Origin of the sequence: Muricoprocola aceti, from assembly GCF_025567005.1 — a bacterium.
Classification (GTDB): domain Bacteria; phylum Bacillota; class Clostridia; order Lachnospirales; family Lachnospiraceae; genus Marvinbryantia; species Marvinbryantia aceti.
This window is the reverse complement of record NZ_JAOQKE010000001.1, coordinates 57,672-173,014: the sequence shown is the minus strand read 5'-3', so window position 1 is coordinate 173,014 and position 115,343 is coordinate 57,672. Positions and strand designations below refer to the sequence as shown.

At 43.8% G+C, this 115,343-nt stretch carries 122 protein-coding genes, 1 tRNA gene, 2 pseudogenes and 2 riboswitches (2 of these 127 cut by a window edge); of the genes and pseudogenes, 25 read left to right on the top strand and 100 right to left on the bottom strand.

All coding sequences use genetic code 11. The annotated features are described in order from the left end of the window. The 15 genes from OCV47_RS00895 to dtd all read left to right on the top strand — a co-directional run. Window positions 1–2,242, top strand: partial view of a penicillin-binding transpeptidase domain-containing protein gene (locus tag OCV47_RS00895; protein ID WP_262653103.1) — the 3' portion only. Its footprint begins 674 nt before the window's first position; only the last 2,242 of its 2,916 coding nucleotides appear in the window; its start codon lies beyond the left edge, outside the window; it ends in the stop codon at window positions 2,240–2,242. An 85-nt stretch (window positions 2,243–2,327) separates the two neighbouring features. After that, window positions 2,328–3,131 carry a septum site-determining protein MinD gene (gene minD, locus OCV47_RS00890; protein ID WP_117448775.1) on the top strand — a complete coding sequence of 268 codons (804 nt, stop codon included), beginning with the start codon at window positions 2,328–2,330 and terminating at the stop codon, window positions 3,129–3,131. A gap of 65 nt (window positions 3,132–3,196) precedes the next feature. Next, a complete protein-coding gene (locus OCV47_RS00885; RefSeq protein WP_262653100.1) occupies window positions 3,197–4,300 on the top strand; it encodes an FtsW/RodA/SpoVE family cell cycle protein in 1,104 nt (367 codons plus the stop codon). A 17-nt stretch (window positions 4,301–4,317) separates the two neighbouring features. Continuing rightward, window positions 4,318–4,713 (top strand): methylglyoxal synthase, encoded by a 396-nt coding sequence (gene mgsA, locus OCV47_RS00880; RefSeq protein WP_117448777.1) that lies wholly within the window; start codon window positions 4,318–4,320, stop codon window positions 4,711–4,713. Then, entirely contained in the window at window positions 4,697–5,761 is a 1,065-nt protein-coding gene (locus tag OCV47_RS00875; RefSeq protein ID WP_262653097.1) for a D-alanyl-D-alanine carboxypeptidase family protein, read from the top strand. Before mgsA ends, OCV47_RS00875 begins: the two co-directional genes overlap by 17 nt. A gap of 56 nt (window positions 5,762–5,817) precedes the next feature. Continuing rightward, complete coding sequence (locus tag OCV47_RS00870; RefSeq protein ID WP_256296339.1) at window positions 5,818–6,231, top strand: twitching motility protein PilT; 414 nt, start codon at window positions 5,818–5,820, stop codon at window positions 6,229–6,231. Between the two features lie 193 nt (window positions 6,232–6,424). After that, a complete protein-coding gene (locus OCV47_RS00865) occupies window positions 6,425–7,858 on the top strand; it encodes a biotin/lipoyl attachment domain-containing protein (protein ID WP_262653092.1) in 1,434 nt (477 codons plus the stop codon). A gap of 27 nt (window positions 7,859–7,885) precedes the next feature. Further along, window positions 7,886–8,578: a YggS family pyridoxal phosphate-dependent enzyme gene (locus OCV47_RS00860; protein ID WP_117448783.1), complete on the top strand. Its 693-nt coding sequence runs from the start codon at window positions 7,886–7,888 to the stop codon at window positions 8,576–8,578. A 23-nt stretch (window positions 8,579–8,601) separates the two neighbouring features. Further along, window positions 8,602–9,222: a cell division protein SepF gene (locus OCV47_RS00855; protein WP_256296334.1), complete on the top strand. Its 621-nt coding sequence runs from the start codon at window positions 8,602–8,604 to the stop codon at window positions 9,220–9,222. Window positions 9,223–9,282: 60 nt separating this feature from the next. Next, window positions 9,283–10,020, top strand: coding sequence for a YlmH/Sll1252 family protein (locus tag OCV47_RS00850; protein WP_317244125.1), 738 nt, complete (start codon window positions 9,283–9,285; stop codon window positions 10,018–10,020). A gap of 21 nt (window positions 10,021–10,041) precedes the next feature. Beyond that, on the top strand, window positions 10,042–11,160 hold the full coding sequence (gene aroB / locus OCV47_RS00845) for a 3-dehydroquinate synthase (protein ID WP_117448786.1): 1,119 nt from the start codon (window positions 10,042–10,044) through the stop codon (window positions 11,158–11,160). Window positions 11,161–11,196: 36 nt separating this feature from the next. Beyond that, window positions 11,197–11,697, top strand: a complete 501-nt coding sequence (gene lspA, locus OCV47_RS00840; protein ID WP_262653089.1) for a signal peptidase II — start codon at window positions 11,197–11,199, stop codon at window positions 11,695–11,697. Continuing rightward, window positions 11,676–12,605: an RluA family pseudouridine synthase gene (locus tag OCV47_RS00835; protein WP_117448788.1), complete on the top strand. Its 930-nt coding sequence runs from the start codon at window positions 11,676–11,678 to the stop codon at window positions 12,603–12,605. Before lspA ends, OCV47_RS00835 begins: the two co-directional genes overlap by 22 nt. A 101-nt stretch (window positions 12,606–12,706) precedes the next feature. After that, window positions 12,707–13,357, top strand: a complete 651-nt coding sequence (locus OCV47_RS00830) for a cytidylate kinase-like family protein (protein ID WP_117448789.1) — start codon at window positions 12,707–12,709, stop codon at window positions 13,355–13,357. A 21-nt stretch (window positions 13,358–13,378) separates the two neighbouring features. Next, window positions 13,379–13,816: a D-aminoacyl-tRNA deacylase gene (gene dtd, locus OCV47_RS00825; RefSeq protein WP_256296322.1), complete on the top strand. Its 438-nt coding sequence runs from the start codon at window positions 13,379–13,381 to the stop codon at window positions 13,814–13,816. Between the two features lie 77 nt (window positions 13,817–13,893). On the opposite strand, the gene OCV47_RS00820 is transcribed toward dtd, so the two are convergent. From OCV47_RS00820 to OCV47_RS00785, 8 genes are all read right to left on the bottom strand, one after another. Beyond that, window positions 13,894–14,952 (bottom strand): tyrosine-type recombinase/integrase, encoded by a 1,059-nt coding sequence (locus OCV47_RS00820; protein ID WP_256296320.1) that lies wholly within the window; start codon window positions 14,950–14,952, stop codon window positions 13,894–13,896. A 127-nt stretch (window positions 14,953–15,079) separates the two neighbouring features. Further along, entirely contained in the window at window positions 15,080–15,394 is a 315-nt protein-coding gene (locus tag OCV47_RS00815; RefSeq protein WP_262653088.1) for a hypothetical protein, read from the bottom strand. A gap of 264 nt (window positions 15,395–15,658) precedes the next feature. Next, window positions 15,659–16,831, bottom strand: a complete 1,173-nt coding sequence (locus tag OCV47_RS00810) for a DUF4179 domain-containing protein (protein WP_262653086.1) — start codon at window positions 16,829–16,831, stop codon at window positions 15,659–15,661. Continuing rightward, complete coding sequence (locus OCV47_RS00805) at window positions 16,831–17,343, bottom strand: RNA polymerase sigma factor (protein ID WP_262653084.1); 513 nt, start codon at window positions 17,341–17,343, stop codon at window positions 16,831–16,833. Before OCV47_RS00805 ends, OCV47_RS00810 begins: the two co-directional genes overlap by 1 nt. A gap of 204 nt (window positions 17,344–17,547) precedes the next feature. Beyond that, the gene (locus OCV47_RS00800; protein WP_262653082.1) at window positions 17,548–18,252 is read right to left on the bottom strand and encodes a response regulator; all 705 of its coding nucleotides are present in this window, start codon (window positions 18,250–18,252) and stop codon (window positions 17,548–17,550) included. Beyond that, window positions 18,245–20,245, bottom strand: a complete 2,001-nt coding sequence (locus tag OCV47_RS00795; protein WP_262653081.1) for an ATP-binding protein — start codon at window positions 20,243–20,245, stop codon at window positions 18,245–18,247. Before OCV47_RS00795 ends, OCV47_RS00800 begins: the two co-directional genes overlap by 8 nt. 198 nt (window positions 20,246–20,443) lie before the next feature. Further along, window positions 20,444–21,091 carry a potassium channel family protein gene (locus OCV47_RS00790; RefSeq protein ID WP_262653079.1) on the bottom strand — a complete coding sequence of 216 codons (648 nt, stop codon included), beginning with the start codon at window positions 21,089–21,091 and terminating at the stop codon, window positions 20,444–20,446. Between the two features lie 18 nt (window positions 21,092–21,109). Further along, window positions 21,110–22,447, bottom strand: coding sequence for a TrkH family potassium uptake protein (locus OCV47_RS00785; protein ID WP_262653076.1), 1,338 nt, complete (start codon window positions 22,445–22,447; stop codon window positions 21,110–21,112). A gap of 198 nt (window positions 22,448–22,645) precedes the next feature. Between OCV47_RS00785 and OCV47_RS00780 the strand changes: the two genes are divergently transcribed. Next, entirely contained in the window at window positions 22,646–23,500 is an 855-nt protein-coding gene (locus OCV47_RS00780) for an AraC family transcriptional regulator (RefSeq protein WP_117449307.1), read from the top strand. A gap of 67 nt (window positions 23,501–23,567) precedes the next feature. Here the strand turns inward: OCV47_RS00780 and galE are convergent, their stop codons facing one another. The 5 genes from galE to OCV47_RS00755 all read right to left on the bottom strand — a co-directional run bounded on the left by galE (window position 23,568) and on the right by OCV47_RS00755 (window position 29,729). Continuing rightward, entirely contained in the window at window positions 23,568–24,584 is a 1,017-nt protein-coding gene (galE, locus tag OCV47_RS00775) for a UDP-glucose 4-epimerase GalE (RefSeq protein WP_117449308.1), read from the bottom strand. 476 nt (window positions 24,585–25,060) lie between these two features. Beyond that, window positions 25,061–25,393 carry a LysM peptidoglycan-binding domain-containing protein gene (locus OCV47_RS00770; RefSeq protein WP_117449310.1) on the bottom strand — a complete coding sequence of 111 codons (333 nt, stop codon included), beginning with the start codon at window positions 25,391–25,393 and terminating at the stop codon, window positions 25,061–25,063. A 329-nt stretch (window positions 25,394–25,722) separates the two neighbouring features. Beyond that, window positions 25,723–27,627 (bottom strand): CapA family protein, encoded by a 1,905-nt coding sequence (locus OCV47_RS00765; protein WP_262653073.1) that lies wholly within the window; start codon window positions 27,625–27,627, stop codon window positions 25,723–25,725. Between the two features lie 187 nt (window positions 27,628–27,814). Beyond that, window positions 27,815–28,990: a phosphoribosylaminoimidazolecarboxamide formyltransferase gene (locus tag OCV47_RS00760; protein ID WP_117449339.1), complete on the bottom strand. Its 1,176-nt coding sequence runs from the start codon at window positions 28,988–28,990 to the stop codon at window positions 27,815–27,817. 22 nt (window positions 28,991–29,012) lie between these two features. Then, window positions 29,013–29,729, bottom strand: a complete 717-nt coding sequence (locus tag OCV47_RS00755) for an IMP cyclohydrolase (protein WP_117449312.1) — start codon at window positions 29,727–29,729, stop codon at window positions 29,013–29,015. A gap of 108 nt (window positions 29,730–29,837) precedes the next feature. Continuing rightward, window positions 29,838–29,919, bottom strand: a riboswitch (ZMP/ZTP riboswitch). A 192-nt stretch (window positions 29,920–30,111) separates the two neighbouring features. Between OCV47_RS00755 and lexA the strand changes: the two genes are divergently transcribed. Further along, window positions 30,112–30,732 carry a transcriptional repressor LexA gene (gene lexA, locus OCV47_RS00750; RefSeq protein ID WP_117449313.1) on the top strand — a complete coding sequence of 207 codons (621 nt, stop codon included), beginning with the start codon at window positions 30,112–30,114 and terminating at the stop codon, window positions 30,730–30,732. 76 nt (window positions 30,733–30,808) lie between these two features. Here lexA and rsfS read toward each other — a convergent pair whose 3' ends face one another. The 26 genes from rsfS to OCV47_RS00620 all read right to left on the bottom strand — a co-directional run bounded on the left by rsfS (window position 30,809) and on the right by OCV47_RS00620 (window position 52,851). Beyond that, window positions 30,809–31,168 carry a ribosome silencing factor gene (gene rsfS / locus OCV47_RS00745; protein ID WP_117449314.1) on the bottom strand — a complete coding sequence of 120 codons (360 nt, stop codon included), beginning with the start codon at window positions 31,166–31,168 and terminating at the stop codon, window positions 30,809–30,811. An 11-nt stretch (window positions 31,169–31,179) separates the two neighbouring features. Next, window positions 31,180–31,764, bottom strand: a complete 585-nt coding sequence (gene yqeK, locus OCV47_RS00740) for a bis(5'-nucleosyl)-tetraphosphatase (symmetrical) YqeK (RefSeq protein WP_117449315.1) — start codon at window positions 31,762–31,764, stop codon at window positions 31,180–31,182. A 35-nt stretch (window positions 31,765–31,799) separates the two neighbouring features. Continuing rightward, on the bottom strand, window positions 31,800–32,411 hold the full coding sequence (nadD, locus tag OCV47_RS00735) for a nicotinate-nucleotide adenylyltransferase (protein ID WP_262653070.1): 612 nt from the start codon (window positions 32,409–32,411) through the stop codon (window positions 31,800–31,802). A gap of 15 nt (window positions 32,412–32,426) precedes the next feature. Next, on the bottom strand, window positions 32,427–32,720 hold the full coding sequence (gene yhbY, locus OCV47_RS00730; protein WP_117449316.1) for a ribosome assembly RNA-binding protein YhbY: 294 nt from the start codon (window positions 32,718–32,720) through the stop codon (window positions 32,427–32,429). A gap of 11 nt (window positions 32,721–32,731) precedes the next feature. Next, window positions 32,732–34,024 carry a GTPase ObgE gene (gene obgE / locus OCV47_RS00725; protein WP_117449317.1) on the bottom strand — a complete coding sequence of 431 codons (1,293 nt, stop codon included), beginning with the start codon at window positions 34,022–34,024 and terminating at the stop codon, window positions 32,732–32,734. Between the two features lie 54 nt (window positions 34,025–34,078). Then, entirely contained in the window at window positions 34,079–34,366 is a 288-nt protein-coding gene (gene rpmA / locus OCV47_RS00720; RefSeq protein WP_117449318.1) for a 50S ribosomal protein L27, read from the bottom strand. A gap of 3 nt (window positions 34,367–34,369) precedes the next feature. Next, a complete protein-coding gene (locus OCV47_RS00715) occupies window positions 34,370–34,690 on the bottom strand; it encodes a ribosomal-processing cysteine protease Prp (RefSeq protein ID WP_117449319.1) in 321 nt (106 codons plus the stop codon). A gap of 5 nt (window positions 34,691–34,695) precedes the next feature. Continuing rightward, on the bottom strand, window positions 34,696–35,001 hold the full coding sequence (gene rplU / locus OCV47_RS00710; RefSeq protein ID WP_117449320.1) for a 50S ribosomal protein L21: 306 nt from the start codon (window positions 34,999–35,001) through the stop codon (window positions 34,696–34,698). A gap of 121 nt (window positions 35,002–35,122) precedes the next feature. Next, window positions 35,123–36,334 (bottom strand): ribonuclease E/G, encoded by a 1,212-nt coding sequence (locus tag OCV47_RS00705; RefSeq protein WP_262653069.1) that lies wholly within the window; start codon window positions 36,332–36,334, stop codon window positions 35,123–35,125. Beyond that, on the bottom strand, window positions 36,324–37,043 hold the full coding sequence (locus OCV47_RS00700) for a TIGR03936 family radical SAM-associated protein (protein WP_317244124.1): 720 nt from the start codon (window positions 37,041–37,043) through the stop codon (window positions 36,324–36,326). Before OCV47_RS00700 ends, OCV47_RS00705 begins: the two co-directional genes overlap by 11 nt. Further along, window positions 37,018–38,883, bottom strand: a complete 1,866-nt coding sequence (locus tag OCV47_RS00695) for a TIGR03960 family B12-binding radical SAM protein (protein WP_262653068.1) — start codon at window positions 38,881–38,883, stop codon at window positions 37,018–37,020. Before OCV47_RS00695 ends, OCV47_RS00700 begins: the two co-directional genes overlap by 26 nt. A 179-nt stretch (window positions 38,884–39,062) precedes the next feature. Then, complete coding sequence (locus OCV47_RS00690) at window positions 39,063–39,209, bottom strand: hypothetical protein (protein WP_262653067.1); 147 nt, start codon at window positions 39,207–39,209, stop codon at window positions 39,063–39,065. Between the two features lie 48 nt (window positions 39,210–39,257). Beyond that, window positions 39,258–39,848, bottom strand: coding sequence for a hypothetical protein (locus OCV47_RS00685; RefSeq protein WP_262653065.1), 591 nt, complete (start codon window positions 39,846–39,848; stop codon window positions 39,258–39,260). Between the two features lie 44 nt (window positions 39,849–39,892). Continuing rightward, window positions 39,893–40,297: an HI0074 family nucleotidyltransferase substrate-binding subunit gene (locus OCV47_RS00680; protein ID WP_256296286.1), complete on the bottom strand. Its 405-nt coding sequence runs from the start codon at window positions 40,295–40,297 to the stop codon at window positions 39,893–39,895. Next, entirely contained in the window at window positions 40,278–40,559 is a 282-nt protein-coding gene (locus tag OCV47_RS00675; RefSeq protein ID WP_256296285.1) for a nucleotidyltransferase family protein, read from the bottom strand. The genes OCV47_RS00680 and OCV47_RS00675 overlap by 20 nt, the downstream gene beginning before the upstream one ends. A gap of 191 nt (window positions 40,560–40,750) precedes the next feature. Continuing rightward, window positions 40,751–41,551 carry a hypothetical protein gene (locus OCV47_RS00670; RefSeq protein ID WP_262653062.1) on the bottom strand — a complete coding sequence of 267 codons (801 nt, stop codon included), beginning with the start codon at window positions 41,549–41,551 and terminating at the stop codon, window positions 40,751–40,753. Window positions 41,552–41,665: 114 nt separating this feature from the next. Continuing rightward, window positions 41,666–42,985: a leucine-rich repeat domain-containing protein gene (locus tag OCV47_RS00665; RefSeq protein ID WP_262653061.1), complete on the bottom strand. Its 1,320-nt coding sequence runs from the start codon at window positions 42,983–42,985 to the stop codon at window positions 41,666–41,668. A gap of 67 nt (window positions 42,986–43,052) precedes the next feature. Next, window positions 43,053–43,565, bottom strand: coding sequence for a hypothetical protein (locus OCV47_RS00660; RefSeq protein ID WP_262653060.1), 513 nt, complete (start codon window positions 43,563–43,565; stop codon window positions 43,053–43,055). A gap of 25 nt (window positions 43,566–43,590) precedes the next feature. Beyond that, window positions 43,591–44,457, bottom strand: coding sequence for a TPM domain-containing protein (locus OCV47_RS00655; protein WP_262653059.1), 867 nt, complete (start codon window positions 44,455–44,457; stop codon window positions 43,591–43,593). Window positions 44,458–44,469: 12 nt separating this feature from the next. Beyond that, on the bottom strand, window positions 44,470–45,561 hold the full coding sequence (locus OCV47_RS00650) for a TFIIB-type zinc ribbon-containing protein (protein WP_262653056.1): 1,092 nt from the start codon (window positions 45,559–45,561) through the stop codon (window positions 44,470–44,472). A gap of 46 nt (window positions 45,562–45,607) precedes the next feature. Beyond that, a complete protein-coding gene (locus tag OCV47_RS15815; protein WP_331481086.1) occupies window positions 45,608–46,411 on the bottom strand; it encodes a DUF4428 domain-containing protein in 804 nt (267 codons plus the stop codon). A 66-nt stretch (window positions 46,412–46,477) separates the two neighbouring features. Continuing rightward, window positions 46,478–47,107, bottom strand: coding sequence for a response regulator transcription factor (locus OCV47_RS00640; protein ID WP_256296279.1), 630 nt, complete (start codon window positions 47,105–47,107; stop codon window positions 46,478–46,480). Continuing rightward, window positions 47,073–48,404 carry a sensor histidine kinase gene (locus OCV47_RS00635; protein WP_262653053.1) on the bottom strand — a complete coding sequence of 444 codons (1,332 nt, stop codon included), beginning with the start codon at window positions 48,402–48,404 and terminating at the stop codon, window positions 47,073–47,075. The genes OCV47_RS00640 and OCV47_RS00635 overlap by 35 nt, the downstream gene beginning before the upstream one ends. Before the next feature lie 18 nt (window positions 48,405–48,422). Further along, on the bottom strand, window positions 48,423–49,973 hold the full coding sequence (locus OCV47_RS00630; RefSeq protein ID WP_262653050.1) for a histidine kinase N-terminal 7TM domain-containing protein: 1,551 nt from the start codon (window positions 49,971–49,973) through the stop codon (window positions 48,423–48,425). A 266-nt stretch (window positions 49,974–50,239) separates the two neighbouring features. Further along, a complete protein-coding gene (locus tag OCV47_RS00625; protein WP_416888002.1) occupies window positions 50,240–51,244 on the bottom strand; it encodes a DUF998 domain-containing protein in 1,005 nt (334 codons plus the stop codon). 164 nt (window positions 51,245–51,408) lie between these two features. Then, window positions 51,409–52,851, bottom strand: coding sequence for a carbon starvation CstA family protein (locus OCV47_RS00620; protein ID WP_262653047.1), 1,443 nt, complete (start codon window positions 52,849–52,851; stop codon window positions 51,409–51,411). Between the two features lie 141 nt (window positions 52,852–52,992). Here OCV47_RS00620 and OCV47_RS00615 point away from each other — a divergent pair, with 141 nt between their 5' ends. Beyond that, complete coding sequence (locus OCV47_RS00615) at window positions 52,993–53,250, top strand: ATP-binding protein (RefSeq protein ID WP_331481085.1); 258 nt, start codon at window positions 52,993–52,995, stop codon at window positions 53,248–53,250. A gap of 229 nt (window positions 53,251–53,479) precedes the next feature. Here OCV47_RS00615 and OCV47_RS00610 read toward each other — a convergent pair whose 3' ends face one another. Continuing rightward, window positions 53,480–55,177, bottom strand: coding sequence for an ATP-binding protein (locus tag OCV47_RS00610; protein WP_262653439.1), 1,698 nt, complete (start codon window positions 55,175–55,177; stop codon window positions 53,480–53,482). Window positions 55,178–55,205: 28 nt separating this feature from the next. Further along, the gene (locus OCV47_RS16130; RefSeq protein ID WP_416888001.1) at window positions 55,206–55,271 is read right to left on the bottom strand and encodes an SEC-C metal-binding domain-containing protein; all 66 of its coding nucleotides are present in this window, start codon (window positions 55,269–55,271) and stop codon (window positions 55,206–55,208) included. Between the two features lie 862 nt (window positions 55,272–56,133). On the opposite strand from OCV47_RS16130, the gene OCV47_RS15955 reads away from it, so the two are divergent. After that, window positions 56,134–56,241 carry a helix-turn-helix domain-containing protein gene (locus OCV47_RS15955; RefSeq protein ID WP_262653045.1) on the top strand — a complete coding sequence of 36 codons (108 nt, stop codon included), beginning with the start codon at window positions 56,134–56,136 and terminating at the stop codon, window positions 56,239–56,241. 15 nt (window positions 56,242–56,256) lie between these two features. Here OCV47_RS15955 and OCV47_RS00600 read toward each other — a convergent pair whose 3' ends face one another. The 4 genes and pseudogenes from OCV47_RS00600 to OCV47_RS00585 all read right to left on the bottom strand — a co-directional run. After that, window positions 56,257–56,442 (bottom strand): hydrogenase maturation nickel metallochaperone HypA, encoded by a 186-nt coding sequence (locus OCV47_RS00600; protein ID WP_262653044.1) that lies wholly within the window; start codon window positions 56,440–56,442, stop codon window positions 56,257–56,259. A gap of 38 nt (window positions 56,443–56,480) precedes the next feature. After that, on the bottom strand, window positions 56,481–57,389 hold the full coding sequence (locus tag OCV47_RS00595; protein ID WP_262653042.1) for a nucleotidyl transferase AbiEii/AbiGii toxin family protein: 909 nt from the start codon (window positions 57,387–57,389) through the stop codon (window positions 56,481–56,483). Further along, window positions 57,373–58,014 (bottom strand): hypothetical protein, encoded by a 642-nt coding sequence (locus OCV47_RS00590; protein WP_262653041.1) that lies wholly within the window; start codon window positions 58,012–58,014, stop codon window positions 57,373–57,375. Before OCV47_RS00590 ends, OCV47_RS00595 begins: the two co-directional genes overlap by 17 nt. A 272-nt stretch (window positions 58,015–58,286) precedes the next feature. Then, window positions 58,287–58,664, bottom strand: a pseudogene (locus OCV47_RS00585) (pyridoxamine 5'-phosphate oxidase family protein); the annotation flags it as partial. A 162-nt stretch (window positions 58,665–58,826) separates the two neighbouring features. Here OCV47_RS00585 and OCV47_RS00580 point away from each other — a divergent pair. After that, window positions 58,827–59,204 carry a hypothetical protein gene (locus tag OCV47_RS00580; RefSeq protein ID WP_262653040.1) on the top strand — a complete coding sequence of 126 codons (378 nt, stop codon included), beginning with the start codon at window positions 58,827–58,829 and terminating at the stop codon, window positions 59,202–59,204. Here the strand turns inward: OCV47_RS00580 and OCV47_RS00575 are convergent. The 17 genes and pseudogenes from OCV47_RS00575 to OCV47_RS00495 all read right to left on the bottom strand — a co-directional run bounded on the left by OCV47_RS00575 (window position 59,135) and on the right by OCV47_RS00495 (window position 72,915). Beyond that, window positions 59,135–59,353 (bottom strand): Wzz/FepE/Etk N-terminal domain-containing protein, encoded by a 219-nt coding sequence (locus OCV47_RS00575; protein ID WP_262653039.1) that lies wholly within the window; start codon window positions 59,351–59,353, stop codon window positions 59,135–59,137. The genes OCV47_RS00580 and OCV47_RS00575 overlap by 70 nt on opposite strands. Window positions 59,354–59,378: 25 nt before the next feature. Continuing rightward, window positions 59,379–59,663, bottom strand: coding sequence for a PDDEXK family nuclease (locus tag OCV47_RS00570; RefSeq protein ID WP_262653038.1), 285 nt, complete (start codon window positions 59,661–59,663; stop codon window positions 59,379–59,381). A gap of 51 nt (window positions 59,664–59,714) precedes the next feature. Beyond that, window positions 59,715–60,074 (bottom strand): LCP family glycopolymer transferase, encoded by a 360-nt coding sequence (locus OCV47_RS00565; protein WP_262653438.1) that lies wholly within the window; start codon window positions 60,072–60,074, stop codon window positions 59,715–59,717. 47 nt (window positions 60,075–60,121) lie between these two features. Further along, window positions 60,122–60,412, bottom strand: a complete 291-nt coding sequence (locus OCV47_RS00560) for a hypothetical protein (protein WP_262653036.1) — start codon at window positions 60,410–60,412, stop codon at window positions 60,122–60,124. 16 nt (window positions 60,413–60,428) lie between these two features. Beyond that, window positions 60,429–60,551, bottom strand: a complete 123-nt coding sequence (locus tag OCV47_RS00555; protein ID WP_262653034.1) for a hypothetical protein — start codon at window positions 60,549–60,551, stop codon at window positions 60,429–60,431. Beyond that, a pseudogene (locus OCV47_RS00550) lies at window positions 60,544–61,272 on the bottom strand (CpsB/CapC family capsule biosynthesis tyrosine phosphatase). The gene OCV47_RS00555 and the pseudogene OCV47_RS00550 overlap by 8 nt, the downstream one beginning before the upstream one ends. Before the next feature lie 118 nt (window positions 61,273–61,390). Next, window positions 61,391–61,517: riboswitch (cyclic di-GMP riboswitch) on the bottom strand. Window positions 61,518–61,599: 82 nt separating this feature from the next. Beyond that, a complete protein-coding gene (hisI, locus tag OCV47_RS00545) occupies window positions 61,600–62,817 on the bottom strand; it encodes a phosphoribosyl-AMP cyclohydrolase (RefSeq protein WP_262653032.1) in 1,218 nt (405 codons plus the stop codon). A 23-nt stretch (window positions 62,818–62,840) separates the two neighbouring features. Then, complete coding sequence (gene hisB / locus OCV47_RS00540) at window positions 62,841–63,431, bottom strand: imidazoleglycerol-phosphate dehydratase HisB (protein ID WP_262653029.1); 591 nt, start codon at window positions 63,429–63,431, stop codon at window positions 62,841–62,843. A 50-nt stretch (window positions 63,432–63,481) separates the two neighbouring features. Continuing rightward, on the bottom strand, window positions 63,482–64,771 hold the full coding sequence (hisD, locus tag OCV47_RS00535) for a histidinol dehydrogenase (RefSeq protein ID WP_262653027.1): 1,290 nt from the start codon (window positions 64,769–64,771) through the stop codon (window positions 63,482–63,484). Between the two features lie 68 nt (window positions 64,772–64,839). Further along, entirely contained in the window at window positions 64,840–65,484 is a 645-nt protein-coding gene (gene hisG / locus OCV47_RS00530; RefSeq protein ID WP_256296198.1) for an ATP phosphoribosyltransferase, read from the bottom strand. A 120-nt stretch (window positions 65,485–65,604) separates the two neighbouring features. After that, window positions 65,605–66,771, bottom strand: coding sequence for an ATP phosphoribosyltransferase regulatory subunit (hisZ, locus tag OCV47_RS00525; RefSeq protein ID WP_262653025.1), 1,167 nt, complete (start codon window positions 66,769–66,771; stop codon window positions 65,605–65,607). A 171-nt stretch (window positions 66,772–66,942) separates the two neighbouring features. After that, the gene (locus OCV47_RS00520) at window positions 66,943–67,476 is read right to left on the bottom strand and encodes a Holliday junction resolvase RecU (protein ID WP_262653024.1); all 534 of its coding nucleotides are present in this window, start codon (window positions 67,474–67,476) and stop codon (window positions 66,943–66,945) included. Window position 67,477: 1 nt separating this feature from the next. After that, entirely contained in the window at window positions 67,478–68,566 is a 1,089-nt protein-coding gene (locus OCV47_RS00515; RefSeq protein ID WP_262653023.1) for an RluA family pseudouridine synthase, read from the bottom strand. A gap of 95 nt (window positions 68,567–68,661) precedes the next feature. Further along, window positions 68,662–69,267: a hypothetical protein gene (locus OCV47_RS00510; protein ID WP_262653021.1), complete on the bottom strand. Its 606-nt coding sequence runs from the start codon at window positions 69,265–69,267 to the stop codon at window positions 68,662–68,664. Between the two features lie 25 nt (window positions 69,268–69,292). Beyond that, the gene (locus OCV47_RS00505) at window positions 69,293–71,359 is read right to left on the bottom strand and encodes a YgiQ family radical SAM protein (protein ID WP_262653020.1); all 2,067 of its coding nucleotides are present in this window, start codon (window positions 71,357–71,359) and stop codon (window positions 69,293–69,295) included. Between the two features lie 27 nt (window positions 71,360–71,386). Continuing rightward, complete coding sequence (locus OCV47_RS00500) at window positions 71,387–72,106, bottom strand: pseudouridine synthase (RefSeq protein WP_262653018.1); 720 nt, start codon at window positions 72,104–72,106, stop codon at window positions 71,387–71,389. Then, window positions 72,103–72,915, bottom strand: coding sequence for a GTP pyrophosphokinase (locus OCV47_RS00495; RefSeq protein WP_262653016.1), 813 nt, complete (start codon window positions 72,913–72,915; stop codon window positions 72,103–72,105). The genes OCV47_RS00500 and OCV47_RS00495 overlap by 4 nt, the downstream gene beginning before the upstream one ends. Before the next feature lie 146 nt (window positions 72,916–73,061). Here OCV47_RS00495 and OCV47_RS00490 point away from each other — a divergent pair, with 146 nt between their 5' ends. Further along, window positions 73,062–73,973, top strand: coding sequence for a hypothetical protein (locus tag OCV47_RS00490; protein WP_262653015.1), 912 nt, complete (start codon window positions 73,062–73,064; stop codon window positions 73,971–73,973). A 149-nt stretch (window positions 73,974–74,122) separates the two neighbouring features. On the opposite strand, the gene OCV47_RS00485 is transcribed toward OCV47_RS00490, so the two are convergent. From OCV47_RS00485 to OCV47_RS00465, 5 genes are all read right to left on the bottom strand, one after another. Beyond that, the gene (locus OCV47_RS00485) at window positions 74,123–74,731 is read right to left on the bottom strand and encodes an ATPase (protein ID WP_256296174.1); all 609 of its coding nucleotides are present in this window, start codon (window positions 74,729–74,731) and stop codon (window positions 74,123–74,125) included. Window positions 74,732–74,799: 68 nt separating this feature from the next. Then, window positions 74,800–75,288, bottom strand: coding sequence for a pantetheine-phosphate adenylyltransferase (coaD, locus tag OCV47_RS00480; RefSeq protein ID WP_262653013.1), 489 nt, complete (start codon window positions 75,286–75,288; stop codon window positions 74,800–74,802). A gap of 48 nt (window positions 75,289–75,336) precedes the next feature. Then, window positions 75,337–75,894 (bottom strand): 16S rRNA (guanine(966)-N(2))-methyltransferase RsmD, encoded by a 558-nt coding sequence (rsmD, locus tag OCV47_RS00475; RefSeq protein ID WP_262653011.1) that lies wholly within the window; start codon window positions 75,892–75,894, stop codon window positions 75,337–75,339. 6 nt (window positions 75,895–75,900) lie between these two features. Further along, window positions 75,901–77,583, bottom strand: coding sequence for a Na/Pi cotransporter family protein (locus tag OCV47_RS00470; protein ID WP_262653009.1), 1,683 nt, complete (start codon window positions 77,581–77,583; stop codon window positions 75,901–75,903). An 87-nt stretch (window positions 77,584–77,670) separates the two neighbouring features. After that, window positions 77,671–78,063 carry a methylglyoxal synthase gene (locus OCV47_RS00465; protein WP_117449587.1) on the bottom strand — a complete coding sequence of 131 codons (393 nt, stop codon included), beginning with the start codon at window positions 78,061–78,063 and terminating at the stop codon, window positions 77,671–77,673. A gap of 183 nt (window positions 78,064–78,246) precedes the next feature. On the opposite strand from OCV47_RS00465, the gene OCV47_RS00460 reads away from it, so the two are divergent. Continuing rightward, window positions 78,247–78,471 (top strand): alpha/beta-type small acid-soluble spore protein, encoded by a 225-nt coding sequence (locus tag OCV47_RS00460; protein WP_117449586.1) that lies wholly within the window; start codon window positions 78,247–78,249, stop codon window positions 78,469–78,471. A gap of 114 nt (window positions 78,472–78,585) precedes the next feature. Here the strand turns inward: OCV47_RS00460 and OCV47_RS00455 are convergent, their stop codons facing one another. The 4 genes from OCV47_RS00455 to OCV47_RS00440 all read right to left on the bottom strand — a co-directional run bounded on the left by OCV47_RS00455 (window position 78,586) and on the right by OCV47_RS00440 (window position 83,099). Next, the gene (locus OCV47_RS00455; protein WP_262653006.1) at window positions 78,586–78,795 is read right to left on the bottom strand and encodes a DUF6465 family protein; all 210 of its coding nucleotides are present in this window, start codon (window positions 78,793–78,795) and stop codon (window positions 78,586–78,588) included. A gap of 138 nt (window positions 78,796–78,933) precedes the next feature. Then, window positions 78,934–80,991, bottom strand: a complete 2,058-nt coding sequence (recG, locus tag OCV47_RS00450) for an ATP-dependent DNA helicase RecG (RefSeq protein WP_256296165.1) — start codon at window positions 80,989–80,991, stop codon at window positions 78,934–78,936. A gap of 62 nt (window positions 80,992–81,053) precedes the next feature. Beyond that, window positions 81,054–82,724, bottom strand: coding sequence for a DAK2 domain-containing protein (locus tag OCV47_RS00445; protein WP_262653003.1), 1,671 nt, complete (start codon window positions 82,722–82,724; stop codon window positions 81,054–81,056). Window positions 82,725–82,739: 15 nt separating this feature from the next. Beyond that, on the bottom strand, window positions 82,740–83,099 hold the full coding sequence (locus OCV47_RS00440) for an Asp23/Gls24 family envelope stress response protein (RefSeq protein WP_117449583.1): 360 nt from the start codon (window positions 83,097–83,099) through the stop codon (window positions 82,740–82,742). A gap of 180 nt (window positions 83,100–83,279) precedes the next feature. On the opposite strand from OCV47_RS00440, the gene rpmB reads away from it, so the two are divergent. Then, window positions 83,280–83,465, top strand: a complete 186-nt coding sequence (rpmB, locus tag OCV47_RS00435) for a 50S ribosomal protein L28 (protein WP_117449582.1) — start codon at window positions 83,280–83,282, stop codon at window positions 83,463–83,465. Window positions 83,466–83,747: 282 nt separating this feature from the next. Here rpmB and OCV47_RS00430 read toward each other — a convergent pair whose 3' ends face one another. From OCV47_RS00430 to OCV47_RS00335, 20 genes are all read right to left on the bottom strand, one after another. Then, the gene (locus tag OCV47_RS00430; RefSeq protein WP_117449581.1) at window positions 83,748–84,164 is read right to left on the bottom strand and encodes a GerW family sporulation protein; all 417 of its coding nucleotides are present in this window, start codon (window positions 84,162–84,164) and stop codon (window positions 83,748–83,750) included. Between the two features lie 36 nt (window positions 84,165–84,200). Beyond that, complete coding sequence (locus tag OCV47_RS00425; protein WP_262652998.1) at window positions 84,201–85,205, bottom strand: DUF2953 domain-containing protein; 1,005 nt, start codon at window positions 85,203–85,205, stop codon at window positions 84,201–84,203. Between the two features lie 9 nt (window positions 85,206–85,214). Beyond that, window positions 85,215–85,616: a hypothetical protein gene (locus OCV47_RS00420; RefSeq protein ID WP_256296156.1), complete on the bottom strand. Its 402-nt coding sequence runs from the start codon at window positions 85,614–85,616 to the stop codon at window positions 85,215–85,217. A 42-nt stretch (window positions 85,617–85,658) separates the two neighbouring features. Beyond that, complete coding sequence (locus tag OCV47_RS00415; protein WP_256296154.1) at window positions 85,659–86,126, bottom strand: NUDIX hydrolase; 468 nt, start codon at window positions 86,124–86,126, stop codon at window positions 85,659–85,661. An 80-nt stretch (window positions 86,127–86,206) separates the two neighbouring features. Then, the gene (locus tag OCV47_RS00410) at window positions 86,207–87,619 is read right to left on the bottom strand and encodes a peptidoglycan D,D-transpeptidase FtsI family protein (RefSeq protein ID WP_262653436.1); all 1,413 of its coding nucleotides are present in this window, start codon (window positions 87,617–87,619) and stop codon (window positions 86,207–86,209) included. Window positions 87,620–87,782: 163 nt separating this feature from the next. After that, window positions 87,783–89,150: an FtsW/RodA/SpoVE family cell cycle protein gene (locus tag OCV47_RS00405; RefSeq protein ID WP_256296152.1), complete on the bottom strand. Its 1,368-nt coding sequence runs from the start codon at window positions 89,148–89,150 to the stop codon at window positions 87,783–87,785. A gap of 12 nt (window positions 89,151–89,162) precedes the next feature. Beyond that, window positions 89,163–91,556: a U32 family peptidase gene (locus tag OCV47_RS00400; protein WP_262652995.1), complete on the bottom strand. Its 2,394-nt coding sequence runs from the start codon at window positions 91,554–91,556 to the stop codon at window positions 89,163–89,165. A gap of 71 nt (window positions 91,557–91,627) precedes the next feature. Then, a complete protein-coding gene (locus tag OCV47_RS00395) occupies window positions 91,628–91,954 on the bottom strand; it encodes a cell division protein ZapA (RefSeq protein WP_256296148.1) in 327 nt (108 codons plus the stop codon). Between the two features lie 42 nt (window positions 91,955–91,996). Continuing rightward, window positions 91,997–92,992, bottom strand: a complete 996-nt coding sequence (ruvB, locus tag OCV47_RS00390; protein ID WP_256296146.1) for a Holliday junction branch migration DNA helicase RuvB — start codon at window positions 92,990–92,992, stop codon at window positions 91,997–91,999. Window positions 92,993–93,022: 30 nt separating this feature from the next. Further along, the gene (ruvA, locus tag OCV47_RS00385; RefSeq protein WP_256296144.1) at window positions 93,023–93,640 is read right to left on the bottom strand and encodes a Holliday junction branch migration protein RuvA; all 618 of its coding nucleotides are present in this window, start codon (window positions 93,638–93,640) and stop codon (window positions 93,023–93,025) included. 1 nt (window position 93,641) lies between these two features. Next, window positions 93,642–94,226, bottom strand: coding sequence for a histidine phosphatase family protein (locus tag OCV47_RS00380; protein ID WP_262652993.1), 585 nt, complete (start codon window positions 94,224–94,226; stop codon window positions 93,642–93,644). Beyond that, window positions 94,223–94,618 carry a bifunctional adenosylcobinamide kinase/adenosylcobinamide-phosphate guanylyltransferase gene (locus OCV47_RS00375; RefSeq protein WP_117448697.1) on the bottom strand — a complete coding sequence of 132 codons (396 nt, stop codon included), beginning with the start codon at window positions 94,616–94,618 and terminating at the stop codon, window positions 94,223–94,225. Before OCV47_RS00375 ends, OCV47_RS00380 begins: the two co-directional genes overlap by 4 nt. Before the next feature lie 4 nt (window positions 94,619–94,622). Beyond that, window positions 94,623–95,387: an adenosylcobinamide-GDP ribazoletransferase gene (locus OCV47_RS00370; RefSeq protein WP_262652991.1), complete on the bottom strand. Its 765-nt coding sequence runs from the start codon at window positions 95,385–95,387 to the stop codon at window positions 94,623–94,625. Next, complete coding sequence (locus tag OCV47_RS00365; protein WP_262652990.1) at window positions 95,388–95,912, bottom strand: bifunctional adenosylcobinamide kinase/adenosylcobinamide-phosphate guanylyltransferase; 525 nt, start codon at window positions 95,910–95,912, stop codon at window positions 95,388–95,390. Between the two features lie 9 nt (window positions 95,913–95,921). Then, window positions 95,922–96,977: a nicotinate-nucleotide--dimethylbenzimidazole phosphoribosyltransferase gene (gene cobT, locus OCV47_RS00360; RefSeq protein ID WP_262652988.1), complete on the bottom strand. Its 1,056-nt coding sequence runs from the start codon at window positions 96,975–96,977 to the stop codon at window positions 95,922–95,924. A gap of 194 nt (window positions 96,978–97,171) precedes the next feature. Further along, entirely contained in the window at window positions 97,172–98,419 is a 1,248-nt protein-coding gene (locus tag OCV47_RS00355) for an N-acetylmuramoyl-L-alanine amidase family protein (RefSeq protein ID WP_262652986.1), read from the bottom strand. 13 nt (window positions 98,420–98,432) lie between these two features. Then, window positions 98,433–99,332, bottom strand: coding sequence for a cell wall hydrolase (locus OCV47_RS00350; protein WP_262652983.1), 900 nt, complete (start codon window positions 99,330–99,332; stop codon window positions 98,433–98,435). A gap of 101 nt (window positions 99,333–99,433) precedes the next feature. Continuing rightward, complete coding sequence (locus OCV47_RS00345; RefSeq protein ID WP_117448703.1) at window positions 99,434–100,201, bottom strand: stage IV sporulation protein A; 768 nt, start codon at window positions 100,199–100,201, stop codon at window positions 99,434–99,436. Window positions 100,202–100,280: 79 nt separating this feature from the next. Next, window positions 100,281–100,853 carry a DUF5662 family protein gene (locus OCV47_RS00340; RefSeq protein WP_256296121.1) on the bottom strand — a complete coding sequence of 191 codons (573 nt, stop codon included), beginning with the start codon at window positions 100,851–100,853 and terminating at the stop codon, window positions 100,281–100,283. After that, window positions 100,828–102,678 carry an alpha-amylase family glycosyl hydrolase gene (locus tag OCV47_RS00335; RefSeq protein WP_262652980.1) on the bottom strand — a complete coding sequence of 617 codons (1,851 nt, stop codon included), beginning with the start codon at window positions 102,676–102,678 and terminating at the stop codon, window positions 100,828–100,830. Before OCV47_RS00335 ends, OCV47_RS00340 begins: the two co-directional genes overlap by 26 nt. Window positions 102,679–102,831: 153 nt before the next feature. Between OCV47_RS00335 and OCV47_RS00330 the strand changes: the two genes are divergently transcribed. Then, window positions 102,832–103,191, top strand: coding sequence for a DUF1292 domain-containing protein (locus OCV47_RS00330; protein ID WP_262652978.1), 360 nt, complete (start codon window positions 102,832–102,834; stop codon window positions 103,189–103,191). Window positions 103,192–103,274: 83 nt separating this feature from the next. On the opposite strand, the gene OCV47_RS00325 is transcribed toward OCV47_RS00330, so the two are convergent. Continuing rightward, entirely contained in the window at window positions 103,275–105,101 is a 1,827-nt protein-coding gene (locus tag OCV47_RS00325) for an ATP-dependent helicase (RefSeq protein ID WP_262652975.1), read from the bottom strand. A 1-nt stretch (window position 105,102) separates the two neighbouring features. After that, a complete protein-coding gene (gene gltX, locus OCV47_RS00320) occupies window positions 105,103–106,557 on the bottom strand; it encodes a glutamate--tRNA ligase (RefSeq protein ID WP_262652973.1) in 1,455 nt (484 codons plus the stop codon). 191 nt (window positions 106,558–106,748) lie between these two features. Here gltX and OCV47_RS00315 point away from each other — a divergent pair. Then, a tRNA-Thr gene (locus OCV47_RS00315) sits at window positions 106,749–106,821 on the top strand. Between the two features lie 123 nt (window positions 106,822–106,944). On the opposite strand, the gene OCV47_RS00310 is transcribed toward OCV47_RS00315, so the two are convergent. The 7 genes from OCV47_RS00310 to ilvD form a co-directional block, all read right to left on the bottom strand. Continuing rightward, on the bottom strand, window positions 106,945–108,477 hold the full coding sequence (locus OCV47_RS00310; protein ID WP_262652972.1) for a L,D-transpeptidase family protein: 1,533 nt from the start codon (window positions 108,475–108,477) through the stop codon (window positions 106,945–106,947). A 37-nt stretch (window positions 108,478–108,514) separates the two neighbouring features. After that, window positions 108,515–109,216: a tRNA (N6-threonylcarbamoyladenosine(37)-N6)-methyltransferase TrmO gene (tsaA, locus tag OCV47_RS00305; protein WP_256296111.1), complete on the bottom strand. Its 702-nt coding sequence runs from the start codon at window positions 109,214–109,216 to the stop codon at window positions 108,515–108,517. A gap of 19 nt (window positions 109,217–109,235) precedes the next feature. Next, window positions 109,236–109,598 carry a metal-sensing transcriptional repressor gene (locus tag OCV47_RS00300; protein WP_117448710.1) on the bottom strand — a complete coding sequence of 121 codons (363 nt, stop codon included), beginning with the start codon at window positions 109,596–109,598 and terminating at the stop codon, window positions 109,236–109,238. 110 nt (window positions 109,599–109,708) lie between these two features. Further along, window positions 109,709–110,869 carry a phosphoglycerate dehydrogenase gene (locus OCV47_RS00295; RefSeq protein WP_262652969.1) on the bottom strand — a complete coding sequence of 387 codons (1,161 nt, stop codon included), beginning with the start codon at window positions 110,867–110,869 and terminating at the stop codon, window positions 109,709–109,711. Between the two features lies 1 nt (window position 110,870). Continuing rightward, window positions 110,871–111,953, bottom strand: a complete 1,083-nt coding sequence (serC, locus tag OCV47_RS00290; RefSeq protein ID WP_256296106.1) for a 3-phosphoserine/phosphohydroxythreonine transaminase — start codon at window positions 111,951–111,953, stop codon at window positions 110,871–110,873. 90 nt (window positions 111,954–112,043) lie between these two features. Beyond that, on the bottom strand, window positions 112,044–113,726 hold the full coding sequence (gene ilvB, locus OCV47_RS00285) for a biosynthetic-type acetolactate synthase large subunit (RefSeq protein ID WP_262652966.1): 1,683 nt from the start codon (window positions 113,724–113,726) through the stop codon (window positions 112,044–112,046). A gap of 15 nt (window positions 113,727–113,741) precedes the next feature. Further along, window positions 113,742–115,343: the 3' portion of a dihydroxy-acid dehydratase gene (gene ilvD, locus OCV47_RS00280; RefSeq protein ID WP_262652964.1), read on the bottom strand. The gene runs 60 nt beyond the window's last position; the window shows 1,602 of its 1,662 coding nt (coding positions 61–1,662); its start codon lies off the right edge, out of view; the stop codon is at window positions 113,742–113,744.

The following is a 115,343-nucleotide window of genomic DNA, read 5'->3' as shown; positions in this document are numbered from 1 at the left end:
GAACAACTATCAGAAGTATATCTCTACCACAATTGCAAAGGATATTTCGGATAAGTCCATGTCCAGTCTGATGGAGAGTAAGGGCTATTACGTTGGAGTAGACGTTGAGGAGAGTTCCATCCGTGTATACAACGAAAGCCTGTATTATGCCAACATCATTGGATATACCGGTAAGATCTCGGCAGAAGAAATTCAGTCACTGAATACAGATTCTGGAGAGAACAAATACGATACCACAGATATCGTTGGTAAGGCCGGGCTGGAGCAGTACTATGAAAAAGAACTTCAGGGTGTGGACGGCAAGAAAACGGTCTACGTAAACAACCTTGGTAAGGTTCTAAAGGAAGACTCACAGGTAGATCCACAGACCGGTGATGATATCTATCTGACTCTGAAGACGGACTGGCAGAAAGCCGGTTATCAGCTGCTGGAGCAGTACGTTGCCGGAATTGTGTGGTCAAATACATGGGATTATAAAGAATTTGATAATTCTCAGGTAGGTACCAATGAAATTGTTATTCCGGTTTATGATATTTACTATGCATTATTTGAGAATAATGTACTGAGTGTATCCCATCTGCGTTCCAGTGAAGCAACAGAGCTGGAGAAAAAGGTCTACAATATGTTCCTGGATAAGAAGGAACAACTGTTTGCAGACCTGAAAGCAGAACTGTTATCTGATTCGGCAAAGCCTTACAGTGAATTGAGCAAAGAAATGCAGGCTTATATCACATATCTGCTGGATACAACAATGACAGAACTTGGCATTATCCGGGAAGATGCTATCGATACCACCGACAGCACCTATCTGGCCTGGACCAATGATGAAAGCATCAGCCTGCGGGATTATCTGACGTATGCGATCTCGAAAGACTGGATGGATATTACCCAGATCAGTACGGATACCCAGTTCCTGGACAGCGACGAGATCTTCTCCAGTCTGTGTGATTATCTGTCAGAGTATGTGACAGACGATAACAACTTCAGTAAGATCGTATACCGCTATATGATCGAAAACGACCAGTTGAGTCCGCAGATCGAATGCCAGCTGTTGTATGATCAGGGTATTCTGGAACCGGATGATGCCACCTATCAGGGGCTGGGCGATGGCAGTGTCTATTCCTTTGATTTTATCAAGGATAAGATCTATAATCTGGAGATCAAACCGGCATCACTGGGATTATCACCGTGCTCCGGTTCCATGGTTATCACAGACCCGAACAATGGTAATGTACTGGCATGTATTTCTTATCCTGGTTATGACAATAATCGTCTGGCCAATGATATGGACGAAGAATACTTCTCGGAATTGGTAACCGACAAGTCCAGTCCGTTTTATAATAAAGCGACTCAGGAGCTGACGGCTCCGGGTTCTACGTATAAGATTGTAACCTCTGTAGCCGGTGTGATGGAAGGTGTCATCTCAGAAGGGGAAACCATCAACTGTACCGGTAAGTTCGAGGATGTGGATCCTGCCATTAAATGCTGGATTTATCCTGGTATGCATGGTTCAGTTAGTCTGGCCACTGCGATTCAGGAGTCCTGTAACTACTTCTTCAATGCAGTTGGTGTCCGTCTTGGTAATCTGGGTGGAACCAATGGAGAATCGGATGATGCCACAGGTATTGCCAAACTTGCCAAGTATGCTTCCATGTTCGGATTTGATCAGGAGACTGGTATCGAAATGGATGAAAGTACACCACGTATTTCTGATCAGGCAGAAGCACCATCTGCCATGGGACAGGGTAACAACGCTTATGCCACAGTACAGCTGGCCCGCTATGCAGCAACGATTGCAAACAGTGGTACCTGCTATGATCTGACCTTGGTTGACAAGATCACAGATTCTACCGGACGAACCATCATGGAAAAAGAACCGGTGGTTCACAGTAATGTAGAAGCCACAGACAGCTTGTGGAACACCATCCATACCGGTATGAACCAGATGATTAAGCAGAACACTTACTGGCAGGATATCGAGATCGATATGGCCGGTAAGACGGGTACCGCCGAAGAAACCGGTGTACCCAGCCACGCTTTGTTCATCGGTTATGCCCCTTATGATAATCCGGAGATCGCCATTGCCTGCCGTATCACCAACGGTTATACATCAGCGAATGCGTCTCTTCTTGCAAAGGATATGATCCGCTATATCTATGATCTGGCTGATAAAGATACTCTGATTACCGGACATGCATCCGTTTACTCCGGTGGAACCATTTCCGGTGCACGTACTGACTAATTGACAGATCTGCAAAAGACAGTGAAGCGAAGATACCACAGACAGATAACGGGAAATCCCCGTATAGAAGATGGGAGGATATCGCATGAGTGAAGTGATTGTCATTACTTCTGGAAAGGGTGGTGTGGGAAAAACCACACTGTGCGCCAACCTTGGCGCCGCCTTTGCCAGAATGGAAAAAAAGTGTGTAGTAGTTGACACAGACCTGGGCCTTCGGAACCTGGATGTCGTCATGGGACTGGAGAACCGGATTGTTTACAACCTGATTGATGTAGCAGAAGGGAACTGCCGCCTGAAGCAGGCTCTGGTACGAGATAAGCATTATCCGGGTCTCTATCTGCTTCCTGCAGCACAGACAAGGGATAAGTCGGCGATTACCCCACAACAGCTGATTAAGCTTACGGATGACCTGCGGGCGCATTTTGAGTATATTCTGATCGACTGCCCGGCCGGCATCGAACAGGGCTTTCAGAATGCTGTTGCACCGGCAGACAGAGCCATTGTAGTGACCACACCGGAGGTTTCGGCCATACGGGATGCCGATCGGATCATCGGTCTTCTGGAAGCTGCACAGATGAAAAAAACGGAAATGGTGATCAACCGTATTCGTCCTGCTATGGTGGCCAGAGGTGAAATGATGTCCGTGGAAGATGTGACAGAGATTCTGGCGATACCACTGATTGGCACCCTTGCTGATCAGGAAGACATTGTGATTGCAACGAATCAGGGAGAGCCCCTCGCAGGAAAAGATTCTCTGGCAGGGCAGGAGTTTCTGAATATTGCCCGGCGTATCATGGGAGAGCCGGTATCCTTCCCGGAGCTGAGCCAGGAAGAGGGACTTTTGCAGAGGCTGAAACATATTTTGAGGAAAAACAGTAACTATTCATAACCCACTGTGAGGAAACTGAACAGTTACGAAAAACGTATAAAACATGACAAATACAGGAAAAAAACATGATTAAACAATATAGATTAAGAGACTACAAATTTCGATTAGTATTATGGGTCATTGCACTGACCGTACTGGGAATTATGATCATCGGAAGTGCAGACAGTGACGTACAGAGTAAACAGATTATTGGGTTGATCCTTGGACTGATTGCCATGGTGATTGTATCATTGATCGATTACACCTGGCTTCTGAAGTTTTACTGGATTTTCTATTTTATCGGGCTTTTGATGCTGGCTGCAATCTTTGTCATCGGACGAAATGTCAATGGCGCTACCAGATGGCTGGTAATCGGTGGTATTCAGATCCAGCCTTCTGACTTTATGAAGATCATTCTGATTATGTTTTATGCTCAATATTTTGCCAGGCATGAGGATGATATCAGCAGTCCCAAAACAATCATCAAGTCATTGGTGATTCTGGCAGTACCGCTGGTCATGATCTACAAACAGCCGAACCTTTCTACCACGATTCTGGTACTGATACTTTTTTCTGTAATTTATTTTGTTGCAGGATTGAGCTATAAAGTAATCGGTGGTATACTGATTGTATTGGTACCTGCTTTTACGGTACTGATCAGTATGATTTTAAAACCTGGACAGACATTGATTAAGGAATACCAGATCAGGCGAATTCTCGCGTGGCTGTATCCTGATCAATATCCTTCCGATGCGGCACAGCAGGTCAATTCCATTATGGCGATCGGCTCCGGTCAGCTCTATGGAAAGGGACTGGATACCACAGCCATTGAATCTGTAAAAAACGGTAACTTTATTCCAGAGGCACAGACAGACTTTATCTTTGCCGTTGCCGGCGAAGAGATTGGATTTCTTGGATGTTGTATCATCATCATTCTGGAAATGCTTATCGCCATTGAATGCATCCGTGTAGGACAAAAAGCAAGAGAAAGGTCTGGCTCGATTCTCTGCTGTGGTATGGGTGCACTGATTGCTCTTCAGAGTATCATGAATATCTGTGTTGCTACAGGACTGATGCCAAACACGGGACTTCCGCTTCCTTTTGTAAGTTCCGGTCTTTCTTCCCTGATTACACTGTTTGTTGGTATCGGGCTGGTATTGAATGTAGGACTTCAGGTTAAAAAATATTAACGAAAGGATGTACTGTTATGAATATCGGATTAGTAGCACATGATTCCAAAAAAGTACTGATGCAAAACTTTTGTATCGCATATCGTGGTATACTTGCCAAACACACCTTATTTGCCACTGGCACAACAGGAAGGCTGATCGAAGAAGCCACTTCCCTGAATATTAATAAATATATCGCCGGGCATCTTGGTGGTATTCAGCAGATTGCAGCCCAGATTGAGCATAACCAGCTGGATCTGATGATCTTTCTGCGCGATCCGCTTCAGCCAAAAAAGCATGAACCGGATATTAAAAATGTATTTCGGCTTTGCGACACGTACAACGTGCCTCTGGCAACCAATCTTGCCACCGCTGAGATGCTGATTAAATCCCTTGACAGAGGAGAGTTAGAGTGGCGTGAAATGTACAGATAGAGAACTTACCAGACAGGAACGACGAATGCAGATCCGCAGGCGTCAGCGCAGGAAGGCACTGAGCTTTCTGCTGTTACTGATCTGCCTGATCGTTCTGATTGGATTTATTGTATTTTATTTTTTATTCCGATCTCATGAGATCAGCTTTACGAACCCCTATGACATGAGCAGTCAGGTCTACGGTGTGCTGGAGACTCCACAGAAGGGTCAGAGAGCGGAACCCTTTACAAAAGACCTTTGTGTTACTGCCGGAGATGTTGCTTTTGAAGATGAGAATCTTCAGACTGCAGAGGCTGGCACGATTATGGATCTGAGTACGCATGAAGTGCTGTTTGCGCAAAACGTACATGAACGCTTATATCCGGCCAGCCTGACCAAGGTTATGACCGCTTTGGTTGCTATCAGGTATGGCAACCTGGATGATGTCATTACAATTGATGAGAATGCACTGGATATTGATCCGGAATCTTCTGTCTGCTATCTGGAGCTGGGGGATCAGTACACATTAAAGCAGCTGATTTATGGTATGCTGCTTGCTTCCGGTAATGATGCAGCGAATGCGATTGCATGGCATGTGGGAGGCAGTCTGGAGGGCTTTGTATCTCTTATGAATCAGGAAGCCGCTGCGATAGGAGCAACGAATTCACACTTCATGAATGCGCATGGTCTTCAGGATGAGAATCATTATACGACACCATATGACATGTATCTGATCTTTAATGAGGCCATCAAATACAGTACCTTTACCGATGCTATCAACCAGCAGAGTTACACGGTTACTTATACAGCCGGAGACGGAGAGCAGTATGAGCGTACCTGGTTTGCTACCAACTATTATTTTACTGGTGAAGCAACTCCGCCGGACAACGTAACAGTCTTCGGAGGCAAGACCGGAACCACAGATGAAGCTGGCGCCTGCCTTTCTCTGCTTACCAAGGACCCTTATGGAAACTCCTATTTCAGCATTATTATGAAGGCAGATACGAAAGATGATCTGTACAGTGACATGAATGATTTACTGTCAATAATTAACAAAAAACAGTTGTAATTTAGAAATGAATGCAGTATAATTTTACATATACGAAACCGAAGGAGGAGATTACGATGATACAGATAATCGCTGGAGAAAAAGGAAACGGAAAAACAAAGTGTTTACTGGACAAGGTAAATTCTGAAATAAAATCTGTACACGGTAATATTGTCTACCTGGACAAAAATTCAAAACATATGTACGAGTTAAATAACAAGGTTCGTCTCATTGATGCATCTGAATTCATGATTGACAATGCAGACAACTTTATTGGATTTATATGTGGTGTAATTTCCCAGGATCACGATCTTGAACAGATGTATCTTGACAGTTTTCTGAAAGTTGCCAAACTGGAAGGTGCTGATATCAGTGCTACTTTATCCAAGCTGGAAGCTATTGGTGAGAAATATCATGTAACATTTGTATTAAGCATTTCTATGGATCCGGCTAAGTTACCGGAAGATATGAAGAGTAAAGTGATCAACTAGTTGCATTTTACTACATATACGAAGTGTATCAGAAAAGAGAAAATGCCGGATAATGTCTATCCGGCATTTTTTTCATGACATATAGAAGAAGGTTCGCAGAGCGTGTATTCTATTGTTGGATGGTAACTATTCAGAACCCACTGTGAAGGTACTGAACAGTTACGTTAGATGTATTTGAATGTAAGGAGTAAGAATGGCTATACGGAAACCCAGAAAAAGCAAAGTTGTAAAAATCAATCATCATTCCATGCTAAATATTGGAACTTTCATGTTTGGAATTTTGTTTGTCTATATGATTATCTGCCTGATTATGTATCTGACCTCCCCGCATGTGACCGCATATGAAGTCACTGCAGGTCCGCTGTCCGGTAATTATAAATATACTGCACTGGCGCTTAAATCGGAAAAGGTCGTATACAGCACCGGCAGTGGAGATATTCAGTATTATGCCAGGGAGAACAGCAAAGTGGGAGTTGGGAACGCCATCTACTCGCTTGGAGCATTAAGTGCTCCCCAGTCTGAACTTGGTACACAGTCGGTGGATGCTTCCTCTGCGGATACAGACACCCAGGAGAGCACTGAGCAGACGGCGGCTGATCAGGGTACTGCACAGGATAACACGGATTTTTCCTCTTTTCGTAATATAGCGTCCAGCTTTTCCACGAATTATTCTTCCATGGATTATCAGACCGTATATAATTTTAAAGCGGATGCACAGACCGCTATCTTTGAAACTTATACACAGAATCAGACTTCGTCCAGCTATACCGGTCAGAATCTTATCACCACAGATACCGATGGTATTGTAGTTTATTCTATAGATGGTATGGAAGATAAGACAGCGGATGATGTTCGACTCAGTGATTTTAATAAAACCAATTACAAAAGAACCAATCTTCGCATGAAAGACAGCGTCAGTGCCAATGATCCTGTCTATAAACTGATCACCAGTGAAGAGTGGTCTCTGATCATTCCACTGGATATCAAGACTGCTACAGAACTGGCAGATTCCACTACAGTACGTTTTACTTTCCTGGAAGACAAATCAACATTTAACGCAGATTTTTCGATTCTTCAAAATGAGGATGGATTTTTTGGAAAACTGGATATCAGCAACTCTGTCATCCGTTTTGCCGGTGACCGTTTTATTGATATTGAGCTTCAGATCAATAAAGCCAGTGGGCTGAAGATCCCAAATACCGCCATTGCGGAGAAGACATTTTATCGGATTCCGAAAGAATATGTCTCTGTCAATGAAGACAATGAGGATGAAATCAGCCTGATTAAAGAGACCTATGATACAGATGGTTCTGCCATCACAAAATATATAACAGCTACAGTATATGACAAGACGGATACCGATTATTATGTAGATACCGGGCTCTTTGAAGAAGGAGATTATGTGCTGATGAAGGATTCCTCCAAGCGGTATCAGATATCTGAGACCAAATCTCTGATCGGTGTCTACAACATCAATAAGGGTTATGCCGTATTTCGTGAAATTACGATCATTGATGAAAATGAGGAATATTGTATTGTAGAGAGTAATTCCAGCTATGGACTGGCACAATATGACCACATAGCGCTGGATGCATCCACTGTAAAAGAAGATGCCATTGTGGTATGATGATGGAAAAAAGGAGATGTCACTGTTATGATAAAAGAAAATTATCTGGATGTACAAAAGAAGGTTGTTGCAGCCTGTGAACGCGCAGGAAGAGATCCAAAAGAAGTTACATTGATCGCTGTCAGCAAAACAAAACCAGTATCCATGATTGAAGAACTTCTTCCTCTCGGTGTGGTTGATTTTGGTGAAAATAAGCCTCAGGAGCTGAAGGAAAAATATGAAGTTCTGCCAAAAGATCTGAAATGGCACATGATCGGTCATCTTCAGAGAAACAAAGTAAAATATATCATCGATAAAGCCTGCATGATTCATTCACTGGAATCCCTTCGTCTGGCTGAGACAATTCAATCCGAGGCAGAAAAGCATCAAGTGATTATGCCGGTGCTGATTGAAGTGAATGCGGCACAGGAAGAATCCAAATTTGGTCTGACGCTGGATGAGACACCTGCATTCATTGAACAGGTCGCAGCTTTTCCAAATCTTAGGGTATCCGGTCTCATGACGATTGCTCCTTTTGTTGAAAACCCAGAAGATAACCGCGTTCACTTTCAAAATTTATATAATTTATTTATTGACATTAAACAAAGAAACATTGATAATGTAAGTATGTGCAATCTCAGCATGGGTATGACAAATGATTATGAGGTTGCCATTGAAGAAGGTGCCACCATGGTAAGAGTTGGAACCGGTATTTTCGGTGCCCGTTCTTATCCGGTATAAAGAAAAAAGATTGGAGCAAAAGAATGAGTTTTATCGATAAGATATTGAACGCCATGAAGTTAAATGATGACTACGATGACGATGATGATTTTTTAGATGATGATATGGATGACTATGAAGAAGAGCGTCCGAAAAAGAGCTTCTTCAAAAAGAACCAGTCAGATTCTTTTGATGATATAGATGATGATGACTTCGAAGAAGAACCATTAGCAAGAAAAAGCCTGAAGCAGCCAGTAAAGACTCTGAAGACAGTGAATTCTTCCAAACCGAAAACCAGCAATAATTACTCTGCACCAAAGGCCACTACTACCAGCAGCAAGGTTTCTCCGATTCGTACACGAAAAGCAGCCAATGATATGGCAGTATGTGTAGTGAAGCCACGTAACATGGAAGATGCACGGGAGATTACGGAGACTCTGCTGGCCAATTGTACTGTTGTTCTGAATATGGAAGGACTGGATCTGGATCTGGCACAGCGCATCATTGATTTTACCTCTGGTTCCTGTTATGCCATCAACGGCAATCTCCAGAAGATCAGCAACTACATATTCATCATTACCCCTGCATCAGTAGATGTATCCGGAGATTTTCAGGATCTTTTAAATGGAGCTTTTGATATTCCATCTATGAATTTTAATTATTAATTATTAATTATGACCAAAGAAGAGACTTTATTTCAGAGAAGACTACTGGATCTGGCAAACATGGCAGATCAGCGTAATATTGTATTATTCAGTGACTTTCTGAGTCTGAATGAATTGAATATTTACCATAGCAGCAAAAAAGAACTGGGATTTGTGACCTGCCGGCTCTTTGGAGGCTATGAAGCAGCGGAGCGTCAGATGATAGCATTTATACCTGATGCTCTTTCTTATGATATCGGTACTGACCCTGAGAGCCTTCCATATGGCTGGGAGTACCCCTTTTCCTGTATCCGTATTTTACCGCTTCATGAAAAATATGCGGATAAACTGACACACAGAGACTTTCTGGGGGCAATTTTGCATATTGGGATAGAACGCAGCAAAATCGGTGATATTTTACTGACGGAAGACGGAACTTATGTATTCTGCCATAACACTATGACAGAACTGCTTTGTCAGGAACTGACGCATATTAAGCATACATCCGTTTATGCACAGTGTACCGGCCTGAAGGATTTTTCCTGGCATCCGTCCTATGAGACGATTCATGGAACGGTAGCGTCTCTGCGGCTTGACAGCCTTCTGTCTCTGGCATTTAACTCATCCAGAAGCAGCCTGACATCACTGGTAGAAAATGGCAGTGTCTATGTAAATGGTCGTCTGACTACATCCAATGGCTATAAATTGAAAGAAAATGATATCATATCCGTCCGCGGCTATGGCAAGTTCAAATATTGTCAGACACTTTCTGAAACACGAAAGGGACGTCTGTCTGTTGAACTTCAGCGTTATAAATAAAAGAAAAGGAGTCGAAACACTATGGAAACAAATGCATCTACCTTACTGGTAAAAACGGGAAAAGACCAGAGTTATACCATTTATTTTGAACAGAGCTTTGCCGGGCTGGCTTCCTGCCTGGAGAAGGACTGTCACATCTCCGGCAGAAAGATCTGTATTGTTTCTGACAGCAATGTATTTCCATTGTATGGAGATGACATCGTAAAAGAGCTGAACGGAAAATGTGTACATTTAACCAGTTTTATTTTCCCTGCAGGGGAAAAGAACAAAACCCTGGATATCGTAAGAGACTTGTATGAACATCTGATTCTGGAACATTTTGAACGCCGGGATCTGATCCTTGCGCTGGGCGGCGGTGTGGTAGGAGATCTTGCCGGCTATGCTGCAGCTACTTATCTGCGGGGGATTGATTTTGTCCAGGTGCCAACTACGCTGTTGTCGCAGGTAGACAGCAGTATTGGCGGAAAAACAGGAGTAGATTTTGACAGTTACAAAAATATGGTTGGTGCTTTTCATCAGCCTTCCCTGGTTTATATGAATCTGAACACTTTGAAAACTCTGGATGCACAGCAGTTTGCCTGCGGCATGGGTGAGATTCTGAAGCATGGTCTGATTAAGAATGCGGACTACTATGAATGGCTGATTAATCATATGATGGAGATCAATGACCGGGAACTTCCGGTATTGCTGGAGATGGTTCAGGAAAGCTGTCGTATTAAAGGCGCAGTCGTAGAAAAAGATCCAACAGAAAAAGGAGAACGTGCCCTGCTGAATTTTGGTCATACCATCGGACATGCCATTGAAAAAGTTAAATCCCCGGAACTTCTTCATGGTCAGTGTGTAGCATTGGGGTCTGTAGCAGCTGCCTATATTTCTTTTAAGAGAGGCCTGCTGAGTACGGAGGAATTCTACGAGATTCGCGATATGAATGTTGGATTCGATCTCTCGTTCCTGGTAGATGGAATCAACAGTCAGGAAATTCTTCGTATTACCAAATCTGATAAAAAAATGGATGCAGGAAGGGTGAAATTCATTTTGTTAAAGGGAATTGGAAAGGCATTTATTGATCATACTGTAACGGATGAAGAAATGCTGGATGCCATTGAATTTCTTAATGCAGATAATCTGGAAAAGGAGTAGTTGCCATAACTTTGTTATGTCAACTAAAGAACTATTATGATGGATTCAAAGAAAAACAGACGGTTTTACTTCATCGGATTGGCAACATTATTTCTCCTGATATTACTGGATCAGCTGACCAAGTTCGCTGCAGTTCAGTTTCTGAAAGGCAATTCCAGTATTTCCATCCTTCCTGGCATATTGGAACTGTATTATCTGGAAAATCATGGAGCTGCCTGGGGAATCCTGGAAAATGCACGTTACTTTTTTCTGTTTGCTGCAGTGATTCTGGTGGGGGTTCTGTTTTATTATTATCGTCGCATTCCGACAGAGAAACATTGGAATTTCTGTCGTTTTCTTATGATTATGCTGGCATCCGGAGCCATCGGGAATGCGATTGACCGATTCTGGCATGGATATGTGATCGATTTTCTCTATGTTTCGATCATTGATTTTCCTGTTTTTAATGTAGCTGACTGTTATGTCACCCTTTCTATTTTTCTATTTTTCGTATATTACAGAAAAGAGGTAGGTACGTGGATCAGAAGCGACTCATAGCTTCCGGTGATTTTTCCGGCATTCGGATAGATAAGTTCCTTTCCGATCAGTTTCCGGAATTTTCCCGGTCTTATATTCAGAAATTAATCAAAGATGGCCAGGTAACTGCCGATGAAAAAGTGATCAAATCCAATTACAAAATCAGTGGATCGGAGGAGATTATCCTGACGATTCCTGATCAGGTGATTCCAGATATTCTGCCAGAAAATATTCCCCTGGATATTCTCTATGAAGATCAGGATCTGATAGTTGTCAATAAGCCAAAGGGAATGGTAGTACATCCGGCTGCCGGTCATTACAGCGGTACTCTGGTGAATGCGATTATGTATCACTGTGGTGATGAACTGTCCGGCATCAATGGTGTCATGCGGCCGGGGATTGTCCATCGGATTGATCAAAATACAACAGGAAGTCTTCTGATCTGCAAAAATGATATGGCACATAATGCCATCGCAGAGCAGTTAAAGGTTCATTCTATTACCAGAAAATATCGAGCCATCGTTCACGGCAATCTAAAAGAAGATCATGGTACAGTGAATGCGCCTATTGGCAGACATCCTGTTGACCGGAAAAAAATGGCCATAGAACCACGCAATGGAAAGGAAGCCATTACCCATTATCAGGTATTGGAACGGTTTGGTAACTATACTTATATTGAATGTCAGCTGGAGACAGGACGTACTCATCAGATTCGAGTTCATATGAGCAGTATTCATCATCCGATCGTGGGCGATGATGTCTATGGTCCGGCCAAATGTCCGTTTCCCGGATTGCAGGGACAGACTCTTCATGCTCAGGTGCTTGGATTTATTCATCCACGAACAGGTCAGTACATGGAATTCTCAGCTCCACTGCCAGAATATTTTGAAAACCTGTTAAAAAAATTACGCACCACTTCAGCCAGGTAATGAAGTGTATGATTCTTTGTACAATTTGCTGTACAATTTACTGCCTATATTGTATAATAGTAACGAAATTAATTTATCCAAAAGAGCAGGAGGAGATTACTATGGCATGTAAATCAATCATCACAATCGGAAGACAATATGGAAGCGGTGGAAGAGAGATTGGGCAAAAACTTGCTGAGGCTTTTGGAATCAAATGCTATGATAATGAATTATTAGACCGTGCAGCCAAAGAGAGTGGAATCTGTCAGGAGCTTTTTGAGAATCATGATGAGAAGCCAACTAACAGCTTTCTTTATTCTCTGGTTATGGATACGTATTCTATGGGATATGCATCTTCTGCATTATCCGGTATGCCGATCAATCATAAAGTATTTCTGGCACAGTTCAATGCCATCAAAGATATCGCAAAAGAAGGTCCATGTGTTATGGTTGGACGGTGTGCAGACTATGCACTGGAAGCGTTTCCGAATCATATCTCTGTTTTTATCTATGGAGATCTGGATACCAGAATTCATCGTATCGCCAAACGTCATGAATGGAGCGCTTCTAAAGCCAGGGATGCGATTACCAAAACAGATAAGCAGCGGGCAAGCTATTACAACTATTATACCAGCAAAAAATGGGGCGATATCAGCAGCTATGATCTCTGCGTGAACAGCTCTGTTCTTGGCATTGATGGTACCGTAGATTTGATTAAAAAATTCGTGGAAGAGAAAGAAGAGCGAAAGATTCCACGCCATTTATCGGAATAATTGCAGGAGAGTACAACCATTATGAAATTTGTGATTCAACGCGTGCAGGAGGCATCTGTTACCGTAGATCAGACCTGCATCGGTCAGATACATAAAGGATTTCTGGTTCTGATCGGGATCGGAAAAGATGACACCAGAGAGATTGCAGATCAGCTGATCAAAAAGATGATTCAGCTTCGCATCTTTGAAGATGAAAATGGAAAAACCAATCTGGCTCTCAAAGACGTAGATGGTAGCCTGTTGCTGGTTTCTCAGTTTACGCTATATGCCAATTGTAAAAAGGGTAATCGTCCAAGTTTTGTGGATGCCGCATCTCCGGATATGGCCAATACATTATATGAATACATTATTTCTGAATGCCGGAAACAAATTCCATGTGTAGAAACCGGCAGATTCGGAGCAGATATGAAGGTCAGTCTGATCAATGATGGTCCGTTCACAGTGATACTTGAGAATTAAATAAAAAAGAATTCCTCTGCCAGATTCGTTTTGATCTGACAGAGGAATTCTTTTTTACTGCAATCATATAGGGGAATCTAATCTTCCCTGAGGCGTACTGCAGAGGCAGCTTTGCGGCGTCTCTGGTCATCCATGGCAGCATAATGCTTTTTGGTGGTATTGACGTCCTTATGACCCAGAACATCAGCTACCAGATAGATATCACCGGTTTCCTGATAAAGGGCGGTACCATAGGTGCTTCGCAGTTTGTGTGGTGTAATTTTTTTTGTTCCTGTAATCTGAGAAGCATATTTTTTTACCAGATTTTCTACCGCCTTAATGCCGATTCGTTTGCGCTGGGTAGAGAGAAACAGCGCATTTTCATGGCCTGTAATTGGTGTGATGCCTTCCCGTACCGCCAGATAATCCCGCAGAGCAGCTTCTACTTCCTCACCAAAATAAACAATCATTTCATTTCCGCCTTTTCGGACAACTTTAATTCCATTATTTTTAAAATCTACATCATTCAAATCCAGTCCCACGCATTCCGATACACGAATTCCAGTTCCAAGTAAAAGGGTGATCAATGCCAGATCACGAACTTTTGTCTTTTCCCAGTAGACTTTTTTCTGGCCGGTCAGTTCATCACCGCCATGTTCGATAAAATCCAGCAGCATAGCCGTTTCATCCGCATCCAGACGAATAATAGCCTTATCATGAATCTTTGGCATGTCAACCAATACGGATGGATTGGTCTGAATCATTTCATGCTTATAATAGTAAGCGTAGAACCCTCTGAGAGCCACCATTTTGCGTTTTAAGGCACGTTCACCGTTCGTGTGAAGATTTTCCCGGTCACCGTATACTTTTAAGTATTCCAGGTATTCCTCGATGTCCAGAGCCTTGATCTGATCCAGAACGGATACCTGAATATCAGATATCGATTTACCTTTCAATGCAGGATTCTCATTTAAGAGAAACTGAAAAAACACACGAATGTCATACGCATAAGAAATCCTGGTTCGTGTAGATGTGGTCGGTTCAATGGCCCGGAAATAATCCTTTGCAAAAGGAGGAAGCGTTTTCAGAATTTCCCGTAAACGTAAGGTATTGTCAATGTCAGTTTGCTCATGGTATGTCATAGATGTCTGATCCATAAATATAAAAGTTCCTTTCCGAATTACTATCCATCTATTCGTTAAACTATGGTTTGTCGAATAGATATATGGGATATTATATCATCGTTTCAGACAAATGACAAGTCTGCATTTTCAGCCACGGATATTAATTCAACCCCATTATATATATGATCAAAGCTACAAGAATCAATATTATCCAACTAACGTATCGTCCTGCAATTTCCCAGTCAGATGGTTCTGCTCCATCCGTATCTCGAATCTGAAAGGCGAGATTCCAGCGGAAGATTTCGTCTGCATACAGAATCGAAAATGCATTGAATATACTAATAATCAAAGCACCAAGCCATGCCGTCCAGTTTCCTTTATGTGTCAGCACAGGATCATTCATCAGCTCCAGTATGTTGCCCGTAGATGGTTCATTTGGATCAATGATATTGCCGTCAATGTGCCTGCGTCCCATGAATTTTACCTGAATATATGATATTATTGTTTTCCTGTATCGGAACAAAAATAGAATTCTTATATTCATAACCTACTCTGGAGATGGTAATGGGATACAATATCGTAAATACCAGAGACATCAATAACATAATCAATAAAAAACATTTTTGATAACGATTTAAATTTTTGATTCTCTTTGAAAAAGTCATGTGCCTAACTGCTCCTCTCCTATTTCGACTATTGTATCATTACTGCTGTAAGTTTTCCAGATGATTTATGAATGTTAATTCGCTTTTAATGGTACTTCGTAAGTGAGCTGTTTTCCATTTTCTTCATCGTATTCGCTGAAGAGTACTGTTTCTACCTGATCCGGATCAATCACCCGGTCCAGTGGGAATGACACAACATATTCCTGACCTTCTTCACTTGTATATCCCGTGCTTTCACTACCGGCAGAGATATATTTCATCACAGTACCATCTTTTAACCGGATTCCAAAAGCAAATGGTGGTTGTGCAGGCCAGGCGACAGTCTGTATTTCACCGTTTTCATCCTCAAATTCTTCCATTCGTGGCTCTGTTTTTGGAAAATCATATGTGATGCGCATGGAAACCGGTGAAAGTTCTACTCCTGTGACAATTGTTTCCGTATCACCTAATTTTTCATTGGTTTCTATGTATTTAGCTGTATCAGCACCGCCAAGTGTCATATCCAGTATCCAGTTGCCTTCGATATCAGGGAAATATTGCGCCTTTGCCACAGTTCCAAGATTCTCTAATTCTACATGCAGCTGTTTGCCTGTAAAAAATCCTTTTTCATGGCTCTTCAGTATCATATGATACTCCAGACTGCCATCATCCATCACGTAATTTTCTATCATGGAGCCATCGGCCTCTGTTTCCGGTGCTGACCCATATGCATTCACAACCATTCCATCATTGCCCGAAATCATTCCATCATAGAATCTGCCGCCCCAGCTGACATCCTGTCCGTCTACGGTGACTGAAATAGTTTCAAAGTCTGGCTGCACCCCTTTTTCAACAGAATAGCCCTCTACCTTAAAGGAAAGATAGGTGTAATAATTATCGGTAATACTCTGCTGTGCTGTTACTGTCACACCTGCATCTGTGACGGATGCATCGGAAAATGCTGCCATGCCATTTGCTTCCAGATTCTTTTGCTGTTCCTCTGAAATACGCAGTTCCTCTTTCATTCCATGACTCCAGTTTGTATAAGCGGCATAGGCAGATACTGCACCAACAGTCAGCGTGGCAATGAGTGCCGCAACCATATATTTTTTCCGGGATTTTTTTACTGGTTTCTGATACGTTACGATTTTATCGCTGCTGCCGGCATCCTTTCGGATCTGTTCAAATGCCATATTTGCTTTTTCTGTTACAATATCAGGGATTTCAATATTTTGCTGCAATGTATAAATCGTATCATTTTTCTTCATTAATTTGCCCTCCTTTGCCGTAATTCAAAAGCTTCTGTCAGGCGGTCACGCCCTCTGGACAGTCTGCTTTTTACCGTGCCTTCTGAAAGATCCAGTATCTGGCTGATTTCACTGACTTTAAATCCTTCTACATAATACAGCATCATAATCAGTCTATATTTTTCTGAAAGAGAATCTAACGTCTGTTTCCATTCAATATTTTCATACTCCTGCTCACGGTACGCCGGATCTGGGATATAGTCTTCCCATGCTACTGTTTTATTTGCTCTGATCAGGTCATAGCATTTATTAACCAGAATTCTCGTCATCCAGGTACGAAAATATCCATCATGCTTCAAACTCCCCAATTGTTCCCAGCAGGCCAGTATGGTATCTGAAATAGCATCTGCCACATCTTCATCCTGTGATAAAATGGATCTGGCAGTTTTATACATGTTTTGCATCTGAGACTGCATCAGCTGTGTAAAAGCTTCTGTATCACCTCTTTTTGCCATATTGACTAACTTCTCCATTTTCCTTCTCCCTTCTGAAAATCTGTACGTACAGGAACAGGTTTTTAACTGTTCTATCTATTAGACGCAGAAAAATGCCAAATGGTTCCAAAAAATCTATAACATAACTTGAAGGACTGTTCTCCATAGACAGATACTTCTATGAAACAACAGTCCTTCAATGAATTTATTGTAGAGCAATTACGGGAACTGGAATAATGCGTCTCAGCTTTCGATCCGCAGCATACGATACCCGATACCGATATGGGTCTGTATATACTGTACTCCATTTTTATCCGGCTGCAGCTTTTTTCGCAGCGTTGCCATAAAGACTCTCAGGGATGCGACATCATTTTCGGATGTCCTTCCCCATATCTGCTGAGTGATATAGGTATGTGTTAGTACCTTTCCCAGATTGTGCGATAACAGACACAGCAGCTTATATTCAATTGGTGTCAGATGCAACTCTGTGTCTTTTAGATAGGTACAGCCAGCGGTATAATCGATTTTCAGATCCCCATTCTGAAACAGAGATGTTTCCTGGCTGTCACCAGCCTGAATGATGGAAAGACGACGTTGTGTCACCCGAATACGCGCCAGCAGTTCTTCTACAGAAAATGGTTTGGTGATGTAATCGTCTGCTCCTGCATCCAGTGCTTCGATCTTATCTGTATCCTCACTCCTTGCACTGATGACAATGATCGGCATATTGGACCAGGTACGGATCTTTTTTATGATATCGACGCCTTCCATATCTGGAAGCCCCAGATCCAGCAGCACAATGTCTGGGTTATGGGAGGATACCTCCAATAATGCGGTAGCACCGTTTTCTGCTGCCAGATACTTGTAATCATGGGTTTTTAAGGTTGTAATGATCAGGCTGCGGATAGGGCGGTCATCTTCCACAACCAGTATCGTTGTTTTATTCATGTAATATCACCTCACTGAGCTGTAATGTAAAAGTAAAGATGCATCCATGTGGATGATGATCCGTAAGAACCAGATTTCCATCATGCGCCTGAATGATCGATTTGCAAAGTGCCAGTCCAAGTCCCAGGCTTCGCTGACTGTCTGCAATCGTATTTTTCCCGGTGTAAAACATCTCAAATATATGCGGTTTCATTTCTTCGGAGATGCCTGCTCCGTTATCTTCTACGCAAACCTCCGCTTTTCCATTTATCTTTTTCCCACAAATGCGGATCACGGAACCTGGCGGTGTATACTTTATGGCATTGTCGATCAGATTCACCAGCACCTGAATAATAAGCCGCACATCCACACGTACCAGAAGCAATTCTTCGCACTCAGTCAGGATCTGATATGCTTCGTGTTTACGACTGACATGACGCAGAGATTCCGCAATGATTTCATCCAGAAGCTGATCTGTGAATTTGAATTTCAAACGTCCATCATTCAGTCTGGTAATGGATAACAGATTTTCTACCACCCCGGTCAGCCATTCTGCGTCCTCATAAATATCCGTATAAATCTGCTGCCTGGTGGCATCATCCAGTCCGTTTCCATTGTTCAGAAGCATATCTGCATTCCCGGATATCGAACAAAGAGGAGTTCGCAGGTCATGGGATATCGCACGCAGCAGATCTGCCCGAAGTTGTTCATTTTTAGCCAATACAGCATTTTTTTCTTTTTCCAGTGCATTCCGGGAATTTTCCATAGCCAGCGCACATTCATTTATCACAGAAAGCAACACGCTATATTCAAAAGAATCCAGCGGATGGTTCTGTACGGGAATTCCAATAACCCCATATACGTGATCTTCAATACGAATAGCCAGATACAGGCACCTGGCATTACTGAAATGTCTGGTAGTTGCCCCTGCCCGCTGGCAGTTTTCATATACCCATCTGGCAGCTTCTGCTTCCGTCTGTACCAGAAGCTGCTCTTCTGCTTTCGTTTTTTCTTCTTCCTCATCCTGATTCTGGCTATGAAATACCATACCATCGGATAATACTTCATTTTCTGACACATAGGCCACAATGCTGCGATTCAGCAGGCGCACCAGCTGCGTACAGGTTACACTTAAGATCTCGTTACTGCTTTTCGCTTTTTGCAGCAGCTGGTCTGTGTCAAACAGGATCTGCGTACGAAAAGCCAGCTGGGCCGAAAGCCTTGCATGATTTTTTAATTTTGCTGCCAGTGTTCCGGTAAGTACCGAAGAGATCAGCATAATCAGAAAGGTCACAGGATATCCTACTGCATAGGTCTGAAAAGACATCCTTGGCGCTGTAAGGAAAAAACAAAACAACACGACACTTAAAAAAGAACCCGCAAGACTGCAGAGATATCCATTGGTCAAAATGGAGGTAAGCAATACGCCAAGCATATAGGTCGTCACAATATTCGTATCGGTAAAATGATGCTTTTGAAATACCAGACCAATCAGCGTACACACGACAAAGATCGATATGGTCACTAGTATATCTTTCACAGATGGCTTTTCCGTATACAGGGGGAAATGTGGCTTGTGATAAGTTACAGTGCCGAACGTATCCGGAATGATATGAATATCAATGTCCGGGATCAGTGATATCAATTTTTCTGTCAGTGTCTGTCTGCTGAAAATATGGTTCTGTCTGACATTACTCTGTCCTATCACAATTGTGGTTACACTGGATAGCTGTGCATATTCTGCAATCTGCACCGGCACGTTTTCTCCGTGCGTCATAACAATCTCAGCTCCCATCTTCTCAGCAAAACGGATATGCTTTTCCAATCTCTCCTGATCAGAGTGTTCCTGTCTGACTCCATTCTGTACATAAAGCGCTGTAAAGCGTGAATGGAAGGTATAGGCCATCTTTGCTGCAGTAGCTATAATTTTTTCATTGGATGGAGATCCCGACAGACAAACGAGAATATGCTCGTCTGTCTCTTGCTTTTTTTCGTCAGGTATATGAGAATTCATTTTTAGCCACCTTATTTTTCAAATCTTGTTATGAATACTATTCTACAGAAATTTTATCACAAATCCAGTTTATTTTTTTCGTTTTTATATTTATTTTGAATGATGTCCCATTTCCTCACCAGCCAGAATCCAAAACCACCAAATAGAATCATACCGACTATAACTAAAATATCCAGCACGCTTTTTCACCCCTTCTCATTAGATATGAAAACATTTTCGAATTTCTTTGTATTCTCCCAGAACCAGCAGGGTGACATTCTCTGTAAGAAGCGTATCTGCCGATATGGTGATACTGATTTCCCCGTCCTTTTTTGCTGCAAGAATATTAATATTGTGTCTTTTGCGAATATCCAGTTCACCAATGGTTTTTCCCACCCATGTTTCCGGTACCTCTACTTCAAATATAGCATGGGACGCATCGACTTCCATATAGTCCAGGATATGATCATCTGTATAACGGATGGAAGCCCATTTTGCCACTTGTTTTTCCGGGTAGACAACTTTGTCTGCACCATTACGCAAAAGAAACTTTTCCTGTACATCCCGTTCTGCACGGGAAATAACCAGTTTCGCTCCAAGCTCTTTTAACAGGGAGGTTGTTTCCAGAGAACTCTGAAAATCTCCTCCAATGGCCACGAAGCAAATATCATAGTTTCCGATTCCAAGAGACTTTAAAAATTCCGCATCGGTACTATCTCCAATCTGTGCATTGGTGACAAAAGGCAGGACTTTATTTACTCGTTCCTCATTGACATCTACTGCCATCACCTCATGTCCCAGCTGATTCATCTGCAGGGCAATGTGTTTTCCAAAGCGTCCCAGTCCAATTAGTAATATATTTTTCATGTCTGTCTCATCTCCATTTTATCCAACTGTTATTTTCTCTAATGGTAATTTTGCATTTCCTGTTTTCTTTTTTGAAAATACCGCATAGATCAGTGTCAGTCCGCCGACCCGTCCCAGATACATCAACACAATCAGCACATACCTGGAAGCAAGATGCAGTCCTGGTGTCACTCCAAGCGTCAGTCCTACTGTTCCCACAGCAGAAGCCGCTTCAAAAAGACTGTCGAGAAGCGGTATTCCATTCTGAACACTGATGAGAAACCCACCACCTAAAAACAGTCCCAGATACATCATAGCGATCGTTGCCGCATTTTTTATCACATTACAGTCTATTCTGCGGCCAAAAGCACTCACTTCTTCCCTGCTGCGAAAAGTAGCAACTGTATTCAATATGAGGATCGTAAATGTGGTTGTTTTCATGCCTCCGGCAGTGGAACCAGGAGAGCCTCCAACGAGCATCAGCAAAATCATGACTGCTTTTGATACCTCTGTCATATTGGAAAGATTTTCTGTATTAAATCCGGCAGTTCTTGGTGTAACCGCCTGGAAAAGAGAAGCGAGAAAACGTTTGCCGGCAGGCATTTCCTGAAAATCAGAAAAGAAGAAAAACAGAGCCGGCAGGATAATCAGGACCAAGGTGGTGCCAAGAATAACTTTGCTCTGCATCCGATAACGTTTCAGTTTCCCCCTGTTCGTACAGATATCTTCCCAGGTAAGAAATCCAATTCCTCCAATGATGATCAATAACATAATCACTACATTGACGATGATATTTCCGGTATATCCGGTAAGGGAAGGATAAGTATTTTCTGCTGTACCTAAAATATCGAATCCAGCATTACACAATGCGGAGATCGAATGAAAAACAGACATCCAGATTCCTTTTCCCCCGTAGTCACGGAAAAATACAGGTAATAACAGCAATATTCCACATAGTTCAATCAAAAATGTCCCTTTTAAAATAAATCTGGTCAGTCGGACAATTCCACCTACCTGAGGCGCTGAAATTGCATCCTGCATGGTGCTGCGCTGCATAAGTGAAATCTTTTTCCCTGACAGTATCGTTACTGCAGAAGCAACTGTGACGACTCCAAGCCCTCCGACCTGAATCAGAATAAGGATCACAGCCTGTCCAAAAACAGACCAGTAACTACCGGTATCACGGACTGCCAATCCAGTCACACACACCGCTGATGTTGCGGTGAAGAGAGCATCGTGGAAAGAAGTGACTGCTCCTTTTGCGGATGAAATAGGGAGCATCAGTATGAATGCTCCAAGCAAAATCACACCTGCAAACCCAAGAATGATTACCTGAAAAGTAGTCAGATGTTTTTTCCTGTGCATATTCTCTGGCATAACACTCTTATACTCCTTTCAAATCTTTTCGCAGTTCATTATATAAAGACACATTCTAAAATAGTGTAAGAATTTCAGATATGGTATTAAGATTACATAAAGACTATTTACAAGAGAACTTTGGCCTCTACATTTACATTTTTTTCCTGAAATGATATGATTTTGAAAGATAGAATTTTATAAGGAGATCTTAACAATATGTATACCAACTCCGCTTACTGGAATCAGTCGAAAACGGATTTTCATGATCAGACGCACCCGCTTTTTATTGAGAGCTGTGGAATCTGCCGTCTATATACCCTGGACAAACGGCCAACGAACCGGCCAAACGGCCGTCTGGATTATCAGATTCTCTATGTGGCAGCAGGAAAAGCCTATTTTATGATAAATGGAAAAGAACGTATTGTAGAGTCTGGGAACATGGTGATCTATCGTCCCAAAGAGCCTCAGTTGTATTATTATCATGCGGTGGATCAGACAGAGGTCTGCTGGATTCATTTTACGGGAAACGATGTGGAAAATATTTTAAACCGCTATGGAATTCACCCGGACACTCATGTATTTTATACTGGCACTTCCATGGAATATAAGAATCTGTTCCTGTCTGTGATACAGGAATTACAGCTTACCAAAGAAGATTATGAAGAAATGCTGGTTCACTATTTTATGGAGCTTCTGATCCGTATTCACCGCATGTCCTTTGTAAAGCCACATAAAAAGAGCATGCAGATTTTCCGAGATATGGATGAGGCGGTAGAATACTTCCGCCAGCACTACAGTGAGCCGATCAGTGTAGAGGCTTACGCAGCGGAGCACAATGTCAATACCGGTGGATTTATAAAGAACTTTAAGGCTTATACCGGAACCACCCCGGCACAGTTCATCCAGTCAGTACGGATGATGAATGCCAGGGTGATGTTGGAAACTACCGATAATAATATTTCTGAGATCGCAGATCTGGTGGGATACGATGATCCACTGTACTTTAGCCGTCTGTTCCGGAAGCAGTTTGGCTGTTCTCCTTCCCAGTTCCGGAAACGTGATCTGAGCTGATACAAAAAACCGCTTTCAAAAGGCTGTTCCCTCTGAAAGCGGTCATTTCATTTAAGTCAATTTGTTTTTAGTCTTCGTATCCGTTCGGATTCTGTGACTGCCATCTCCAGCTGTCTTCACACATCTCACGGATACCGTTTTCAGCTTTCCATCCCAGTTCTTTCTCTGCCTTGGATGCATCAGAATAACAGGTGGCAATATCGCCAGGTCTTCTTGCCTTGATCACATATGGGATCTTTACGCCAGTTGCAGCTTCAAAGTTCTTGACAATATCCAGAACGCTGTAGCCTTTTCCGGTTCCCAGATTGTAGATATTCAGTCCCTGATGCCCTTCCAGCTTCTTCAGAGCCTTTACATGCCCCTTTGCCAGGTCTACTACATGGATATAATCTCTGACGCCGGTTCCGTCCGGTGTATCATAGTCATTACCGAATACGCCCAGTTCTTTTAACTTGCCCACTGCAACCTGTGTGATGTATGGCATCAGGTTGTTCGGGATACCGTTCGGGTTCTCTCCCATGGTTCCGCTCTTATGTGCACCGATTGGGTTGAAGTATCTCAGTAATACCACATTCCATTCTGGATCTGCCTTCTGAATATCGGTCAGTATCTGCTCCAGCATAGACTTGGTCCATCCATAAGGATTGGTGCACTGTCCCTTCGGGCATTCCTCCGTGATTGGAATGATGGCAGGATCACCATAAACAGTTGCAGAGGAAGAAAAGATAATGTTCTTTACTCCATGCTGTCTCATGACATCTACTAAAGTCAATGTTCCGGCAATATTATTCTCATAATATTCCCATGGCTTTGCTACTGACTCTCCTACTGCCTTCAGTCCTGCAAAATGAATACAGGAATCAATCTGCTCTTTGTCAAATACTTCGTTCATTGCCTCTCTGTCAAGGATATCTGCTTTATAAAAAGTAACGGGCTTGCCTGTGATTGCACTGACTCTGTCCAGCGCTTTTTCACTCGCATTACTTAAATTATCTACAACTACTACATCATAACCTGCGTTCTGAAGTTCTACTACAGTGTGGCTTCCAATATATCCTGCACCACCTGTTACCAAAATTGCCATAATCGGTTCCTCCTTTTTCTCCTGTGATCTCAGATCTTCATGATGTTCTCTGTTATCATCATTTAATCATAAAAGATCATAGTTGTACATAAACAGAATAACACAAAACATGGACAAAATGCTATAATTTTTTTACTTTGCTTTCTGTAATGTCACGCTTTTCACATAAATATGTTATTTTATCCACAATATACTTCTCTATCTGCAAGTAACTATACCTCATTTCCGCTATTACATATTCTTATTGTACCTGTAATAACGAAAAAATATTAGCAATTAACTTTACAGGCAATTAGTTTCATGATAGGAAGTATATTCGTAAAATAAAATTTGAAGATACTTTCGTTTCTGCAAAAGTCATTTTCGCTTATATATTTTATAATATCACAGACAGCTATGTTTGTCACATAAAAGTTTTGAAACTCAAATAAAAAAACGGAAGTCATAGTGTTATCCGCAATCGCCAGTATCTACAGCTATTTTTTATCTTCCGAATAATACGGAACGAGTATCTTTTGTCCATACTGTAGTTCACAGCCCAGGTTATTAATCTTCTGAATCTCACTCACATAGGCCCTTCTGGATGTATATTCTTCTGACATGAAGCGATCTGCAATACTCCACAAGGTATCTCCACGATCCACTCGAACCTCAGTATAATATTTAAAAGCAGCAGGCTTCTCTGCAACTACCTGAAAATTGCAGAAAAATATAGCCAATAAGAAAGAAACAGACAATATGGACATGCATAAGGATATTCGTCTGTTTCTCTTTATCTGTTTTCTTCTTAATTTTTTTGTTCTACTCATTTTTCATCCCCCATTCCAAATAAGAACATTTGTTCTGTATGAATGTATTATATTGCAAGAACATATGTTTGTCAATTGGTTTTCGAACATTCGTTCTTGTTTATTTATCGTGCAAGATGACTTTTAAGCATGTACTAATTACGCAGAAAAAGTTCCGCTCTGAAAAAGAAGCAAACAGCTGATTCTGCCGTCTGGTATCGGATAGCCAGAACCGATTCGACAGCGGAAAAGAAGATTCAAGAAAATTTCACAGAACATTTGCTGTGATATGCAACAAAAAATCCCCCAGCCTTCTGACTGAGGGATCTCATAGATTATGTATTTGCTTTTTATTCCACACCCAGATTCAACAGGCTGCTTCCTGTATTTCCAGATGTATTACCCGTTGTGGTTGTTGATATGCTGCTTCCACCAAATACCTGTTTTGCCTTTTCCAGTCCAGGGCCAAGTTCTTCTATAGTACGGTCATAGGAATCCTGGGCTTCCTGCTGAATATCACTGATGCCGGTTGTCTTTTCAATGTTCGCCACATCATCCAGTGGCAATATATAATACTTGGAGCCGTCATTATCCTGATAACGGTACACCCAGGTTGGCAGCAAATCTATGTCTTTGATCTCTACACTGCCATCGCTGTTCTGATGTAGAGTCAGTGTCACCATAGCTCCGTCTTCCGTATGTCCGGTTGGCATCTCATCCATCAGGTATGTGCGCTGGTTGCTCAGTGCATTTCCCTCTGAATAAATACAGAACATATGTCCACTGCCATCGGAAGTATCCAGCACATCGATCGGCTGCTCACAATGAGGATGCCCGCCAATGATTGCATTCACGCCAAGATCACACAGTTTCTGCGCCATCTCATCCTGATAGTCCGCTTCCTCCAGCTGATATTCAATGCCCCAATGCATCTGCGCAATGATGAACTGGGCACCATCTGACTTCATAGATGCAATATTGTTCTGTATTTCTTTATAAAAACTGTCCAGATCATTATAATCAAAAGAATTCACCAGATCCCAGTCTTCTTCTGCCAGCGGAATTCCATTCAGATTGGTACCGGTTCCGTCAGTCTCATAGACATAATCAATGAATCCGACTTTCACACCATTGATCTCTTCCACCACATACTGCTTATCAGAATTCTTTTCCCGAACACCAGAAAATGCAATGTTTTTTTCATCATAGACCTGCATGGTACGATGGAATCCATCTGAACCGCCATCGTAAATATGATTGGTAGCCAGAAATTGAAGATCTACACCACTGTCTTTGATGTTTTCAATAATTATATCTGGTGAAAGGAACAACGGATATCCGGAATATCCGGCTTCCGGTCCGGCCAGTGCCCCTTCAAATTCGCAGGTCATAAAATCCGGTGCACTGTAATACGGCGTAATATATTTATAGATGGTAGAAAAATCGTAATTTCCTTCTGCATCCGGATAAGAATCAATGAATGGAGAATGAAGCAGCATACATCCTGTACTTCCTATGGTAATATCTTTTTCCGGATATACATAAGCTGTTTCTGATTCGGTTTCGATTTCTGTTTCTGGAGCCGTTTTTACATAACCAGCTGCTCCATGGATCACATTGACGCATAAAATCACTATACCCACACCAAGAATCGGAGTAAGAATGCTGGTCTTCCATTCTCCGCCAAACCATTCACGGACAAGATACCTGCCATATTCCTGCGGCGTGAGTTCTGTGCGAATATTGGCATGGCGTTTCTTTTGCATCTCCCGTTCAGACTTCCACAGATTCACATTCCTTCTGAATTGTCTCTTAATCTTTCTCAGATCCAGATCTCCTGAAACAGTCTTTTTTATTTTCTTTTTCGTTTTTGGAGTTTCAGTGTTCTCCCCTGTGTCAGAATCTGTCGTTTTTGTTACTTCATTTGTATCTGTCGCTGAATCAGATACCGTTTTATTCTCATTTTCTTCTATCTCTGTATCTGATTCTGAATGATCATCCTGAATGTCTTTTTGAGGTTCTTCCTTCGCCTTATTTGTTTTCTGTGAAGCTGCTTCCATGCGCTTTCTGCGCAATTCCTCAAGACGTTTTTCACGACTGTATACCGTGTTCCATGCTTCCCGTACAACCGGCTTGTCTGTTTCCGTTATACTTTTTGTAACGGAATTTTCTTCTGTTCCATGTTCTTTTTCCCTGGTATTTTCTGCATCCATTCCATCTTCAGGAAGGCTTTCTCTGCTATGTTCTTCGTCCATCTTTCTCTCCCTCATGTCCTATCAGACTTACTCTCTGGTATCATAGCATTTTTTCCATCATTTGTCATCGTTTATTCTTGATTATCACAAAATGGATTAACAGTGACAAAAGCAGTGACAAATCGTCTGAAAATTGGTGCAAAGCGGAGAATAAAAAGCCCCAGTGCCGCAGCACTGGGGTAATTTTTTAATGATGGAATAACCGGATTCCGGTAAATGCCATGACCATCTGGTATTTGTTACAGCATTCGATTACCAGATCATCTCTGACGGATCCACCTGGCTGTGCAATGTATTTCACACCACTCTTATGGGCACGTTCAATATTATCGCTGAATGGGAAGAATGCATCAGATCCCAGTGTCACACCGTCCATCTGATCTAACCATGCACGTTTTTCTTCTCTGGTGAGGACTTCCGGCTTTTCGGTAAATACTTTTTCCCATGCGCCGTCTGCCAGTACATCCATGTATTCTTCACCGATATAGACATCAATGGCATTGTCACGGTCTGCACGGCGGATACCTTCTTTGAATGGAAGGTTCATAACCTTTGGATTCTGGCGGAGCAGCCAGTTATCTGCCTTCTGACCAGCCAGACGGGTACAATGTACGCGGGACTGCTGTCCGGCTCCAATACCGATAGCCTGTCCATCTTTTACAAAGCAGACAGAATTGGACTGCGTGTATTTCAGCGTAATCAAAGCAATCTTCATATCTCGGATCGCATTTTCTGGCAGCTCTTTATTTTCTGTTACAATATTGGATAACAGTTCATCATTAATTGGCAGTTCCTGACGTCCCTGTTCGAAAGTAATGCCAAATACTTCTTTATGTTCGATCGGTGCAGGTCTGTATGCCGGATCAATCTGAATCACATTGTAGTTGCCGTTTTTCTTTGCTTTCAGAATCTCCAGTGCTTCATCGGTATAACCAGGTGCAATCACGCCATCAGACACTTCACGTTTGATCAGCATGGCAGTGTCTTTGTCACAGGTATCGGAAAGTGCAATAAAATCTCCAAAAGAAGACATTCTGTCTGCGCCTCTGGCTCTTGCATAAGCGCTGGCCAATGGAGAAAGTTCACCGCAGTCATCTACCCAGTAGATCTTTGCCAGTGTATCCGTCAGTGGCAGTCCAATAGCTGCTCCTGCCGGTGATACATGCTTAAATGAGGTAGCTGCCGGAAGCCCTGTTGCTTCTTTTAGTTCTTTTACCAGCTGCCAGCCATTCAAGGCATCCAGAAAATTGATATATCCTGGTCTTCCGGATAATACGGTAATTGGCAGCTCTCCTTCTTTCATGTAAATTCTGGAAGGCTTCTGATTCGGGTTACATCCATATTTTAACTGTAATTCTTTCATGAACTTATTCGCTCCTATTCCATTATGCTTCATTTTTATTTACAATCTTCGTCTCATATTCTCCTGTCTCAATATTGATATATCTGACAAACAGGGAAACTTTATTGTCTGCATTCAGACTGTTCCATAAAAGCTCTGTGAAAATCTCGATATTATCCTGAATTGCTACCAGCTTTGGTTCTCCTTCAAAGCTTGGCAGTGGATTGCCGTCACAGAGATAAGTATGAATAAAATGTCCCTCACCGGCTACCGGATTTTCATAAGAAAAAGTATATCGGTTGCAGGCAGCAGGATTGCCGTTGTTGCTCTTTAAAATGGACATCTGATAATCAAACCTGCCATTTTCTACCGTCAGCATACCGGAAATACGTGGTGTATAATTCGGTGCATCCGGTTCGAATTCCCGGCTTCTTAAAGACTGCTCAAAAGTAAGCCCTTTTGAAATACCATCGTATACCGTATCTGTCTGATCTCCGTTGGTTACAATTGTCTCTTTTCCAAGTACACGAACTGGTGCATAAATAATCAGGCTCGGATCAGTCAGCTTCGATGGATCATAGGCCTGTGTACGGATTCCATCGCCTTCGGTTACGAATACACGGTTTCGGCTGTTCTCGCTGCGGCCCATGATAAAATACGCCGTCACTGCATATTTGCCGTCCTCCGATTTTCCAATAACAATTCCTCTTCCAGGATAAGCATTTCCTTTCAATTCCTGTTCCAGTGATAACATTTTCATAAGTGTTCTCCTTTCAGTATGAATTCAAGTGCATATTCCCTGCCCGGCCTTTTCCAGTAAAAATAAGTCTTTTTTGCAATAAAAAAACCTGGGGACGCACTTAGAAAAAGACGTCACCCAGGCGGTCGGCTCTCAAACGTTGTACTCCCTGCAGGTTTTCCCTGCTCATCCGCCAGTCGTACAACTTCTTTTATCTTACACTATTCTTTTCAAATTCTCAAGCATTTTTTTGCGGGCAATGAGCCAAAGTCTGTGCCGGCACAAGACCCTGGCGACTGCTGCGATAACTTGAGAAACTCGCAAAGCGTATTTCTCATAGTTGCATTTCCATACAAAATATTATATACTGATAACAGAATACATGTTCGGGAGGACACAATACATGTCATATGGAAAAATCAGTCCGAAGCAGACTGAGATCTTAGAATATATTAAAAGTGAAATTATTAACCGTGGCTTTCCCCCAGCTGTCCGTGAAATCTGTGAAGCTGTGAATCTGAAGTCCACTTCTTCTGTTCATTCTCATCTGGAGACCCTGGAGCGAAATGGCTATATCCGCCGTGATCCGACCAAGCCAAGAGCGATCGAGATCGTAGACGATAACTTTAATCTTACCAGAAGAGAACTGGTGAATGTTCCGGTAGTTGGCCGTGTAGCCGCCGGTGAACCGATCCTTGCAGTGGAGAACGTGGAGAATTATTTCCCGATTCCCGCCGAGTTCATGCCGAACAGTCAGACCTTTATGCTGAATGTCAAAGGAGAAAGCATGATCAATGCGGGGATTCTGGATGGAGATCAGATTCTGGTGCAACAGCAGTCCACGGCAGAGAACGGAGATATTGTAGTAGCCTTGATTGATGACAGCGCTACTGTTAAGACCTTTTACAAAGAAGATGGCTATTATCGTCTTCAGCCAGAGAACGATACCATGGAGCCGATCATTGTAAAAGACGATCTGAAGATCCTCGGGAAGGTCATTGGCGTATTCCGATTCTTTCACTGACAGAATAAAAAGACCACACAGAAGCGATATCCATTAAGATCCTTCCATGTGGTCTTTATTCATTTTTCCAACAAATCTATTTCAGTTCATCCAGTGAAATGGTCTTGCCGTCTCTCCAGATTCTCTCCAGATCATAGAACAGACGATTTTCTGAATCAAATACATGTACAATGATATCATTATAATCCAGCAATACCCAGTTTGCTGTCGCATATCCTTCCATCTGCTTTGCTTCGTAACCTGCTCTTCCCAGTGTCTCATCAACATTGTCTACCAGTGCCTGCACCTGATTCTTATTGGTACCACTGGCAATGATAAAGTAATCAGCCAGTACAGATACTTCTGTAATATCAATGACCTTGATATCCTCGCCCTTTTTATCTTCCAGGGCCTGTACTGCAAGCTTTACCATTTCTTTTGATTTTAAATTTTCCATTCTGCGCTCCTTTACTGTGCAGATTCTCTCTGCGCCCTATAATATTCATAGGTCTGCATGGTCATCGGGTCCATTTTTTTGGAAGACTTCTCCAGATACACCAGGGTATCGGAAAGAATCTTAAACAATGCTTCATCCAGATCTACAAAGGCCATCTTCCGTACCTCTTCCAGATTGGATGCTTTATTTCGCATCGGCTCAATATAATCCGAAATATAGATAATTTTCTCCAGAAGTGTCATCGCCGGTTTGCCTGTGGTATGACATGCGATTGCATCCAGAATCTCTGTATCCTCGATATCATATTTTGCCTTTGCAATATAGGCTCCCACCTTTGCATGCAGCAGAAACGGACTCATCTTTTCTGCTTCTGTAATCTCGATATGATTCTTCTCACAGATCTTCAGTTTCTTGCCATCCGGCATACACTTGGCACAGTCATGAAGAATTCCGGCGATCTGAGCCTTTTCCAGATCCTCTCCATACCGCATTGCCAGTGCTGCTGCTGTATACATGACTCCTTCTGAGTGTTCAAAACGGTCACGATCCAGATATTTCCGCAATGTTTTTTTTGTTTTTGAAAAATTGTAACTCATCTTAGATCTCACACTTCCTAAAGTTTGTTCTGCATTTACATATGATACAAGCCTGTATTTTTAATGTAAGAAATGACCGGATCAGGCAGATAATACCGCACACTTTTTCCCTCTCTGATCCATTCACGGAGCATTCTGGAAGACAGATCCATATTCGGTGCATCCAAAATGCGAATATCACACTCAAACTTCTGTGACAGATGCTGAATCTGCAGTTCCAGAGCCTGATCACTGACATGATCCCTTACTGCGGCCACCAGAACAGCCAGCTGCGAGATCCGCTCCGGATCCTTCCACTCTTCAAAAGTAAAAAGGGAATCTGCTCCCATGATAAAATAGTACTCCACATCTGGATTCTGGGCAGTCAGACGCTCCAGTGTCTCTCTGGTATAGGAATACCCCATCTCATGGGCGTCATCCAGAGATAGCACCAGATGCGGATTATCCTCTATGGCGAGACGCACCATTTCAATGCGCTCTTCCAGGGATGCCCGGTCACCCAGATTCTTTTTATGTGGTGGATTGCCACATGGCATAATCATCACCTCATCCAGGCCAAACTGATAATAGGCCCTCTCAGCGAGAATTAAATGGCCCACATGAATGGGATCAAATGTTCCACCTAAAATACCTATTTTTCTCTTCATTGGATTTACCCCTCATTATTTTGGAAGCATAATCTTCTTTTTGTTTTCTTTTCCCTCTTTGTATAATACGATCTTTTTACCAATCACCTGTACCACCTGTGACTTGGTACGTTCTGCTACCATCTGAGCCAGTTCTTTCGGGTCATCCATACAATTCTGAAGCACGCTGATCTTAATCAGCTCCCGTGCTTCCAGTGCTTCTGCAATCGCTTTGGTGTTCTCCGGTGTCAGGCTGGCCTTTCCAATCTGGAAAATCGGATCCATGGTCATCGCAAGACTTTTCAAATATGCTCTCTGTTTACTTGTCATGCTGTTTTCCTCTATTTATAATAATCAAATGCAAGACCATACATACGGACAGTATCGCCCTCCTGTATGCCTGCGTCTTCAAGTTCCTGTAAAATACCGGTATCCTTTAAGAAATTCTGGAAGAACAGGAAGCCCTTTTCTGACTCCAGATTGGTATAACCCAGCATCTTTTCAATCTTCGGTCCTTCCACAATGTAGGTATGATCGTCTTCCTCAGATTTCGTAACGGTATATGGAAGATTATCATCAATCCGCACTTCATCTGGGAAGAATTCCTGTTCAAATATCATCGGTTCCTGTGGAAGTTCATTTAACAGATCCCGTACATAATACAGCAATTCCTTCAGTCCTTTTCCGGTTACCGCTGAAATCGGGAATACTTTGATACCCTGTGGCTCAAATTCATCCTTCAGTTTCTGTACCGGATCCTCACCATCTTCTGTATAAATGGCATCGATCTTATTCGCTGCAATCACCTGCGGTCTCTTAGAAATCTCCTCATTATAAGCACGTAATTCTTCATTGATCTTGTAAACATCTTCAATCGGATCTCTTCCTTCGGTAGATGCTGCATCTACCAGATGAATCATGACCTTGGTACGCTCAATGTGACGCAAAAACTCATGTCCCAGTCCCACACCTTCGGATGCGCCTTCGATCAGACCAGGAATATCCGCAATGACAAAGCCGCTGCCATCCAGGTCTACTACACCCAGATTCGGGCTTAATGTGGTGAAATGATAGTTGGCAATCTTTGGCTTTGCATTGGTAACATGAGCCAGCAGTGTGGATTTACCCACATTCGGGAATCCTACCAGTCCCACATCTGCGATCACCTTCAGCTCCAGAGATACCACCAGCTCCTGTGCCGGTTTACCTGGCTGTGCATACTTTGGCACCTGCATAGTAGAAGTAGCAAAATGCTGGTTACCCAAGCCACCTCTTCCACCCTTTAAGATGATCTGTCTCATATTGTCGCCAGACATATCGGCAATGACTTTGCCGCTCTCTGCATCTTTAATGACAGTTCCTTCCGGAACCTTTAATACTATATCGGAGCCATTTGCACCATGACATCTTGATTTTCCGCCATTCTCACCCGGTTGTGCGCTGAATTTGTGCTTGTGACGGTAATCTCCCAGCGTCGTCATTCCTTTGTCTACCTCAAAAATGACGTCACCACCTTTGCCTCCGTCACCGCCATCCGGTCCGCCAGCTGCTACAAATAACTCTCTTCGAAAACTGACATGTCCATCGCCGCCCTTGCCGGAACAAATCGTGATTTTCGCTCTATCTGCAAACATATTTTACCTCCGTACAAAAATGGCTTCAAACCGAAACGATTTGAAGCCAACTTTTTACTCTTCTGTTACAGGAATGACAGAAACGATCTTCTTGTCTCTTCCTTTTCTCTGGAATCTTACAACACCATCTGCTGTAGCAAATAATGTGTCATCTCCACCGCGTCCTACATTTAATCCTGGATGGATCTTTGTACCACGCTGTCTGTAAAGGATGTTTCCAGCTTTTACAAACTGTCCGTCAGCTCTTTTCGCACCTAATCTCTTAGATTCGGAGTCTCTACCGTTCTTTGTAGAACCAACACCTTTTTTATGTGCGAAGATTTGAAGGTTCATATTTAACATGTCCTACACCTCCTTGAATACTAATTCAATATACTCATTACCGTAAGTCTTCTGTACAGACTGGATTCCCAATATATAAGCCCGCATCAGAAGCTGACCTTCCTGGGAAAGTTCGCCATCTAATCTCAGTTCGATCAGTCCGTCACCGGACGTCACGTCCATCCCGTCTTCTGTAAACTCCTCAATGGAATTCACCAGATTCACTGACAATACAGACACAGCGGCACAGATAATATCATATCCCTCCTCTGCATATCCTGCATGTCCCTCACTGCGGAACCCTGTATACTGATCCTGTCTGCTATACACAGTAATCTTAATCATAAAGATTAACCATTGATCTTTTCAATCTTAACCTGTGTGTACTGCTGTCTGTGACCATTCTTTTTATGATAGCCAGTTTTTCTCTTATACTTGTAAACAATCACCTTTTTCGCTTTGCCGTTCTTAACAACTGAAGCTGTAACTGTAGCGTCTGCTACATCAGCACCAACTTTAAGACCATCATTGCTTACAGCAAGAACCTGATCAAAAGTAACAGTCTCACCTGCTTCTACACCAAGCTTCTCTACGTTAATGATATCGCCTTCGGCTACTTTGTACTGTTTACCACCTGTTGCAATAATTGCGTACATATGGCACCTCCTATTATCATTACTCGCTAAATACGGTAGCTGCATCGCAGCATTTGAACCTCATTATGCGGCATACTCCTATAAATTAGCACAACTCTTTTCGGTTGTCAATGTCTTTTTTTCAATTTTCCAATCTTTTTTCGGAGACGGATTCCAGCGCTTTCATCTGCTCTGCAACCGTTTTTCTGGTTCGTTTTCTGGTGATCTCCACCAGTCCCAGCGGAGTCATATCTACCAGAACGGTAAGCACAGGATCCTGTCTCAGAAACTTTCGCATTTCAGATAACAGACATTCGTTATTTTCTTCTTTTTTCATATTGATGAAATCAATGATGATGATGCCGGCCAGGTTCCGCAGCCGCATCTGTCTGGCGGCTTCCTTTGCAGCCTCCAGATTTATTTTTAAAAAAGTCTCTTCCGACTGCTTTTTTCCATCATACTTTCCGGTATTCACATCAATGCTGGTCAGTGCCTCTGTCATCTGAATCACCAGATAACCACCGGACTTCATCCAGATGCGTTCCCGCAATGCCTCATCAATGGAGGCTTCCACCGGGTATTTTTTATATAATGGCTGCAGCTTATCCTGGTAAAAGGTCAGTTTGTCCAGATCTTCCGGTTGGAATCCTTCCAGATAAGTCTGTACCTTTTCATACACTTCTCTGGAATCTGTCAGGATCTCCTCCAGGTCTCCGGCTCTGGCTCCTTTGATCAGATCCAGATATTCAGCTCCGGTACTGTGCATACAGGTTCCCCAGACACGGTGTATGGCAGTATCCGTAAGTTTCCTGCAATATCCCTGCAGATACTTCACTTCCCGAAGAATCTGCTCTTCTGTGGCTTCCTGTGCATTCGTACGGACAATCCAGCCAATGCCGTCTTCCAACGGCAGCAGAGAGTGCCACTTAACACCGTCCCCAATGGCTTTTAACTTTGACGAGACGGAAATCTGACGGCTGCCTATGACAGCTACCAGATACCTTCCAGCTACTGACAATTCTGCGGAAAGAGCCAGTGCTTTAGTCTTTACCGCATCTTTTTTGATCTGTACCAGGAGCTCATCTCCCTGCTGAATATTCTGGGAAGCTCCTTTTTTCGTATAGATCGGTGTCATTCGCTGATTCAGCGGATAGTATCCGGTTACACCGTTTCCCAGATCAAGAAAAGCGCAGCGGATATTTTTTACCACATTCTGTACTTTTCCGATATAGATATCACCAACCTGATATCCGGCTTCCGGCTGTTCCAGACAAATATCAACAGGATGACGGTCCAAAAATGTGACAGAGGCCAGTCCTTCATGATAAGGGGTAATGATTAACTTAGAGGACAATGTCTTCACCCAGACTTTCCAGAGACACCAGCTTACGTTCTTCTTCTGTTCCCGTATCTGCGTAGACTTCATCACGGTTCACAGACAGAGCAAAGGAATCCAGTTCAGAACCCTCGTTTTTCAAAAACGCACTCATCACCAGTTCCGGCTTTAAATTAGCTGCACTTCCGGTAGCCAGTGTCATATGCACCTGGTCTCCATCCACAGATAACTGATAAATCATCGGCCGGATATCGGTCTCTACTTCACTCTTCTTTGTCTTTTTCAAAATGACAATGGAATCTTTTTTTGCAAATGCTTCCAGGCGTTCCTGCCAGCCCTCTTTCGGTTCATAACCCGGGCGGAAAGATACGGTGTAATCTGCGGCAGCCACCAGCGACATGGCCTTTCCCGCCTTGCCTTCCTCGATCTGACGGAAACTTAAGACTTCCATTCCTTCTACCATGACTTCATTTAACTGTCTCACAGCATCTGCAGAAGCAATCGGAGACTTGATCTCAATATCCATATATTCCCCGTTACTGGTCAGTCCCACACCGAGAGGCGCTGCAAAAGACATAATCATATGCGGGCTGAAGCCTTCGGTAAACGCAATATCGATATGAGCCCGGCGCATGGCCTTCTGAAAATAACGCATGATATCCAGATGTCCGATAAATCTCATCACACCCTGTTTGGCAAATTTAATTCTGATTTTCAAAACAGACACCTCCTTTATAACATGCTGCACCGCAGCCGGCGCATTTCTGACGGCAGTTCACGGTTACTTCTTCCTGCCGGGCTCTTTCCCATTCCTTTAACAGATGCTTTTTCGTTACACCGATCTGAATGAAATCCCATGGCAGCTTTTCCTCCAGACTTCTTTCCCGATGTACGTAGAAATTCATATCCGTACCGGTACGTTCCAGGGCATCCACCCATTTCTGATTATCAAAGGTCTCTGACCATGCATCATAGATGCCGCCGTGTTCATACACATCTTTCAACACTTCAGCCACCTTTCGGTCTCCTCTTGCCAGCAGACCTTCCAGTACGGAGACATCTGCCTCATGCCAGTTGTAGCGGATACTCTTTTTATTTAACTGATCCTTGATCTCATGATTTACCGTTCTGGCACTGCCAAGGAACTCGTCAATGGTACACATTCTTGCCCACTGGAACGGAGTAAACGGCTTCGGTACAAAGAAGGATGTGCTGACGGTAATCTGGCATTTTCCGTTTCTCTGATCCTTTGGGATCTCATAATACCGCTCTGCAATCTTCTCAGCCAGATGAGCAATCTCTTTCTGATCTTCCTCTGTCTCTGTCGGCAGTCCCAGCATAAAATACAGTTTTACCTTATTCCAGCCACCTTCAAAGGCTTCTCCTGCGCCTTTAATGATGATCTCTTCGGTCAGTCCTTTATTGATCACATCACGCAGTCTCTGAGATCCTGCTTCCGGTGCAAAGGTCAGGCTGCTCTTTCTCACATCCTGAACTTTGTTCATCACATCCAGAGAAAAGGCATCAATTCGCAGAGAAGGCAGGGATATATTTACTCCTCGCTGTCTGCATTCATCGATCAGAAAATTTACCAGTTCCGGAAGCTGTGAATAATCACTGGAGCTCAGGGAACTCAAAGAGATTTCTTCATGCCCTGTGGATTCCAGCATAGCAATCGCTGTTTTTTTCAGCATTTCCACATCACGTTCTCTGGTCGGACGATACAGCATACCAGCCTGGCAGAAACGGCATCCTCGAATACATCCCCGCTGAATCTCCAGAACCACACGATCCTGAGTAGCCTTTATAAATGGAACAATCGGTGCCGTCGGATAGGTGGCATCCGACAAATCCATTACAATTTGTTTTTCGATCTGTTCCGGTACACCCTCTCGATTCGGTGCAAAATCTGCAATGGTTCCGTCTTCGTTATAAGTCACATCATAGAACATCGGTGCATAGATACCAGGAATTTGGGATGCACGATATAAAAACTCTGTTCTTCCCATTCCGGCTTTTTTGCATTCTTTATATAAATCTATCAGTTTAAAATATACGGTTTCCCCTTCACCAATATAAAAAAGGTCAAAAAATTCTGCCAACGGCTCCGGATTATAACTACATGGTCCACCTCCGATGACAATCGGACAGTCTTCTCCTCGCTCTTTTGCCCGCAGTGGAATCTGACTCAAATCAATGACCTGCAGAATATTGGTGTAGCACATCTCATATTGGATCGTAATCCCCAGAAAATCAAAGTCTTTAATTGGATCCTGGGACTCCAATGCAAACAGCGGAATATTCTCTTCCCGCATCACCTTGTCCAGATCCACCCACGGTGAATAGACACGCTCACACCAGATGTCTTCTCTCTTATTAAACATATCGTAGAGAATCTGAATGCCAAGATGGGACATACCGATCTCATAGACATCCGGGAAACACATGGCAAACCGGACATCAATCTTTTCTTTATCCTTCATCACTGAGTTCACTTCATTGCCGATATAACGCGCCGGCTTCTCAATGCTCAGTAAAATCTCATCGCTTAACGCTAACTTTCTCATAATTTTCCTTTCAGAAATCATCCTAATAACGGGTTCAAGTGAAAACCTGTTTTTTCACAGTATTCCTATTATATACGGATTACAACTGGAATTCAAGCATTTCAAAATTTTCAGTAAACAAAAATATTGCCCGGACGAATCCGGGCAAGACCATTAACTTTTCCTTTTTCATGACTGCCTTATTCTTTTCGCTTCTTTTTCCACTGCGTTCCACCAATAGCCATAATCAATATCGCTATAAATGCCACTGTTTCATAGATCTGTACACCGGTATTTACCGGATCATCATCAATAAAACGTTCATTTGACTGAAGAACTTCATTCATCGCCATCAAATCCATAAAATCTATGTACGCCGCTTCTGTTCGATCAATTTAAAAAACAGTCCGGTAAATATTCGTATAATTGATTTCCAGCAGACTTACGCCATCTCTGCTGATCCTTCCGGTTCCAATCCGGTTGCCGTCTCCGTCATACAGTTCCCATGCTCCTTTGCTGCCGAAATAGTCCAGCATCGTGCCATCTGTATCCAGAAAAACCAGAAATGGCTCCCTGCTGCCATCCTCCAGATCCAGATACCGTTCCTGTGCATATCCCAGGCAGTTCCCCTCTGCGTCATAATAGCCGTATCCGGTAGAAGACTTTTCGCCTTTTACGTCAGATGTATACTCAACAGAAAACCATTCCTGATCATCTATATAGACCGTATTCCACTTCACATAACCGGCTGCCTTTCCATCTGCCAGGATCTTTGTTCCTCTGCGTTTGGAATACAGATCCGTATAGATCTCGATGGTAGACGCCGTATTCAATGCTTCTTTCGCCTCATCTGCACTGGCAAATTCCATTTCCGGAGTGTCTCTGCCACATCCGGTCAGCAAAAAAACAACCAGTAACAGCAATACGCCAATGCTCCATGTTCTCTTTCGCAAATACGCTCCCCCTTCTTTACTTTCTGGCTTCATTTTAGTAGCTGCTTCACCTGGTGCATTTTCCTCTCATTCCATTTTTATTCTGTATAATATTTTGCAACATTATCTTTTAATTTTTCAAATAACATGCAATATATATGAATAATATCCTGAAACTTTTCCTCTGCAAATGTACCATCATAATCATGTGCCAGCTGATTACGAACCCGCAGCATCTGTATCCATCTGTCATCATCTATAATCTTATTGGTAAATGCCTGCTGTAAGGTTTCTCTTGGTGAACCTACGGCAAAATCCAATATTTCCATTTTCTTTATCAGAATATCCTTCATAACTTTCCAGGAAATATCAAACGTCAGATTAAAATTCAATACTGTACCTTCTAAAACAAACTCCTGTTTTGGATCCGCATGTTTACTCTTTTCCAGATTATTTAAACTTTTGCAAAATGTATGGTAACGATTAATAAATTTGCTTTCCATATTTTTTTATATCCTCCAGAAGATATTCATTTTTTATAGAATCATAATCAAACAGATCAATTTTTCGAAGTGTATCAATCTGTGAAATGTCATTTTCCAATTTCCAGAAATCCCTGCATCCGTACACTACAAAATCAATATCACTGGTATCCGTTGCTGTCCCAGTTGCAAAAGAACCAAACAGATCCAGTCTCTTCACTTTGTTTTTTTTGCAAACTTCCGCTACTTTAGCAATCACTTCTGATACTGGCATCACATTCATAAGAAACTCCTGACTGATTTTAAATATAATTTTTATTCTATCACAAATATAAAAAAATGTCACTGATCACCAAAATTGTGTTATATTATTCTCATTTTAAAACAGGCGGCGATTCCATAATCAAGTGAAATCACCGCCTGTTTCTTTACTTATTCAAAATATTCTTTACTTAAATGATCGATTGTTCCGGTTTATTCTGCTTTTTCAAAATATACGATAGAATTTGGTTCTGGTTCAGCACCTTCTTCTTCTGAATCAATATAATCAATATTCTTCAGAAGTCCAGTATCCTGCAGATTCAGGGACAGATTATCCGGGCTTAGGAAGAGACCGAAATGACTCTCGCTATCATCAATGAGTTCCAGTTTCAATGTCTGATCCTCCAGTGTACCCTTCAGCTCTGTCTTTGTCGATTCCTCATCGTTAAACTGATCCTTTAATTCCAGAGATGCTGTACCGTCTTCTTTCACAACTAATGTAGCTTCTATTCCCCAGGTGTCAGAAGACATTACCATCTCATCCATCTCAACAGCAATGATTTTCCAGGTGCCTGCAAAGTCGCTTAGTTCCACTTCGTCTGTCACAGGATTACCGATGATGGATGACCAGTCGGTTGCTTCCGGTTTTTCTCGGCTGAAGGTCATGATCGTACTGTCGATATCACCAATTAACAGTCCTTCTTCATCGATCGCCATTTTGACATCCTCAGCTGTATCCGAATGCATAATGATCTCTTCTCCTGCCAGTTCCCAGGTTCCCTGTTCTGGATCTTCACCGGACATAGTCATTTCCCAGGTATCATCGTCTCCAAATTCCAATGTGGCTTCCAGACCCATATCAGCCGGACTCATATTCATTCCTTCGATCTCCATTGTTGTAATATACCAGAGACCAGATACATCTTCTTTGGTCAGATCCTCAGCCAATACTCCTGTTGCCATCATAGCAGCCATCATTCCTGTTACCGCAAAAACTCCCATCTTCTTTGTCATGTGTACACATCTCCTTTCTAATAATGAAATATATTTTTTATTTTCTGCTGCCAGAGAGATTTCTTTTATCTGGCAGCAGGTATTACCGTTTTATGAATGATCCGTCATATTCCGTCAGGAAAGTCCATACGCACTGAGTATCTCTGCGATATCCGGCATTGGATTTTCCGGCATCTGACAGGTACCTCTCTTTACCTGGGACGCATCTGTAATAATCGCAGATCCCTGGAACTTCTGTGCCAGAAGCTGCATCTGTTCATCTGTAGTATCTTCCGGTACCAGAATGGTAACACTGCTGTTCTCTAAGTTTACCCAGTCTGTTTCCAATACATTTGGATCTATCCCTTCCAGACAGATGGTTTCGATTCCTGACAGCATTCCAAATGCTGTCAGATTCAAACGCTCCACTCCACTGCGAATATGAATTTCTTTCAATGACTCAGATCCGATAAAAGCACTGTAATCAATATCCTTTGCATTCACACAAATCTGTTCCAGACCAGTTACTCCGAAACACTGCATTCCGATACGTTCTACCTGATTCTTACACCATACAGTTTTCAGGTTCTTACAGTAATTAAACAGATAATTATCCATCTGACGGACTCCGTTCACAAAGATCACTGTTTTCAGTCCCTGTAATTCCTGGAATACACCATTATTGGTATTTTCTAACGGTGCATAGCAGATGACTGTTTCCAGATCGTGGCAATCCATAAAAGCACTGTCTTCTATGGATTTCAGTGTTTCCGGCAGGATCAGACAGCGCATTGGAATCCAGTCGCCCTCTTCCTGATTCGTTGCCATCTCTGAAGTGAGATAATCTCTGGCACATTCAAACGCATTATAGGAAATATTTTCTACCGGCACTCCACCAATCGTGCGCGGTATAATCACATCCACTGCTGTTCCGGTATATGCTGTAATCGTTCTGGTATCCGGATCAAATTCAAAGTTGTCTTCCGCCAATGGTTCATATGGCATTTTTACTAACGATGGTTCTTCTCCGACTCTGTGCAGAGTGTCATACCATGGATCCCCTCTCATATAACAGACAGATGCCGGTATGGTGATCTCTGTCAGTGCATAGTTACTGCCAAGACACCCACGCCCAATACTGATCAGATTCTCGGATAACGTAATCTGTGTCAGATTCTCACAGAAGCTTAAAGCACCGTTTCGAAGTACCGTCACACTGTCCGGCAGAACCACAGAGGTAAGCGTATCTGAACTTCCCAGACAACTCATGTACAGTACTTTGACGGGTACTCCATCCAGTGTATCCGGAACCACTACATTCGTGTCTGTACCCATATATTCCCGCAATGTATACGCTTCACTGTCAAAGTTCCAGATGGTTTCTTCTTCTGCCGATACACACACTCCTGACAGCAATATCAATATCATAAACAACCAGCATGTTTTTTTCATCATACGCCTCCTCCCTTCTTCATGAAAATTTCCTGTATTTTGTTTAGCAGTGGGAGAACTCTCTCATCTGTTAAATCTTCTGTCCGCAAAACTCGCAGGTACTTACACGACCTTTTACTGTTCTGTTATTTGCTCCACAGTATGGACAAATCCGATCCTCATAGATCTGTTCTTCTACCTGTTTGTTCGGCGCCATAATCTCTATGCATTTTTTCTCCATATCTATCTTCAGGTTCTGCAGATATCCCCTCCGAATCAGATATTTTATCTGAGCAGGTACATGACGTCCGAGTTCCGTCTCCAGTTTCTGAAAACTGACTTCCGCTTCTTCATAATAAGATAACCAGCCTGCGATCTTCTGTGTTCTTCGATAACATATGAATTTACGAACGGTACGAAGAATCGGCCACAGGAAAAGTCCCATAAGCACAAGTCCTGCTATGATACCAGAAAGCTCTTCTCCAGTACAGATATCTTTTTTCACAACCTGAACAGATGAAGCTACGCAAAGCACACAGAAAATGCTGATCATATAGGATAATAATTTCACTTTTTTTGCATTATTTCCAAGATATGGATTCATTTTTTATACTTTCTCCTCAGTTACATTAAAATTTTCCACTGGATCCTCCGTGAGTTTCACCGGACGAGCTGGTATGAGTACTGCTTCCGCCACCGGAATCAGAAGAACTGTTATCCGAACTTGAGATATCTCTGGACGAAACTGTACGGTTGAGCAGAATTTCTCTGTTGGTTCTGGCTTTCAGGCTTCCCTGTACGATATAATCTCTTGCACTCACTTTTTTTCTTACTGTCTTCAGACGCTTCTTCTTACCCTGTGCCCTGAAAAAAGCGATAATGCAGCCAATGACAATATCTATCGGAAGCCAGATAAATGCCACAGAACCTTTGGGAAGATTGTCTGTATCATAAGGTTCTCCCTCTTTTGCCTGCGTCAGGAACTGATCACATAATTCTGCATATTTCTGAAATCCCTGTGCATACTCTCCATCACTGATATAAGATAAAAAATGATCTGTCATATAGTTCTGGCCTGCATCGGTAAAGGCTGTAATTGCGAAACCATGAGTACTAATCGCCCAATCGCGGTCTTCCATTGACAAAAGCAAAAGAATTCCGTCCCCGTCCTGACCCAGTCCATAACCGTTGAAATCAAAATAATCATCTGCATAGCTTTCCGCTGTTTTGCCATCCAGAGATGCCACCGTTACGACAATGACATCGCAATTCTGTCTTTCACTGATCTCATCCAGCTGCGCCAGCAGACTGTCTGCTTCATCGTCACTTAAAAGACCAGCTTCATCTTTCAGACGTTCACCGGACGATGCCTCTTTTGGCTGTGTTGACTGTGTGTCTGAAGACATTGCATCTACGTTTACAAGTCTTCCAGAAAGTATCATCAATATCAGTGCCATCGACAATAAGAGCTTTATTTTTGAAATAGTCTTCTTCATCTGTCTGCCCTCCTATACCATATATATAATCATCCACATGAGCGCATACAGTACAGCTCCGATTGCAACGCCTCTGGATGCCACATATTTCCAGAATGCGCCTCTGTCAAACGGCAGATCTCCTACCATTTTTCCGGTCTGTCCATTCATGGCAAAAATATATTGATTTTTCTGCCACGTCGTATTTAGAATCCATACCGGATACAACACATACCAGTATCTGGCATCTATGATATGTACATCACTGGACATGGTGACTACAGAATCATACTTTGAAATTCCAGGTTTTAACGCTTCTTCTGCACTTCGTTTGATTCTTTCTTCTGCCCGTTTTCGCCCTTCTGTCATTTCGACATCGTATCGGTCTGCCATATATCCGGACAAATAAGCGGCCTTAAATGGAACAGCATCCTGAAACTGATAAGGTTCAATAGATTCCATCAGTTTATCATCCATTTTTCTGGAACAGTCTACCGGAAGGTGCTCGAATGACAGGGATCCGCTTCTTCCCAAATCATAAGTTGCCCTTTCGGTATATTCGGTATCACCGGATGTCCAGACTTTCACTTTTTCTGCTTCATAGTTCACATCTGCATGGACTTTCGTATCAAACAGCCAGAACGGTACATACACACCTTTGATTTCATCGATATGATTCTCTTTTGCAAAAATTCCAGGCAAGAATTTTTTCTTTGTAAGATGTTTTTTATAGGCTGCTTTTGCCGCTTTTTTGTCCAGTTTAAACGGTATAATATAATCCGGTTTCAGGTCGCCCGAAAATGTACCTTTTATAACTACCTGATTTCCACAATATGGGCAGGCAGTTGCACCTGTCGTTTTCTCTGCGACAATCTCTCCACCACAGGACTGGCAGGAATAGACAGCCATATTTGCTGTTTCTTCACGGGTCCAGGAAGAATCGCCTCCCATAGCTTCCCAGCAGGTATCCCTCTGCTGCATACCGGTCTGTTCTTCCTGAACATCCTCCCATTCATCGATTCCTACTTCCGTCGCACAAAACGGACATTTTAATTTCTGGGTGTTACTGTCAAACTCCATTGATCCACCGCAAGATGGACACTTATATTCCATTGTGTCTGCCATACTTCATCACCTCATCTTTTTGATTCTATCTGTTACTTCTGATGCATTACATGATCTGATCATTCCAGTCGATTGGATCTCCGCAGAATGGACAGAACTTCGGAATATTGGTCATATCTGTTGGCGTCCATCCACATTTGTCACATTTGATGCTTGCAGCTGGCTGAGTATTCATCTGTTGCTGATAACCTGTCTGCCCCATCTGCTGGTACATCGGTTGTTGTCCCATTGGCTGCTGGTATGTCTGCTGACATTGTGTCAGTGCGGCTACATTCTGATTACCCAGATTTTCTGTATCGAGAATTCGTCCCCTGTCATGTTCCGGGATGGAAAATGTATTCAGCGATATTCTCATTTCATTGAACCATGGAGCGCGAACACCGATTTCTATTTTATAATCATAAGAATAGTTGTATCTTGGCGGATCGTAGCTCTGTTCATTTCCTTCTTTATCCTCGTAGAATTCCTCTGTACGTTCCTGCTCCACATCCAGACGGCAGCTTGTGATCTGAGACAGTTCCAGAATATCCGGATTATTTTCTACATTGATCCGGGATGCGATGGTAAACCATCCGTGTTGATCATCAATAAACACATGCGCATTGCTGCCTTTAAAATCTCTGGTGATCTGGAACATCTGGACTTTTTTCTTGTTGTCTTCCCGATAAGCTAACTGCTGACGAATTTCTTCCACTGTGCTGTGTCTGCGATCAGAAAACCATGGTGAAAGTTCTTTGGCACAATTTTTGCACAGATTTCCATCATCCAGTTTCCTGTTCCCCAGCATTCCAATTTCACCGCCACAAATATCACATACCTTTTTTTCAAATAATTTTCCTAAAATACCCATACACTACACCTCCCTGGACCTTTTTCTTTATTATAAAAAAAATGAATAAAGCTATCTATCCTAATATTAGTACCCTTTAATAACCAGACCACTTTCTCTTGCAGCTACAGCGAGCTGCGTCCGTGACTTAAACTGTGTTTTTTCCAACATAATCTTTACATATTTCCGCACGGTCCAAATAGACAGATGTAGATTTGCCGCAATTTCCTCATCCGTGTCCCCACTGGTCAGCTCTCTTAAAATTTTCAGTTCCTGCTCTGTAAATTCTGTGCTGAGCGCCCCGCCGATCTTCCGGTGCGGAGTACTGTCAGGATAAATATGCTCCCCGTTCATTGTGCGTTCTATCAAATCTAAAATCACTTCAGAAGAAGGTTCTTTATACCAGAAACTATCTACTCCTGCTTCCTTTGCACGGTGAATGAAATCACATTCCGGCTGGCTGGTCACCATTAAAATTTTGATTTCTGGATGATTTTTCTTTATTTTTTCTGCAGCAATAAGTCCGCTTGCATGAAATGCCGTACAGACATCCATAATAATCAGATCTACCTGCCTAGTCAGACAATACAATTCTGCCATAGATGCGCTTTCAATTGATCCTGCCAGCACATACCGCTCACTGTTTTTCAGATAAATTTCAAACAATGTTCTGGTCATAGGATCATCTTCTACAATCAGTACCTGTGTTGGTATCATGTTCTCTTCCTTTCTCCGGCAAAGTGACTGCCAGAACAAATTCTGGTTTTGTAAAAATATTCATACTTCCACCGACTTCTTCAAGGCGAATACGCAGAGAACCAAGTCCGCCGCCTTCTGTCACGATGGATTCTGGTTTTTTCCCATTATTTGTAAAAAATATATGCCATCTGGTGTCATGCTGTATTTCAATCTGCAGCTGATCTGCTCCACCATGGCGCACAGCATTTGTCAGTGCTTCTGCCGCAGAAGCCATTAACAGTTCCAGTGTCTTTTCTGCTGTTGGAATATCTCCATATACGATAATCTTCACACCTGCATCTTCTGCCGTTTTTACAAATTGCTTCCATTCATTTTTTTCTTCTGAAATCTCTGCTTCTTTTTTCAAAAGCAATACCACATATTCCCATCTTTTTCGTACACTTTCTTTTTCGATAACGGATTCGGTCTGTGTCAGATATGCTCTGGATGCCAGGAGCGCCTGCCCCATTTCTTTGTGAATCTGGATCTTGGTTTCCAGAATTTCACGGCTGCGCACATATGCATCCATATTTTCACCATGTTGTCTCAGTCTCTGATTCATTTCTGTAAGCTGACTGTTTTCCCTTTTCAACTGTTGAGATAACTGATACAATTCTGAAATATTTACAGCTGTCAGCTGCCACACATTTTTTGTATCCATTTTCAGCAATTGTCTTTCAAAAGACCAGATTTCTCCATTTTTCATACGCAGGCAATGTGTTCGTTCATGCCATACCGGTTCTGCAAGATTGGTTATCTGATCTCGTGATAATCTGGACCAGAAAACATTTCCATTCTGAAGATCCTTTCCCGTCAATTCCTGACATATCTGTTCCATTTTCCAGTTAGACAACAATATAAATCCCTGTTTTGTAAAAAAACAGAGTCCCATCGGAAGATATTCCACACTTTCTTTTATAGCAGATTTTGTCAGTGTATTTCTTTCATAATGAACTACATGCCAGATCATCCTGCCTGTCAGCATTGTCAGACTTAACAGTATGATTATGATTACACAGGAAGGTAATTGGCTGATTTTCATCACTAAGATCTTTCCATCTGATAACCTGTTAAAAAAGAGTTTTTGATTTACATATCGAAATGATAACAATATGATTCCTGTTATCACTAAAATACTCAGACAGAATCTCAGTATCGGTTTTTCTTTCTTCCATACCCCTGTCAGCATGCATCCAAACTGAAGCAGAAAGAGCCCGTACAGACACAGAAGAATCATTCCCCTTGTAACTCCTGACATTTGTGATACCGTAGTCATGCTCAAATTCTCCTCTATTCACACCAAATCTGATTCTATTGTAAATTCTAAATACCAGGTTTTTTCCAGTTGTCTGATATTCACACTTCCGCCCACTGCATACCAGTGGTTCCATTCTGGTATGTTCCAGTCTTTTTCCAGATCCATCTGGATTCTCATACAAATCTGATTATCTGACACACGAACATTCAAAAGCAGTGCCTCAGTCTGATCCAGTATCTGTTCTATCAGCTGTTCAAATGTATCATATACAGCAATCAGATATTCTGCCTTTGTTTCTCCCTGGCAAGAGCTGTCCATAGACACCATGGTTCCATAAAGCTGCATCATTTCAACAGACTCTTTCAGGCAAAAACTTAATTCCCTGGCCTGAAGCAGGGCTGTATTCTCTGCAATTAATGCAAGATTGCATCTCCGTTTGATATAAGCACTTAACACACAAATATGCGCCAGCTGCTTCTGTTCTTCCTTTTCGTCTTTCTTTTTTAATAACCGTTCTACCTGATCTAACTGTCCTGTGACTTCTTCTGTCATACGGTCATATAGACGATTTTTTTCTTCGACCTGCAACTTCTTTTCTCGAAGCTCCAGTTCTGCCTTCATCAGATCGTTTTTCTCCGATAATTGTTTTCCCGCCTTCTCCAGAGCGTCTGTAAACGCCAGAATCTCCGAGATATCTTCCCACCAGAGGATCCATCCTCTGGTTAACTTACCACATTTCAGCCGTTTTCCATCCATGACGATACCCTCATGTTCCAAACCGGTCATCCAGGTCCGGACTTGCGCTTCCGGTTGTTGTGCCTGACCGGATACATAACGTATCTTTCCTTTTTCATCTGCAATATGTGCTTCAATATTTGCAATTTCAAACAAACGGTCATATTGGGAATTCGAACGAATCAATCCACTTTGTATGCAGCTCTCCAGCAAAAGAACAATCATAACACAGTTCAGTGCAGTCACATCACACTTCAATATATTCATGCAATACAAAACTGTAATGACAACTTCTGACAGCATGACAAAAACCGGAATTTTTCGAAACCATGGTCTGCCAGGCGCACGGCATTGCCACAGCAATGACAGAACAAAGTACAATCCAAGCGAAATGCTCCATCCGGAAACCAATAAATAACCTGGACCATATGTATAATATCTGTCTGACAATGCTGCACCGTCCGGAAAGCAAAAAACAAGTTGATGAAGATCATTGGTAAATACCAGTAATAATAATAGGATGGCCGGAAGATACATCCGTTTCCATTTTCCAGGTAATTCATAGTCCTCTGATTTTCCAAGATATTGAATGACAAATACGCCAAACAATGGCACAAAGATCAATGCTATATAATATGCATACCAGCAGTATCGGTTCGCCCAGCTATCAGCTGGAAAAAACATCCATTTGCAGGTTCGTATGTACAGCCATAGTACTAACAGACTGGCAGCTGCCAGCAGATAACGTCTGACAGAAGCCTGCATAATCCGCTGCTTTATGGTACTCATCCAGATAAACAGCAGTCCGGCATGAATCAGATGACGACTGAACTGTAAGATTGTTTCCAGCAAAATGCCATCTTCTTCTCTTGCAAGTTCTCTGCTTACCGCTGCACAGATAAGAAGACAGACACTGATTACCGAATAATATATTTTTTTTCAGTTCCATTATGTAACCTCATAACTTCCACAGTAACCACAGCTTTTTATTTCCTGATTTTATTCTAACATAAGAACAAAGATGCTGCCAATGTGCATTCGGGCAGATTTTCCTCCTGCATAAAAAAACACAGCAGCCATAGATGCTTTTTCTCATACAGCTGCTGTGTTTTATTCTTTTATTTATAATCCATAACCAGAAACATTGATTTAATCGCCACTACTTCATCGTATTCTTCCTGCTCTACCACGACATTTGAATTTAATGCCTTTAAATCCTGCTTCAGTACCTGAAGAGCACTTTCCAGATTCTCTGCACGTCCTTCCTTTAAGATCTCCGTCATACGTTTCAAAACGACTGGATGGGCATAATAAGCCGGAACCGGGAAATCCGGACAGGATTGTATATAATGTTCCATAGCATTTATGGAATCTTTCAGTTTCTGTTCCAGATACTTTCTGTTATTTTTTGATGTTGGCAAAACATTGGCTCCTGCAAACAGAAAAATTGCTGCCAGACCAAATAACAAAAAGTAAATACCAAATCCTGCATGGGTAATCAGTGAATAAACACCATAAGCAAATGCCCCTGATCCCATCACCGTAATCGCAAGTGCCACCCATTTGTAAGCCGGATTACTGCGATCATAAATACGCTTCTTCCTGGCTGACTGACTTAAATCCATATACAGATCTGATTTTCTGTGAAGATACTTTTCTGCCTGCTCCAGATTCTGAATACTCATTTTTGCTTCGTCTGACAGATTGGATACATATTTCTTTTCAGCCAGCCGTCTGGCTTTCTCAGCCAGCTTTCGTTCTGCCTCCACACTATGCAGTGGAATATTGGGAAAATTTGTTTCCACAAAAGCAAGCAGACGATCTACATCCTCTTCATGTTTAAAATTACACTGCTTTTGCTTTCCGTTATCATACTCCACCACCAGATATGGCAGTGTGCCAAAAATTCCCTTTCCGGTAAACCCGCCTTTGCTCATAGCCACTCTTTTAAAAATTCTGGTAACCGATTTGACTGGCACATAATATTGACGATCAATATAAAAGCTATTCAGATATAGTGCCTTCTTTCCGACACCGCATGGTCCAAACTTCCGACAATTCTTTTTATCCTGCTTTATTTCTTCCTCCGGGAGCGATATTGCTCCAAGCTTCTTTGTTAACATCATGATCTGTTCTCTCTTTTCACTTATTCTGATCTGGTGCACGGTATCCGACACTCCATGTCAAAGCTTTATTAAAAACAGACCAGGCGAGAGTCCCTCCCCCGCCTGATCTGTATAAATCAGCTGATTTGTCTCCTGTCGAGTTCTTCCCGGCTACATGATTTTTATGCGGCTTTCACAGGTTTCTTTGTTGCATGAATAAAGATACCCAGAAACAGTGCTGCCAGAATGATTCCTGCCGGATATGCAATTGTGGTGGAAAGTCCCAGGCACTCAGATGCACATACAAAATAGGTCATGGATACTGCACTCATGAAAGTTGCCGGAACCGCTGTGATCCAGTAGTTCTTCTGTTCACGATACAGATACATACTTGCGGTCCATAATACGATCATCGCCAGAGTCTGGTTGGTCCAGCTGAAGTATCTCCATACAATCGCATAATCCAGATGTCCGATGAAAGCACCTGCTGCCAGCAGCGGCACACAGAGTACCAGACGTTTCTGAATCTTGTTCTGATCGATCTTGAACCAGTCAGCCAGTACCAGACGGGCACTACGGAAAGCCGTATCACCAGAAGTAATAGGGCAAACGATAACACCGATCATAGCCAGAGCCACACCTACAGAGCCCATTGTCTTAATACATACATCATAGATCGCTGCGGACTGACCATTTGCAAGGATCTCTTTTAATCCTGTGCTGAGTCCACCGGTTACTTCGTATACTGCACAGCCTGCTGCTGCCCAGATCAGAGCGATGACACCTTCTGCTACCATGGCACCGTAGAATACGAAATGTCCCTGTTTTTCAGACTTCATACAACGAGCCATCAACGGTGACTGTGTGGAATGGAAACCAGAGATCGCACCACATGCTACGGTAATAAACATGAAGCTCCAGATCGGTTTTCCATCCGGATGCATATTGGTAAAGTGGCTCCAGATCTCAGGAATGGTATATGCCGGATTGGTGAATATACCAATGATAACGCCCACTGCCATGATGATCAGGCAGATACCGAATATCGGGTAAATACGTCCGATGATCTTATCAATGGAAATAAAGGTAGCAATAAAATAGTATGCCAAAATGATCCACAGCCATACTTCTACACTGGCCATAGCTCCGCCAACACCAGCATTCTTCAGCAGTGTCACGATCAGGCCAGCAGGTCCAACTGCAAATACGGTACCTACCATAACCAGCAGAACCACGCTGAATACTCGCATGATGTTCTTCATCACACCGCCAAGGTAAATACCACATACCTCAGAAATGGATGCTCCATCATTTCTCTCAGAAAGCATACCGGAGAAATAATCATGTACACCACCGGCAAAAATGGTACCAAACGTGATCCATAAGAACACTACCGGTCCCCAGAGGGCACCCTGCATAGCACCGAAGATCGGTCCCAGTCCTGCAATATTCAGCAACTGTACCAGGAACAGCTTCCACTGTGGCATGACAACGTAGTCTACGCCGTCATTGATCCTGACTGCAGGTGTCTCTCTGTCATCCGGTGCAAAGGTATTCTCTACCACTTTGCCGTAGACAAAGTATCCGCCCAGCAGCAGGGCAAAACAGATAATAAAACTTAACATAACAACACCTCCCACGTGTTTTTCATCATTCTTATTATAGTACAATCTGTACATAATTCAATATGCTTTGTCCTATTATCCGTCAAGTCGCTATACTAATTTCATATTCATATCATACCTTTTTGGTATAAAGAAAGGAGCTTGTTTCTTCTTTTTCGGGGCCGGTTCACGCCCGGCTGCCCGGTACCCGACCACGGATTTCACTTGTCTGTCATCCTGAATACGAACTTGGAATTCTCCCAATGGGTGAATGCTCTTTACGACCAGCGGATGACAACGGCACTGATCGGCAGGCTGACCCATCATGTAGAACTGATCCTGTTTCCTGGTATCAATAACCGATTACGGGAATCCAGCATTAATGAAACACTTTCAAAGATCAACAGTCAGAATGGGTAAATTGCCCTAAAGTAAAGTCTGCTTCTACGCAGGCAAAATATTTAAAGAATGTCTGCAATGCCCTTTTAAATAGCTGGCAGGTACCATGACTTCCAGCCGGGCTTGCAATTACCTACAAAATGCAGCTGCAACGACCTTCAAAAAGTTTTTGCAATTTTATGCAAAAAGGTCTTGCAAAAAACAATCAAGGACCGTTACGGATGCGGATGTACGGTTATAATACCCCTCCTTATCCTATCGTTTCCAACATCACACGGCACCGTTTCACATTGCAGGCAATACCATATTTCATTATTTTATGAATTCCATCCCGTTCCAATGCTTCCGTGTAGTGTTTATCTATAATCTGCCTCAGCGCCTCTTTGCACTCTGCTTCTTCTTTTCCATCCTGTGCATATTTGATCTCTATCACAATCCCAATATTCACATCATCGATTCTGATCAGGATATCACTGTACCCATCTCCAGACTCTTTATTCGATGAAACCATCCAGCCGCCTTTAAAACTTAAAATTCCAAGTAAAATACCGTGATAAAAATTTTCTTTTGTAGGCTTCCGTACAAATGTATCCCTGACGCTAATGGTCTTCTTCATATATTCCGTAAAAATCTGCTCTACCTTCTCCGGTTTTCCCTGGAGTAATGCATTACAAAATTCATTTACCATCTGGCCGTCTTTTTCTACATTATCTTTGAATAATTCCAGGATATGTTCTGTTATAATGTTTCTGATCTCTCGGTTTGGCACTACCAGATAATATCGATTTCCATTCGTCTCTCCACGCTGCGTAAGATAGCCCGTCATAAACAACGTGCTCCAGAGATTGTCAACTGACTCGTAAAGTTCCCTGTAAGTAAGATTCTGTCGGATTTCCTTCTGTACACTTTCTCCATTCACCAGTTGTTCCAGTTCCATTCGCGTTATCTTTTTCTGTTCACCAATACTATCTATAAAATGCTCCAGAACATCATTCCCACTGGTATTCAACCAGTAATTTTCCGGCGGCAGTGTTGGATTGTTTCGATGTCGATCACAATAACTAATCACATCCCATGGACAATATACTTCGGCATTTCCAAAACGATATCCATCATACCATTCCTTCACCGTTTCATAGTGCTCTTCCTGACCATAATACTTCAGTAATTCTTTTACTTCAGCATCCGTAAATCCAAAATTCTCATCAAAATCTACATCCGTAATCGAATACACATTAAAATTATTCAATCCTGTAAAAATACTATCTTTCGCCACTCGCAGACATCCGGTCAATACCGCGAACTTCAGGCTGTCATTCGTCTTCAATACATTTTCAAAAAGATTTCGGATCAGGAGCACCATTTCATCATAATATTCATGCTCGTTTGCCTCAGCAAGCGGTACGTCATATTCATCAATCAGAACAATTACCTTTTTCTGATAATGTTTCTCCAGAAGTTCCGTAAGTTCCCTCAGACTGTCCGTTAACGTTGCCATATCCATGCTGCTATCCAACAGCCTGTCAAATTGCTTCAAATCGGATGTTCTTAATCTTTCACTGTCTTCCAGAAATTGCAGGCGCCGTGCCTCCCGGTTTATAACCCGGATAAGCTGTGCTTTCGCATTTTCATAATCTGTCGCATTTACACCTTTCAGACTGATCGTCACTACCGGGAATCTTCCCATATATTCTTCACACAGTTTCTTATTTCCACAAATATACAGCCCATCAAACAATGACTTGTCCGTGCCAATCTCGAAAAAATACCGCAGCATACTCATGTTCAGTGTTTTTCCAAAACGCCGCGGACGCGTAAAGAGATTCGCCTGCCCCCACTGAGTTAAAAGCTCCTCAATCAATTTCGTCTTATCTACAAAATAAAATCCTGACTTTCGAACCTCTGCAAAATTCTCAATTCCAATTGGAAGTTTTAGCCTTTCAACCATACACTGCCCCACCTGTTCTGTTTTCCTGTTATCTTCCACAACACTTCTTAAATTTCTTTCCGCTTCCACATGAACACGGATCATTTGGATACACCTTCTATACTCTCTACCCCATAATAACTTGCCATATAAACATTTGGCCAGTGCCTGACACCTTTTACTTCATAGAACATATCCATCAGTCATCACTTGCTTTCGGATTGTTTGGAAATGTTCTTTTACAATTATCTTACCAGCAAAAAATCTTTTTATCAAGCAGCACTCCTCTGTAAATGACTTTTCTTCGCCAAACCTTCGTTTTTCGAAGAGTTTGCTGTAATCGTTCATGGACGCAGAAAATACCCCTTTTCTGCGTCCTTCTTTTATAGTTTTGCGTTCTTGCTTCCTTGCAGTCTAGATTTTACAAATCTTTTAGTAAACTTTTATCTGCTGTTTTTTCTTTTTATTTTTTCTTATTCTGTCAAGCCTAAATCTATTGATTTTATTTCAGTTCTTTTTCAATCACCTCTATTTTCTTGCTCAATTCTTCTTTTGACAAAAGATTAATTACCTGATTTTCTACATTTACTTGATTTTTTGATTTTCTTGTTTTAACATTCATCTTGAATACCTCTTGTGTTTTTAGATTTTACCAACTGCCAGGTCAGTAATAATCTAAATTTACTTGAGGTATTCTTTTTGGTCAATTTCCTTTACTCTTTAAAGTATACAGGAAGCTTCCTGACAAGCTTTTGGTAGACAACGGATCTCCCTACTCTAATGAACAGCTTTCCATGATCTGTGTAGCCCTTGGCATTGTTCTGATTCATACCCGTCCAAGAGATGGCGCCTCCAAAGGCAAATCTGAACGGCTCCCCGATACCTGACCACGGATTCAGCTTGTTTCTTCTTTTCCGGGGACGATTGCGTGCGAATTTTTCTTCTAATCTCTCCTGAATATATCTCTTGTATACACTTTGTCCAGACTTCAGCATAATGAAGGTGTCAGCATAAATACCATCAATACATTATGCAACATTCTCGACTGTGATATTGAAGATATTGCTACTCATTACAAAGACTAACGCAAGCAGATTCCTCTAAAGGATATGATTTTCTGCCTGTACAATTTCCATTTGAATTTGTATATAATCGTCTATCTCTTTTAGCGAAGCTGACCTCACTTGCAGCTTGCCGCAATCTGGACAACGTTTCTCGTATTTGGCTGCTGAAAATGTGTATTTACAAGCATCACAAGTAAAAATTTTTTCTGTCGCACTTTCCAATTTCATCAACTCCCATTCCGCCCAAACACTAAAAAACTTTATTCGAACATTCCTGATGCCGCAATCTTTTTTACAGCCTCAATCGCAGTTTCATAGTTTACATCTTCTTCCAAAATACGAGCAGTAATTTTTTCATAATCATCTTTATAAATTTCATTCTCTATCAAAAAATTCAACATCTCTGACACATTAACTTCCGATTGAGCAGATGGACAGATATTTGTCATAGCACGAACACTGCGCACTTCCTGAATAAGTGCTCTAAACTCTTCTGTCTGCGGGACGATTTGAAGCAGCTTATAAATATCATAAATGTGCCGTGAATGCTTTTTTACTCTGTCCTGCATATAGTAATCACAAATAGCAAAAACCTTATCCACAAGAGTACGGTCAAGTCCCTGTACCTTCATTTCAAAAGGTTCCAGGTGGAAATTTTCCAGTTCATCTGGAGCCTCTTTCGTCATCATATCACCGATATAACTATGAACCTGAAGAATAACTGTCGGGAAAGCTATTTCCGCAAAAGATGTCTCCATCAGCACAGAACTCTGAACGGCATCATCAGGTTCTGACAGGGCTGACTGATATTCCAGAATATATCGATTATAACTTCTGCGGCTGCGTGTTTCCCCGATATTGGGAATTGCAAGCCCTAACTCAGCTGCAATATCCTTTATAACTTCTTTCAACTTTTTCATCTGCCCCTGTGACAACCTTGAATCAATTGTAATATCAATATCCTCTGAAAAACGTTTGATTGCTTTATGACATTTCGAAAGCGATGTTCCACCTTTAAACACAACAAACCCTTGTCGCTTCGATAATTCCCGTAAAATCATGGTCACATAGTAATCTTTCTCCACGATAACCGGAAGGATATGAAAATATTCGCTTGCCAAATTGACAGCGTTTATAAATTCTTCTTTATCTTCATGCAGATACGCCATTTAATAACCCAACCTCATACATATTTTTATAAATGCGATCCGGATAATACGGTAGAAATGGTTTCATGCTTTCAAATCCGATATTTTTCTTTTTCATATAGCCAAGTAATCTTTTTGTCAGCTCCTCTCCATCCACCTCAGAAATATCCACAACTTCTTTTATCAAGTCAAGAAATTGAAGTGTTTCCGCATTTTCCGTATCAATTTCACAATATGGTTTTCGAAGTATAACACGTAAGTTTGCCAGCTTGGTTTCTCTATATTCTGTTGTTGCCTTATTTGTATATACTTCATACAAAGCTGGAACCTGTGTAGTCAGACCAAGCTGATTTGCAAAGAGAATTCCGCCAACATAACCACAGCGGTTAACACCATCTTGCAAATATTTTTTTCGAATAACCTCATCTATCGACAGGGTTGAACCGGAACGAAACATTGATTTTTTTGGAATATAATATATCCCTGCATCAAACCGTTTCAGTCTTCCCTCTTCTGTCAGCTTCTTCATTTGTTGGCGAACAGATACCGGTTTCATGTCGGGAATATCTAATTCCGCTAAAAAAATCGGTTCATTCGGCTTATACTTGTTTTCTATATATTCATATACCTCATTAATTAAAGCCACTTTTCCGCCTCCTCTCGATACTTATTAGAAGTATATCGCTTCTCTATTGTTATTATACGTTAAAAATAATAAAATTACAAGTCACTGCTTACATTTTAAAGCTACCACGGAAGCTTAAGAATTTCTTCTTTCCGGGGTACGATACCGGCAAACAGAAGCATCACCTACCACACAATTTCAAGAATTCTATTATTAGTAACATTATTTTGTTATCAATAACAGAATTTTCTTTTTCGCACAGAGGAGCATGTGTTCCACACACGGCAACATCATCAAAACTTAATTACCTTCGGCTCATGAGTGAAAGAGCTAATGATAGCCACACCATTCTTGAAGTAGAACACCTCAGTGTTGCCATCATCTGCGGCATACATCTTCTTCAGACCCGGATACGCATCCAGCATGGACTGTCTTGCTTCCACACGGTCATCCTCTACCAGTTGGCCAGCGACGCGAATCCACTCGCCGCCTTTAAATGCACACAGTTCTGCTTTCGGATTGGCATGCAACTGCTTGGAAACATCCTTCTTCTTGCCAGTCTGGATGTACAGCTTGCCTTCAAAAATATGTACCGTGCCAAACGGACGCACTCTCGGCTGGTCGCCTTCGACCGTTGCCAAGTAATATGTTTCAGCTTCTTTTAAGAACTTTACTGTGAACTTCCTCGATAATTAACTCTCGTTTCTGAATGCCGAAGTTACATAAACACAGAAACATTGATTTTAAGCTAAAATCCATCACTTTTTGTAATCATTTTTCGAAAATAGTGCTATAATAATAGAGAGTTAATTAACTCTCGTTTGGAGGGCGCCATGTATTTTGATTATGAGGTCAAAATTCCAGATTTCAGACATGGAATCACAAGAAAAACGATCCGGGGAATAACCTATATTTACTATGCTTACGACCACAAGTATAGTTCAGATAAGCATTATACCATTCCGAAGAATACAACAATTGGTAAGTGCTTGAATGCTTCGTCAGAGACGATGTATCCTAATACTAATTACTTGAAATACTTCCCTGAGGCTAAACTTCCAGAGATGAATGAAAAATCTGACCGGAGTGCCTGTCTCAGAATCAGAGCATTCATTGTGATTCGTAAGATCATTGCAGAATATCATCTGGATGAGATTATCGGCCACCTGATTGGGAAGGATACCACATACAGCTTGGATGTGGACTCGTAGGTTGGCTCGATGAAGAAAAAGGAAAAGGCATTGAGGAGCAATGCTCCTGCCAGCAGACAAAGCAGCAGGTAATGCCATTTGTCCAGCAGCATATAGGCCAAATCCAGAAGATCGATCTCCATCTCATCATTCATTTGTTCATGGTTCATGTTGATGTTCTCCTCATGTATTTTTTTAGTTTGGATCTTGTATATCCAACTTATGTTTCTTTATAAAACAGTTCCAGAATGGCTTCCTGAAGGCTGTCCTCGTCCGGCGTGAAAGTCTGCCATTCATCCTCATCCGTTCCATAGGTGCCATGGTCACAGGTGTCTCTTCCTGATCGTCAATCATCAGCAACGCAATACGGCTGAATTTTCTGGCGCTGATATTGGTCGTCATATATGCTTCCAGACCATGGTAGAAATCCAGCGGGAAGGTATTGTCCTCACTGCACTTTGCTGCAAAGGCGGCCTTCAATCCTTCTTCGTACTGTGACTGACGTGCCAGACGGTTCTGGTTGGTGTCATCCTACTTCATGGATCGTCGTCCCCTGACAAAGTTCTCTGCCTGCGTATCAGTCAGTGTAACCGTTTCTCCTTTTTTCAGGGTATCGTCTACACCGGTAAAATCATCCTCGACGGTGACTGTGACACCCCCTACCATATCATTGACGATCTGGATGGCACTCATATTTACCATAGAATATCCATCAATCTGAGCTCCTCCCAGCAGGTTGGATACCGCTTCGATGGTATTTTCCGCACATCCTTCTGCACTGGAATGGTCAGCTCCCATGGAATGTGCCAGAGAGATCTGCACCTCAGCGGTGCCTTGATTGCTTCCGTTTTCCCCATAGAACTGCACCGGTGTAATGGTATTCCGGTCGATGGTCAGAATCTTACACTGCTCGGTACTGCGATCCCGGACAAGCAGGATCAGTACATCACATTGTCCAGGTTCTTCGCATCCCGCTCGGCAACGGTGCCTGTCGCATCGATACCGGAAAAGAGGTAGGTCTCCAGATTTCCCTTTGGCGTATAGGTCTTGCCCTTGTATACGATGTCCTCCGACCTGGTCTCTGTCTGTTCATGCTGAAGCAGCTTTTTGTCTGCGGCACCCAGGACTCCGGCGACTACGCCGATTCCCACTGCCAGCACCACTGCTGCCAGCCCAAGCTTCTTATATAGTTCCTTCTTTTTTTCTTTTCTGCTTCGGTATTGGGTCATAGCTGCTCTGTCCCTTCTAATGCATCATGGAAGCAAGCATTGCTGCTCCACCTGCCGGATGGTTTACTTCACAGACCATCAGTGCTTCCAGTGCCAGAAATAATATCACGCTGATGATGTTCGTAGTCTTCTTACTCATCTGTCCTTACCTCCTCTAGTAGTGTGGTTCCTCTCTGATCCAGCTGATCCAGAATGGATCGGCCCAGCTTCTTTTCGATCACTGCCCGTCCCTCTGCCAGATTCGGCACCCGGTGATGGGCTCCATGGCAGTCACTGCCAAGCACATGGGCTCTGCCCTCTTTCAGAAGCTTCAGCAATGTATGGCGATGTCTCCAGTCCAGCAGACATTCTGCATTCAGCTGTATCGTCACAGGAAGCTCCATCAGTCGCTGTACCTACTTCTTGTTGCCCGGAATCCACAGAAACCGTTCCAGATGCGCGATCATCAGATGCAGGTCTCTCTCTTTGATCAGCCTTTCCACTTCTATGAGATTCTGATCCGTCCATGGTACAAATGGCATCTCCAGCAGAAGCAGTCGTGTGCCTTCCAGAGTCAGAGCTTCGATCTCCTTCGCTCTGCTGATCCCATCAAAGAATGCCACTTCGCTTCCGAGAAGAATCTGCGGAACAGCATTCATCCCATGTTCTCTGACTGCATGAATAAAGACATCACGGGCTGTTTCTCTTTTCTTCAGGAACGTGTCGATTCTGTCCTTTGCCGCATAAAAATGCGGAGTTGCTGCCATGATGTCTATCTGTTGTGTCTGTATCTGCTCCAGCATCGCCAGTGCACTGTCAATATTCCTGGCACCGTCGTCTATACCGGGCAGGATATGTGAATGAAAATCTATAACTGCCAAACTATCATCCTCTCTGTGGCATGAAAAAGGAGCATCATTGTTCTGACGCTCCTGTAGCTCTCAAATATTCTGTCTCATCATCAGACCATTCCAATGTCATGGCAAGTCTGTCTGCAAATGCAACTGGCTGCCATTGTTACCAATCCCCCCCCCGATCGAAAATCACTTCTGTCAGAAAAGTACGGTCACTGTCAGGCCCTGTAGTTTTGCGTCATAACCTTTCGGTCATTTTGCCTTACATTCGCTTTTTAAATTAAAAATTCAAATTAAGTATATCCATATTCTGTCTAAAATGCAATAATTATTTTGTACTTATTTATATACACTTTATTTTTCTTTATGTTTTCGTTCTCTACGGTTGATCTCTTCTGTCACGTCTTCCCAGGATACCTGATATTCCGCCATCAGATCCGTCATGTGATATAGTACATCTGCTGCCTGTTTTTTCACAGCCTGATGATCAATTAACGCATCTTTCCGATCCTTTGCTTTTTCGTAGAGATGGTGAAGGGTATCCATCGGATCGATCTCATCGTATTCTTTCCGAACCAGATCACGATAAAAGCAGCTGCGATTGCCGGTATGGCAGGCAGCCCCCACCTGTACTACGTAAGCCAGAAGAGTATCGTTGTCGCAGTCTATAGACAGGCGCTTTACATACTGGAAGTGGCCGGAGGTCTCTCCCTTGATCCACAGCTCCTGACGGCTCCGGCTCCAGTAGGTCATCCGGCCGGTCTTGACCGTCTTGTCGAAGGCTTCTTCGTTCATATACGCCAGCATCAGGACTTCATTGTTGCGATAATCCTGTACGATAACAGGAATCAGGCCGTCACTGTTCAGCTTGAACTCAGACCAGGCGATGGCAGACTTCTGCTGCCGCATATTCAGCCCCTTCATCTGCAGCAGATCTTTAAGTTCAAAGAGATCTACTTCTGTATTGGAGATCACATTGCCAGAGATCCCAGATACATTCTCTTCTTTTAATAAAACATAGACTCTCTGATAATCAATGATGTCCATCAGCGGAATGCAGTTCACCGGAAGACTGCGAACCGCTTCATAGAGATGGCGGTTGTCTCCCAGAAGAATGACTTCGTCTGCATATTTCTCGATTTTGGCATTTTCTTCCTCCGGGAAAGTGAAGTCATTGATGCAGACGGCGATATGCTCTTTGCCAAACTGCTTCTGCGCCTGATGCAGGAGTTCACGATTTTCTTCCCTGGACATATTCAGGAAGACTTTGTCGCATCCCATATTCATCAGTTCTTCCATATCACGGATATCATCAATGTGGCCGCCTGCCAGGATCGGGATCTGGCTGCGACTGCACAGACATTTGATGATCCGCTGGTGAAGCCGGTGTTCTTCCTCTGACTCTGCCAGGTCGAATAAGATCAGGGCATCTGCCCCTTTATGCTCATAGTATTTTGCCAGTTCCGGAATGGAACGTTTTCCAAGAATCTGAAAATTTGTCAGTCCGGTCACGGCTTTTCCATTTTTCATAAAAATATGTGCGAGCAAATTCTTCACATTGGATTCTTTCATATTCTACAGACTTCCTTTCTCGTTTACAGACTTCCTTTTGTGGACAGCACACCGGTGATGCGCTCATCCAGACTGGTAGCCATATCCAGGGCTTTTGCAAAAGCCTTGAACGCGCACTCTGCGATGTGGTGGTTGTTCACACCGGACAGCTGCTTAAAGTGCAGGTTCATTCCTGCGGAATAAGAGATAGCATAGAAGAACTCCCGTACCATCTCGGTATCCATATCTCCGATCTTTTCACAGGTAAAGGTCAGATCTGAGCTGTAGTAAGGTCTTCCGGAGAGATCGATGGCGCACAGTACCAATGCCTCATCCATAGGCAGAATGGCCTGTCCAAAGCGACGGATGCCCCGTTTGTCACCGATGGCTTCCCTGATCGCTTCTCCCAGAACGATGCCGGTGTCTTCTATCGTATGGTGAGAATCCACCTCGATATCTCCCCGGATCTTGCCGCTTAAGTCAAATAATCCGTGCCGGGTGAACCCGTTCAGCATATGATCAAAGAAAGGGATCCCGGTTTCCAGGTCAAAGTCTCCCTGTCCGTCGATACAGAAGTTCAGACGGATCTCTGTCTCGGAAGTAAAACGTTTGATTTCTGCACTGCGTTCTGCCATGATGATGTTCCTCCTGTTCATTTGTGGCATACGCCACTGGCTTTTTTATCTTACTCGAATCTCACGTGTATGGAATTAGCATGCGCGGTCAGCTGCTCTGCCTTTGCAAATTTCTCGATGTCTTCGTGTACAGCTTCCAGTGCTTCTCTGGAGTAGTATACGATGCTGGACTTCTTTACGAAGTCATCTACATTCAGAGGCGAGAAGAATCTGGATGTACCGTTGGTCGGCAGCACATGATTCGGTCCTGCGAAGTAATCGCCCAGTGGTTCGCTGCTGTATTCTCCGATGAAGATGGCTCCTGCATTACGGATCCTGGTCATGACTTCAAATGGATTGGCTGTCACGATCTCCAGATGCTCAGATGCGATCTCATTGGCTGCGTCAATGGCATCCTGCATCGTCTCTGCCACCAGAATGTAGCCGAACTGCTCCAGGGATTTGGTGATGATGTCTTTTCTGGAAAGGACTTCCACGAATCCATCTACTTCCTCGGATACTTTCTTCGCCAGCTCCATACTGGTGGTGATCAGGATGGCAGATGCCATCTCGTCATGTTCTGCCTGGGACAGCAGGTCTGCTGCCACATATCTTGGATTGGCAGTCTCATCTGCCAGCACCAGGATCTCACTTGGTCCGGCGATGGAATCAATATTGACGAATCCGTAGACTGCTTTTTTGGCAAGAGCTACGTAGATATTGCCTGGGCCTACGATCTTATCGACTTTTTCGATGGATTCTGTACCAAATGCCAGTGCTGCGATGGCCTGTGCACCGCCTACTTTGTAGACTTCATCGGCACCTGCTTCGTTGGCTGCCACCAGAGTAGTCGGGTTGACCTTTCCTTCTGCATTGCACGGTGTGGTCATGATGATCTTGCCTACACCGGCTACTTTGGCAGGTACGATATTCATCAGTACAGAGGATGGATAGACTGCCTTGCCGCCAGGTACGTAGACACCGACTCTGGCAAGAGGTGTGATCTTCTGTCCCAGCAGGGTACCGTCCTCTTTGCTGTCGAACCAGCTGGTGCGCTTCTGCTTCTCATGATAGGAGCGGATATTCACCAGCGCCTTGCGGATCACTTCGATCAGCTCCGGATCTACCTGGGTATAAGCTTCCTCCAGTTCCTCTTTTGTTACTTTGATATTGGACGCATCGATCTTCGCATGATCGAACTTCTCGGTATATTCAAATACGGCTTCGTTTTTGCGTTTTCTTACATCATCCACGATCGCAGCTACTTTCTCTTCATAGGCGCCATAGTTGTTCGGGCTTCGTTTCAATAAATCCTCCAGGAGATTCTGCTTAGACTCCTGTGTCAGTGTTACGATTCTCATGTCTGTATGTCTCCTCTGCTTTTATAATCAATGCCAACGAATTGCTCCGTGACAGGCACGTCTTGTTTTTATGACTTCTGACTCTGGCATTTCAATTTGTTCAGGATCTCTGTAATCCGTTCGCTCTCCATCTGCATGCTCACCCGGTTCACCACAACTCTGGCTGACAGCGGGCATACTTCTTCCAGCACCTGCAAGCCATTTTCTCTTAAAGTGGAACCAGTCTCCACGATGTCTACGATCACGTCAGACAGGCCAACGATCGGCGCCAGCTCGATGGAACCGTTCAGCTTGATGATCTCTACGGTCTGGCATTTCTTATTATAAAAATATTCCTTTGCAATCCGAGGATACTTGGTGGCTACCCGGATGCGCTGCTGGTGCTTCAGAAGATCGGCTGCTTCCGCCGGTCCGCAGACGCACATACGGCATTTGCCGAAGCCCAGATCCAGTACCTCATAGAGCTTGCGGTTCTCTTCATCAATGGTGTCTTTTCCCACTACGCCGATATCCGCTGCTCCATACTCTACATAAGTCGGAACATCTGGTCCCTTTGCCAGGAAGAACTTCAGCTTCAGTTCTTCATTCACAAAAATCAGCTTTCGTGAATCGGTATCTTTCATCTCTTCGCAGGTGATACCTACCTGCTCTAAAAGTGCCAGGGTCTGCCTCGCCAGCCGGCCCTTGGTTAAAGCAAATGTCAAATATCGCATGATCTGTTTCCTCTGTTATCTATATAATACTGTATCTCGTTACCGTTGTGTAGAGTAATTTCTGTGACACAATCATGCTTATACATGATCTCTGTGTGTAATAGTTGTCCAATTCCGGCATCACAGGTATGTTTTCATCAATTTATTCAAAGCGGCCGCCTGCTCCGGTCCGAAGTCGCCGGTACATTCCTTCAGAATGACTTTTTTGCCCTGATGGCGCATGGCCATGGCCAGCTGTACCGCAACACGTTCATGAGGTGCATCGTAAGGAACGGTCAGGATCTCTTCCAGTGGCTCTGTCTCGATCTTCTGATGCTTCAGTGCCGACAGAAGTTCATCGATCACCACTACGAATCCGATGGACGGTGCATCCTTGCCAAAGTGCTTCAGCAGATTGTCATATCGACCGCCCTTGACTACGGCATCTCCGCTTCCGTAGGTATAGCCCCGGAAGAAAATACCAGTGTAATAATTATAGCGGCTAAGCATGCTTAAGTCAAAGCTGACATACTGAGCTACATCGTAGTATTCCAGAATACGGTAGATCTCTTTTAATCTCACAATGGAGGCCTGTGCCTCTTTATTCGTCGCATAGTCCATGGCTTTCTCCAGAATGTCTACCGATCCATACAGCTCCGGCAGAGCCATCAGGGCATCCCGTACTTTTCCCTGAATCTCCAGCTGGTCCAGAATGGATTCTACGCCGAAGATATTGCGGTTGGCGATGAAGTCCTTTAATCTGCCTTCAGATTCTTCGTCAATGATCACATCTTTTAAAATGCTCTTGAAGTAGTCCAGCTGGCCGATGCTAATCTGAAGCTCCTCCAGTCCTGCACTTTTCAGGCAGTCTACTACCATGGCCACAATCTCTGCATCCGCCTGCGGGGAGTCTGCTCCGATGAACTCTGCTCCCAGATGAGTGGTCTCCTTCAGTCTTCCCTGATAGCTGGAATTGTTAATAAAGGTATTTCCCTGATAGCAGAGACGGATCTCGCCTTCTTCCTGCTGAAAATACTTGGATACCGCTCTTGCGATGGACGGGGTAATGTCCGGACGCAGGACCAGAGTATTGCCCTCACGGTCAAAGAACTTGTACAGATCCTTGGATGGGGTGGTTCCTACTGACTTATTAAATACATCAAAGAACTCAAAGGTCGGTGTCTCGATATCCCGATAACCGTAACTCTTCAATACTTCATGAAGCCGGTTCTGAAGTCTTACCTTTCTCTCACACTCATCATTGTAAATGTCCCGGACTCCATCCGGCGTATGCAATAATCTCTCCATAAATACTCTCCTCGCATAATTGCTCAATACCTTCACGATTCTGAGCAATTACCCTCATTGTCACTTTCTTATAGTACAGTGCTAATTCGTTAAATTACCGTCTTATTATAAAAGCCAGTCACTCTCTTGTCAATCCCTCAGTGGTAAATCTTTTACTTGCTATTTCCGGGGTCATTCCCTTTGTCCCAGATCTTTTTGCAATCCATCCAGATACGGAACAAATATACCTTGTCTCGGTGTCAGTGTATAATCCATATTTAATTCTTCGATCCGAAAGCTTTTTCGGCCGCCAGACTCTTTACGGTTCCAGAACTCCATCATATCCCGATAAGGCAAATAATAAAATAAATCCCGGCTGCTATAATAAATCAGCAAAAATGCCACACCGCCCTGTTTTTCGAAATTAGTCATAAACCGCACCTGATGATCATGCAGATTCTGTAGTGCAAACGTGTCACTGATACATTCTTTTGCATCAAAACATACGGGGATTCCCTGTACACAACCGATATAGTCTACCGTACTTTTCTGTTCAAAATAAGCCAGGGTGATATGCCGGCTCTGTTTGTCAATCTGAATCGGTGTAATCGGCGTAGGAATCTTCTGAATCAGAGCCAGCCCTTTTTCCAGATAGATTTCATTAGAACGATTGACCAGATCTTCCAGTACAGAGCCTCGCAGGCCCCGGGAATTCCATGTTGCCATCTTATGCTTCTCCCTTCAGCACCCGCTGGAATTCCTCAGGCAATGGTGCCGTAAATGTCTGCCCTGACAAATGCGCCAGGGCTCCACCTAAGTTGTCCGGGAAGACAACTTTCTCCGCATGAAGCATCTGATGACGGATGCGGTACTGTTCTTCATAATAAAGGTTGAGCTTCCTGTCGCCGTACTTGATATCTCCCAGAATTGGATGCCCAATGCTGGCCAGATGCGCACGAATCTGATGGGAACGCCCGGTCACCAGAAGCACCTCCAGAAGGGTGATGCCACAGCTGGAATTTTCAGAACTAGCAGGCTTCGATCTGACAGAATCACACCTGACAGACAGTCGATTGGCATTCGCTCGCTGAAAGGTCACTGGAGAATATTCCGTTATAATTTTCTTTGCGCCTGGTATCTCTTCTTGAAGAATTTTCACTTTGTTCGTTTTTTCTTCTTTAAATAAATATCCCTCGATATGGCAGCTTTCCGTGATCTGCCCTGCCACACAGGCAACATAATATTTGTGCACAGATCGATCTTTTAGAATCTGTGATAATCCCTGCAAACCTGCCAGGCTTTTTCCTGCCAGTACGAGACCACTGGTATTGCGGTCCAGGCGATTGCATACGGCAGGTTTCACAATCTGCAGGCTTTCCTCTGTAATCTGCCCACTTTGCAGCAGATAGGCAATCATCTGCTCGTTGATCGAGATATCCTTCGGCTGTGCCTTTTGAGAAAGAACACCTGCTGGCTTGTTCATCAGCAGTATATGATCATCTTCATAAATGATCTGTTCTTTCTTCAAAGGAGGAATCTTCGCCCATGAACTCATCTGTTTCTGATGAGCTGACCTGGTACTGGACTGGTTACGAATGGTGCTGAACTTGCTCCAGGTATCATCACTCAGAAAAACTTTGACGCTGTCTCCAACCTGCACCAGTTCTTTTCCCACTGCTTTCTTGCTATTCAGCGTGATATTCTTTTTTCTCATCATCTTATAAAGAAAGCTGACAGGCGCAGTATTCAAATATCGCGCCAGAAGCTTGTCTAATCTCTGTCCCGCTTCGCCTGGGGACACCAGTATTTCTCGCATATTCTATTACTCCTCATGTGATGCCGAATAAATAATGCACGGTACTTGACCGCGAATTCAACTAATTTCTTCTTTTCCGGGGCTTGGTTGATTTTTTAGATTGAAATTGCCAGGATCACTGCCTTTACCAGTTCATTTCTTGTTGCATTCGGATAACGTTCATCTGGTGTGAATGGTACTTGGGCTTCTTTTTCCAGATGATCTGGATAAAGTTCGTCTACTCTGCGTAAAAACTGTTTTTGATCAGTAAAGACTTTTACATTAGATTTAAATCCATTGCCCTGTAAAATCTTCTTGATATGTTTCTCTGCGAACGCCGGATCTGCTTTTGGACTTTGGGTAAAGCCGATAATATTCAAACCACTGATTACAATACTGACAAATGGTGTGTTTTTTTCATAGGCACTGACCGTTGCCTCATAGATCACGGTCATGTCCTTCACATGAGCTGCGATTTCATCATGCTGCTGCTGGCTGATTGGCTTCTGAAGCCATATCATAATCATATTCACAGCAAATTTACTTGCTGGAAGACAGCCAAGAATGGCCACCAGTGTAAACATGTTTTTTCTTGTGTGGGTGATATAAAGTCCGGTCAGGAAGATCACAATCGGAATAGCAAACATCAAAATTGTGATGGCTACCCTCTTTTTCCTCTGACTTTTAATATATCCAAAATCCCCTTTTTGTATCTTTGCCATAAAATATGCCTTTCTTCAACTTTGATTATTCATTCTTGTGGTGCACGTTTCGGATTGTCTTTTTCTTCCTTTTTTCACCTGAACGACTGCTTTGGCCAACATCATTTACACGCCCGTTTCCATTTCTTCTGAAAGTGTCCTGCTGCCATCCGCTTCGATTGCCTGTCTGCTGACCTGCTTTTCCGCCTCGACTGCCTGTCTGCTGACTTGCTTTTCCGCCTCGACTGCCTGTCTGCTGACCTGCTTTTCCACGTCGTTCATTGAGCCCACTCTCTTTTTGTTTCTGACCGATATTTTTTCTCGGACGAATCAGACATTCAGGTCCAAAACCAATCAGATCTTCCCGATGTTCTTTTAACAGCGCCTCTTTGACCAGATCGTAGTTCTTCGGATCCCGATATTGAATCAATGCACGCTGCATGGCTTTTTCATGCGGATTTTTGGGTACATAGACCGGCTGCATGGTTCTCGGATCGACACCGGTATAGTACATACAGGTGGATATCGTGGACGGTGTTGGATAGAAGTCCTGCACCTGCTCTGGCATATAGCCCAGATCCCGCAGATATTCTGCCAGCGCGATAGCTTCCTTCAAGGTAGAACCTGGATGGGAAGACATCAGATATGGTACCAGGAACTGGTTCATGCCGTAGGCCTTGTTCAGCTTCTGATATTTTGCTACAAATCGCTGATAAACGGAATTTTCCGGTTTTCCCATTTTCTCAAGTACTGCATCAGAGATGTGCTCCGGTGCAACTTTCAGCTGGCCGCTGACATGATACTGAATAAGTTCACGGAAAAATGTGTCATCCGGATCTGCAATAAGATAGTCAAAACGAATGCCCGATCGAATAAAGACTTTCTTTACCTTTGGCAGTGCACGGAGCTTACGCAGCAGCTTCAGATAGTCAGAATGATCCACGCGCAGATTCTTGCAAGGCTTCGGGAACAGGCACTGCTTTTTCACACAGACGCCTTTTTCCAGCTGCTTTTCACAGGCTGGCTGCCGGAAGTTGGCCGTCGGGCCTCCCACATCATGGATGTATCCTTTAAAATCTTTCTCTTCTATGAACTTTTTTGCTTCACTGATCAGTGACTTGTGGCTTCTGGTCTGGATAATTCTTCCCTGATGAAATGTCAGTGCGCAGAAATTGCAGCCACCATAGCATCCCCGGTTGCTGACCAGGGAGAATTTTACTTCTTCGATCGCCGGTACGCCGCCATCTTTATCATACATCGGATGCCAGGTGCGCTGATAATCCAGTCCATAGACGATGTCCATCTCGTCCTGAGACAGTGGCTTCTGTGGTGGATTCTGCACCACGGCAATCCCGTTCGGATACTCTTCTGCCAGCCGTCTGCCACTGAATGGATCCGTGTTGCAATATTGAATGTAAAAGCTTCTTGCATAATTCATCTTGTCTTCCACCAGTGATTCGTAGGCAGGAAGCTTTGTTACATCATAGACATCCTCCAGATGGCTGGTCTTGTAAACTGTACCATCAATAAATGTAATGTCTTTGATATCAATCCCCGAATTCAGTGCATCAGCGATCTCCACAATCGACCTCTCTCCCATGCCATAGGACAACAGGTCTGCCCCGGAATCCAGCAAAACGGACCGTTTTAGGGAATCTGACCAATAATCGTAATGGGCCAGCCTGCGTAGACTGGCTTCGATACCACCGATGATGATCGGGGTCTTTTTATAGGTACGCCGTATCAGATTGCAGTAAACCACCGTTGCGTGATCCGGACGTTTTCCCATGACGCCTCCCGGTGTGAAGGCATCCGTCTTTCTTCTTTTTTTGGAAACCGAATAATGGTTCACCATAGAATCCATATTCCCACCAGATACCAGAAATCCCAGCCTCGGTTCTCCCAGTATGGTGATGCTGGTATCATCTTTCCAGTCTGGCTGTGCAATGATCCCCACAGTATAACCATTATGCTCCAGAATCCGGCTGATAACTGCATGGGCAAAAGATGGATGATCTACATAGGCATCTCCTGTCACATATACAAAATCCAGCTGTTTGATGTTGCGCTGTGCCAGATCTTTTGCTGACACAGGTAAAAATCCATTTGTCATTATTGCTCCTTTTTGTGTTCCGTTCTCTTATTCTTTCAGCTTCTCGATCTCCTCCGCAGTAAGCTGTCTGTACGCTCCTTTTTCCAGGCTTTCATCCAGCTTCAGCGTGCCCATGGAAATGCGCTTCAGATAAGTCACCTCACATCCCGCTGCATGGCACATGCGCTTTACCTGATGAAATCTTCCTTCATGAATCGTCAGCTCAATCTCACTGCTGATACCTTCCGGATCTCTCTCTAGAATCCGAAGTTCCGCCGGAAGTGTCGGCTTCTCGTCTCCAATATCCAGGCCTTGTGCAAACTGTTCACAGACATTCTCTGGCAGTATGCCGGACACTTTTGCATAGTACGTCTTTGGCACATGCCTTTTCGGTGCCAGAAGCTGATGTGCCAATGGCCCATCGTCTGTGATCAGCAGTAATCCTTCCGTGTCCTTGTCCAGACGTCCTACCGGGAACAATCGGTCTTTGATTCTGGAATCAATCAGATCCATAACCGTAGTGTCTCGATTGTCTTTTGTGGCTGTAACGCATCCCGCCGGTTTGTGCAGCAAAATATATTCATGCTTCTGACTGCTGACCATCTCACTATCTACAGAGATTATCTGTTTTTCCGGGTCGATTCTGCCATCCCCGTTCCTGGGAATCTCTCCATCTACCTGTACTCGTTTTTGCTTTATTAGCTTTTTTACCTCGCTTCTGGTGCCAAATCCTGCATTTGCAAGAAATTTATCCAATCGTTCTGTCATACTTTAAATTCTATCCCCTGTGCTTTGTATCCTTCTGCAATAATATCCAGATTCTTATGGAACCGGATCAGTTTTTCCAGATTGTCTTCCTGATAGACCTCATAGAATTCGTCCTGGATCTTGGCCACATCACGACGATTGGCGATCGCATACAGATTCTGAATGGTCATGAGAATCTCAGTCACAATATTGGACTGAATCTGTCTGGCATTCTGTGCATCCATGATCTCATTGCGTACCTCTGACATCTCACGATCCAATACCTCAATGGCATCTGCAGCATTGCTCAGTTTTTCCCGGATATGCTCTGGAATATTTTGCTTGTATTTATACTGAAGGGAATGCTCGATCGTAGACCAGAAGTTCATTCCCATAGTGCGGATCTGAATCTCTACCTTCAATGTTTTCGGTCCATTCAGAGTCTGCACCTGATAATCTACGATTATGTGATAACTTCGATAGCCACTGGTCTTCTCGTTGGTGATATAATCCTTTTCCTGCCGAACCGTCATATCCGTTCTGGAGCGTATAATCGAAACTACTTTTTCAATATCCTCTACGAACTGGCAAATGATCCGGATCCCTGCCAGATCATCCAGTTCCTGCTCCATCTGCTCCAGTTCCAGGTTCTTCTTTTTTAATTTATCCAAAATACTGGATACAGACTTCACCCGTCCAGTTACATCTTCAATCGGACAATACAGCCCTCTCGCTTTATGTTCATATTTTAAATGTTCAAACTTGGTAATCAGCTCTTTGACTGCCAGATCGTATGGATCCAGCATCTCACGCCACAGTTGTATCTTCATTGCAACCTACCTGCTTTCTGTTTCTGTATAGTGCAAAATAGTATCTGTTCCGTGGATTCATGCATATATTTTGTTCTATCACAGACTAATTCAAAATAAAGTATACCACAGACCTTTTTTCAATTCAAACGGAAAGGCATGATTTTATGAAACAGTTTATTCTGAATGCTCTGATCCTATGGTCTACTTCCCTGGTGCCATATCTGCTTCCGATTATGATCATTTCTCGATTGCTGATCGGTTCAAATCTCATCTATCGTTTTCTCCGGCCATTCTCTTTTCTATGCAAAAAAATGCTGCATCTGTCTCCTGCCGGATCCTATGCACTTCTGCTTGGGTTTTGTTGCGGCTATCCCATGGGTGTAAAGACTCTGGCCGATCTGCGCTCTGCGGATGCTATAAGTTCAGAGGAAGCTCACTATCTGACATACTTTATCAATAATGTCAGCCCGGGCTTTCTTATTGCCTGCGTGTGCCACGACCTGTTAAAGGCACCGGGCTTTGCGATTCCATGCATGGTGATGGTATATGGAGCAGCGCTGTGCTATGGAGCAGGCATATTGGCAATGCACAGACATCGCAGAGAAATGGCTGATTTTCCAGACATGACCGCTAAGACATCAGGATCTCCATATGGTAGGAAATGTTCATCTGGCCACACTACTTTTTTGACTTTTCTGGATACATCCATCGAAGACAGCATTACACAGATGCTGAAAATCGGAGGCTACATGGTTCTGTTCTCGGTACTGTCTTTTTTTGTATGCCACCTGCCAGCTCTGTCTGCGATCACCAGGGCTTCTTTGGCTGCTTTGCTGGAGATTTCCTTAGGATGTCAGCTGCTGGCAAGACTCTCTGTACCGTTATTCTGGAGATATCTTCTAATTGTCGTAACACTAACCTTCGGAGGCTTGTGCAGCGCATTCCAGTCGGCATCTTATTTAAGAAGCATTGGTTTTTCTTTAAAAAATTACATAAAAACAAAGGCCATGACAGCAGTCATTGCTCTGGGATTGTATCTGATCTATCTGTTGCCATCCATAGGCAGCGGAATATAAATTCAATGAGTCTCCGCTACTTTCCGGGGACGGGGTGGCTTCGGATACCCACCACCTGACCGCAGTCTCGACAAACATATCCGCATATGAAAAGAATCTCGATGCCAGGATACTGACATCGAGATTCTTTTCATTTATTATTCTTTCTATTATTCTTCGTTCTGATCTTCTTCATCTGCAGCCGCCAGATCTTCAGTGCTGTAGTTGCTGGTGTTCTGGGACTGTGGTGATAATTCGCTTCTGTTCTTGGTTACAATATCGTAACAGGACTGAATGGAATTGATAAAGGTGTTGTATTTTGCACTTACTGTATCGGATGCATGACTCATGATCTGTTCCAGATTAGCCAGCATATCATCGGTATAGCTGATCGCGCTCATACGAATGTTGTTAGCATCTTCTGTAGCAGAATCCAGGATCTGCTGAGCCTGCTGGCGGCTCTGATCTAACAACTGCTGAGACTGCTGTCTTGCCTCACGCATGATCTCATTCTCTTCTACCATCTGCTGCTGCTTTTCTGTTGCGTCCGCAATCAGGGCATCTGCCTTGGTCTGTGCATCTGCCAGAATTGCATCTTTATTGCTGATAATCTTCTGATATCTCTTGATCTCATCCGGAGTCTTCATACGAAGTTCTCTTAAGAGTTCTTCCAGTTCTTCCTTATTCACTACAATCTTGGTAGAAGACAGTGGCTGGAACTTACAACTATCCACATATTCTTCAATTTCTTCAATAATCTGCTCAATTCTGCTGCTCATCTTATCTCTCCTTCTTCATTAATCATTCAATACCCCTTGCAAAATCGCCTTTATCCGGCTTCTTTTGCTTATCTATGGCTTCCCGCCATCTTTCTTTTTATCTCTGATACTACTTCTTCCGGAACAAACTTTGATATGTCTCCCCCATATAAAGCCACTTCTTTGACTGTCGATGAACTCAGGTAAGCATATTCCAGACTGGTGGTCAGGAATATCGTATCAATCTCCGGATCCATGATCCTGTTCGTCTGTGCCATCTGCAGTTCATATTCAAAGTCAGTAATCGCACGCAAACCTCTGACCAGGAACTGGGCATGACATTCTTTTACAAAATCGATCGATAACCCATCAAAGGATTCTACCCGTATATTGCTGATATCCTTTGTCACTTTCTTTAGTATATTAACACGTTCTTCTACAGAAAACAACGGATTTTTTTTGTTATTCTGCAAGACTGCCACAATCAGTTCATCTACCAATGTCGCTGACCGCTTAATCACATCAAGATGTCCAAATGTTACCGGGTCAAAGCTTCCCGGGTAAACTGCTCTTTTCATGTTTTTTATTTTCCTCGCTGTATCATGCCCGTCACTGTTCGCAGTAACTCATGCATCTTTCTTTTCGATAAATACATGTGCATTTGTCTTGTATTTTTTATACTTTTTCATCTGATATCCTAAAGAATCCAGATAAGAAAAATCAGTCTGCAGGGATGCTTCGGTGATGATCACCGTGTAGTCATCTACCAGATCAGAGCCCCGTAATGCTTCCAGCACCTGTTTCTCCAGCTCGTGGTTGTAAGGCGGATCCATAAAGATGAAGTCATACGCTCCCCGTCCCCTCAGACGGCTGAGTGCCTGGAATACATCCGTCTGCATCAGTTCTGCATGTTCCTCCAGATGTGTAAACTTCAGATTCTCCCGGATACATTCGGCTGCTTTTGGAGCAGACTCAACCAGTACTGCCTCAGCCGCTCCACGGCTCAGAGCCTCGATACCGATCGCTCCACTTCCACTGAACAGATCCAGAAATCTGCACCCCGGAATATCCGTCTGTATCATATTGAACAAGGTCTCTTTAATCCGGTCGGTGGTCGGTCTGGTATCCATTCCTTCGATTGTCTTCAGATTCAGATGTTTGGCTGAACCGGCAATTACTCTCATATTTCTTTATCCTTCATTCTCGCTGATTACATAACCGGCAAGGTTGTATGCATGGTCTGAGATACGCTCCAGATTGCTGAGAATGTCCAGAAATGCCACACCACTGACCGGCTTACAAAGCTGTCTGGCCATACGGTCAATATGCTGATCTCTCAGCTCGTCTTCCATATCATCTACCCGTTCTTCGTATTTTCCTACCAGAACAGCCTGATCAATATTGCTGTTGCCAATAGCCTGTACCGCGCAGGAGAAACTGTCCTTTACCAGACTCATCATCTCAGAAAGCTCTCTCTCAGCTTCTTCTGTAAATACGATTCTGTTCTCCGGATCATCCACATTCACCAGCTCGGCAATGTTCTCTACATGATCTCCTACACGTTCAATATCGCTGACCGAATAAAACAGATTCTTGATCAGTTCATGCTGTTTCTCTGTCAGTGACAGATTCTCGATCTCAACCAGATATTCCGTAATCAGTTCTTCCATTTTATTGATTGTCTTTTCGGTGGATAATACCTTATCAATCAGAGCCTTGTCATAACTCATCACTGCCTGACAGGCATCTTTCAGATTCTCATTGGCTATCTCACCCATATGCACAACTTCTTTGATCGCATTCTCCACGGCAAAATCCGGGGATTTCAGAATACGGCGATCCAGATGACGCAGGGTTGCTTTTTCAGCGTTGTCCTCTGCTATCTGATCGGATTCTTTCTCTCTGACCACCAGACCAGACAGCTTCACAAGTCCCATGGCAAATGGGAACTGTATGATTACATCCACAATCTTGGCTCCTGTGTGGAATATAGAGATACCCACACTGTCAATCGCTGTATGCGCAAAGCCTGGCATAATACGGAACAAAATAAATCCTGCTGTTCCCAGCACAATGGCTCCGATCACATTGAAGATCAGATGAATCGCTGCTACTCTCTTGGCATTTCTCTGTGCACCAATACTGGATAATACCGCTGGCATACAGGAACCGATATCTGCTCCCAGACAGATGAACACCGCTGCACTGGTAGTAACGGCTCCACTGGTCGCTGCCAGTGTCTGAAGCACACCAACCGATGCAGAAGAGCTCTGCATGATCACCGTCACAATCAGACCTACGGCAATACCAATGAACGGATTATTTCCTACTGCCATGAATGCATTGGTAATAATCGGTGAATCCATATAGCTTTTCGCTGCGGATCCCATATAATCCAGACCGATAAACAACATACCAAGACCAATCAGAATCTCCGAAATCGTCTTCTTCTTGGATGACTTGGAAAATACAGTGATAAATACACCGATTCCAAGGATCAGTGGTGCATACAGTGATGGAGATATGGCTTTGAAGCTATCTCCCAACTGTCCCAGCGATACAATCCATGCCGTGATACAGGTACCGATATTCGCACCCATGATCACTCCAACTGCCTGTGGAAGACTCATGATACCGGCATTTACAAATCCAAGAACCATAACCGTAGTGGCCCCGCTGCTCTGTATGATCGCGGTCAGTCCCGCACCGACCAGAACAGCAACCAGACGATTGTTGGTCAGGATCCCAAGCAGCTCCTGCATCTTGCTTCCTGCGGACTTCTGAATACCGCCGGACATGGCATGCATACCATACAGGAACATTCCAAGGCCCCCGATGAACATAAATAGATTCGAGACGTCATTAATTGACATGATTTATCCCCCTGATTTTCGTATTCTGTGAACCAAAAGCCATATATCGTGCTGACACGTCACAGCTTTTGCCGTGCTGCTTCTACGTTACACGATATTTCTCCAGTCCAGATCTCCGTTGGCAAGTCCCAGCAACAGAGATTCTGCTGTGGCGATATTGGTCGCAATCGGGATATTATATTTATCGCAGCATCTGGTAATGCTGTCTATGTCGGCCTGTCTCGGGTCCTGAAGCAGAGGATTGTAAAAGAAAATGACCATATCCATATCATTCCGCTCGATCATCTCTGTGAACTGCTTATCTCCGCCGACAGCCCCTGGCAGGAACTTGTGTACTCTCAGGTTCGTCACTTCTTCAATTCTTCTTCCAGTGCCGCCTGTTGCATATAATTCATGTTTGCTGAGTATCCTTTTATAAGCAAGGCAAAAGTTCTCCATAAGGCTTTTTTTGCTGTTGTGTGCAATAAATCCTATTTTCATAGTTCCATCCCTTTCCCCATACTAACCCATATTACTTTGTCAATTATACCATCGTTTTTTTATTATGGCAAATACATTTTGTTCCGTTTCATACAACAACTGCCAGTTTAACTTTTTTTATACTCCACATACTATTCTCGCAATACAAAATTGCAAATAACCAGTACAAAGGAGGTAACAATCATGAGTAGTCGTTCATCTAATACCACAGCGGTTCCCGAGGCAAAAGGTGCATTAGACCGTTTCAAATATGAGGTGGCTAACGAACTGGGAGTTCCGCTTACCAATGGTTATAACGGAAATCTGACTTCCAAACAGAACGGTTCTGTCGGTGGTTATATGGTCAAAAAAATGATCGAAGAACAGGAAAAACAGATGAGCAGCAAATCACAGAATACCATGCAGTAATCTGTGAAAGCAGGCAGAGTAAAGGCAGGCGCCCACACGGCTCCTGCCTTTTTCTGTATCCTGCATCTCTTCTGTTCCAGGCAGACTGAAACTCCTGCTGTCAAAAGGCAATCATTAAAAAAGTGCTACATCACCTGTGATTTCGTCATTAATCACATAATAGGCCTTGCCCTCTTCCGGTTTCACATAGACGGTCACGTTCTTCATCTCAGATACTTTCTTTTTCAGTTCTTTTGTCCAGTATTCTTTGATCTTTTTCATGATCTCATCTGTAGTGATCTCATCTCCCATATACTGAACATAAATGGTCTGTTTTGCTGCCATAATTCTTCCTCCCGGCTGCTTTTTACAGCTTCTATATCATCCTGTTTCAAATCATAAGAAATATACACCTCTTTTTGGAAATTGGCAACGGCTTTTCTCTTGGTCACAAAAAGTTTGTGAATTATTTGGAGTTTTCCTTTACAGACTCAGATTTTTTAGTTCATTTCTCATATAGATTTCCAGTCGTTTTTTCAGATCCCGGTGCGGTTCCTGCAGCAGTTCCGGATCTTCTCTGCGAATTCGTTCTGCCTCTTTTCCGGCATTTTTCAGGATCTGTGCATCGGCATAGATGTCTCCGATCTTAAATTCCATGGCACCGCTCTGGCGGACTCCCAGCAATTCTCCCGGACCCCGGAGTCTCAGGTCTTCGTTAGCAATATAAAATCCGTCATTGGATCGATTCAGAATATCCAGCCGCTTCTGATTCTGTCCATTCTCGCTTCCGTTTATCATGATACAGTAGGACTGATCTCCGCCTCTTCCCACACGACCACGCAGCTGATGCAGCTGGGCCAGGCCGAAACGTTCCGCATTTTCGATCATCATCACTGTAGCATTTGGCACATTCACTCCTACCTCTACTACCGTGGTTGACACCAGCACCTGGATCTGATTCTCCAGGAATCTCTGCATGATCTCATTTTTCTCCTTTGGCTTCATCTTGCCATGTAAATATTCCACACAGATCTGAGCTGGGAGCTCAGTCTTCAGCTTCTCTGTATAAGAGATCACATCTTCTGCCTCAATCATTTCACTTTCTTCCACCATTGGACAGATCACGTAGGCCTGATGGCCTGCCTGTACTTCCTTTGTAATAAAATCATAAGCTTTTTTTCGATAAGATGTGTTCACCACGCAATTCCTGATCGGAATACGGTTGGAAGGCAGTTCATCAATGGTGGAGATCTCCAGATCGCCATAGAGGATCACTGCCAGAGTACGGGGAATCGGGGTTGCACTCATAACCATAGTGTGCGGCATTTTTCCAGCCTTTTCTCCCAGCGCTTCCCGCTGGCGTACTCCAAAGCGGTGCTGTTCATCCGTAATCACCAGACCCAGACGGTCAAATACAACCTTTTCCTGAATCACCGCATGAGTGCCGATCACCACATCTGCCTCATGCGCCGCTATCTTCTCATAAGCTGCCCGCTTTTGCTTCGCTGTCATTGATCCGGTAAGAAGCACAGCCTGAATTGGAAGTCCCTGCTGTATAGTCAGCCTGGTAAATGCTTCGTAATGCTGATTTGCCAGCACTTCGGTCGGCACCATCAATGCACTCTGCAGGTGATTTCTCGCTGCCAGTATCATAGCCAGAAATGCGATGATCGTCTTTCCGGAACCCACATCTCCCTGAATCAGACGGTTCATTGTGCTTTTTCCACTCATATCCTGCCGGATCTCTTTCCACACCTGCTGCTGTGCACCGGTCAGCTGATATCCCAGGCGGCTGATGATGTCATCCAGCGGATCTGCCTCCACAGGAAATGGATTTTCCAGCTCAGATGTCTGTTCTTTCCACGCACGAATTGCCAGAATAAATAAGAAAAATTCATCAAAGACCAGACGTTCTCTTGCCAGTTTCAGATGATGCTCATCCCTCGGAAAATGAATCTCTTCCATTGCATAGTCATATTCCGCCAGCTGGTATCTTTCCCTGACCTCTGACGGCAGAAAATCTCGGGACAGATCCACAGATTCCATGGTCTGACGGATCAGTTTGGTCAGCATATGATTGGTCACGCCCTTTGTCAGCATATAAACTGGCTGCAAGGCTTTTTGTAGTTCTTCATATTGTGCCGGCTGATAAATCTCCGGCTGATCCAGCACCAGATTAGCCCCTTTCTGGCTGATTTTTCCATAAAATACATACCATTGCCCCGGATGTACTGTGTTTTTCAGATAAGGCATACGGAACCATCTGGCCATGACAGCGCCATCCCCATCCCCAAGCTGTGCTGTGGTAATCTGCATACGCTTCACATACTGAACCGTCAGCGGCCGCAGTGCCTGTGCCAGTACCGCCACGGTCTGTCCAGACTGCAGCTTTCTGATCTGTACCGGTTCTTCAAACTTCCGATAATCCCGCGGATAATAGGTCAGCAGATCGTCCAACGTCCGGATCTCCAGCTTTTCAAATAATTTTCTGGATTTCTCCCCCACACCTTTTAAGTTGTCAATTGCAGAAAATCTATCCATCCTTTTACCCCTGAAAAAGGGTGACAGATTGCTTCTGCCACCCTGTATGTTATCCCTGTTGATTATTCCACAGACACTACGTAGTAGTAAATCGGCTGCCCGCCTTCATATACTTCTACTTCGCAGTCCGGATACTGCTCCTGAAGCTCATCGCCCAGTGCATGCGCATCCTCTTCTGTGATATCTTCTCCATAATAGACACTGATCAGTTCAGAGTCCTCATCTATCATCAGGCCAATGGTCTCTTTGGTAATCTCTGCGATGTCCTCACCAACTGCCAGAATCGAATGATCACCAATTCCCATGATATTACCCTCTTTGATCTCCTTATCATCGATATGGGTATCGCGTACCGCATAGGTAACCTGTCCGGTCTTTACCAGCGAGATCGCTTCCTTCATAGCCTCTTCGTTCTCTTCCGGTGTCTTCGCAGCATCAAAGCTGATGATCGCTGAGATACCCTGAGGAACTGTCTTAGTCGGAATCACAATGATCTTCTTGTCCTCTGTCAGTGCCTGTGCCTGATTGGCTGCAAGAATAATGTTCTTATTATTAGGGAAAATGAAAATTGTATCTGCATTCACTTCTGCGATCGCATTCAGCATATCTTCTGTACTCGGGTTCATGGTCTGCCCGCCTTCGATCAGGTAATCCACACCCAGTCCCTTAAAGATCTCGCCGATACCATCTCCGATGCTGACGGAAATAAATCCCACTTCTTTATGCGGCATGGTCTTCTTCGGCTGCTCTGCTGCCTGTGCAGCTGCCACTTTCTCAGCATCCCTGATCAGCTTCTCACGATGTTCTTCCCGCATATTGTCAATCTTCATGCGGGAAAGTTCACCATAGGTCAGCGCTCTGGTAATCGCCACACCCGGATCATTGGTATGCACATGTACTTTTACAATCTCTTCATCAGCTACTACTACGATAGAATCTCCGATGCTCTCCAGAAATGCCTTAAACTTCTGTTCTTCTTCCTGTGGCATTGGCTTCCTGGTCATAATGATAAACTCGGTACAATATCCGAACTTGATATCTGCTTCTGTTCTGGTATCTGCCTGTGCAGGCTCCCCTGTACTCTCCGGCTTCTCAATGGTATAATCCACTTCTTTTCCAAGATAAGCATCAAAAGCTCCCTTCAGTACCTGGACCAGTCCCTGTCCACCAGAATCTACCACCCCGGCTTCCTTTAATACCGGAAGCATCTCCGGTGTCTTCGCCAGGACTTCTTCTGCATACTTCAGAGAAGTCTCCAGCAGTTCTTCCATCTCCACATTCTCTGTCAGCGCAAGCTCGGTTGCCTTGTCAGCAAATCCCTTAGCTACAGTCAGAATAGTACCTTCCTTTGGCTTCATAACTGCCTTATATGCAGTAGCAACAGCCTTCTGGAACGCTTCTGTGATCGTGATCACATCGATCTCTTCTGTATCATGGATCCCCTTGGTGAATCCTCTCAGAAGCTGCGAAAGGATTACTCCTGAGTTACCTCTTGCTCCTCTCAGGGAACCGGAAGAAATGGTCCTTGCCAGCGTCTCCATGTTCACGCTCTCTAATCCTGCTACTTCTTTTGCTGCTGACATAATCGTCAGTGTCATATTCGTGCCTGTATCTCCGTCAGGAACCGGAAATACATTCAGTTCATTAATCCACTCTTTGTTTGCCTCCAGATTCTTGGCACCTGCCAGGAACATTTTTGCGCAAAGTTCGGCATTTATCGTACTTTTACCCACTTCTTGCGGTCCTCCTTAATCAATTGCTCTTACGCCATCTACATAAATGTTTAATTTATCAATCTCCATACCTGTGAATTCCTGTATACGATACTTTACATTCTCCATCAGGTTCTCGCATACTGCTGAGATACTTACTCCGTATGAAACAATCACATGAAAATCAAGGGAAATCCGGTTATCTTCCCCAATCGTTACATTGATTCCATGTTTTAAGCTGTCACGCTTAAGCAATCTTACAAGACCGTCCTTCATACTGAAAGCAGCCATTCCAACTATTCCGAAACATTCTACTGCCACACTGCCTGCATAGGTCGCTATAACATCTAAATCAATCGAAATCGAACCAAGTTCGTTATTCATACGTCCCTTCATATTTTACCTCCAGATATCATTTTCCTTGATACTCGTTTTATAGTATAACAAGTTTTCGTAAAAAAGGAAATATCTTTTTTCAATTTCTACTTGCAAAATATATTTATTTCTGTTAGAATACGATTGTTGTCAGTTCGTACACGTTAAGTATGGACGAAAAAGTAATAAGGAGGTGCTGTCATGGCTAAATGTGCAATTTGTGATAAGGGCGCTCATTTCGGAAACAACGTGAGCCACTCCCATAGAAGATCTAATAAAATGTGGAAATCCAACATCAAATCCGTTCGTGTTAAAGTTAACGGAGCTGCAAAGAAGATGTATGTATGTACTTCTTGCTTAAGATCTGGAAAAGTTGAAAGAGCTTAATGATAGAGCAGATTTAAGAGTCGCCGGCAGGGCGGCTCTTTTTTACTTTTATAGGATTTCCAGGATATAGTCTTTTTCAGCATACAAATAGATTATATCCAATCAGTAATAAAACAAAAATCAGGAGTACATTCCAGAAGGTATTTGCAATCAGTAAGGCTATCAGCATTCCCACTGATATCCAGAATAAAGTATATCCAGCAATACGCTTCATGAAGGTACTCCCTTTTTCTGTCTTATGTTATCTTATGTTGTTGTAGGAATTTTGTTACTATCCCCTGTTTACTCTTCTTTTTTCTCTGCCGTCTGCACTGCTTCAGCTTCTTTTACCGCATCTGCCGCTGCATTACCGCCACCCGATGTAAAACGGTTCACAAAGTCTGGCACCATATCAAGCACTTTGGTCAGGCCATCCTGATTCTTGATATTTACCAGCTTAGTGTTTCCATTCTGAATAACCAGCACTGCGCTTGGAGTCATCTTGCAGCCCATTCCTCCGCCACCATTATTCTTTATTTTATTGTTATCTTTTCCTTCCAGTGCTCCGGCTGCCACCCCGAAAGACACATCAATCAGTGGCAGAATAATGGTATCACCTACGGTGATTGCATCTCCTACGACTGTCTTGGAATGAATATACCCATCCATTCCTTTAAATAATGATTCTACCTTTGACTGAAAATTGTTTTCTGATGCCATGTGTATTCTCCTTTCCAATCCCTGTACTTTTATTTTTCAAATTTGTCTGTAACTCTGATACCCTTTTATGGTCTTACGAATATTCTTATCTGTCAGAAGACCGATCGCAGACTTTGCTATATGGCACAATCGTATATGTCCTTTTATCGACACGTCTCCTTCCAACATTTTTTCTTCAAAATTCCCATTGACTTCCAGATGATTTCCGGTAAATACCGCCAACACACATAGTATACCCAAAACCTGTCCGGTTGTTGCAGGATCTTCAAATCCAAATGTCAGGGCACCTTCCAGCTTCTCTGGCAATATATGTCGCAGCAGATATTTCACTTCTCTTAGAATATGGTTCTTTGCCGCCTGCGTGCAGGTACTGTTCCAGAAACTGTGATATTTCTCAACTGTCGACTGCAGGTGATCTTTGCGCTTTGAAAGATTCTTCCATGTATGACCAATACTGCTGACTTTCTGCCTGATCTGTGATGGAAGTCTGCTCAACCGTGTAGATCCATTACGCAGTTTCTGCCAGATATGATTTTTCTCATGAGTTCCTGATGTCTGTTCCGCTTCATCTGCGTCTGTTCCACCATCTTCTGTATCACTTATTTCTTGCCCAGATGTTTTTTCATCTTGTTTTGGCCCTGCCTGCTCAACGATCGGCATACATTCCGCATTCTTCGACTCTATATTCTCTTTTTCTGCTTTTATTTCTCTGACAGCCGGTTGCTCTCTGGTCTGTCTCTGCGACGGCTTCTTCCGTCTCTTTTTCTGCTTCTCAGGCTTTTTATGCAGCAAAGAATGTCCAAAGATACGAATATCCAGCTTCACCTGTTCGCCATCATAGCTGCCCGTCAGACAGATCAATCCAAAAAGCCAGGACACTTTTCCATCCGCCGAATAATCTGCTATCGTTCTCATCTGGAGCCCGGCTCTGTATCGAACGGGTACCAGAAGCACCAGAACCAGTATCAGCAGGATCAGGCCCAATATGGACAGCAGCAGAATTCCAATTATTTTTAATATGAATAATAAAATATGCAACATATCGTTCCTTTACACATTTCTTTTTCTTTGAAATGGCATCCGCCACAGGGGCTTTCTTTTTCTTATTGGATAATGAATGGCAAAGTCTTCATCCGGTCTTAGCCTGTTTCTCAGATATGGCTCTACCCGAAAAGCTCCGACTTCCTTGTGAGCATCCAGAATCATAGCTGCAGCCATCTCTGTGGCCTCGTCATAGGAATGGGTCATTCCTACAATCACCGGGCAAAGGCGGTGCATCACCGGCCAGAGCAGCTGATCTGCAGACAGGATGTCCAGCAGATTCTTCTCATTGGAAGGTAATGTGATCAGATATACGCCCGGAGTTCCCGCACCATGTTCGATCTTGTCTATGATTTTGTCCTTTTTTTCTTTTAAATCATCACTTACATATAGTCCGGTGTACCAATCCATCAGCCGTCCCCTCTATAGTCAGAAAGACCGATGAAGCTCTCATCAGTCTTTCCCCTTGAAATACTTTTTACTTCCGCCCCATAAATTTGCCTTTTTTAAGTTCAGATATTCCTCGTATGCTCTCTCCAGCATCGTCCTCTCATTAGCAAATTTCAAAAGGTGATACGCTTCATGGTACTTGTAGTACCCTGAATCAATAAAATGTTCCTCGCGTTGTGGTTTACTGTAATAACTCTCAGAGCGCATGAGATACCAGTGGACATCTTTTTCCACCACATCTTCCGGCACATTAAAAGAATACTGGCTTTTTCCGATATACTTCACGATAGAAGCCTTTGCGCCGGTCTCTTCCAGCACCTCTCTCAGCGCTGTCTCCGTATACTCCTCACCTGGTTCTACGGTACCCTTTGGCAAAACCCATCCTTCATACTTATTCTTGTAGCTCTTGAACAGCAAAAGAATCTTGCCTCGAAATATTACCACCCCGCCACAGCTCGTTGCCTCAATCATTGCAATTCCTCCTGTTTGCGTTGTGTTTTCTAAACATGGTATTAGTATACAGCTATTTTTTTAAATCCGCAACTTTTTTCTTAATATGTCTTTACAGAATTATAATAGGTATTGAAGACCTCCCGGGCAATCGGTACTGCAGCCGAGCTGCCGGTTCCACCATCTTCTGCTATAACGCTGACTACAATATCCGGATCCTCTACATTGGAAAATCCCACGAACCAGGAATGAGTGGAGAAGTTTGCCTCCGATCCGGTATTTCCGTTAATCTCATATTCTGCAGAACCGGTTTTACCGGCTACCGTATATCCAAGTCCACTTAACGATGTCGCAGTTCCGCCTTCTACTACGCTCTGCATATAACTGCTCAGTATCTGTGCCTCATCGGAATTCATCAGTTTCTTATATTCCATCGTTTTCGTTTCACTGACTTCGATTCCATCTGAGTTTTCAATATGATCTACAAAGTATGGAGTCATCAGCACACCATCATTGGCAACTGCAGAAACAATCAGTGCCATATGGAACGGTGATACCAGTGTATCTCCCTGTCCAATCGCTGTCTGCATGGTCTCACCCACTGAAGAATTTCCGTTCAGTGAGAACTGACTGCTGCTGTACGGCAATACCGTCGGAAGCTTGCCATTGAACATCTCTTCCTTGCAAAGCTCGGCAAACTTGTCATTATCCAGCTGCAATCCGATATTTGCAAAAGAGGTATTGCAGGAATGCTGGAATGAGCCCTGCAGGTCTTCAAATCCATGCACTTCATAGTCATAACACTTGATGGTCACATCTGACTGAGTCATGCTGCCCTGGCAGTCATAAGTATAATTTCTGTAATCATTCGGGTATTCCCTCATAAATTCCAGCGTCGTCAGAATCTTAAAGGTAGATCCCGGAGGATACAGTCCCTGTGTCGCACGATTCAGCAGTGGACTTTCTGAATCATCTGCATTCAGTATCTCCCACTGGTTCTCCATATCATTCGGATCAAAATCTGGCTTGGATACCATGGCCAGTATCTTTCCGGTAGATGGTTCCATAACGACCACTGCCCCTTTATAGGCCCCCAGCGCATTGTAAGCTGCCTGCTGAAGCCGGCTGTCCAGGGTCAGTACCAGACTGTCTCCCCGCAGCTTTTCATTGTTCTTTTCACTGCCCACCTGATCCTGAATAGATGCATTGGAGGTCATCAGATCATTATTATAGATTGCCTCCAGACCAGACTTTCCGTTTACCGTATAACCCACCACATGGGCAAATACATTTCGCCATGGATACACACGGGTTTCTGTATTATCATCTGCCACATTGGTACCGGCCAGCACCTCTCCATCAGAAGAATAGATCGTTCCACGGATCACATAGGCCTCCTGGGCATCTCCCTTGGTATTGTTCGGATTGCGCTTCACATCATCTGTCAGTTTTACATTAAAGTAGACCAGATAGCCCACAAGGGCAAGAAACATGGTAGAAAACAGATAGGCCATTTTGATATATGCCTTATTTCTTACTTTCTTTGGCACATGTTTTTCAGCGGTCTTTTTCTTCTTCTCTTCCCGTTGTGGCTCTTCTTCATAGAAGTTCTGTTCAAAATTCTGTTCCATATTCTCTGAAGGAGCCCCGTTTACAAAGGATGGAATATCAATAGTCTTATCGGTAGATTCTTCCCTGTCCCATCTGCCATTCTCTTTCTTCTCTGAATCTCTCAATTTGTTCCTCCTCATCTTCCCGAAGAATATACAGTCCCTGAATAATTGCAAACATCATGACGGTACTCAGCATAGAACTTCCGCCGTAGCTGACCAGCGGAAGGGTCACTCCGGTCATCGGAATGAACTTCATGGCACCGCCTACCGTCAGGAACACCTGAACGGCATACATGGTTCCCAGTCCCAGTGCTACCAGACGGTAGAATCGGTTGGAAAGCCGCATGGCAATGTTCACGAACATAATATAACAGCTCATACATACCAGAATCACGCAGATGGCAAACAGGCCGCCCAGTTCTTCTGTGATGGCTGAGAACATAAAGTCCATCTCCACCAGTGGAATGCTGTCCGGTGTACCATTCATGATACCGGTTCCAAGCCAGCCTCCTGCTGCCATGGCAAAAAGTGACTGTGCCACCTGATAGCCACTTCCGGAATAATCCGCAAATGGATTCTGCCAGATCTCTACTCGTTCCCGGATATGGGCAAAGAGGTGATAGGCTCCTACCGCAGCCACCGATCCGGCTGCCACCCCGGCCAGCGCATAGAGCATCTTTCTGGTGGCCACATACAGCATGACCAGATAGGTCACAAAATAGATCAGTGCGCTTCCCAGGTCAGTAGAATAGACCAGAATCAGCACATGTAATGCCGCCACGACTGTAGCAATCACAATATCTTTAAAATTCTTTGCATTTCCCAGCATACCGGCAATGCAGAAAACAAAAATAATCTTTATAAACTCCGATGGCTGTACACTGATGCCGCCAATCACGAATCCCAGCTTGGCTCCATATGTGGTCTGTGCTGCCACTGCAACCACACCCAGACCGCCGATACCGATGATGGCATACAGCCAGGTCCATTTGGTCAGAACCCGTACTTTACGGATAATCGCCGGGATCAATAGTGCGACCACAGTCGAAATAATCACGATCTTAAACTGTTTCACACCTTCATCGAAAGACAGCCTTGTAATCATAATAAATCCAATGGTAATCAGCATACACATATGATTGACTACCAGCTTGGATGCTCTCGGATACAGATTCCGGAAAAATACCAGCGTTGCCGCAAGATAGATGAACTGTGCCCCATAGAGGAACATCAGATTCAGATCTCCTTTTTTCAGATACATGATCATAAATGCGATAAAATGTATCATGAACATCATCAGATTCTGTCTGATGAACAGGAAGTCTTTGTCATCTTCATCATTCTTACTGAAAACGATATAGCTCTGCATAGTATAGATCGCCATCAGAATCAGTATCGCATATCTTGAAAACTGAATAATTAAACTAACCACGTTATCTCCCCTTTATTCCACGCCTCGTTTCAAATGTCCCCGTGTGAATTCATCTCCCGGTACTTTCACTTCTCTGTGTTCGATCAATGCCTCTCTGTATCGCTGACATACTTCTCTTACCTGTGCGGCTGACTCTGTGGTAAAACTCAGACGGTAAGACGCCGGATGAATCGCCGCTACTGTTTTTTCCAGATCGGCCAGTTCGGTCGCTGCGCTGTTGTAAAGCACATTATAACAGAAACTGCAGTCATTCTTCACGGTAAAATACTTATTTTTACGATCCTTCAGCTGCAGAGTCTTACGCATCTTCCGGCATCCTGTGGTATTCTTCTGAAAGCACTGTGCAGTCACCATAAGAGGCGTATATCCGTACACGATCATTTCCCCGGGCATTCCCCCCTGCACCTGTCGAAGCTCCTGATCCGTCAGTTCTTCCGGCAGTGTGATCCAGTCAATATTCTCCTTTTTCCAGAAACGCATAGCTCTGCTGTTCCAGATATACAGATTGGCATCCAGCGCTATTTTACCACGATACCCCATATCCTGTAAATATTCCATCTCTTCCAGATTTTTGATCAGAAGACCGTCAAATTGCTCCAATATCGACATCATCTCTTTTTCCTGACGGAAATAGTTTCTGCTTTCTTCCCGGAAAATCCATGGCATCACATACCAGCACTGTATACTCTGTTCATGACACCTGGCAGCATCTGACGCTGCATACTCCTGAAATGCTTTTTGGGAGTCATAACGCATACTGCTGATACATACCCGGGTCACTGCATTCTGACGCAGCACTTCCCCAAGCTGTTCTTCCGTCTGAATCTCTGCGGTCAGAAACGGTGCCACCTGGCTGTATTCTGCATCTTCACAGACTGGCAGCGCTTTCTGCTCCTTGCGGAAATATACGCCCAGCATCTGCTGTCGCAATTCTTCTATGGCCCGTCTTCGCAGTTCATTTAATTCCTGTATTGGCACAAAAACAGACTCATCCAGATGAATCTCCAGATTCTTCCACTGAAAATCCGTCTGTCCCAGCTTACTGATCTGGCGCCGCACTTCCTCTTCCGTCACCGGGCGCTTCTGTGCCGCCTGTATCTGCTGACCGGTAACTGTGATTTTCTGTCCCTGGCAGCGAATCTCCAGCTGTGCCGGTTGTCCTTTTTTCAGTAGTAATACCCCATTGGCCTCTACTTTATAAGGGGTATCCAAATATTCTTTTTTCAGGCTCCGAAGAAGCTGCTCATTTCTCGTACGGTAGAACAGTGCTGATTTATCCGGCTTTACTTTTCCTGTCTTTATAGAAAATACTGCTCCTTTTGTCACTCTTGTAGTCAGAGTCACTTCTGTCTTTTCCTCTTTTCTGCTGCGAAGCTCCAGTACATCCTGTGGGTGCAGTTCTTCCAGCGCCTTCCAGCGAACTCCTTTTTCTGAAAAAACAGGCTTTGCCGCTTCTGTTCCCCAATGATTCGGCCGTTCCATGGACATCATATCCCGTCCATTGTGCTGTCGGTAATATCCGGTGGAAAATCCACCCCTGTTATATAGATCCATCAGAATACTACGGTCTTCCTCTGAAACCTGAAAATCCTTTTTTCCATACTGCAGATAACGGTCGATATATTTCCGGTAAACAGCCGTAATACCAGCTGTATATTCCGGCTTCTTCATGCGGCCTTCCATCTTAAAAGAATACACACCACTTTCGATCAGGTCCGGGATCAGATCCAGGGTGCACATATCTTTCGGACTCATCAGAAATGGCTGTCCCTCTCTGGAAATCTGTCTTCCATCCGCATCATAAAGCTGATACGGAAGCCGACATGGCTGCGCACATCTTCCCCGGTTGCCGCTTCTCCCGCCGATCATACTGCTTAAAAGGCACTGACCAGAATAACAGAAGCACAGGGCTCCATGAACGAAACTCTCTATCTCCACCGGTACCTGCCGGTGAATCCGACGGATCTCTTCCATGGAGAGTTCTCTGGCCGTCACCACTCTGGAGGCTCCGCGCTCCTTCAGCCATGCTGCTCCCCTGACACCTGTCACGGTCATCTGCGTACTGGCATGAAGATCCATATCCGGGAATTCTTCCCTTACCATCTGAAACACACCAAAATCCTGTACAATCACCGCATCCAGGCCTTCACGGTAAAAAGGCAGCAGATACTCATATACCTCTTCTATCTCTTTTTCCTTGATCAGGGTATTGACTGTCAGATATAGCCTCTTTCCACGGAGATGGGCATAGTCGATTGCTTCCTTCATCCGCTCTGTATCCAGATTATCTGCAAATGCTCTGGCGCCAAACTTCGTACCGCCAATATAGACTGCATCAGCCCCCGCCTTATACGCTGCCATCATGCTCTCATAAGAACCTGCAGGCGCCAGTAATTCTACCTTCATCTATGTTGTACCTTTCTAGTATAATAAATCAGGCTGCCGTAATCCTTCTACAGGATCCTGCAGCCTGTGTATCACTTTTTTTTCAAATCATCCAGCTGTCTCTGCAGATCAATCAGAGTATGCTTCAGATCGAAGATCTCCTTGTCTCTGGACGTAATCCCGTCTTCCAATATCTCTGCCTGCTTCTTCGCCTTGAAGTAATCATCGGCGATATTAAGCTGTGCCAGAATGCTCTTCATCTCATTGGACTGACGCTTATAGCTCTCCAGCTTCTGAATCTCAGTCAGCTTATTGTTCAAATAATAACCAACCTTCTGAATATATTCTTCGCTTTCATAACCACTGATCACAAAGATCTGACCATTAATGACCACTTGTGTCTGGTTTTTCGCTGACATAACACTTCCTCCTCATTCGTATGCAATCAGTATATCGAACTTCTACTGGAATTGCAAGCCCAGATGATGATAAGATTTTTCGGTTGCCATTCTTCCTCTCGGCGTACGGATGAGGAACCCTTTTTTCAAAAGATATGGTTCGTAGACATCTTCTATGGTTCCCGCATCTTCACCAATCGTCGCCGCCAGTGTATCCAGACCTACCGGACCTCCCTGAAACTTCTCGATCATGGTAGTCAGGAGATTGCGGTCTGTCACATCCAGTCCATAGGTATCCACTTCCAGCAGATCCAGGGCAAAGCTTGCAGTCTCCCTGGTAATTTTCCCATCATATTTTACCTGTGCAAAGTCACGGACTCTCTTTAGCAGACGGTTGGCAAGACGTGGAGTTCCTCTGGATCTTTTGGCCAGCTCTATGGCTCCCTCCGGTTCAATCTCCACATCCAGGATCTTCGCAGAGTTGCAGATAATTTCTGCCAGTTCTTCTTCCGTATAGAACTCCAGATGATGAATCACGCCAAAACGGTCACGTAAAGGTGCAGTCAGAAGTCCTGCTCTTGTGGTCGCTCCCACCAAGGTAAACCTTGGCAGATCCAGGCGAATCGAACGGGCTGCTGCACCCTTTCCAATCATGATATCAATGGCAAAATCTTCCATAGCAGGATACAATACCTCTTCCACCTGCCGGTTCAGACGGTGGATTTCATCCACGAACAGCACGTCGCCCTCCTGAAGATTATTCAGGATTGCAGCCATCTCTCCAGGCTTCTCAATCGCCGGTCCGGAAGTCACCTTCATGTGCACTCCCATCTCATTGGCTATGATTCCCGCCAGGGTTGTTTTTCCCAGTCCCGGAGGGCCATAAAACAGCACATGATCCAGCGAATCCCCTCTCTGCTTTGCCGCTTCGATATAGATCTTAAGATTCTCCTTCGCCTTCTCTTGTCCGATGTAGTCCTTCAACATCTTAGGTCGCAGACTGGTCTCAATACGGGAATCCTCTGGAAGAACCTCTGTTTGAATTACTCTTCTATCCATATATTCTCATTTCTCCTAAACTGTATCTGCTTATACCAACGAAAGTTTCTTTAATGCTGCCTTCAGCAGATCTTCCGTATTCATGTCTTCGCCGGTGTCTGCTGCACGCACTGCCTTCAGCGCCTCGCCACCAGAATAGCCCAGCGCCACCAGTGCCTGTACCGCTTCATCCTGTATCTGTCTGGTGGTACCTGTCGGTATCGTGCCTTCTGTGCTTTCTGCCAGAGAACTGTCGAAAGTCTCCTGCAGATCGAACTTATCCTTTAATTCCAGTATCATTTTCTGTGCTGTCTTCGGACCAATCCCGGGTGCCCTTGCAATGGCTTTGGCATCTCCTGCCAGCACAGCAAACCGGATATCATTGGCAGACAATGCCGACAGCATTCCCAAGGCTGCCTTCGGACCGATTCCGTTCACGCCCAGCAGTAGCTGAAATACATGGAGATCATCTTTTTTCAGGAAGCCATACAGCTGCATGGCATCTTCCCGCACCTGCAGATAGGTAAACAGCTTCACACGGTCTCGTCTGCCGGATAATGCACTGGCATCCCGCCCGGTGATAAAGACTCCATAGCCTACTCCATTCACGTCCAGAAGTACCTTCGCCTCTTCCAATTCTTCAATTTCACCTTTTAAAAATGCAATCATGTTATTCTCCCAGTTTCTGATAATGATACTGCCCTTTTTCTCCTTCCAGGCGATAACCTTCCCCGTTTCCCACCTGGAAATCATAATAAGAACCTGATGGTATTCCCACAGCTTCCAGAATACTCATCAGTGTTCCGCCATGTGCCACAATGGCAATGGTTTTCTCCACGTCCAGCTGTTCCCATTCTTTCTCCAGTCTGTAAAAAACGTTCAGACTTCTCTCCTGAAATGCTTCTCTTGATTCGCCTCCCGGGAACGGCAGACGGCCATTGCTGTCGATCCACCGCTGATAAGCTTTATTCCCGGCCAGTTCCTGATAGTTCTGGTTCTCAAATTCTCCAAAATTACATTCCCGCAAATCTGCTTCCAGATGTTGTTCTACGCCTGGAAACAGAATCTCTGCGGTTTCCCTGCAGCGCAGCATAGGACTACAATAAAGCAGATCTGGAATCGGATATCTATGCTTCTCCCGTATCTGAGCCAAAAAACACCGTCCCGGGTGGCACAGTGGTTCGTCTGTGATTCCTATGTAGCGTTTTTTCTGGTTGCCAAATGTCTCTCCATGCCGGATCAGATAAATCGTCATGCCCACTGTTCTCCTTTGATATATACCGGATTGCCCGCCAGTACACGGATCACAGATCTGGATTCCTGTGCGGCCAGGCAACAGATCCGGCCGGTTTTTTCTCTCCAGTCCCGTTCGAAACGATCCAGCGGCACAATGCCATATCCGATCTCATTAGAGATCAGGATAATATCTGGATTCTGATATTTCAATGTTTCAAAATAGATATCCACATCTTGTTTCTGTTCCATCATGCTGCGAATCAGCAGATGAAAGTTGCAGACAGCTTTTGCCTGAAATGTTTTTTCCGGTCCGCAGGATGCACCGTCCAGAATCTCTTCCTCCTGCAGGCCAAACAGTCTCTTCGCTGTTTCTTTTTTTCCCTGATACGCTCCGCCAATGATTAATTCCATCGTTTTACCCTATTAAGTGAATCGCAATTACAGTTACAAATGCCATAGCAAGCTCACACACCTGAAGGAAAAATCCTGCCAGGTCACCTGTGATACCGCCGAACTTCTGATAAGACATATAGTGGTACCATCCAAATACCAGCAGTGCAGTAAGAAAACAAAGACTTCCGATGACCGGATCTGTCAGCACCATGAGTACTGCACAGGCTGCGATATAAAGGATCATGGTCACTGCCACGGTTTTCTTCTGTGCAGAATCAGAAAATGTTGCCGCCAGTCCACTTTTTCTTGCCTTTTTAAATACGACAATCGCCAGTCCGCTAAATGCTCTGGATAACACATAGCCAATCGCCAGCAGACGGATTGCTCGCAGATCTGTTGCATGAAATACCCCATAATCCAGAACAAAATAGCAGCAGCCCATCAAAATTGCAAAAGCTCCTGCATGGGAGTCTTTCAGGATCTCCAGCTTTTCTTCCATCGTCTTGTAAGAGCTTAAAGCATCACAAGTGTCCAGGAATCCGTCAAAATGAATTCCTCCGGTCACCACAACCGGTATCAGGACCAGTACTGCCGTAAAAAAGTCTTCATTGCCGGTTACTCTCATTCCCGTCTTCATCCACAGCACCATACATGCACCAATTACTGCCCCGATCACAGGGAAAAAGCAGAATACATAACGCATCCGCTCTTTTGTCCAGTCGATATGTGGCATCGGTATTTTTGAATACATTGCAAATGCAATGATCAGATTATAAATCAGATTCATTTATTCTCCTTTTTGCATCACCGGAATCGTATAGACCACTTCGATCACCTGATCCGCCATCTGGCTCAGGTACTGATTCACGATTCCGAGGCATTTGATATAGTTTCTTGTCCATTCATCATAAAGCATTCCATCTGAAAAGACTTCATTGGTCACAATCACCAGATGGGCGCACTGCTCCTTTAGCCGGCTCACTCCGTTCAGGATCTTCCCTGCCGTCTGATCCATATGAGTCATACCGTCTTTGACAAATAATTCATTTGCCACCAGATTAGACATACACTCCAGCAGCACTGCCCCTGGTTCTTCCAGCTGTACATTCTGCAGATCATATGGGCATTCAACCGTTTTGAAATGCTTATCTGCCCGCATCGCCCTGTGCCTGTCTACTCTTTTCTGGCTCTCTTCATCTCTATTTTCCATAGTGGCAAGATAATAACGTGGAATCTGTCCAAACTCCTGAATGCGCTGTTCGGCATAGGCTGACTTTCCACTTCCACTGCCACCGGTCACTACAATCATCATATCTTCTTCCTATTTCAATTCCACATAAGCATCAATCTCGATGTCTTCAAATGTGCTCATCTGTTCATAAATTTGTGTAGCAAGATCCAGAATCGGGAATAAAGTGACTGCTCCGGTTCCCTCTCCCAGGCACATGTCACAGTGCAAGGCAGCTTCTTTATCCATCGCTGCCAGAATCTTTTCCGCTGCCGGTTCCTTTGACACATGGGATGCCATGATAAAGTCCTTACATGCCGGGCAGATACGGGTAGCGGTCAGTGCTGCAGTGCTGGAAATAAATCCATCCATCACAATCGGTACACGATAAATCGCTCCGCCAAGAAAGACTCCTGCCATTCCCGCAATATCAAATCCTCCCAGTGCTGCCAGCGCATCAATAGCATCGGTAAAGGCAGGGCTATAGTCTGCGATTGCTTTGCGTACCACAGCTATCTTTTTCTCCAGTGCCTTACTGGTCAGACCTGCACCCCTTCCGGTCATCTTTTCCACGTCTTCCTGAAGGAAATAAGAAGCCAGTGCACTGCTGGTAGTTGTATTACCAATTCCCATCTCTCCGGTAGCAATGATCTTGTAGCCCTGCCCGGAAAGTTCCCTTACCTTTTCAATGCCTACTTCCATGGCTCTCTCTGCTTCTTCTCTGGTCATGGCCGGTTCTTTTGCCATATTTTTTGTTCCATAGGCAATCTTATGATTCTCTAACTTCGTATCCACTGCAATTCCGATATCAATTGGAAAAATCTCTGCACCTGTCTGCTTACACAAAATCGCCGCAGTTGCTTTATCCGATAAAAAGTTCTCTGATACAATTGCTGTCACATTCTGCTCAGACTGGGTCACGCCCTCAGCTACCACACCATTATCTGCACACATTACAATCAGTGCTTTTTTATCATAGGTCACATTGGCATCTCCTGTGATCCCCGCTGTCTGAATGACCAGGTCTTCCATTTTACCAAGGCTGTGCAGAGGCTTGGCAATGCTGTCCCAGCGCTTCTTACTCAGTTCCTGTGCTCCTGTATCTAATGTATGTAGTGGATATTCTTTTTTGTTGATCGTTATCGTCATCTGTCTGTCTCCCTCCGGCTATGGTATCTGTTCATTGCCTTCGCAGATACAGAGGGTTTTGAACAGTCATTCGTCATCTTATCCATTATAAAAAAAACACATGTTTGTGTCAAGTAGCAGCCTCTGACGATACCTGTAATTCCCGGATAGATAAAATCTCACAGCTTCTTTCGAAACTGTGAGATTTCTCATACTTATTGATTCAATTCTGCAAGTGCTGCCTTATATTCCTGTGTATATCTGGATGCATATAACGGGAATGACTTCTTTCTGTAATTGTAAAGCTTCTTTAAGAACTTTGCGTCACTTGTGGTACTCTTTGGCTTAATTGCTTTTACCGCATTGACTGCACTTGTCTGTCCATGCTGAATGGAATAACTGAAGATAGCACCCTTTACCGCCTCCGATCTGGATGCAACATCAATACCGGCTGACTGAAGTTTACGTTCTACGTTATCATAGTAATTGATTCTTGCAAAAGTATCCTGCATCTCAGAAAATGTTCTGCTGTTACGCTTGTAGACCTGATGCCATGCTTTGAAAAAATCTGTGTTGTTATACAATTTGGCACCACTCTTATACTTGGCATATGGTTCGAATTCTTTGCAGACCAGAGGATTCGTCTCGTATGCATATTTTACAAACGGAAGTAACGCATAACGATAATCGAACTGATATGCACCACATGCCTTTCCTCCGTCTCCACCTGTCTGGTTGTACGCAGCGGAACCAGATTCAAACTTCAGGAAAAATAGCATTTCGCCTGTCGGTGCCCCGGATTCCGGTATTACCGTGCAGACTCCGCTGGAGTTAACAGTATATGTACGATCTCTGTATTCTACCGTGGTGTTGCGCAGCAGCTCCCCGGTATCCGGATCAAAGTAATACAGATTGCCACCAATAGAGAATACGCCTGTTGCCTTCTGTCCTTTCATTGGTTTGGTCTTGATCAGGTAATAGGTCTTATAATTGGCGGTCATCCATCCGGTCATCATATAATTATTAAAATAATAATCATTGCCATTCAGAGTTACCCAACCAGTCTGCATCACGCCTTTTTCATTAAAACAATAAGTTCTCTTATTCTTAAATGTAAACAAGCCCGTTGCTGCATATCGCTTGCCACTGATAAAATAATATCTCTTATTCTTTACAGTCACCCAGCCAGTCTTGTTAACACCCTTTTTATCGAAATAATAATATTTCCCCTTGATTCTTGTCACTCCGGTAGCTACTCTTCCATTCGCCTTGGCATAATAGCGCTTCTTCCCAACCTTGAACCACTTGTTTTTTACCAGCTTGCCGTTGGATCCATAATAACGGATCACACCACTCTTGGATGTTTTAAATCCGGTCTTTGCTGCACTGGCCTGCACCGGAATACATAACACTGCCAGCATCAGTAACAGCGTCAGCCAGATTCCTGTTTTTCTCTTTTTCACTTTGTTTCCTCCCTTATCCAAAATAATGTTCCCCAATCTTCAGTGTTCCACTGAAGGTGTTAAAATAATAATATCCTTTCAGCACAGATCCATGCTCCAGCACATACTTTGCTGCTTTCACACACTGGGTCTGAATGGATCGTCTGCTGTAATACAGGCTGGATAATGTACCATTCCCCGCTGGTGTAAACTGACCCGACTGGAACAGGACTCCTTTGATCGTATTCGGGAATCTCTTGCTGTTTACCCGGTTCATTACCACACTGGCCACGCACTTTTTCCCATAATAGGACTGATTGCCTGCCTCCAGATAAGTGATTGCGGACAGCCAGCGGATCTCTTCCTGCGTCGGTGGATTCTTCGGGTTCTTATTCCCTCTGGTAATGACGCCCTTCTCATTCACATAACTGTCATCCACCCACTGACTGGTCACCATCACGCCATCTTTTCCGTAGTAATTCTTATTGACCCATTTGGAAACAGCTTTTCCCGTCTCCCTTTCACAGTAACAGATCCCTTCGGTCGTCTTTACCTTTCCAAAACGACGTTTTCCCTTCTTGTCATAATAAAACCAGTACTTACCGTTCTTCTTCCAGGCATCACAAACCATCCTGCCGTCCGATCCATAGTAATAACAGCCGACTCGTCTGTTACAGACTCTCCCGGCACTGCGTGTTGCATAATACCAGTCGTCACCAACCTTGAATCTTCCAGTCTTCAGATTACCACGTTTATCGAAATAATACCACTTCTTTTTTATCTTTTTCCATCTGGACTTCACGTACTTCCCGGATGATGTGGTATACTTCCTCCCCGCCGCCGTCTGCTTCCAGGCTGCCGATCCGCCTGCTCCCCCAAGCAGCAGAACTGCACACATCACAGCAATTGAGATATATAGTTTTTGTCTTTTCATAATTGTCCCTCTCATACTTTTGTATTTTGTTACAAAAATATTAAAAAACTATTGTGATTATAATACATTATGTTGCTTTTGTCAACTTTACTGTAAACTTCTCAAATAATAACACATATCATTCCATTTTTTGATTCATCCAATACCCGTCCGATTACCTTTCGGATCTTATTCTGGCTCTCCTCACTGAACTGATTCAGTTTGGTCTGCATGCCTTCCTGCATCAGCTGTTCCACTGTTTTTCCAAAGACATTGATCTCCCAGATTCCTTCGGATTCTTCTGCGCCCTCCCTGATATAGCGAATCAGGTCTTCTGCCTGCCCTTCCGTTCCCACAATCGGAGAAATCTCGGTGTCGATCTCGGCACGGATCAGGTGAATCGTAGGGCTGGTTGCTTTCATTTTCACTCCATACCGGCTGCCTGTATGTGTCATAACCGGTTCTTCCCACTGAATCTCTTCTCTTCCGGGCAGAATCACACCGTAACCGGTCTCTCTGACATTTTTTAATGCGTTCTGCACAGACTCATATTCCTTCTTCAGCCCGCTCAGTTCCCTGATCAGGGAAATCAACTGGTATTCTCCCTCGATCGGAATGCCTGACAGTTCGCTAAGCATCCCGTAATACTCTTCTTCTTTGACTCCGATCTGGAACCGCAGTATGGTATCTTCTTCGGTTCCTGCCTCTTCCCGAACCACTGTTTTTACAAATGGCAGGCTTTTCAGTCTGCTCTCTATCCGCTCTGTCCAGTTTTCTTCTGACGTATTTTTCATTTCCTCCTGTAGAATCTGGATCATTGTCTGCTTCATTTCATGATCCTGTGGCAATGTTTCCATCCATTTGGGAATGTAGCATTCTATCTGATACATAGACAAGAACCCCCTTCTTATACTTTTTTAAGTATATTCAAAGGAGGCTCCATTTATGTCTTCGGCCATGCCGTCAATATTATGCTTTTTCTCTTTTTTTCTTCTGTATCCGCGGTTTTTGTTTCAAATATACATTCCGGGTATACCAGAAGCAGGCATCCTCGCCTTTTTCATCCAGAATCCGGAGAAGATGTTCGATCTCCTTCATGGTCTCCGGATGCATCAGATAATGGCTTTTCCCTTTCAGGAAATAAATCAGTGGGTCGTGCTGGGTATATTTTTCTTTATTATACACTTTGGATGCTGCGATCCGGTCTGCCAGCATCTCTGCCACATATTTTTTGGGCATTCTCATGCCACCCATGGCATGATCCTTATCATCGATCTGATAATCAATCCAATATTCAAAATGATGCTTGTTCCTGCCCTTGTGATGAAGCCAGGCGGCGGAATATCCTTTATCTTCCCGCTCTGCATTATTAGGGCTTCGGTCTCCCTGATAATATTTGGCTCCCACCAGGAACTCGGATGGCATGTATTTTGACATGTCATGCATCAGTCCCTGACGGTAAAGCCCAAGCTTGAAGCAATGCTCCAGCACCAGCTTTTTATGTTCCGTAATTGTTTTAAAATGTCCTGCCGGATTCCACATCCCCGTCTTTACACTCCTGTTCCCCGATCAGCAGCACCACGGTGCGCTCCGGTATCTTTATCATCTTCTCTTTTTCTTCAATGGCTTTTACCCCTGTCAGTACGCTGTCCTTCTGGAAGGTATCAATCTTCCAAAACCACTTCATCTTTTCCGGAAGCTTTGGCAGTGCCAGTTCCTGTGGCTGTGGATGGAAATTGTAGATCACATACAGAAAACGCTTCTCTTCCACATAGCTTCCGCAATAAAGCATGCCAATCTGTCTTTTTTCATAACCAAAATCGCCATACCATGCCTTTTTACTATGATAAGACAAATCAGGATAACCACATGCTTTCCGGTCAACGAAGCAATATTCCTTTTTGCAATGCAGCAGTTTTTCAGACTTACGAAGTGCGATCAGAGCACGGACAAAGCTGACAAACTTCTGATTTTTCTTATATGCACCCCAGTCCACCCAGGCTACTTCATTATCCAGACAATAAGGATTGTTATTTCCATTCTGTGAATTTCCAAATTCATCTCCTGCCAGAAGCATCGGTGTTCCCTGGGAACACAACAGCATCATCATGGCATCTTTTTTCAGTCTGGTACGCAGAGCTGTCACATCTCGCTTCCTGGACTCGCCTTCCACGCCACAGTTCCAACTGTAGTTGCACTGACAGCCATCCCTGTTTTGCTCCCCATTGGCTTCATTGTGCTTCTGATCATAGGAAACCAGATCTTGAAGGGTAAATCCATCATGACTGGTGATGTAGTTGATCACGCCATATCCAGATGGATTCCTTCTGGTACGATAAGCCAATGCCTCCAGCATCCCTTCGTCTCCTTTCAGGATGCGTCTGCAGTCATTCATAAATCCATCATTCATCTCCGCCATCTGGGATCTCTGAAGCATCTCTTCATCAATCTCCCCACAGTAGCAGGACAAAATCTTGCAATCTGAAAACAGTGGATCTCCGGCAAGATGCCTTGCCAGATCGGTATCTCCCATGATTCGAAAACCATCAATCTGATATTCTTCCATCCAGTACTGTAAGATCTTTATCTGCTCCCGGAGTACGGTCTCCCTGGTAAAATAGAACTCCAGAATCACTTCCATCTGATGTTCATGAAAGGCCTTTACCATATTCTTGCATTCCAGCACAGGATTCTCTGTGGCTGAATAGTTTTTTTTCGGTGCATAATAGAAACCGGTCTTATAACCCCAATAGTTCTTCTGAAGCGGCACTTTTTTCAGAGGAGTTCCTTTTTTATCCAGCTTTTCTGTCGCTGTCTCCTGCTCTTCAAATTCACAGACTGGCATCAGAATGATCTGGTTCACCCCCAGCTTTTTCAGATAGGGAATCTTTTCCTGAAGTCCCAGAAAAGTACCCCGGTGAGCCACACCTGACTTCTCATGCATGGTATAGTTGCGCACATGAAGATGATACATAATTCCCTCTTCATAAGGAATCTGCGGCTTTCTGCTTTTCCCCCAGTCAAAAGTCTCCGGCACAAATTCCCCCATGGTCACTTTCCCATCCTCTGACTTCCAGATTTTTCTGGCATGGGGATCCGTCACTGTCTTCCCCTGAATCTTATACTGATAGCGATATGCGTCTTCCTCCAGATCACGCACTTTTATGGTGCGAAGACTTCCCTGTGTATTCTTTTCCGAAAACGGGATCTCTGCCGCCAGTTCTCCGGATTCTTTCGCATACAGGCACAGAGAAGCGGCTGCTCCTGCCGGTACTGTAACTGTAAAACAGATTCCCCCTTCTTCCATTCTTACTCCAGGCTCATAAAACTCTCCTGTCTTTTCGTCAATGTTAAACGCTTTTTTCATACTGTATCCTAATGCCCTTTCTGTAAGAATTCATTTGGTTTTAGTATAACACAGGATTTTCAAAAATCCAATGTTGCATTTATACGTGCTTTCTGATAAAGTGGAATTTAAGATGCGAATTATTCGATCAATAAAATGAAATGAGGTAAAAAAATGAGCGATCAGAATTTTGATGCAGGATGCAATGGCAACTGTTCTTCCTGTGGCAGCGACTGCGAACCAGGACAGGCTACTGTTACTCTTACACTGGATAACGATGAAGTCCTGGAATGTGCCATTCTTACCATTTTCCCGGTAGGCGGAAACAGCTATATTGCACTGCTTCCACTGAATGAAAATGGGGAAAATGAAGATGGGGAAGTATTTCTGTACCGTTATAAAGATGAAAACGGCAATCCTTCTCTGGAAAACATCGAAGATGATGATGAATACGATCTGGCTGCAGAGGGCTTTGATAACTGGCTGGACACCCAGGGATTCGATGCCATGGATCTGGATGACATCGTGGAATAATTACAGTGTCAAAAGGTCTGATCCCACCTGTGCTTGCACATGGGTGGGGGGAATGACCTTGGGACACGGAGCAATTCGTGTAATTATGTATCAATACCTGACAAAAACGGAGAATCCTTCAGGGGTTTTCCGTTTTTTTCTTTTATAGAACAGATATACAGCTTCTCCGATGCCCTGGTCATCCCTACATAGAACATTCTTCGTTCTTCTTCTACATCGGACTGCAGCACTGCTTTTTTATAGGGAATAATACCTTCATTGACATCCAGTATGAATACCAGTGGATACTCCAGACCCTTTGCGCTGTGCAGAGTAGAAAAGGTCACCTGATTCTCTGCTTTTCGATCCCTTTTATTTTGATTCTTCAGCATCTCTCCATATTCTTTGATATGAGCAAACCACTCTTCCGTTGTTTTGAAACCCTTCGCACTTTCCTGCAGCTGATCCAGCAGATCCAGAAGATCCTCCGCCGCCATCTTGCGATACTCGGCATATTCCTGAAGATAGCCCTCATATCCGATTCCATGACGGATATAGTTGATCGCGGTATAAGGATCCATTTTTCGTAACATGTTCAGATCCGATTCCAGCTGGTCGATCTTTTTGATCATCCAGTATTTATCATCATAAAAACGTCGCAGACGCTCAAAATCTACCGTTGGCTGATCCAGGCATTCCCGTCCCACATACCGCTTTGGCCGATTGATGATCTGTAACATAACAGAGCGTTCTCTGTTTCCTGCTGCTGCCTTCAGATAGGCAATCATGTTCCGTGCGATCCAGTGTTCATAAATATTGGGGATCACATCCCGCATATAAAATGGCACATTGTATTCCATGAATCGCTGAGAAATCACTCTGGCATCCATGTTGTTGCGGTAAAGCACTGCCACCTGGTCATAGTTGCCGCCTTCTGCCACATAATCCTTTATTTTTTTCATGATAAAGAGGCTTTCCTGATTCTGATTCGGGAACTTCAAAAATCCAATCGGAGCCCCCTCTTCTTTTACCTCTTTGATCTCCTTGTCATATCTGGTTACATTTCGGCCAATCACTTTTGCTGCTGCTTTTACAATATTTCCCGGACATCGAAAATTATAATCCAGCACAATCTTATGAACATCCGGATAGGCCTTCGGAAATTGCAGCATAATCTCTGGTTTGGCTCCACGGAATCGATAAATGGACTGGTCATCATCACCCACAATAAACAGATTATTCTCCGGTTTCGCCAGAAGACGGATGATCTCATATTGTAGTTTATTGATATCCTGAAACTCATCAATCAGTATATACTGATACCGCTTCTGCCATCCAGCCAGGATATCTTCCCGCTGGGTCAAAAGCTCCCAGGTACATACCAGCAGATCATCATAATCCAGCAGATTTTTCTGTGCCATTTTCTCCTGGTACTCCCGATAAATACGGCGAAAGATCTCGTCCGAAACCGAAGAGGAATAATAATGCTCCAGGGGGATCTGCTCAGATTTTACCGTACTGATCTCCTGTGTCAGACTCTTTAGCAGTTCTGCCTCATCTTCCACATCCAGATTTATTTTGGAGATGATATCTTTTAAAAATCCATAGCAGACATCTTCTCCTGCGATATTGGCCCCGGTCAGACCATAGGCATATTTCAGGATCTCAAAAAAAACAGAATGAAAAGTGCCAAACCGCACCATCGTGCGTGATTCTTTCCGCATCTTCAGAAAACGCTTTTTCATCTCCTCTGCGGCAGCCCTGGTAAAGGTCACCACCAGAATGTTGCCTGGATGGATCCCGTAATGTTCAATCAAATAGCTGGTTCTGTGAGTAATCACCGTTGTCTTACCAGAACCAGGGCCTGCCAAAACCATGGCAGGCCCCTGAAAATGTGTAATTGCTTCTTCCTGTGCTTTTGTAAAAGCCATATTATGCATTCTCCAGTTTTACGATGGCATCATTCAGACGCTTCAGACTTTCTTCTTTACCCAGTACTTCCATGATCTCCGTTGCTCCTGCAGGAGTCATCTGTTTTCCGGATACGGCAGTACGGATCGGCCACATCACGTAGCCATTCTTGTATTCATGTTCCTTTGCAAAGCCTACCAGCAGCTCGTACAGAGCATCGTTGCTGTAGTCTTCCTGAGCTTCCAGGACTGGCACGATCTCCTTCAGGACCTTCAGGGAAGTCTCTGCATTGGTCTTCATCTTCTTGTGTGTATACATAGCCACATCATATTCTGGTACTTCTTCAAAGAAGTCAATCAGAGGCATGATGTCCGGGAAGATCTCAATACGGGTCTTCACCATAGCTGCGATCTTCCTGAAATCCAGATCTCTGGTGATGGCTTTCTTCATGTATGGCAGAGCCATCTCGTAGAACTTGTCATCATCCATTGCTTTCATATATTCGCCGTTCATCCATTTCAGTTTGTTGATATCAAATACAGCCGGAGACTTGCTCATATGATGATAATCGAATACTTTTACCAGTTCATCCAGAGAATAGATCTCTCTGTTTTCTGGCGGGCACCATCCCAGAAGTGCTACGTAATTAATAATTGCTTCGGATAAGAAGCCCTGCTCCAGCAGATCTTCGTAGGAAGAATGGCCGCTTCTCTTGCTCAGCTTCTTATGATTCTCATCAGTGATCAGCGGGCAGTGTACATATACCGGCACTTCCCAGCCAAATGCATTGTACAGTCTGTTGTACTTCGGTGAAGAAGAAAGGTATTCATTTCCTCGTACGACATGACTGATCTCCATCAGATGGTCGTCTACAACGTTAGCAAAGTTGTATGTAGGGAATCCATCAGACTTGATCAGAATCATATCATCCAGCTCAGAGTTCGGTACTTCAATAGTTCCATAGATATCATCTTCAAACTTGGTTGTTCCTTCCTGTGGAACATTCTGGCGGATGACATATGGTACGCCTGCTGCCAGTTTGGCTTCTACCTCTTCTTTGCTTAAATGCAGACAGTGCTTGTCATATACAGAGATCTCTTTTCCTGCCACCACCTGCTTCAGAGATTCCAGTCTTTCTTTGTCGCAGAAGCAGTAATATGCTTCTCCTTTTTCAATCAGCTGCTTGGCATACTTCATATAAATGCCCTGTGCCTGACGCTCACTCTGTACATATGGACCATATCCCTTGTCAATGTCCGGACCTTCATCATGCTTCAGTCCTGCATCTTCCAGTGTACGGTAAATAATCTCCAGTGCGCCTTCTACAAAACGTTCCTGGTCTGTATCTTCAATACGCAGAAGAAAATCTCCTCCTTCATGCTTTGCAATCAGATATGCATATAATGCTGTTCTTAAGTTTCCAACATGCATTCTGCCTGTTGGGCTTGGTGCAAATCTTGTTCTTACTTTACTCATCCTGCTCTCCTCGATTCATTTCAAACATTCATTGCAGCCGGAATATTTTCCTGCTGCAATTCGCTCTTTTTATTTTATACGAATTTTGCCAAATAGTCTAGGAAAAATCCTTACGAAAAATGAATTTTTTACTTGCAAATCTTCTCTGTTTTGAGTATAATAACATACGTGTCAGAAAACATCTGATATAAGCTTCTGTAGCTCAGCTGGTAGAGCGCCGCATTCGTAATGCGTAGGTCGCCGGTTCGAATCCGGCCAGGAGCTTTTTTGTTGCTCAAAAATACTTTTTTTCAGCAATCGCATGCTTGCTCTGTGAACCTTCTATTTATTATGAGATACATAAAGCCCCGGGAAGCTCTCATTTTTCGCTTTCCGGGGCCTTATCTTTTATTTATATAAGATGATCGGGAATCCTGCATCCACATATTCATAAATCGTGGCTGCGACCTGTGGTGGCAGGTTCACACATCCATGACTGCCATCTGTCTGGTAAATATTGCCTCCGAATGCACTTCTCCAGCTTGCATCATGCAATCCCTGACCGTATACGAATGGCATCCAGTACTGGACAGCTACTTCATAGCCGTAGATATCACTGCTCAAAGTCGCCGGATGCTCTGTATAGGCAATCGGATAAGAACCTTCATACGTGGACCAGTCTTCCTGCTCACCCGTCTTCTTATTGACACCTACCGGCTGACCGGTTACCACATCAGAATCCAGAATCTGCTGTCCCTCAGAGTAAAGCCACAGATGCTGACCAGTCAGGTCTACTTCCACGTAACCATTTACCAGGTCATCATTTCCCTCTCGGCCATTTCCCGCTGTCGTATAAACTGGCTCTCTGCTTACCGGCTGACCGCCTTCCAGATCTTTCACCAGCTGTTCGTACTCTCCGTCTTCGTCAATCCAGTAACCATATTCATTGTTCTCGATCACGACCTGATTGCCCTTGGATGTGGTGAAATTTCTTGGCACATACTGGGTATTATACTGGGCGCTGAGCCCGGAAATGTAGTCTCTCATAGCACTTTCATCCAGTGTAATATTTTCATTATCTACCTGTACCCAGGATTGAATGATTGCAGAATCCAGCACTTCTGTTACGGATCCGAATTCATAGGTCACTTCTGCATTTTCATAACTTTCCAGTTTGCCATTCAGTTCAGAAAGATGATTATTCAAATCTGTCTGATCCTCGGTTACAGCAGCATCCCTGTACACTTTTTCATCTACGTTGATCACAACTTTTGACTTCAGCAGATCTTCACTGAAGCTGTTATTCAACTGTTCCTGCGTCTGATTCTGCAGCTTTGCATCATCAATCTCAGTTCCCAGAACAGATGGCACAATCTCATATCTCTTTGTAGATTCGTTATACGTTATGTAAGCATCTGTAGATGCGCTTCTTGCCTGGTCCGAAGTCAGATGGGCACCGACAAAGGCCGCCTTCATCTGATCATCATTCCACTGTACCTGGTACGGCACTGTATAGTTCTTTTCTTCCTCAAACAGGATCTTGCATGGCTCCCGATTATCCTTCAGGCGCTGCAGTTCGCTCTTCAGGGATTCCATATCCAGAGAATAACCTGCATCCTTTAAAGACACGTTGTATTCGTCTTTTCCATTTTCATCAAATTCTACCATGGTATCCTGGAACTTTTCTTCTAGCTTTGCTGCTGCATCCTCTACGCTCATCCAGGAAACATTCACGCCATATACGGAGATCTTGCATCCCATGGTTTTTCCATCCATGATCCGGTCATAGGCGCAGTATCCGCCGGCTCCTGCCGCTGCCACCAGTACCAGTACTCCAAGTCCGATGGCAATTTTCTTTCCTGCCTTTCCAGACTTTTTCTCTGGAACATATTCTCTTCTGTTCCTGCTTCTGTTTCTTCTGTCTCTTGATCTTTCTGCCATAATTCCTTTTTCTTTTCCCCCTTGCATGACCGCATTACTACTTCTTCTGTCCTTCTTCCAGAGAGAGTACCCGGCATACGGTCAGCTTATCTTCTTCTACTGTAAAATGTATATCAACATTGGCAAATGCAATCTTATAGATCTGCTCCGCATGATTGTGATAAGGCGGTCGTGGATCCTGACGCAGCATCTCGATTGCACCAGGCCGCTTCGTCTCTTCTACCATCTCAAGCCATTTTTCCGGAAATTCCACTTCCAGTACATGGTCTTTTACCTTTGCCCCAAAGCCACTTCTTGCGTCCGGATAGGCATCCGCATAAGCCAGATATGGCTTGATGTCGTACACCGGCGACCCATCCATCATATCGATTCCTGACACAATCAGCACCGGCCCTTCTGGTGTATCCCACTGAATCTCTTCCAGTCTGACACAGGTCAGCCCTATGGGATTGGGACGAAATGGCGATCTGGTAGCAAATACTCCCTTGTGTACTTTTCCACCAAGACGGGGTGGCTTCACTGTCGGCACCCATCTGGTACGTTTCACTTCTGAAAATCCCCACAGCAGCCAGAGATGGGAATATTCTTCGATTCCTTTAAAAGCTGCCGCCTTGCGGTACTCTGGCTCCAGCACCACTCTGCCTGTCAGAGATTCTGCGAATATTCCCTGCCGGGGAAGTCCAAATTTGGTGGGAAAATCCGTGCGGATTCTCCCTATCATCTGTAATTCCTGTTTCATAATACTCCTGGTATTTCTTCTATTTCATAAATCGGTCAATGGCCTTATTCAGCTCTTCGATGGCCTCCATGTCCCCGGTCTCTACCGCATCCACCAGACAATGCTGGATATGATCCTGCAAAATCACTTTTCCGGTATTATTGATCGCTGACTTTACTGCAGACAGCTGAATCAGCACTTCGCTACAGTCTCTGCCGCTCTCGATCATTTTCTTGATAGACTCCAGGTGGCCAATTGCACGGGACAGACGGTTCAGTACCGCCTTGATCTGTTGTGGATCGTGGGTATGGGTATGCGAATGGCTGTGACTGTGCTGAACCACAGTGCCATCTTCCAGCACATGGGTGTGGATGCCCTGATCCTGTATCTTATTTTCTGACATATCTGTTCACTTTCTGTGTTTTGTATTACTTCTGTCATCATACCACAAAATGACGGATAAAAAAAGGGGCACGGACACTTTCCTGTTGTTTGCCCGAACCCCTGCTTTTTTTACAGAATCCGTATTCTTAATACGCCCTGTACGTTTTTCAGTTTTTCTACCACCTCATCCGTAATCTGTGTATCCAGATCAAAGAGAGAGTATGCATATTCGCCCTTGCTCTGATTTGCCATGTTGGCAATGTTCATATCTGCCTCACCAAGGACAGATGCGAACTGACCGATCATGTTCTTGATGTTTTTGTGGTTGATTGCCACACGGCAGACACCTTTGCATTTACCCATGTCACAGGTCGGATAATTTACGGAATGATTGATATTACCATTTTCCAGATAATCCATCACTTCTTTTACTGCCATCACCGCACAGTTATCTTCAGATTCACTGGTTGATGCTCCAAGATGCGGTGTCACGATACAGTTCTTCACACCTGCTGTGGTCGTATTCGGGAAATCACTCATATAGCGTCTGATCTTGCCGGACTGTACTGCCTTTACCACGGCTTCTTCATCTACCAGAAGATCTCTTGCATAATTCAGAAGGATCACTCCATCCTTCATCTCTGCGATGGCCTCCTCATTGATCATCTTTTTGGTACTCTCCAGAAGAGGTACATGAATAGTGATATAATCACATTCCCGATAAATATCGTTCACATCGGTAATATGTGTGATCTCTCTGGACAGGTTCCAGGCAGAATCGACAGATATGTATGGATCATAGCCATATACTTCCATCCCAAGATGGACTGCAGTATTGGCTACCAGAATACCGATCGCTCCCAGGCCGATGATACCCAGCTTTTTACCCTTTATTTCGCTTCCGGCAAAATTCTTCTTTTCTTTTTCTGCCAGTTTGGCAATGTCTTCATTACCGCTTTCTGCTTTTACCCAGTTGATACCATCTGCCAGATCTCTGGATGCCAGCAGGAGTCCTGCAATGACCGCCTCTTTCACACCGTTTGCATTGGCTCCTGGAGTATTAAAGACTACAATTCCCTGCTCTGCACAACGCTCCAGGGGAATATTGTTCACTCCGGCCCCGGCTCTGGCGATTGCTGCCAGCTTATCTGAGAATTCCATATCATGCAGTGCAGCACTGCGTACCAGCAACGCATCTGCGTCTTCTTTTACTTCTGTCTTTGTATATTGATCTGTGAATTTCTGCAATCCCACTTCTGAGATCGCATTCATGCAGCTGTACTGATACATCTTACCTGTTCTCCTCTTCAAACTTCTTCATAAATGCCACCAGAGCTTCTACGCCTTCCATCGGCATTGCATTGTAAATGCTTGCTCTCATACCTCCAACGGTACGATGTCCCTTGAGGTTTTCAAACCCTGCTTCCTGGGATTCTTTTACGAATTTGGCATCCAGTTCTTTGTCACCTGTGACAAACGGAACATTCATCAGTGAACGGTCTTTCTTTTCCACTGTTCCATGAAACATTTCGCTCTGGTCGAGGAAATCATATAAGATCGCTGCTTTTTTCTCGTTGCGTTCCTTCATCGCTTCCAGACCGCCCATCTTCTTCAGCCATTTGAAAACTTTTCCGCAGACATAAATGCAGAAGCAGTTCGGAGTATTGTACAGAGATCCGGCATCTGCATGCGTCTTATAAGTCAGCATGGTCGGGGTACCTGGCAGCACATCTTCTGTAATCAGATCTTCCCGGATGATGGCAATCACCATACCAGCAGGTCCGATATTTTTCTGAACTCCACCATATACCAGTCCATACTTCGTTACATCAATCGGTTCTGATAAGAAACAGGAGGATACATCGGATACCAGAATCTTGCCTTTTGTATTTGGCAGTTCCTTGTATTTTGTGCCGTAAATCGTATTATTCTCGCAGATATATACGTAATCAGCATCTTCACTGACCGGCAGATCGGAACAATCCGGAATATAAGAAAATGTCTTGTCTTCAGATGATGCGATCTTATTAGCCTTTCCGTATTTCTGAGCTTCCTGCCATGCTTTTTTCGCCCACTGTCCAGTGACAATATAATCAGCAACTCTGTTCTTCATCAGGTTCATCGGGATCATCGCAAACTGCTGAGATGCTCCGCCCTGTAAAAACAGCACTTTATAATTGTCCGGAATATGCATCAGCTCACGTAAATCTTTCTCAGCTTCTTTGATGATGTCATCAAACATCTTAGATCGATGGCTCATCTCCATGACTGACATACCGCAGCCTCTGTAGTCCATCATCTCATCTGCTACTTCTTTCAGTACCTCTTCCGGCAATACTGCCGGGCCGGCTGAGAAATTGTAAACTCTGCTCATAATTTTTCCTCCTCATGTTTCTACCAGAAACCTTCATATTTTTATCCACTTTACTCCTTTGTTAACATTTTGTCAACTTGGGTGGATAGATTATTTTTCTTTTTTCAGGTCGTCCTGATCAAATACATCCTCAATCGGAGCTCCTGCCGGAACCATTGGAAATACCTTATCATCCCGATCGATCTGGCAATCCAGTACCACCGGACGTCCCAGAGAGACAGCCTTTTCCAGTGCTTCTTTCAATTCACTTCTCTTGGTAATCCGCATACCGACAGCGCCCAGTGCTTCTGCCAGTTTTACAAAATCTACCGAGTCATTCAGAATCGTAGCCGAATAACGTTCTCCATAGAATAAGTTCTGCCACTGTCTGACCATTCCCAGAACATGGTTATTGATCACTACTTCAATGACAGGAATATTGTATCTTGCCGCAGTAGCCACTTCGTTCATATTCATACGGAAGCAGCCATCTCCGGCGATATTGATAACTGTCTTTTCCGGTCTGCCTACCTTGGCTCCGATGGCAGCGCCAAGACCATAGCCCATGGTTCCAAGACCTCCGGAGGTCAGCAGCTGATGCGGCTCTTTGTATTTATAATACTGTGCAGCCCACATCTGATGCTGTCCCACATCGGTAACGATAATGGCATCCCCATCTGTCACTTTATAGATTTCTTCCATGACTGCCGGTCCTGTTAAGGTTTCCTGTTCATACTTCAGTGGATAGACTTCTTTCAATTCTCTGATTCTTGCAAGCCACTGATCATGAGAAGCTTTTTCTACCATAGGAGTCAGCTTTTTCAGGATTTCTCTTGCATCACCCTGTACGCTGCAGTCTACCATAATATTCTTGTTGATCTCAGCCGGATCAATATCAATGTGAAGAATCTTTGCATTCCTGGCAAATTTAGATGCATTGCCTACTACTCGGTCACTGAAACGCACCCCTACAGCAATCAGAAGATCGCATTCTGTGATGCCCAGATTCGTTGCCTTGGTTCCATGCATTCCTGCCATACCAGTGTATTTTTCATCGATACCATCAAAAGCACCTTTTCCCATCAGTGTATCACCTACCGGTGCCTGAATCTTTTCTACCAGCTCTTTTAATTCTTTATTGGCATCTGAAATCACAGCACCACCACCAACCAGCACAAACGGCTTCCTGGATTCATTGATCAGTCTGGCTGCTTCTTCCAGATCTTCTGTTCGCACATAGTCTGTTTTTCTCTCGATCGGTTCCGGGATCACTGCTTCGTATTCCGTTACTGCTGCGGTCACATCCTTTGGAATATCCACCAGCACAGGTCCTGGACGTCCTTCTTTTGCAATGCGAAATGCATTACGGATGGTGTCTGCCAGATCTTCTACACGCTTTACAATATAGTTATGCTTGGTAATCGGCATGGTAACACCGGTAATATCAATCTCCTGGAAACTGTCTTTTCCCAGAAGAGGCACTCCTACATTTGCTGTAATCGCAACGATTGGGACAGAATCCATATATGCTGTTGCAATTCCGGTTACCAGGTTCGTAGCTCCTGGTCCGGAAGTCGCCAGACATACCCCTACCTTTCCGGTAGCACGGGCATATCCGTCAGCTGCATGAGACGCTCCCTGTTCATGGGAAGTCAGAATATGTGTGATCTCATTGCTGTGCTTGTAAAGTTCATCGTAAATATTTAAGATCGCTCCTCCCGGATAACCGAATACGGTATCTACACCCTGTTCTTTCAGGCATTCTACTACGATCTGTGATCCATTTAATTTCATAAGTACCCCTCCTGATTAAAACTCAAGGATTGCTCCACGGTTGCCGGATGTTACCATCTTTGCATAACGTGCCAGGTATCCGGTTGTAACCTTTGGTTCTCTTGGCTGCCATTTTGCTTTTCTTGCTGCCAGTTCTTCCTCTGATATAACAAAATCCAGTTTATTTTCCGGAATATTGATCTTGATGATATCGCCTTCTTCTACCAGGGCAATCGGTCCGCCCACTGCTGCTTCCGGTGACACATGTCCGATCGAAGCTCCTCTGGAAGCGCCACTGAAACGTCCATCTGTAATCAGTGCTACGGAAGAACCAAGTCCCATACCTGCAATGGCAGATGTAGGATTCAGCATCTCACGCATACCAGGACCGCCCTTTGGTCCTTCGTAACGAATGACTACCACATCACCAGGAACGATCTTTCCTCCTTTGATTGCTGCAATAGCATCTTCTTCACAGTCGAAAACTCTTGCCGGTCCTTCATGTACCAGCATCTCCGGAACCACTGCAGAACGTTTTACCACGCCGGAATCCGGTGCCAGATTACCCTTCAGAACAGCAATTCCTCCTGTCTGGCTGTATGGATTGTCGACAGGACGAATAATTTCCGGATTCAGGTTTTCACATCCGGTAATATTTTCTCCTACGGTCTTACCGGTAACTGTCATCAGATCTGTGTACAGTAAGCCTTTTTTATTTAACTCATTCATAACGGCATATACACCACCTGCTGCATTCAGGTCTTCCATATAAGTCGGGCCTGCCGGTGCCAGATGACACAGGTTCGGTGTCTTTGCACTGATTTCATTTGCAATATCCATATTCAGCTTCACACCTGCTTCATGTGCAATCGCCGGAAGGTGAAGCATGGTATTCGTAGAACAGCCCAGAGCCATATCTACGGTCATGGCATTCATAAATGCCTTTTCTGTCATAATGTCTCTTGGACGGATATTTTTCTTTACCAGCTCCACGATCTGCATACCGGCATGCTTTGCCAGCTTGATTCTCTCAGAATATACAGATGGAATGGTTCCGTTTCCTCTCAGTCCCATACCCAGTGCTTCTGTCAGGCAGTTCATACTGTTGGCTGTGTACATACCAGAACAGGAACCACTGGTTGGACAGGTATTGCATTCGAATTCATAGACATCTTCTTCTGTCATGGTACCTGCCGCATAAGATCCAACAGCCTCAAACATGCTGGAAAGACTTCTCTTCTGTCCCTTCACATGTCCGGCCAGCATCGGACCACCACTTACAAAAATCGTCGGGATATTCAGTCTTGCTGCTGCCATCAGAAGTCCCGGTACGTTTTTATCACAGTTTGGGATGCATACCAGTGCATCAAACTGATGTGCCATCGCCATACATTCTGTAGAATCTGCGATCAGATCTCTGGTTACCAGAGAGTACTTCATTCCCACATGTCCCATGGCAATACCGTCACAGACTGCGATGGCCGGGAACTCTCTTGGCACACCTCCTGCAAGAGCTACGCCCATTTTGACTGCTTCTGTAATCTTATCCAGGTTCATATGTCCTGGTACAATCTCGTTATAGGAATTGACAATACCGATTAATGGTTTTTCCATTTCTTCCTGTGTCAGTCCCAGTGC

Bases quoted from the DNA above. Each gene is read 5' to 3' on its own strand.
- minD (WP_117448775.1), top strand. From the start codon at position 2,328: ATGAGTGAAGTGATTGTCATTACTTCTGGAAAGGGTGGTGTGGGAAAA.
- OCV47_RS00885 (WP_262653100.1), top strand. From the start codon at position 3,197: ATGATTAAACAATATAGATTAAGAGACTACAAATTTCGATTAGTATTA.
- mgsA (WP_117448777.1), top strand. From the start codon at position 4,318: ATGAATATCGGATTAGTAGCACATGATTCCAAAAAAGTACTGATGCAA.
- OCV47_RS00870 (WP_256296339.1), top strand. From the start codon at position 5,818: ATGATACAGATAATCGCTGGAGAAAAAGGAAACGGAAAAACAAAGTGT.
- OCV47_RS00865 (WP_262653092.1), top strand. From the start codon at position 6,425: ATGGCTATACGGAAACCCAGAAAAAGCAAAGTTGTAAAAATCAATCAT.
- OCV47_RS00860 (WP_117448783.1), top strand. From the start codon at position 7,886: ATGATAAAAGAAAATTATCTGGATGTACAAAAGAAGGTTGTTGCAGCC.
- OCV47_RS00855 (WP_256296334.1), top strand. From the start codon at position 8,602: ATGAGTTTTATCGATAAGATATTGAACGCCATGAAGTTAAATGATGAC.
- OCV47_RS00850 (WP_317244125.1), top strand. From the start codon at position 9,283: ATGGCAGATCAGCGTAATATTGTATTATTCAGTGACTTTCTGAGTCTG.
- aroB (WP_117448786.1), top strand. From the start codon at position 10,042: ATGGAAACAAATGCATCTACCTTACTGGTAAAAACGGGAAAAGACCAG.
- lspA (WP_262653089.1), top strand. From the start codon at position 11,197: ATGATGGATTCAAAGAAAAACAGACGGTTTTACTTCATCGGATTGGCA.
- OCV47_RS00830 (WP_117448789.1), top strand. From the start codon at position 12,707: ATGGCATGTAAATCAATCATCACAATCGGAAGACAATATGGAAGCGGT.
- dtd (WP_256296322.1), top strand. From the start codon at position 13,379: ATGAAATTTGTGATTCAACGCGTGCAGGAGGCATCTGTTACCGTAGAT.
- OCV47_RS00820 (WP_256296320.1), bottom strand. From the start codon at position 14,952: ATGGATCAGACATCTATGACATACCATGAGCAAACTGACATTGACAAT.
- OCV47_RS00815 (WP_262653088.1), bottom strand. From the start codon at position 15,394: ATGGGACGCAGGCACATTGACGGCAATATCATTGATCCAAATGAACCA.
- OCV47_RS00810 (WP_262653086.1), bottom strand. From the start codon at position 16,831: ATGAAGAAAAATGATACGATTTATACATTGCAGCAAAATATTGAAATC.
- OCV47_RS00805 (WP_262653084.1), bottom strand. From the start codon at position 17,343: ATGGAGAAGTTAGTCAATATGGCAAAAAGAGGTGATACAGAAGCTTTT.
- OCV47_RS00800 (WP_262653082.1), bottom strand. From the start codon at position 18,252: ATGAATAAAACAACGATACTGGTTGTGGAAGATGACCGCCCTATCCGC.
- OCV47_RS00795 (WP_262653081.1), bottom strand. From the start codon at position 20,245: ATGAATTCTCATATACCTGACGAAAAAAAGCAAGAGACAGACGAGCAT.
- OCV47_RS00790 (WP_262653079.1), bottom strand. From the start codon at position 21,091: ATGAAAAATATATTACTAATTGGACTGGGACGCTTTGGAAAACACATT.
- OCV47_RS00785 (WP_262653076.1), bottom strand. From the start codon at position 22,447: ATGCCAGAGAATATGCACAGGAAAAAACATCTGACTACTTTTCAGGTA.
- OCV47_RS00780 (WP_117449307.1), top strand. From the start codon at position 22,646: ATGTATACCAACTCCGCTTACTGGAATCAGTCGAAAACGGATTTTCAT.
- galE (WP_117449308.1), bottom strand. From the start codon at position 24,584: ATGGCAATTTTGGTAACAGGTGGTGCAGGATATATTGGAAGCCACACT.
- OCV47_RS00770 (WP_117449310.1), bottom strand. From the start codon at position 25,393: ATGAGTAGAACAAAAAAATTAAGAAGAAAACAGATAAAGAGAAACAGA.
- OCV47_RS00765 (WP_262653073.1), bottom strand. From the start codon at position 27,627: ATGGACGAAGAACATAGCAGAGAAAGCCTTCCTGAAGATGGAATGGAT.
- OCV47_RS00760 (WP_117449339.1), bottom strand. From the start codon at position 28,990: ATGAAAGAATTACAGTTAAAATATGGATGTAACCCGAATCAGAAGCCT.
- OCV47_RS00755 (WP_117449312.1), bottom strand. From the start codon at position 29,729: ATGAAAATGTTATCACTGGAACAGGAATTGAAAGGAAATGCTTATCCT.
- lexA (WP_117449313.1), top strand. From the start codon at position 30,112: ATGTCATATGGAAAAATCAGTCCGAAGCAGACTGAGATCTTAGAATAT.
- rsfS (WP_117449314.1), bottom strand. From the start codon at position 31,168: ATGGAAAATTTAAAATCAAAAGAAATGGTAAAGCTTGCAGTACAGGCC.
- yqeK (WP_117449315.1), bottom strand. From the start codon at position 31,764: ATGAGTTACAATTTTTCAAAAACAAAAAAAACATTGCGGAAATATCTG.
- nadD (WP_262653070.1), bottom strand. From the start codon at position 32,411: ATGAAGAGAAAAATAGGTATTTTAGGTGGAACATTTGATCCCATTCAT.
- yhbY (WP_117449316.1), bottom strand. From the start codon at position 32,720: ATGACAAGTAAACAGAGAGCATATTTGAAAAGTCTTGCGATGACCATG.
- obgE (WP_117449317.1), bottom strand. From the start codon at position 34,024: ATGTTTGCAGATAGAGCGAAAATCACGATTTGTTCCGGCAAGGGCGGC.
- rpmA (WP_117449318.1), bottom strand. From the start codon at position 34,366: ATGTTAAATATGAACCTTCAAATCTTCGCACATAAAAAAGGTGTTGGT.
- OCV47_RS00715 (WP_117449319.1), bottom strand. From the start codon at position 34,690: ATGATTAAGATTACTGTGTATAGCAGACAGGATCAGTATACAGGGTTC.
- rplU (WP_117449320.1), bottom strand. From the start codon at position 35,001: ATGTACGCAATTATTGCAACAGGTGGTAAACAGTACAAAGTAGCCGAA.
- OCV47_RS00695 (WP_262653068.1), bottom strand. From the start codon at position 38,883: ATGAGAAAGTTAGCGTTAAGCGATGAGATTTTACTGAGCATTGAGAAG.
- OCV47_RS00690 (WP_262653067.1), bottom strand. From the start codon at position 39,209: ATGAATGAAGTTCTTCAGTCAAATGAACGTTTTATTGATGATGATCCG.
- OCV47_RS00685 (WP_262653065.1), bottom strand. From the start codon at position 39,848: ATGAAGCCAGAAAGTAAAGAAGGGGGAGCGTATTTGCGAAAGAGAACA.
- OCV47_RS00680 (WP_256296286.1), bottom strand. From the start codon at position 40,297: ATGGAAAGCAAATTTATTAATCGTTACCATACATTTTGCAAAAGTTTA.
- OCV47_RS00675 (WP_256296285.1), bottom strand. From the start codon at position 40,559: ATGAATGTGATGCCAGTATCAGAAGTGATTGCTAAAGTAGCGGAAGTT.
- OCV47_RS00670 (WP_262653062.1), bottom strand. From the start codon at position 41,551: ATGACAAAGAAGATGGGAGTTTTTGCGGTAACAGGAATGATGGCTGCT.
- OCV47_RS00665 (WP_262653061.1), bottom strand. From the start codon at position 42,985: ATGATGAAAAAAACATGCTGGTTGTTTATGATATTGATATTGCTGTCA.
- OCV47_RS00660 (WP_262653060.1), bottom strand. From the start codon at position 43,565: ATGAATCCATATCTTGGAAATAATGCAAAAAAAGTGAAATTATTATCC.
- OCV47_RS00655 (WP_262653059.1), bottom strand. From the start codon at position 44,457: ATGAAGAAGACTATTTCAAAAATAAAGCTCTTATTGTCGATGGCACTG.
- OCV47_RS00650 (WP_262653056.1), bottom strand. From the start codon at position 45,561: ATGGCAGACACAATGGAATATAAGTGTCCATCTTGCGGTGGATCAATG.
- OCV47_RS15815 (WP_331481086.1), bottom strand. From the start codon at position 46,411: ATGGGTATTTTAGGAAAATTATTTGAAAAAAAGGTATGTGATATTTGT.
- OCV47_RS00640 (WP_256296279.1), bottom strand. From the start codon at position 47,107: ATGATACCAACACAGGTACTGATTGTAGAAGATGATCCTATGACCAGA.
- OCV47_RS00635 (WP_262653053.1), bottom strand. From the start codon at position 48,404: ATGACTACGGTATCACAAATGTCAGGAGTTACAAGGGGAATGATTCTT.
- OCV47_RS00625 (WP_416888002.1), bottom strand. From the start codon at position 51,244: ATGTTAACAAAGAAGCTTGGAGCAATATCGCTCCCGGAGGAAGAAATA.
- OCV47_RS00620 (WP_262653047.1), bottom strand. From the start codon at position 52,851: ATGTTAAGTTTTATTATCTGTTTTGCCCTGCTGCTGGGCGGATACTTT.
- OCV47_RS00610 (WP_262653439.1), bottom strand. From the start codon at position 55,177: ATGGTTGAAAGGCTAAAACTTCCAATTGGAATTGAGAATTTTGCAGAG.
- OCV47_RS00595 (WP_262653042.1), bottom strand. From the start codon at position 57,389: ATGGCGTATCTGCATGAAGATAAAGAAGAATTTATAAACGCTGTCAAT.
- OCV47_RS00580 (WP_262653040.1), top strand. From the start codon at position 58,827: ATGTATTTTGATTATGAGGTCAAAATTCCAGATTTCAGACATGGAATC.
- OCV47_RS00575 (WP_262653039.1), bottom strand. From the start codon at position 59,353: ATGAACCATGAACAAATGAATGATGAGATGGAGATCGATCTTCTGGAT.
- OCV47_RS00560 (WP_262653036.1), bottom strand. From the start codon at position 60,412: ATGACCCAATACCGAAGCAGAAAAGAAAAAAAGAAGGAACTATATAAG.
- OCV47_RS00555 (WP_262653034.1), bottom strand. From the start codon at position 60,551: ATGAGTAAGAAGACTACGAACATCATCAGCGTGATATTATTTCTGGCA.
- hisI (WP_262653032.1), bottom strand. From the start codon at position 62,817: ATGAAAGAATCCAATGTGAAGAATTTGCTCGCACATATTTTTATGAAA.
- hisB (WP_262653029.1), bottom strand. From the start codon at position 63,431: ATGGCAGAACGCAGTGCAGAAATCAAACGTTTTACTTCCGAGACAGAG.
- hisD (WP_262653027.1), bottom strand. From the start codon at position 64,771: ATGAGAATCGTAACACTGACACAGGAGTCTAAGCAGAATCTCCTGGAG.
- hisG (WP_256296198.1), bottom strand. From the start codon at position 65,484: ATGCGATATTTGACATTTGCTTTAACCAAGGGCCGGCTGGCGAGGCAG.
- hisZ (WP_262653025.1), bottom strand. From the start codon at position 66,771: ATGGAGAGATTATTGCATACGCCGGATGGAGTCCGGGACATTTACAAT.
- OCV47_RS00520 (WP_262653024.1), bottom strand. From the start codon at position 67,476: ATGGCAACATGGAATTCCCGGGGCCTGCGAGGCTCTGTACTGGAAGAT.
- OCV47_RS00515 (WP_262653023.1), bottom strand. From the start codon at position 68,566: ATGCGAGAAATACTGGTGTCCCCAGGCGAAGCGGGACAGAGATTAGAC.
- OCV47_RS00510 (WP_262653021.1), bottom strand. From the start codon at position 69,267: ATGGCAAAGATACAAAAAGGGGATTTTGGATATATTAAAAGTCAGAGG.
- OCV47_RS00505 (WP_262653020.1), bottom strand. From the start codon at position 71,359: ATGACAAATGGATTTTTACCTGTGTCAGCAAAAGATCTGGCACAGCGC.
- OCV47_RS00500 (WP_262653018.1), bottom strand. From the start codon at position 72,106: ATGACAGAACGATTGGATAAATTTCTTGCAAATGCAGGATTTGGCACC.
- OCV47_RS00495 (WP_262653016.1), bottom strand. From the start codon at position 72,915: ATGAAGATACAACTGTGGCGTGAGATGCTGGATCCATACGATCTGGCA.
- OCV47_RS00490 (WP_262653015.1), top strand. From the start codon at position 73,062: ATGAAACAGTTTATTCTGAATGCTCTGATCCTATGGTCTACTTCCCTG.
- OCV47_RS00485 (WP_256296174.1), bottom strand. From the start codon at position 74,731: ATGAGCAGCAGAATTGAGCAGATTATTGAAGAAATTGAAGAATATGTG.
- coaD (WP_262653013.1), bottom strand. From the start codon at position 75,288: ATGAAAAGAGCAGTTTACCCGGGAAGCTTTGACCCGGTAACATTTGGA.
- rsmD (WP_262653011.1), bottom strand. From the start codon at position 75,894: ATGAGAGTAATTGCCGGTTCAGCCAAACATCTGAATCTGAAGACAATC.
- OCV47_RS00470 (WP_262653009.1), bottom strand. From the start codon at position 77,583: ATGTCAATTAATGACGTCTCGAATCTATTTATGTTCATCGGGGGCCTT.
- OCV47_RS00465 (WP_117449587.1), bottom strand. From the start codon at position 78,063: ATGAAAATAGGATTTATTGCACACAACAGCAAAAAAAGCCTTATGGAG.
- OCV47_RS00460 (WP_117449586.1), top strand. From the start codon at position 78,247: ATGAGTAGTCGTTCATCTAATACCACAGCGGTTCCCGAGGCAAAAGGT.
- OCV47_RS00455 (WP_262653006.1), bottom strand. From the start codon at position 78,795: ATGGCAGCAAAACAGACCATTTATGTTCAGTATATGGGAGATGAGATC.
- recG (WP_256296165.1), bottom strand. From the start codon at position 80,991: ATGGATAGATTTTCTGCAATTGACAACTTAAAAGGTGTGGGGGAGAAA.
- OCV47_RS00440 (WP_117449583.1), bottom strand. From the start codon at position 83,099: ATGAAGGGACGTATGAATAACGAACTTGGTTCGATTTCGATTGATTTA.
- rpmB (WP_117449582.1), top strand. From the start codon at position 83,280: ATGGCTAAATGTGCAATTTGTGATAAGGGCGCTCATTTCGGAAACAAC.
- OCV47_RS00430 (WP_117449581.1), bottom strand. From the start codon at position 84,164: ATGGCATCAGAAAACAATTTTCAGTCAAAGGTAGAATCATTATTTAAA.
- OCV47_RS00425 (WP_262652998.1), bottom strand. From the start codon at position 85,205: ATGTTGCATATTTTATTATTCATATTAAAAATAATTGGAATTCTGCTG.
- OCV47_RS00420 (WP_256296156.1), bottom strand. From the start codon at position 85,616: ATGGATTGGTACACCGGACTATATGTAAGTGATGATTTAAAAGAAAAA.
- OCV47_RS00415 (WP_256296154.1), bottom strand. From the start codon at position 86,126: ATGATTGAGGCAACGAGCTGTGGCGGGGTGGTAATATTTCGAGGCAAG.
- OCV47_RS00410 (WP_262653436.1), bottom strand. From the start codon at position 87,619: ATGGCCTATCTGTTTTCTACCATGTTTCTTGCCCTTGTGGGCTATCTG.
- OCV47_RS00400 (WP_262652995.1), bottom strand. From the start codon at position 91,556: ATGAAGGTAGAATTACTGGCGCCTGCAGGTTCTTATGAGAGCATGATG.
- OCV47_RS00395 (WP_256296148.1), bottom strand. From the start codon at position 91,954: ATGTCAGCGAAAAACCAGACACAAGTGGTCATTAATGGTCAGATCTTT.
- ruvB (WP_256296146.1), bottom strand. From the start codon at position 92,992: ATGGATAGAAGAGTAATTCAAACAGAGGTTCTTCCAGAGGATTCCCGT.
- ruvA (WP_256296144.1), bottom strand. From the start codon at position 93,640: ATGATTGCATTTTTAAAAGGTGAAATTGAAGAATTGGAAGAGGCGAAG.
- OCV47_RS00380 (WP_262652993.1), bottom strand. From the start codon at position 94,226: ATGACGATTTATCTGATCCGGCATGGAGAGACATTTGGCAACCAGAAA.
- OCV47_RS00375 (WP_117448697.1), bottom strand. From the start codon at position 94,618: ATGGAATTAATCATTGGCGGAGCGTATCAGGGAAAAAAAGAAACAGCG.
- OCV47_RS00370 (WP_262652991.1), bottom strand. From the start codon at position 95,387: ATGAATCTGATTTATAATCTGATCATTGCATTTGCAATGTATTCAAAA.
- OCV47_RS00365 (WP_262652990.1), bottom strand. From the start codon at position 95,912: ATGATGATTGTAGTGACCGGTGGCAGTGGAAGTGGAAAGTCAGCCTAT.
- cobT (WP_262652988.1), bottom strand. From the start codon at position 96,977: ATGACGATAACGATCAACAAAAAAGAATATCCACTACATACATTAGAT.
- OCV47_RS00350 (WP_262652983.1), bottom strand. From the start codon at position 99,332: ATGAAAAGACAAAAACTATATATCTCAATTGCTGTGATGTGTGCAGTT.
- OCV47_RS00345 (WP_117448703.1), bottom strand. From the start codon at position 100,201: ATGTATCAGATAGAATGCTACATTCCCAAATGGATGGAAACATTGCCA.
- OCV47_RS00340 (WP_256296121.1), bottom strand. From the start codon at position 100,853: ATGTGGAATCCGGCAGGACATTTTAAAACAATTACGGAACATAAAAAG.
- OCV47_RS00335 (WP_262652980.1), bottom strand. From the start codon at position 102,678: ATGAAAAAAGCGTTTAACATTGACGAAAAGACAGGAGAGTTTTATGAG.
- OCV47_RS00330 (WP_262652978.1), top strand. From the start codon at position 102,832: ATGAGCGATCAGAATTTTGATGCAGGATGCAATGGCAACTGTTCTTCC.
- OCV47_RS00325 (WP_262652975.1), bottom strand. From the start codon at position 105,101: ATGGCTTTTACAAAAGCACAGGAAGAAGCAATTACACATTTTCAGGGG.
- gltX (WP_262652973.1), bottom strand. From the start codon at position 106,557: ATGAGTAAAGTAAGAACAAGATTTGCACCAAGCCCAACAGGCAGAATG.
- OCV47_RS00310 (WP_262652972.1), bottom strand. From the start codon at position 108,477: ATGGCAGAAAGATCAAGAGACAGAAGAAACAGAAGCAGGAACAGAAGA.
- tsaA (WP_256296111.1), bottom strand. From the start codon at position 109,216: ATGAAACAGGAATTACAGATGATAGGGAGAATCCGCACGGATTTTCCC.
- OCV47_RS00300 (WP_117448710.1), bottom strand. From the start codon at position 109,598: ATGTCAGAAAATAAGATACAGGATCAGGGCATCCACACCCATGTGCTG.
- OCV47_RS00295 (WP_262652969.1), bottom strand. From the start codon at position 110,869: ATGTATCAGTACAGCTGCATGAATGCGATCTCAGAAGTGGGATTGCAG.
- serC (WP_256296106.1), bottom strand. From the start codon at position 111,953: ATGAGCAGAGTTTACAATTTCTCAGCCGGCCCGGCAGTATTGCCGGAA.
- ilvB (WP_262652966.1), bottom strand. From the start codon at position 113,726: ATGAAATTAAATGGATCACAGATCGTAGTAGAATGCCTGAAAGAACAG.